The organism is Pseudomonas taiwanensis DSM 21245 (assembly GCF_000425785.1).
Taxonomy (GTDB): Bacteria; Pseudomonadota; Gammaproteobacteria; order Pseudomonadales; family Pseudomonadaceae; genus Aquipseudomonas; species Aquipseudomonas taiwanensis.
The window spans coordinates 110,916-225,032 of the sequence record NZ_AUEC01000010.1 but is presented as its reverse complement, the minus strand read 5'-3'; the positions used below and the strand labels follow the sequence as shown (position 1 = coordinate 225,032).

106 protein-coding genes (1 of these 106 cut by a window edge) are annotated in these 114,117 nt (G+C 60.6%); 38 read left to right on the top strand and 68 right to left on the bottom strand.

Translation table 11 applies throughout. The features are described from left to right. A protein-coding gene (locus H620_RS0102580; RefSeq protein ID WP_027906664.1) for an NAD-dependent epimerase/dehydratase family protein crosses the window boundary here: on the bottom strand, positions 1 to 249 show its 5' portion. 606 nt of this gene lie to the left of the window's left edge; the window shows 249 of its 855 coding nt (coding positions 1-249); its start codon is at positions 247 to 249; the stop codon falls past the left edge of the window. A gap of 192 nt (positions 250 to 441) precedes the next feature. Here H620_RS0102580 and exbB point away from each other — a divergent pair, with 192 nt between their 5' ends. The 6 genes from exbB to H620_RS0102550 all read left to right on the top strand — a co-directional run bounded on the left by exbB (position 442) and on the right by H620_RS0102550 (position 7,161). Next, positions 442 to 1,416, top strand: a complete 975-nt coding sequence (gene exbB / locus H620_RS0102575; protein ID WP_027906663.1) for a tonB-system energizer ExbB — start codon at positions 442 to 444, stop codon at positions 1,414 to 1,416. Between the two features lie 3 nt (positions 1,417 to 1,419). Further along, on the top strand, positions 1,420 to 1,848 hold the full coding sequence (gene exbD / locus H620_RS0102570) for a TonB system transport protein ExbD (RefSeq protein ID WP_013974803.1): 429 nt from the start codon (positions 1,420 to 1,422) through the stop codon (positions 1,846 to 1,848). After that, on the top strand, positions 1,845 to 2,579 hold the full coding sequence (locus H620_RS0102565; protein WP_023383046.1) for an energy transducer TonB: 735 nt from the start codon (positions 1,845 to 1,847) through the stop codon (positions 2,577 to 2,579). Before exbD ends, H620_RS0102565 begins: the two co-directional genes overlap by 4 nt. A gap of 94 nt (positions 2,580 to 2,673) precedes the next feature. Beyond that, positions 2,674 to 3,597 (top strand): hydrogen peroxide-inducible genes activator, encoded by a 924-nt coding sequence (locus H620_RS0102560; protein ID WP_023383047.1) that lies wholly within the window; start codon positions 2,674 to 2,676, stop codon positions 3,595 to 3,597. Between the two features lie 3 nt (positions 3,598 to 3,600). Continuing rightward, positions 3,601 to 5,679, top strand: a complete 2,079-nt coding sequence (recG, locus tag H620_RS0102555) for an ATP-dependent DNA helicase RecG (protein WP_027906662.1) — start codon at positions 3,601 to 3,603, stop codon at positions 5,677 to 5,679. Positions 5,680 to 5,757: 78 nt separating this feature from the next. Then, positions 5,758 to 7,161: an aminoacyl-tRNA deacylase and HDOD domain-containing protein gene (locus tag H620_RS0102550; protein ID WP_027906661.1), complete on the top strand. Its 1,404-nt coding sequence runs from the start codon at positions 5,758 to 5,760 to the stop codon at positions 7,159 to 7,161. A 105-nt stretch (positions 7,162 to 7,266) separates the two neighbouring features. Here the strand turns inward: H620_RS0102550 and H620_RS0102545 are convergent, their stop codons facing one another. The 4 genes from H620_RS0102545 to H620_RS0102530 form a co-directional block, all read right to left on the bottom strand. Next, complete coding sequence (locus tag H620_RS0102545; protein ID WP_023383050.1) at positions 7,267 to 7,641, bottom strand: hypothetical protein; 375 nt, start codon at positions 7,639 to 7,641, stop codon at positions 7,267 to 7,269. Between the two features lie 149 nt (positions 7,642 to 7,790). Beyond that, the gene (locus H620_RS0102540; protein WP_016394014.1) at positions 7,791 to 8,090 is read right to left on the bottom strand and encodes an HU family DNA-binding protein; all 300 of its coding nucleotides are present in this window, start codon (positions 8,088 to 8,090) and stop codon (positions 7,791 to 7,793) included. A 187-nt stretch (positions 8,091 to 8,277) separates the two neighbouring features. Then, positions 8,278 to 9,426 (bottom strand): NAD(P)/FAD-dependent oxidoreductase, encoded by a 1,149-nt coding sequence (locus tag H620_RS0102535; protein WP_027906660.1) that lies wholly within the window; start codon positions 9,424 to 9,426, stop codon positions 8,278 to 8,280. Between the two features lie 32 nt (positions 9,427 to 9,458). Then, entirely contained in the window at positions 9,459 to 9,626 is a 168-nt protein-coding gene (locus H620_RS0102530; protein ID WP_011536423.1) for a rubredoxin, read from the bottom strand. Between the two features lie 114 nt (positions 9,627 to 9,740). On the opposite strand from H620_RS0102530, the gene H620_RS0102525 reads away from it, so the two are divergent. Both H620_RS0102525 and ubiA read left to right on the top strand, forming a co-directional pair. Beyond that, complete coding sequence (locus H620_RS0102525; RefSeq protein ID WP_023383052.1) at positions 9,741 to 10,298, top strand: chorismate--pyruvate lyase family protein; 558 nt, start codon at positions 9,741 to 9,743, stop codon at positions 10,296 to 10,298. Continuing rightward, the gene (gene ubiA, locus H620_RS0102520; protein ID WP_023383053.1) at positions 10,298 to 11,188 is read left to right on the top strand and encodes a 4-hydroxybenzoate octaprenyltransferase; all 891 of its coding nucleotides are present in this window, start codon (positions 10,298 to 10,300) and stop codon (positions 11,186 to 11,188) included. The genes H620_RS0102525 and ubiA overlap by 1 nt, the downstream gene beginning before the upstream one ends. 129 nt (positions 11,189 to 11,317) lie before the next feature. Here ubiA and H620_RS0102515 read toward each other — a convergent pair whose 3' ends face one another. Beyond that, positions 11,318 to 11,689, bottom strand: a complete 372-nt coding sequence (locus tag H620_RS0102515; protein ID WP_023383054.1) for a COG4315 family predicted lipoprotein — start codon at positions 11,687 to 11,689, stop codon at positions 11,318 to 11,320. Positions 11,690 to 11,860: 171 nt separating this feature from the next. Here H620_RS0102515 and phoB point away from each other — a divergent pair, with 171 nt between their 5' ends. The 3 genes from phoB to H620_RS0102500 all read left to right on the top strand — a co-directional run bounded on the left by phoB (position 11,861) and on the right by H620_RS0102500 (position 15,407). Next, positions 11,861 to 12,550, top strand: coding sequence for a phosphate regulon transcriptional regulator PhoB (gene phoB, locus H620_RS0102510; protein WP_003253341.1), 690 nt, complete (start codon positions 11,861 to 11,863; stop codon positions 12,548 to 12,550). Positions 12,551 to 12,594: 44 nt separating this feature from the next. After that, positions 12,595 to 13,911: a phosphate regulon sensor histidine kinase PhoR gene (phoR, locus tag H620_RS0102505; protein WP_023383055.1), complete on the top strand. Its 1,317-nt coding sequence runs from the start codon at positions 12,595 to 12,597 to the stop codon at positions 13,909 to 13,911. Between the two features lie 155 nt (positions 13,912 to 14,066). Then, a complete protein-coding gene (locus tag H620_RS0102500) occupies positions 14,067 to 15,407 on the top strand; it encodes a hemolysin family protein (RefSeq protein ID WP_023383056.1) in 1,341 nt (446 codons plus the stop codon). A 78-nt stretch (positions 15,408 to 15,485) separates the two neighbouring features. Here H620_RS0102500 and H620_RS0102495 read toward each other — a convergent pair whose 3' ends face one another. The 8 genes from H620_RS0102495 to H620_RS0102460 all read right to left on the bottom strand — a co-directional run bounded on the left by H620_RS0102495 (position 15,486) and on the right by H620_RS0102460 (position 25,968). Continuing rightward, entirely contained in the window at positions 15,486 to 16,385 is a 900-nt protein-coding gene (locus tag H620_RS0102495) for a peptidoglycan DD-metalloendopeptidase family protein (RefSeq protein ID WP_023383057.1), read from the bottom strand. 149 nt (positions 16,386 to 16,534) lie between these two features. Continuing rightward, positions 16,535 to 17,446, bottom strand: coding sequence for a response regulator (locus H620_RS0102490; protein ID WP_023383058.1), 912 nt, complete (start codon positions 17,444 to 17,446; stop codon positions 16,535 to 16,537). A gap of 165 nt (positions 17,447 to 17,611) precedes the next feature. After that, the gene (gene phoU / locus H620_RS0102485; protein WP_023383059.1) at positions 17,612 to 18,370 is read right to left on the bottom strand and encodes a phosphate signaling complex protein PhoU; all 759 of its coding nucleotides are present in this window, start codon (positions 18,368 to 18,370) and stop codon (positions 17,612 to 17,614) included. Between the two features lie 63 nt (positions 18,371 to 18,433). Further along, the gene (gene pstB, locus H620_RS0102480) at positions 18,434 to 19,267 is read right to left on the bottom strand and encodes a phosphate ABC transporter ATP-binding protein PstB (RefSeq protein ID WP_023383060.1); all 834 of its coding nucleotides are present in this window, start codon (positions 19,265 to 19,267) and stop codon (positions 18,434 to 18,436) included. A 72-nt stretch (positions 19,268 to 19,339) separates the two neighbouring features. Then, positions 19,340 to 21,010 (bottom strand): phosphate ABC transporter permease PstA, encoded by a 1,671-nt coding sequence (pstA, locus tag H620_RS0102475; RefSeq protein ID WP_023383061.1) that lies wholly within the window; start codon positions 21,008 to 21,010, stop codon positions 19,340 to 19,342. 17 nt (positions 21,011 to 21,027) lie between these two features. Beyond that, a complete protein-coding gene (locus H620_RS0102470; RefSeq protein ID WP_023383062.1) occupies positions 21,028 to 23,316 on the bottom strand; it encodes an ABC transporter permease subunit in 2,289 nt (762 codons plus the stop codon). Between the two features lie 138 nt (positions 23,317 to 23,454). Next, the gene (locus H620_RS0102465) at positions 23,455 to 24,453 is read right to left on the bottom strand and encodes a phosphate ABC transporter substrate-binding protein PstS (protein ID WP_003258169.1); all 999 of its coding nucleotides are present in this window, start codon (positions 24,451 to 24,453) and stop codon (positions 23,455 to 23,457) included. A 225-nt stretch (positions 24,454 to 24,678) separates the two neighbouring features. Beyond that, complete coding sequence (locus H620_RS0102460; RefSeq protein ID WP_027906659.1) at positions 24,679 to 25,968, bottom strand: MFS transporter; 1,290 nt, start codon at positions 25,966 to 25,968, stop codon at positions 24,679 to 24,681. A gap of 359 nt (positions 25,969 to 26,327) precedes the next feature. Between H620_RS0102460 and H620_RS0102455 the strand changes: the two genes are divergently transcribed. Further along, positions 26,328 to 26,726 (top strand): acyl-CoA thioesterase, encoded by a 399-nt coding sequence (locus H620_RS0102455; protein ID WP_003253317.1) that lies wholly within the window; start codon positions 26,328 to 26,330, stop codon positions 26,724 to 26,726. Positions 26,727 to 26,797: 71 nt separating this feature from the next. Further along, on the top strand, positions 26,798 to 27,694 hold the full coding sequence (locus H620_RS0102450) for a D-hexose-6-phosphate mutarotase (RefSeq protein WP_023383064.1): 897 nt from the start codon (positions 26,798 to 26,800) through the stop codon (positions 27,692 to 27,694). A 63-nt stretch (positions 27,695 to 27,757) separates the two neighbouring features. Here the strand turns inward: H620_RS0102450 and H620_RS0102445 are convergent, their stop codons facing one another. The 5 genes from H620_RS0102445 to H620_RS0102425 form a co-directional block, all read right to left on the bottom strand. Further along, positions 27,758 to 28,291, bottom strand: coding sequence for a DUF3299 domain-containing protein (locus tag H620_RS0102445; RefSeq protein ID WP_023383065.1), 534 nt, complete (start codon positions 28,289 to 28,291; stop codon positions 27,758 to 27,760). A 47-nt stretch (positions 28,292 to 28,338) separates the two neighbouring features. Further along, positions 28,339 to 28,584 carry a GlsB/YeaQ/YmgE family stress response membrane protein gene (locus tag H620_RS0102440; protein WP_010955824.1) on the bottom strand — a complete coding sequence of 82 codons (246 nt, stop codon included), beginning with the start codon at positions 28,582 to 28,584 and terminating at the stop codon, positions 28,339 to 28,341. A 96-nt stretch (positions 28,585 to 28,680) separates the two neighbouring features. Continuing rightward, positions 28,681 to 29,763 carry a 5-(carboxyamino)imidazole ribonucleotide synthase gene (locus tag H620_RS0102435; protein WP_023383066.1) on the bottom strand — a complete coding sequence of 361 codons (1,083 nt, stop codon included), beginning with the start codon at positions 29,761 to 29,763 and terminating at the stop codon, positions 28,681 to 28,683. A 10-nt stretch (positions 29,764 to 29,773) separates the two neighbouring features. Then, positions 29,774 to 30,265: a 5-(carboxyamino)imidazole ribonucleotide mutase gene (gene purE / locus H620_RS0102430; RefSeq protein ID WP_027906658.1), complete on the bottom strand. Its 492-nt coding sequence runs from the start codon at positions 30,263 to 30,265 to the stop codon at positions 29,774 to 29,776. Between the two features lie 214 nt (positions 30,266 to 30,479). Beyond that, entirely contained in the window at positions 30,480 to 31,397 is a 918-nt protein-coding gene (locus H620_RS0102425) for a LysR substrate-binding domain-containing protein (protein WP_023383068.1), read from the bottom strand. Positions 31,398 to 31,578: 181 nt separating this feature from the next. On the opposite strand from H620_RS0102425, the gene aspA reads away from it, so the two are divergent. Next, complete coding sequence (gene aspA / locus H620_RS0102420) at positions 31,579 to 33,003, top strand: aspartate ammonia-lyase (protein WP_023383069.1); 1,425 nt, start codon at positions 31,579 to 31,581, stop codon at positions 33,001 to 33,003. Positions 33,004 to 33,528: 525 nt separating this feature from the next. On the opposite strand, the gene H620_RS26830 is transcribed toward aspA, so the two are convergent. Beyond that, positions 33,529 to 33,744, bottom strand: a complete 216-nt coding sequence (locus H620_RS26830) for a hypothetical protein (RefSeq protein ID WP_148299942.1) — start codon at positions 33,742 to 33,744, stop codon at positions 33,529 to 33,531. A 43-nt stretch (positions 33,745 to 33,787) separates the two neighbouring features. On the opposite strand from H620_RS26830, the gene H620_RS0102410 reads away from it, so the two are divergent. From H620_RS0102410 to H620_RS0102400, 3 genes are all read left to right on the top strand, one after another. Continuing rightward, entirely contained in the window at positions 33,788 to 34,780 is a 993-nt protein-coding gene (locus H620_RS0102410) for an AraC family transcriptional regulator (RefSeq protein WP_023383071.1), read from the top strand. A gap of 148 nt (positions 34,781 to 34,928) precedes the next feature. Next, positions 34,929 to 35,972 carry a histone deacetylase family protein gene (locus tag H620_RS0102405; protein WP_023383072.1) on the top strand — a complete coding sequence of 348 codons (1,044 nt, stop codon included), beginning with the start codon at positions 34,929 to 34,931 and terminating at the stop codon, positions 35,970 to 35,972. Beyond that, positions 35,972 to 37,075 (top strand): polyamine ABC transporter substrate-binding protein, encoded by a 1,104-nt coding sequence (locus tag H620_RS0102400; RefSeq protein ID WP_023383073.1) that lies wholly within the window; start codon positions 35,972 to 35,974, stop codon positions 37,073 to 37,075. The genes H620_RS0102405 and H620_RS0102400 overlap by 1 nt, the downstream gene beginning before the upstream one ends. Before the next feature lie 139 nt (positions 37,076 to 37,214). On the opposite strand, the gene pdxR is transcribed toward H620_RS0102400, so the two are convergent. Beyond that, positions 37,215 to 38,747 (bottom strand): MocR-like pyridoxine biosynthesis transcription factor PdxR, encoded by a 1,533-nt coding sequence (gene pdxR, locus H620_RS0102390; RefSeq protein WP_027906657.1) that lies wholly within the window; start codon positions 38,745 to 38,747, stop codon positions 37,215 to 37,217. A gap of 90 nt (positions 38,748 to 38,837) precedes the next feature. On the opposite strand from pdxR, the gene H620_RS0102385 reads away from it, so the two are divergent. From H620_RS0102385 to H620_RS0102375, 3 genes are read left to right on the top strand one after another with little or no spacing between them, the layout of a single operon-like run. Further along, positions 38,838 to 39,467, top strand: a complete 630-nt coding sequence (locus tag H620_RS0102385) for an FMN-binding negative transcriptional regulator (protein WP_023383075.1) — start codon at positions 38,838 to 38,840, stop codon at positions 39,465 to 39,467. A 12-nt stretch (positions 39,468 to 39,479) separates the two neighbouring features. Continuing rightward, positions 39,480 to 39,926 carry a GNAT family N-acetyltransferase gene (locus H620_RS0102380; RefSeq protein WP_023383076.1) on the top strand — a complete coding sequence of 149 codons (447 nt, stop codon included), beginning with the start codon at positions 39,480 to 39,482 and terminating at the stop codon, positions 39,924 to 39,926. Positions 39,927 to 39,933: 7 nt separating this feature from the next. Further along, the gene (locus H620_RS0102375) at positions 39,934 to 40,605 is read left to right on the top strand and encodes a GNAT family N-acetyltransferase (RefSeq protein WP_023383077.1); all 672 of its coding nucleotides are present in this window, start codon (positions 39,934 to 39,936) and stop codon (positions 40,603 to 40,605) included. 91 nt (positions 40,606 to 40,696) lie between these two features. Here H620_RS0102375 and oadA read toward each other — a convergent pair whose 3' ends face one another. Both oadA and H620_RS0102365 read right to left on the bottom strand, forming a co-directional pair. After that, on the bottom strand, positions 40,697 to 42,505 hold the full coding sequence (gene oadA / locus H620_RS0102370) for a sodium-extruding oxaloacetate decarboxylase subunit alpha (RefSeq protein ID WP_023383078.1): 1,809 nt from the start codon (positions 42,503 to 42,505) through the stop codon (positions 40,697 to 40,699). An 11-nt stretch (positions 42,506 to 42,516) separates the two neighbouring features. Continuing rightward, positions 42,517 to 43,932 carry an acetyl-CoA carboxylase biotin carboxylase subunit gene (locus H620_RS0102365; protein ID WP_023383079.1) on the bottom strand — a complete coding sequence of 472 codons (1,416 nt, stop codon included), beginning with the start codon at positions 43,930 to 43,932 and terminating at the stop codon, positions 42,517 to 42,519. Between the two features lie 189 nt (positions 43,933 to 44,121). Between H620_RS0102365 and H620_RS0102360 the strand changes: the two genes are divergently transcribed. Beyond that, positions 44,122 to 45,084 (top strand): LysR family transcriptional regulator, encoded by a 963-nt coding sequence (locus tag H620_RS0102360; protein WP_023383080.1) that lies wholly within the window; start codon positions 44,122 to 44,124, stop codon positions 45,082 to 45,084. Here H620_RS0102360 and H620_RS27325 read toward each other — a convergent pair. Both H620_RS27325 and hexR read right to left on the bottom strand, forming a co-directional pair. Continuing rightward, positions 45,026 to 45,244, bottom strand: coding sequence for a PA3496 family putative envelope integrity protein (locus tag H620_RS27325; protein ID WP_081669616.1), 219 nt, complete (start codon positions 45,242 to 45,244; stop codon positions 45,026 to 45,028). The genes H620_RS0102360 and H620_RS27325 overlap by 59 nt on opposite strands. A 147-nt stretch (positions 45,245 to 45,391) precedes the next feature. Continuing rightward, on the bottom strand, positions 45,392 to 46,258 hold the full coding sequence (gene hexR / locus H620_RS0102355; RefSeq protein ID WP_023383081.1) for a transcriptional regulator HexR: 867 nt from the start codon (positions 46,256 to 46,258) through the stop codon (positions 45,392 to 45,394). A gap of 104 nt (positions 46,259 to 46,362) precedes the next feature. Between hexR and zwf the strand changes: the two genes are divergently transcribed. Further along, entirely contained in the window at positions 46,363 to 47,805 is a 1,443-nt protein-coding gene (gene zwf / locus H620_RS0102350) for a glucose-6-phosphate dehydrogenase (RefSeq protein WP_023383082.1), read from the top strand. Between the two features lie 31 nt (positions 47,806 to 47,836). On the opposite strand, the gene H620_RS0102345 is transcribed toward zwf, so the two are convergent. Continuing rightward, a complete protein-coding gene (locus H620_RS0102345; RefSeq protein ID WP_023383083.1) occupies positions 47,837 to 50,194 on the bottom strand; it encodes a putative bifunctional diguanylate cyclase/phosphodiesterase in 2,358 nt (785 codons plus the stop codon). A gap of 240 nt (positions 50,195 to 50,434) precedes the next feature. Between H620_RS0102345 and uvrD the strand changes: the two genes are divergently transcribed. The 3 genes from uvrD to H620_RS0102330 all read left to right on the top strand — a co-directional run bounded on the left by uvrD (position 50,435) and on the right by H620_RS0102330 (position 54,194). After that, on the top strand, positions 50,435 to 52,621 hold the full coding sequence (gene uvrD / locus H620_RS0102340; RefSeq protein WP_023383084.1) for a DNA helicase II: 2,187 nt from the start codon (positions 50,435 to 50,437) through the stop codon (positions 52,619 to 52,621). Positions 52,622 to 52,819: 198 nt separating this feature from the next. Beyond that, complete coding sequence (locus tag H620_RS0102335; RefSeq protein ID WP_023383085.1) at positions 52,820 to 53,674, top strand: Tim44 domain-containing protein; 855 nt, start codon at positions 52,820 to 52,822, stop codon at positions 53,672 to 53,674. Positions 53,675 to 53,786: 112 nt separating this feature from the next. Further along, positions 53,787 to 54,194 carry an SMI1/KNR4 family protein gene (locus H620_RS0102330; protein ID WP_023383086.1) on the top strand — a complete coding sequence of 136 codons (408 nt, stop codon included), beginning with the start codon at positions 53,787 to 53,789 and terminating at the stop codon, positions 54,192 to 54,194. A gap of 138 nt (positions 54,195 to 54,332) precedes the next feature. On the opposite strand, the gene H620_RS0102325 is transcribed toward H620_RS0102330, so the two are convergent. Continuing rightward, the gene (locus H620_RS0102325) at positions 54,333 to 56,093 is read right to left on the bottom strand and encodes a cation:proton antiporter (protein ID WP_023383087.1); all 1,761 of its coding nucleotides are present in this window, start codon (positions 56,091 to 56,093) and stop codon (positions 54,333 to 54,335) included. Between the two features lie 322 nt (positions 56,094 to 56,415). On the opposite strand from H620_RS0102325, the gene H620_RS0102320 reads away from it, so the two are divergent. Then, positions 56,416 to 56,901 carry an acyl-CoA thioesterase gene (locus tag H620_RS0102320; RefSeq protein ID WP_023383088.1) on the top strand — a complete coding sequence of 162 codons (486 nt, stop codon included), beginning with the start codon at positions 56,416 to 56,418 and terminating at the stop codon, positions 56,899 to 56,901. On the opposite strand, the gene pdxY is transcribed toward H620_RS0102320, so the two are convergent. After that, entirely contained in the window at positions 56,898 to 57,770 is an 873-nt protein-coding gene (pdxY, locus tag H620_RS0102315) for a pyridoxal kinase PdxY (RefSeq protein WP_023383089.1), read from the bottom strand. The two genes, H620_RS0102320 and pdxY, sit on opposite strands and share 4 nt — an antisense overlap. A 120-nt stretch (positions 57,771 to 57,890) precedes the next feature. On the opposite strand from pdxY, the gene H620_RS0102310 reads away from it, so the two are divergent. Next, positions 57,891 to 58,283 (top strand): DUF3301 domain-containing protein, encoded by a 393-nt coding sequence (locus H620_RS0102310; protein ID WP_023383090.1) that lies wholly within the window; start codon positions 57,891 to 57,893, stop codon positions 58,281 to 58,283. Here the strand turns inward: H620_RS0102310 and H620_RS0102305 are convergent, their stop codons facing one another. From H620_RS0102305 to zigA, 3 genes are read right to left on the bottom strand one after another with little or no spacing between them, the layout of a single operon-like run. After that, positions 58,284 to 59,255, bottom strand: a complete 972-nt coding sequence (locus H620_RS0102305; protein ID WP_027906655.1) for a CobW family GTP-binding protein — start codon at positions 59,253 to 59,255, stop codon at positions 58,284 to 58,286. A 40-nt stretch (positions 59,256 to 59,295) separates the two neighbouring features. Further along, a complete protein-coding gene (locus H620_RS0102300) occupies positions 59,296 to 59,922 on the bottom strand; it encodes a DUF1826 domain-containing protein (RefSeq protein WP_023383092.1) in 627 nt (208 codons plus the stop codon). Next, entirely contained in the window at positions 59,919 to 61,127 is a 1,209-nt protein-coding gene (gene zigA / locus H620_RS0102295; protein WP_023383093.1) for a zinc metallochaperone GTPase ZigA, read from the bottom strand. The genes H620_RS0102300 and zigA overlap by 4 nt, the downstream gene beginning before the upstream one ends. Before the next feature lie 112 nt (positions 61,128 to 61,239). Between zigA and H620_RS0102290 the strand changes: the two genes are divergently transcribed. Both H620_RS0102290 and folE2 read left to right on the top strand, forming a co-directional pair. Further along, positions 61,240 to 61,620, top strand: coding sequence for a hypothetical protein (locus H620_RS0102290; RefSeq protein WP_023383094.1), 381 nt, complete (start codon positions 61,240 to 61,242; stop codon positions 61,618 to 61,620). Positions 61,621 to 61,642: 22 nt separating this feature from the next. Continuing rightward, a complete protein-coding gene (gene folE2, locus H620_RS0102285) occupies positions 61,643 to 62,530 on the top strand; it encodes a GTP cyclohydrolase FolE2 (protein WP_027906654.1) in 888 nt (295 codons plus the stop codon). A gap of 4 nt (positions 62,531 to 62,534) precedes the next feature. On the opposite strand, the gene H620_RS0102280 is transcribed toward folE2, so the two are convergent. Beyond that, positions 62,535 to 63,062, bottom strand: a complete 528-nt coding sequence (locus H620_RS0102280) for a DUF3617 domain-containing protein (RefSeq protein WP_023383096.1) — start codon at positions 63,060 to 63,062, stop codon at positions 62,535 to 62,537. 131 nt (positions 63,063 to 63,193) lie between these two features. Here H620_RS0102280 and cls point away from each other — a divergent pair, with 131 nt between their 5' ends. Further along, positions 63,194 to 64,633, top strand: coding sequence for a cardiolipin synthase (gene cls / locus H620_RS0102275; RefSeq protein WP_023383097.1), 1,440 nt, complete (start codon positions 63,194 to 63,196; stop codon positions 64,631 to 64,633). A gap of 5 nt (positions 64,634 to 64,638) precedes the next feature. On the opposite strand, the gene cfaB is transcribed toward cls, so the two are convergent. Beyond that, entirely contained in the window at positions 64,639 to 65,823 is a 1,185-nt protein-coding gene (gene cfaB, locus H620_RS0102270; RefSeq protein WP_023383098.1) for a C17 cyclopropane fatty acid synthase CfaB, read from the bottom strand. Between the two features lie 207 nt (positions 65,824 to 66,030). Here cfaB and lpdA point away from each other — a divergent pair, with 207 nt between their 5' ends. Continuing rightward, on the top strand, positions 66,031 to 67,431 hold the full coding sequence (gene lpdA, locus H620_RS0102265; protein ID WP_023383099.1) for a dihydrolipoyl dehydrogenase: 1,401 nt from the start codon (positions 66,031 to 66,033) through the stop codon (positions 67,429 to 67,431). Positions 67,432 to 67,522: 91 nt separating this feature from the next. On the opposite strand, the gene H620_RS0102260 is transcribed toward lpdA, so the two are convergent. From H620_RS0102260 to H620_RS0102230, 7 genes are all read right to left on the bottom strand, one after another. Then, positions 67,523 to 68,458, bottom strand: coding sequence for a MurR/RpiR family transcriptional regulator (locus H620_RS0102260; protein WP_023383100.1), 936 nt, complete (start codon positions 68,456 to 68,458; stop codon positions 67,523 to 67,525). Between the two features lie 131 nt (positions 68,459 to 68,589). Continuing rightward, positions 68,590 to 69,357, bottom strand: coding sequence for an ABC transporter ATP-binding protein (locus tag H620_RS0102255; RefSeq protein ID WP_023383101.1), 768 nt, complete (start codon positions 69,355 to 69,357; stop codon positions 68,590 to 68,592). A 20-nt stretch (positions 69,358 to 69,377) separates the two neighbouring features. Beyond that, positions 69,378 to 70,490, bottom strand: a complete 1,113-nt coding sequence (locus H620_RS0102250) for a succinylglutamate desuccinylase/aspartoacylase family protein (RefSeq protein ID WP_023383102.1) — start codon at positions 70,488 to 70,490, stop codon at positions 69,378 to 69,380. Between the two features lie 9 nt (positions 70,491 to 70,499). Next, positions 70,500 to 71,195 carry an ABC transporter permease gene (locus tag H620_RS0102245; protein WP_023383103.1) on the bottom strand — a complete coding sequence of 232 codons (696 nt, stop codon included), beginning with the start codon at positions 71,193 to 71,195 and terminating at the stop codon, positions 70,500 to 70,502. 10 nt (positions 71,196 to 71,205) lie between these two features. Then, the gene (locus H620_RS0102240) at positions 71,206 to 71,895 is read right to left on the bottom strand and encodes an ABC transporter permease (RefSeq protein WP_023383104.1); all 690 of its coding nucleotides are present in this window, start codon (positions 71,893 to 71,895) and stop codon (positions 71,206 to 71,208) included. A 76-nt stretch (positions 71,896 to 71,971) separates the two neighbouring features. Next, complete coding sequence (locus H620_RS0102235; protein WP_023383105.1) at positions 71,972 to 72,748, bottom strand: ABC transporter substrate-binding protein; 777 nt, start codon at positions 72,746 to 72,748, stop codon at positions 71,972 to 71,974. A gap of 506 nt (positions 72,749 to 73,254) precedes the next feature. Beyond that, on the bottom strand, positions 73,255 to 73,890 hold the full coding sequence (locus tag H620_RS0102230; protein ID WP_023383106.1) for a LysE family translocator: 636 nt from the start codon (positions 73,888 to 73,890) through the stop codon (positions 73,255 to 73,257). Positions 73,891 to 74,191: 301 nt separating this feature from the next. On the opposite strand from H620_RS0102230, the gene H620_RS0102225 reads away from it, so the two are divergent. Both H620_RS0102225 and H620_RS0102220 read left to right on the top strand, forming a co-directional pair. After that, positions 74,192 to 75,787: an MFS transporter gene (locus tag H620_RS0102225; protein ID WP_023383107.1), complete on the top strand. Its 1,596-nt coding sequence runs from the start codon at positions 74,192 to 74,194 to the stop codon at positions 75,785 to 75,787. A gap of 30 nt (positions 75,788 to 75,817) precedes the next feature. Beyond that, complete coding sequence (locus tag H620_RS0102220) at positions 75,818 to 76,273, top strand: DoxX family protein (protein ID WP_049818687.1); 456 nt, start codon at positions 75,818 to 75,820, stop codon at positions 76,271 to 76,273. A 110-nt stretch (positions 76,274 to 76,383) separates the two neighbouring features. Here H620_RS0102220 and glmS read toward each other — a convergent pair whose 3' ends face one another. The 21 genes from glmS to rpmH all read right to left on the bottom strand — a co-directional run bounded on the left by glmS (position 76,384) and on the right by rpmH (position 96,702). Beyond that, a complete protein-coding gene (gene glmS, locus H620_RS0102215; RefSeq protein WP_023383128.1) occupies positions 76,384 to 78,219 on the bottom strand; it encodes a glutamine--fructose-6-phosphate transaminase (isomerizing) in 1,836 nt (611 codons plus the stop codon). A 2-nt stretch (positions 78,220 to 78,221) separates the two neighbouring features. Beyond that, on the bottom strand, positions 78,222 to 78,998 hold the full coding sequence (locus H620_RS0102210) for a DeoR/GlpR family DNA-binding transcription regulator (RefSeq protein WP_027906652.1): 777 nt from the start codon (positions 78,996 to 78,998) through the stop codon (positions 78,222 to 78,224). Positions 78,999 to 79,189: 191 nt separating this feature from the next. Further along, on the bottom strand, positions 79,190 to 80,557 hold the full coding sequence (glmU, locus tag H620_RS0102205; protein WP_023383130.1) for a bifunctional UDP-N-acetylglucosamine diphosphorylase/glucosamine-1-phosphate N-acetyltransferase GlmU: 1,368 nt from the start codon (positions 80,555 to 80,557) through the stop codon (positions 79,190 to 79,192). A gap of 113 nt (positions 80,558 to 80,670) precedes the next feature. Continuing rightward, complete coding sequence (locus tag H620_RS0102200) at positions 80,671 to 81,096, bottom strand: F0F1 ATP synthase subunit epsilon (protein ID WP_023383131.1); 426 nt, start codon at positions 81,094 to 81,096, stop codon at positions 80,671 to 80,673. A 44-nt stretch (positions 81,097 to 81,140) separates the two neighbouring features. Beyond that, positions 81,141 to 82,517 (bottom strand): F0F1 ATP synthase subunit beta, encoded by a 1,377-nt coding sequence (atpD, locus tag H620_RS0102195; RefSeq protein ID WP_023383132.1) that lies wholly within the window; start codon positions 82,515 to 82,517, stop codon positions 81,141 to 81,143. Between the two features lie 27 nt (positions 82,518 to 82,544). Continuing rightward, complete coding sequence (gene atpG / locus H620_RS0102190) at positions 82,545 to 83,405, bottom strand: F0F1 ATP synthase subunit gamma (protein ID WP_023383133.1); 861 nt, start codon at positions 83,403 to 83,405, stop codon at positions 82,545 to 82,547. 48 nt (positions 83,406 to 83,453) lie between these two features. Continuing rightward, a complete protein-coding gene (gene atpA / locus H620_RS0102185; RefSeq protein WP_023383134.1) occupies positions 83,454 to 84,998 on the bottom strand; it encodes a F0F1 ATP synthase subunit alpha in 1,545 nt (514 codons plus the stop codon). 21 nt (positions 84,999 to 85,019) lie between these two features. Beyond that, the gene (locus tag H620_RS0102180) at positions 85,020 to 85,556 is read right to left on the bottom strand and encodes a F0F1 ATP synthase subunit delta (RefSeq protein ID WP_023383135.1); all 537 of its coding nucleotides are present in this window, start codon (positions 85,554 to 85,556) and stop codon (positions 85,020 to 85,022) included. A gap of 12 nt (positions 85,557 to 85,568) precedes the next feature. Further along, positions 85,569 to 86,039: a F0F1 ATP synthase subunit B gene (locus H620_RS0102175; RefSeq protein ID WP_023383136.1), complete on the bottom strand. Its 471-nt coding sequence runs from the start codon at positions 86,037 to 86,039 to the stop codon at positions 85,569 to 85,571. 57 nt (positions 86,040 to 86,096) lie between these two features. Next, a complete protein-coding gene (atpE, locus tag H620_RS0102170) occupies positions 86,097 to 86,354 on the bottom strand; it encodes a F0F1 ATP synthase subunit C (protein ID WP_003097235.1) in 258 nt (85 codons plus the stop codon). 143 nt (positions 86,355 to 86,497) lie between these two features. After that, positions 86,498 to 87,367 (bottom strand): F0F1 ATP synthase subunit A, encoded by an 870-nt coding sequence (gene atpB, locus H620_RS0102165; protein WP_023383137.1) that lies wholly within the window; start codon positions 87,365 to 87,367, stop codon positions 86,498 to 86,500. A gap of 16 nt (positions 87,368 to 87,383) precedes the next feature. Next, positions 87,384 to 87,791, bottom strand: a complete 408-nt coding sequence (locus H620_RS0102160; RefSeq protein ID WP_023383138.1) for a F0F1 ATP synthase subunit I — start codon at positions 87,789 to 87,791, stop codon at positions 87,384 to 87,386. Between the two features lie 149 nt (positions 87,792 to 87,940). Beyond that, positions 87,941 to 88,813: a ParB/RepB/Spo0J family partition protein gene (locus tag H620_RS0102155; protein WP_023383139.1), complete on the bottom strand. Its 873-nt coding sequence runs from the start codon at positions 88,811 to 88,813 to the stop codon at positions 87,941 to 87,943. A gap of 9 nt (positions 88,814 to 88,822) precedes the next feature. Next, the gene (locus H620_RS0102150; protein WP_023383140.1) at positions 88,823 to 89,614 is read right to left on the bottom strand and encodes a ParA family protein; all 792 of its coding nucleotides are present in this window, start codon (positions 89,612 to 89,614) and stop codon (positions 88,823 to 88,825) included. Between the two features lie 18 nt (positions 89,615 to 89,632). Continuing rightward, the gene (rsmG, locus tag H620_RS0102145) at positions 89,633 to 90,283 is read right to left on the bottom strand and encodes a 16S rRNA (guanine(527)-N(7))-methyltransferase RsmG (RefSeq protein WP_023383141.1); all 651 of its coding nucleotides are present in this window, start codon (positions 90,281 to 90,283) and stop codon (positions 89,633 to 89,635) included. Next, complete coding sequence (gene mnmG, locus H620_RS0102140) at positions 90,280 to 92,172, bottom strand: tRNA uridine-5-carboxymethylaminomethyl(34) synthesis enzyme MnmG (RefSeq protein ID WP_023383142.1); 1,893 nt, start codon at positions 92,170 to 92,172, stop codon at positions 90,280 to 90,282. Before mnmG ends, rsmG begins: the two co-directional genes overlap by 4 nt. 597 nt (positions 92,173 to 92,769) lie before the next feature. Then, entirely contained in the window at positions 92,770 to 94,140 is a 1,371-nt protein-coding gene (gene mnmE, locus H620_RS0102135; RefSeq protein WP_023383143.1) for a tRNA uridine-5-carboxymethylaminomethyl(34) synthesis GTPase MnmE, read from the bottom strand. 86 nt (positions 94,141 to 94,226) lie between these two features. After that, positions 94,227 to 95,909: a membrane protein insertase YidC gene (gene yidC, locus H620_RS0102130; protein WP_027906651.1), complete on the bottom strand. Its 1,683-nt coding sequence runs from the start codon at positions 95,907 to 95,909 to the stop codon at positions 94,227 to 94,229. 2 nt (positions 95,910 to 95,911) lie between these two features. After that, entirely contained in the window at positions 95,912 to 96,157 is a 246-nt protein-coding gene (gene yidD / locus H620_RS26175; protein ID WP_023383145.1) for a membrane protein insertion efficiency factor YidD, read from the bottom strand. Next, entirely contained in the window at positions 96,150 to 96,554 is a 405-nt protein-coding gene (rnpA, locus tag H620_RS0102125; RefSeq protein WP_027906650.1) for a ribonuclease P protein component, read from the bottom strand. Before rnpA ends, yidD begins: the two co-directional genes overlap by 8 nt. A 13-nt stretch (positions 96,555 to 96,567) precedes the next feature. Continuing rightward, a complete protein-coding gene (gene rpmH / locus H620_RS0102120; RefSeq protein ID WP_003253163.1) occupies positions 96,568 to 96,702 on the bottom strand; it encodes a 50S ribosomal protein L34 in 135 nt (44 codons plus the stop codon). 595 nt (positions 96,703 to 97,297) lie between these two features. Between rpmH and dnaA the strand changes: the two genes are divergently transcribed. From dnaA to gyrB, 4 genes are read left to right on the top strand one after another with little or no spacing between them, the layout of a single operon-like run. Further along, positions 97,298 to 98,830 carry a chromosomal replication initiator protein DnaA gene (gene dnaA / locus H620_RS0102115; protein ID WP_023377927.1) on the top strand — a complete coding sequence of 511 codons (1,533 nt, stop codon included), beginning with the start codon at positions 97,298 to 97,300 and terminating at the stop codon, positions 98,828 to 98,830. Between the two features lie 40 nt (positions 98,831 to 98,870). After that, positions 98,871 to 99,974 carry a DNA polymerase III subunit beta gene (dnaN, locus tag H620_RS0102110; protein ID WP_023377928.1) on the top strand — a complete coding sequence of 368 codons (1,104 nt, stop codon included), beginning with the start codon at positions 98,871 to 98,873 and terminating at the stop codon, positions 99,972 to 99,974. A 14-nt stretch (positions 99,975 to 99,988) separates the two neighbouring features. Continuing rightward, positions 99,989 to 101,092, top strand: a complete 1,104-nt coding sequence (gene recF / locus H620_RS0102105; protein WP_023377929.1) for a DNA replication/repair protein RecF — start codon at positions 99,989 to 99,991, stop codon at positions 101,090 to 101,092. Positions 101,093 to 101,096: 4 nt separating this feature from the next. Further along, positions 101,097 to 103,517: a DNA topoisomerase (ATP-hydrolyzing) subunit B gene (gene gyrB, locus H620_RS0102100; RefSeq protein WP_023377930.1), complete on the top strand. Its 2,421-nt coding sequence runs from the start codon at positions 101,097 to 101,099 to the stop codon at positions 103,515 to 103,517. Positions 103,518 to 103,582: 65 nt separating this feature from the next. Here the strand turns inward: gyrB and H620_RS0102095 are convergent, their stop codons facing one another. The 5 genes from H620_RS0102095 to H620_RS0102075 all read right to left on the bottom strand — a co-directional run bounded on the left by H620_RS0102095 (position 103,583) and on the right by H620_RS0102075 (position 110,423). Beyond that, positions 103,583 to 104,683 (bottom strand): M14 family metallopeptidase, encoded by a 1,101-nt coding sequence (locus H620_RS0102095; RefSeq protein WP_023377935.1) that lies wholly within the window; start codon positions 104,681 to 104,683, stop codon positions 103,583 to 103,585. A 111-nt stretch (positions 104,684 to 104,794) separates the two neighbouring features. Then, complete coding sequence (locus H620_RS0102090; RefSeq protein WP_023377937.1) at positions 104,795 to 106,072, bottom strand: MFS transporter; 1,278 nt, start codon at positions 106,070 to 106,072, stop codon at positions 104,795 to 104,797. Between the two features lie 77 nt (positions 106,073 to 106,149). Further along, positions 106,150 to 107,070 carry a LysR substrate-binding domain-containing protein gene (locus H620_RS0102085; RefSeq protein ID WP_023377939.1) on the bottom strand — a complete coding sequence of 307 codons (921 nt, stop codon included), beginning with the start codon at positions 107,068 to 107,070 and terminating at the stop codon, positions 106,150 to 106,152. Positions 107,071 to 107,172: 102 nt separating this feature from the next. Continuing rightward, positions 107,173 to 108,534 carry a DUF1329 domain-containing protein gene (locus H620_RS0102080; protein WP_027906649.1) on the bottom strand — a complete coding sequence of 454 codons (1,362 nt, stop codon included), beginning with the start codon at positions 108,532 to 108,534 and terminating at the stop codon, positions 107,173 to 107,175. A 26-nt stretch (positions 108,535 to 108,560) separates the two neighbouring features. Next, positions 108,561 to 110,423, bottom strand: a complete 1,863-nt coding sequence (locus tag H620_RS0102075; protein ID WP_041925425.1) for a DUF1302 domain-containing protein — start codon at positions 110,421 to 110,423, stop codon at positions 108,561 to 108,563. 235 nt (positions 110,424 to 110,658) lie between these two features. On the opposite strand from H620_RS0102075, the gene H620_RS0102070 reads away from it, so the two are divergent. Beyond that, positions 110,659 to 111,981, top strand: a complete 1,323-nt coding sequence (locus H620_RS0102070) for a CapA family protein (protein WP_023377943.1) — start codon at positions 110,659 to 110,661, stop codon at positions 111,979 to 111,981. A gap of 80 nt (positions 111,982 to 112,061) precedes the next feature. Here the strand turns inward: H620_RS0102070 and H620_RS0102065 are convergent, their stop codons facing one another. After that, on the bottom strand, positions 112,062 to 112,481 hold the full coding sequence (locus tag H620_RS0102065) for an RcnB family protein (RefSeq protein ID WP_023377944.1): 420 nt from the start codon (positions 112,479 to 112,481) through the stop codon (positions 112,062 to 112,064). Positions 112,482 to 112,611: 130 nt separating this feature from the next. Then, a complete protein-coding gene (locus tag H620_RS0102060) occupies positions 112,612 to 113,919 on the bottom strand; it encodes a sigma-54 interaction domain-containing protein (RefSeq protein ID WP_023377945.1) in 1,308 nt (435 codons plus the stop codon). Between the last annotated feature and the right edge of the window lie 198 nt (positions 113,920 to 114,117).

The window sequence follows — 114,117 nt, the reverse complement described above, 5'->3', positions numbered from 1 at the left end:
AGCCTGGTAACCGGCTTCATCGTGCTGGCTGGCCGCTACGCAGTACACCAGGTAGTCCGGCGCACGCACTGGCCATGCCTGGGGAATCTCCGGGCTCAAGAGGTCTGCGGCGACCGGTATCACTCCGGCCGGCAGTTGGCCAACCGAACGTCGCAGGCCACTGACCTGCCAACCGCGAGCCAGCAGTTGCCGGGCCAGGCGGCCGCCTACATCACCGCATCCTACGATCATCGCGGATAGGTCTGACATCACAAAACTCCGAAGATCAAAGGGTCAGGCTAGCCGGATTACGCGATAGGCGGCTAGACCAAGGTGGAAAAAAGCAACGAGATTACTTTTGTTAACAAGAATTACTTGCAATAATGGCACCCCTATCTGTTCTCGGCCTGCTTCGAGGCTTTGAAGAACGCTGACTTTTCTTCTTCATCAGGTCCGGCCAGCATGACACGTACTCAACCTTCCGCTTCGCCAACCACCTCGCGCGCCTGGCGCGCCATTGCCGCGCTGATGTTCAGCCTGGTACTGGCCCCAGCTGCCATGGCTGATGAACCAAGCACCAATGCCTCCACCCCTGCAGCTGCCACTGCACCGGCTGCCGCGCCCGCTGGCGATGCTCAGGCCGCTGCCCCAGCTGCCAACGCCGCCGCCCCGGTAGATTCAGCGGCGCCAGCAGGCGAACAGACGCAAGCAATCGTCGAGGACAACTCCCTGGGCATGGCACATGACCTGTCTCCATGGGGCATGTACAAGAACGCCGACGTCGTGGTCAAAGCGGTGATGATCGGCCTGGCCATCGCCTCGATCATTACCTGGACCATCTGGATCGCCAAAGGCTTCGAACTGATGGGCGCCAAACGTCGTCTGCGCGGTGAGATCGCGGTCCTGAAGAAGTCCGCCAGCCTCAAGGAGGCCAGCGACGCCTCTAACAAGGAAGGCACGCTGGCCCACACGCTGGTCCACGATGCACTGGAGGAAATGCGCTTGTCGGCCAATGCCCGCGAGAAAGAAGGCATCAAGGAACGCGTCAGCTTCCGCTTGGAGCGCCTGGTAGCAGCCAGCGGCCGCAGCATGAGCAGCGGCACCGGGGTCCTCGCCACCATCGGCTCGACCGCACCGTTCGTCGGCCTGTTTGGTACCGTCTGGGGCATCATGAACAGCTTCATCGGCATCGCCAAGACCCAGACCACCAACCTCGCCGTGGTTGCCCCTGGTATCGCTGAAGCCCTGCTGGCCACCGCACTGGGCCTGGTTGCGGCTATCCCGGCCGTGGTGATCTACAACGTCTTCGCCCGCTCCATCGCAGGCTACAAGGCTCAAGTCTCCGACGCGTCGGCGCAGGTACTGCTGCTGGTAAGCCGTGACCTCGACCACCAGGGTAGCGAGCGCGCCACCCCGCACATGGTGAAAGTGGGGTAAACCATGGGCCTGCATCTGAACGAAGGTGGCGATGACCTCGCCGAAAACCACGAAATCAACGTCACGCCGTTCATCGACGTGATGCTGGTGCTGCTGATCATCTTCATGGTCGCCGCCCCCTTGGCCACGGTTGACATCAAGGTCGACCTGCCCGCCTCGACCGCCAAACCGGCGCCGAGGCCCGAGAAACCGGTGTTCGTCAGCGTCAAGGCCGACCAAAAGCTTTATGTCGGCGACGATCAGGTTCCGGCACCCGACCAGCTTGGCCCGATGCTCGACGCCAAGACCAAGGGCGACAAGGAAACCACCATCTTCTTCCAGGCCGATAAAGGCGTGGATTACGGTGACCTGATGGAAGTGATGAACAACATGCGCGCGGCCGGCTACCTGAAAGTCGGCCTGGTAGGTCTCGAGACGGCAGCCAAGAAATGACGAAGACGCGGCACAATCTGGCGCGTTACAGCGGCAGCCTGGCACTCGTGCTGGGTGTCCATGCCGTCGCTGTGCTGCTTACGCTCAACTGGTCGGTGCCCCAGGCCATCGAACTGCCCCCGGCAGCGATGATGGTCGAGTTGGCACCGCTGCCCGAGCCCGCGCCACCACCACCTCCCAAAGCGGCTCCACAACCGCCGGCACCGGTTGAAGAACCGCCGTTACCCAAGCTGGCGGAGGCCCCCAAGCCCAAGATCGCCATCCCGAAACCCCCGAAGCCCAAGCCTAAGCCGCAGCCGCCCAAGCCAGAGAAAAAGCCTGAGCCGCCGAAGGATGAGCCACCGGCCAAGGAAGAAGTCGCGGACACGCCGCCAAGCAACACGCCACCGCAGAAGTCGGCGGCACCGGCGCCAAGCATCGCGTCCAACAGCAAAGCGTTGCCGACCTGGCAAAGCGACCTGCTGCGCCACTTGGCGAAGTACAAGCGCTACCCGGAAGACGCGCGACGCCGCGGTCTGCAAGGCATCAACCGCCTGCGGTTCGTGGTCGACGCCGAGGGCAAGGTGGTGTCGTACTCGTTGGCTGGCGGCTCCGGTAGCGCAGCACTGGACCGGGCGACTCTGGAGATGATCCGTCGTGCCGGTACGGTGCCTAAGCCACCGGCCGAGTTGCTGAACAATGGCACCATCGAAGTAGTGGCACCTTTCGTCTACTCGCTGGATCGCCGCTGATACGGTTGTTTCTGTCACAAATCAACAAGTCTGATAACGTGCGTCTATCGTTTGCAGCCGCTATGCTGGGCCCGCAACTTCATGGACGCACGTTATGACCCTCACAGAATTACGCTACATCGTCACACTCGCCCAAGAGCAGCACTTCGGCCATGCCGCCGAGCGCTGCCACGTCAGCCAACCGACCCTGTCGGTCGGCGTGAAGAAGCTTGAGGACGAGCTGGGTGTACTGATTTTCGAGCGCAGCAAAAGCGCGGTGCGCCTGACACCGGTCGGCGAAAGCATCGTGGCCCAGGCGCAGAAGGTGCTGGAGCAGGCACAGGGCATCCGCGAACTGGCCCAAGCCGGCAAGAACCAGCTGACCGCGCCGCTCAAGGTGGGCGCCATCTATACCGTCGGCCCTTACCTGTTCCCGCACCTGATCCCACAGCTGCACCGGGTTGCCCCACAGATGCCGCTGTACATCGAAGAGAACTTCACCCACGTCCTGCGCGAGAAGTTGCGCAATGGCGAGCTGGACGCAGTGATCATCGCCCTGCCGTTCAACGAGGCCGACGTGCTGACCCTGCCACTCTACGATGAGCCATTCTGCGCGCTGATGCCCGCCGATCACCCATGGACGGCCAAAAAGACCATCGACACCGCCATGCTCAACGACAAGAGCCTGCTCCTGCTCGGCGAAGGCCACTGCTTCCGCGACCAAGTGCTGGAAGCGTGCCCGACCTTGAATAAAGGCGAAGGTTCCAAGCACACCACCGTAGAATCCAGCTCCCTGGAAACCATCCGCCACATGGTTGCCTCAGGCCTCGGCGTATCGATCCTGCCGTTGTCGGCGGTGCACAGCCACCACTATGCGCCCGGCGTCATCGAAGTGCGTCCACTCACACCGCCCGCGCCGTTCCGCACCGTGGCCATTGCCTGGCGCGCCAGCTTCCCACGGCCCAAGGCGATCGAGATCCTCGCTGACTCGATCCGCCTCTGCTCGGTCGCCAAGCCGCCCGTGGAACAATCGGCCTGAACCATGACTGAGCTGTCTAAGGTGCCGGTCACGGCACTCAAGGGAGTGGGCGAAGCCATGGCGGAAAAACTCGCCAAGGTTGGACTCGAGAATCTGCAGGACCTGCTGTTCCACCTGCCGCTGCGCTACCAGGACCGCACGCGCGTCGTTCCCATCGGGGCCCTGCGCCCCGGCCAGGACGCGGTCATCGAAGGTGTGGTCAGCGGTGCCGATGTGACCATGGGCAAACGCCGCAGCCTGGTGGTACGCCTGGGTGACGGGAGCGGCGTGCTGAGCCTGCGCTTCTACCACTTCAGCAATGCTCAGAAAGAGGGCCTGAAGCGTGGCACGCACCTGCGCTGCTACGGCGAAGCCCGGCCAGGTGCATCAGGGCTGGAAATCTACCACCCAGAGTACCGTGCACTGAACGGAGACGAACCACCGCCTCCTGTCGAGCAGACACTGACGCCGATCTACCCGTCCACCGAAGGGCTCACCCAGCAGCGCTTGCGCCTGCTGTGCCAACAGAGCCTGGGCATGCTCGGCCCGCGCAGCCTGCCGGACTGGCTGCCGGAGCAATTGGCTCGCAATTACCACCTGGCACCGCTGGACGATGCCATCCGCTACCTGCACAACCCACCGGCTGACGCTGACCTCGACGAACTCGCCGAAGGCCAGCACTGGGCCCAGCATCGCCTGGCGTTCGAAGAGCTGCTGACCCACCAGCTTTCGCAGCAGCGCCTGCGCGAAAGCCTGCGCAGCCTACGTGCCCCCGTGCTGCCCAAGGCTGGCCGTCTGCAAGCGCAATACCTGGCCAACCTCGGCTTCAAGCCGACCGGCGCCCAGCAACGGGTTGCCAATGAAATTGCCTACGACCTCAGCCAGGCCGAGCCGATGATGCGCCTGGTGCAAGGCGATGTCGGCGCCGGCAAGACCGTGGTAGCTGCCCTGGCGGCGCTTCAGGCGCTGGAAGCCGGCTACCAGGTGGCACTGATGGCCCCGACCGAGATCTTGGCCGAGCAGCACTACATCACGTTCAAGCGCTGGTTGGAACCACTGGGCATAGAGGTGGCCTGGTTGGCCGGCAAACTCAAGGGCAAGGCCCGTACCAGTGCCCTGGAGCAGATCGCCAATGGCGCACCCATGGTGGTCGGTACCCACGCGCTGTTCCAGGACGAGGTCCGGTTCAAGCACCTGGCCCTGGCGATCATCGACGAGCAGCACCGATTCGGTGTCCAGCAACGCCTGGCCTTGCGCAAGAAAGGTGTGGCCGGCGAACTGTGCCCGCACCAACTGATCATGACGGCCACGCCGATCCCCCGCACCCTGGCCATGAGCGCCTACGCCGACCTCGACACCTCGATCCTTGACGAGCTGCCGCCTGGCCGCACACCGGTCAACACCGTTCTGGTCGCAGACAGCCGGCGTTTCGAAGTGGTCGAGCGGGTCCGCGCTGCCTGTGCCGAAGGGCGCCAGGCGTATTGGGTGTGCACGTTGATCGAGGAGTCCGAAGAGCTGACCTGCCAGGCGGCAGAAAGCACCTTCGAGGAGCTGGGCAGCGCCCTGGGCGAGCTGCGCGTGGGCTTGATCCACGGCCGCATGAAACCGGCCGAGAAGGCGGCGGTGATGGCCGAGTTCAAGGAAGGCAAGCTGCAACTGCTGGTGGCCACCACGGTGATCGAGGTCGGGGTGGATGTACCGAATGCCAGCCTGATGATCATCGAGAACCCCGAGCGCCTTGGCCTGGCCCAGTTGCACCAGCTGCGTGGCCGCGTCGGCCGTGGCAGCGCGGTCAGCCATTGCGTCCTGTTGTACCACCCGCCCCTGTCGCAGATCGGCCGCGAACGGCTGGGGATCATGCGGGAAACCAACGATGGCTTCATCATCGCCGAGAAAGACCTGGAGCTGCGTGGCCCTGGCGAGATGCTCGGAACCCGTCAGACTGGCCTGCTACAGTTCAAGGTTGCCGACTTGATGCGCGATGCCGATCTGCTGCCGGCCGTGCGTGACGCGGCCCAGGCCCTGCTAGCCCGCTGGCCCGACCATGTCAGCCCGCTGCTCGATCGCTGGCTGCGCCATGGCCAGCAATATGGCCAAGTGTGACGATTGTCCCAAATTGGATCCAGCTTGCGGGCCAGGCTGGTTATACTTCGCGTTTAAAAGAAATAGTGGATACGGACCATGACTGAAGTTGCCCTGGATACCGCAACCCCACATGCACCCTCGGTGATCAAGCTGCTGCTGGAAAAGCTTGGCGTCAGCTATCGCGAGGTGCCTGAGGATCCGGCCCTGCCGGCGGCTTCGCGGGTACAGGCGATTCTGCTCGACGATGAGGTCGGCGCCCTGATGGTGCTGTTCCCACAGAGCAAGCTGCTGGACCTCAATCGCCTTGAGGAATTGACCGGACGCAAGCTCCGTGCGGTCCCCGTTGCACGCCTCAAGCAGATGCTCGACAAGCACAGTCTCAAGGCGCTGCCTGGCATCCCGGCGCTGACCAGCTCGCCTTGCCTGTACGAACAGAAACTGCTCGACAGCCAGACGCTGCTCATCGAGTCCGGAGAAACCGGTCTTTTGCTGAGAATCGAGCGGGATGACTTCAAGCGCATGCTGAAGAAAGCCAGCGCGGGCAGCTTCGGACAGCCCGTCAGGGACATCCGCCCCAACCTGGACCGCCCCGACGACGACTCGAAGGAAATCACCCAGGCCGTGCAGGCCTTCACCGCCCGACGCATCCAGCAACGACTGGAGCAGACCATCGAAATTCCGCCGCTGGCAGACACCGCACAGAAGATCATCAAGCTGCGGGTCGACCCCAATGCCAGCATCGATGACATCACCGGCGTAGTGGAAACCGATCCAGCGCTGGCTGCCCAAGTGGTCAGCTGGGCGGCGTCCCCTTACTACGCCTCACCCGGCAAGATCCGCTCGGTAGAGGACGCCATCGTGCGCGTGCTGGGCTTCGACCTGGTGATCAACCTGGCCTTGGGCCTGGCCCTGGGCAAGACCCTGAGCCTGCCGAAAGACCACCCCCAGCAAGCCACGCCTTACTGGCAGCAGTCGATCTACACCGCCGCGATCATCGAAGGCCTGACCCGCGCCATGCCACGGGCCGAGCGCCCTGAAGCCGGTCTGACCTACCTCGCGGGGCTGCTGCACAATTTCGGCTATCTACTGCTGGCCCACGTGTTCCCACCGCACTTCTCGCTGATCTGCCGTCATCTGGAGGTCAACCCGCACCTGTGCCACACCTATGTGGAACAGCACCTGCTGGGCATCAGCCGCGAACAGATCGGCACTTGGCTGATGAAGCTGTGGGACATGCCAGAAGAGCTGTCGGCCGCGCTGCGTTTCCAGCATGACCCGTCCTACGACGGCGAAAATTCAGCATTCCCCAATTTGGTGTGCCTGGCGACCCGGCTGCTGCGCTCGCGCGGAATCGGCTCAGGGCCACAGGCTGAAATCCCTGATGATTTACTGGACCGTCTGGGCATCACGCGGGAAAAGGCGGAGGATGTGGTGAACAAGGTGCTGGAGGCCGAAAGCCTGTTGCGCGAGCTGGCCTCGCAATTCCACGCACCGCATTGATCCCCGGGGTTGGATCCGTCCAATCTTTCGGGGTATTCGCCCCTGTGGCGCGGGCTTGGCGGATGAGCCCGCGCTCACAGGTTCAGCGCAACAGTTTCTGGGATCTCAACCCTTCTTTTTCGGCTTCAGGTACTTCATCAAACCCTGGAACCACATCACCAACGCTGGATTGCCCTTGATCTGGATGTTCTTGTCCTGGATACCCTGCATGAAGGCCAACTGCTTGTTACCCGCCTGCATCGTGGCAAAACCGTAAGCCGCATCCTTGAATGCAATGGCGAAAGCCGGTTGCGGGTGCAACCCACCCTTGCTGCTGACGCGCTCGCCGCTGACGATGAAGTGACGCGCAACCTTGCCGTCCAGTGTCTGCATCTGGAACACCAGGTCTTTGTCCTTGAGCTGCTGTTGGAAGGCCGGGTTGCTGCGGCTGGCCCTGGCCATCAATAGCCCCATGGCCCAAAGAAGAAAGCGAAACTTCATCAACGCGCCTCGAATAAAAAATGACTGAGACGCGGAGTTTATCCGTTTCCTGAACTTTTTATACAGCTCTGCCGAATGCATCGCTTGCAAAACACGACGGGCGCCCTGGGGCGCCCGTCTTACTGACACTGGGGATTGTCAGGTGTGCATCACTTGCCTTTTTTAGCCGGCTTGGCTGGGGCGTTGACGCTGTCACGAAGGTTCTTGCCAGGTTTGAAGGCAACGGTGTTGCTGGCCTTGATCTTCACCGGCTGGCCGGTTTGCGGGTTCTTGCCGGTGCGGGCACCACGATGGCGTTTTTCGAAGGTGCCGAAGCCGACCAAGGTGACGGTGTCCTTGTCCAGGGCACCTGTGATGCTGTCGAGAATCGCGTTCAGCACTTGGTTGGCTTTTTCCTTGGTCAGATCGGCCTTTTCGGCGATGACGGCGGCGAGTTCTGGTTTACGCATAGTGAAGCCTCTTTGACGGAATTCTTGTTGTTATGCCGTGCTGCCCGAAGAGGCAGCGCTCAAGGCACCGCAGGCTCTAATCTGCGGCAGACGGGAGTGAGAATGGCACGCCCACCGAGGCCGCGCCAGTATCTGGGCGGCCATTGTAGTGGCAACTAAAGGGTAAACCCGACAGAACGCCTGTCATTTACGCCATCAGGGGTGGTAACTGCCGATTCAGGGCCAGTTTCTCCATCACCCCGGCGCCCGTCAGGGCATAGCCCAACAACTGGCCGTCGGCATCGTGGCAGAGCACCTTGAGGTCACGACCCTCGCCGTGCACCCGCCAAATACCCTCCCGGCCCGGAGGTGGCGGCGAGACTACCAGTGGGCAGGCCGGGGTCTTCACTGTGACCGGCATCGGCCCATAACTGACTGTGGTGGGGTTGCCGGCCAGGGTCTGGGCCAAGGCACGGGCACAAGCCATCAGCGGCATCACATACAGCAGGTTGATACCGTCGACCTCGGCGCAGTCCCCCAGCGCGAAGATATTGCCGTGGGACGTACGCAACTGTCGGTCCACCACCACACCGCGATTGGTCTGCAGGCCCGCGGCAGCGGCCAGGTCGATGCGTGGGCGCAGGCCAATGGCGGACACCACCAGTTCGCAGGCGATCACGGTACCGTCCGACAGATGCGCCTCAAGCCCATCACCCGCCCGTTGCAGGCGCGTCAGCACGGGCCCCAGATGAAAGCGTACGCCCAACTCTTGCAGCCCGTCCTGTACCGCCGCGGCGGCAGCCGGATGCAGCAGGGTTGGCATCAATTGCTCGCACGGGGCCACGACATCGACCTGGTAACCACCCAAGGTCAGGTCGTTGGCGAACTCGCAGCCAATCAGCCCGGCACCCAGGATCAGTACGCGCTGCTTGCCCGCAGCGGCGGCGCGAAACCGGGCGTAGTCTTCCAGGTCATTGATCGGGAATACCCATTCACCAGCATCCCCTTCGATGGGCACTTGCACTGTCTGCGCGCCCCAGGCCAATACCAAGTCCCGATACTCGATGGCCTCCTCGCCAATCCACAGGCGCTTGTGGCCTGGGTCGATACCGCTGATGCGGGTATGGGTGCGGATTTCGGCATTGAGCTGGTCGGCCATGGCGCCAGGTTCGGCCATGCATAGGCCGTCGGCATCCTTGTGCTTGGCAAAGCCGGTGGAGAGCATTGGCTTGGAGTAGGAGCGGCCGTCGTCGGCGGTAATCAGCAGCAGCGGCGTCTGGGTATCGAGCTTGCGAAACTCACGGGCCAGGTTATAGCCCGCCAGACCAGTACCGATGATGACCACAGGGGATGACATGTCGTGCTTTCCTCGCTCTTGAACAGGTTCGATCAGCCGATGGCGATCATTTCGAAGTCACTCTTGCCGACGCCGCAGTCGGGGCACAGCCAATCTTCCGGTACATCTTCCCAACGGGTGCCCGGAGCGATGCCGTCGTCCGGCCAGCCTTCGGCTTCGTCGTAGATCAATCCGCAAACAATACACTGCCACTTTTTCATCAGGCTCGTTCCTCAGTCAGGTGGGGCTTTGTAATGGCCCAGCCAGCAGTATGCAAGCAGTCGGGGCAATCATGCTAAGCTCGCCGCCTCTCTGGTTGTAACAAGCATACCGACGTGTCGTACGAAACCCCGCAAGCAGCCGCTGCCGCGTGGCTGCCGTATTCGCAACTGGCAACCGGCCTGGGCCAGCCCATTGTTGACTGGCTGTTCGACGAAGGCTCGCTGACCCGCCGCCTGACCCATCTTTCCCAGAACCACTTCACCGTTACCCCGCTGTTCGAGGGCTGGCAAGCCCTGCGCGAGGACGAATGCCTGGCCCTGGGCATCCCCACGGGGGCCGAAGGCTGGGTGCGCGAAGTGTTCCTGCGCGGCCATGGCGAACCATGGGTCTTCGCCCGTAGCGTCTCGAGCCGCAGTGCACTGGCGCGTGGCGGCCTGGACCTGGAGTCGCTGGGCAGCCGCTCACTCGGCGAGCTACTGTTCTGCGACCAGGCATTCGTTCGCCACCCGATCGAGGCCTGCCAGTATCCACAGGCCTGGTTGCCCGCCGAAGCAGCCCAGGCAAATCTGTGGGGACGACGCTCACGCTTCGAACGCGATGGCCTCGACCTGCTGGTGGCGGAAGTCTTCCTGCCGGCGCTATGGCAAGCGGCCAAGGAGGAAACTCGCTGATGTACCTGCAAATGCTCAAGTCGCTCAATCGCGTCCATCCGCGTGCCTGGGATTTCATACAGCTCAGCCGTATGGATCGACCCATCGGTATCTACCTGCTGCTGTGGCCAACCTTGTCGGCAGTGTGGATCGCCGGCAATGGCTCGCCGACACTGGCCAACGTGCTGATCTTCGGCCTGGGGGTGGTACTGATGCGCGCCGCCGGCTGCTGCATCAACGACTTCGCCGATCGCAAAGTGGACGGCCACGTCAAGCGCACCGCCGATCGTCCCCTGGCCAGCGGCCGGGTCAGGCCACGCGAGGCCGTGGCGCTGTTCGCGATTCTGGTCGGGGTGAGTTTCCTGCTGGTGCTGTGCACCAACAGCAAGACGGTCTGGCTGTCGTTCGGGGCGGTGGCCCTGGCTTTCTGCTACCCGTTCATGAAGCGCTTCACCTACTACCCCCAAGTGGTACTGGGCGCCGCGTATTCCTGGGGTATCCCCATGGCATTCACGGCGGCCGGTGGTGAACTGCCAGCCAGTGCCTGGCTGCTGTACATCGCCAACCTGCTATGGACGGTGGGCTACGACACCTACTACGCCATGGTCGACCGCGACGACGACTTGAAGATTGGGGTGAAATCCACCGCGATTCTGTTCGGCGAGGCCGACCGGGTCATCATCCTGAGCCTGCAGATGCTGTCGCTGGGCTGCCTGTTGCTGGCGGGAAACCGCTTCGAGCTGGGGGGCTGGTTCCACTTGGGGCTGCTGGGTGCGGCGCTGTGCTTCGCCTGGGAGTTCTGGTCGACGCGCAAGCTGGACCGCGAGTCGTGCTTCAAGGCCTTCCTGCACAATCACTGGGCGGGGATGCTGGTGTTCATTGGCGTGGTGCTGGATTACGCCTTGCGCTGAGTTCATCGCAGTCAAGCCGGCTCCTACAGGCAATGCGCGTGCCTTGTAGGAGCGGCCTTATGTCGAGAAAGGGCTGTGCAACAGCCGCAGCAGGTTCGTGATCGACGCGGCGTGTGGGCCCGCAGGACCTCAAGGCTTGGCGATGTGCCAGACGTCTTTCATGCCATCGCCGGTCTTGTCCCCGGCTTTCTTGTCCTTGATGAAGGTGTACAGCGGCTTGCCGTCATAGGCCCACTGCATTGAACCATCGTCGCGGGTGACGTGGGTCCACTTGTCCTTTGGTGCCTCATCGTCCTTCGAGACCATCAGCGGCGGCCAGTTCTTCGCACACTCACCATTGCACATCGACTTTCCACCGCTGTCCTTGTCGAAGGTGTAGAGCGTCATCCCGGCATCATCGACCCACATGCCATCTTTTTCCATGGCATGGTGGGCGGACGCCACCCCCGGGAGCGCCAGGGCAGCGAAAAGGGCCATCCAGCTCAGCGTATGTCGTGTCATTGGAATCACCATTGTTCGGGGGCTATGGGTTCGAAGAGCCGCCGCAGCGGCCCTTTGAAGCCTAGTCCAGTCATGGAATGTCGCCAGAACGGCCAACGCCCTGTCACACAGCTGCAATAATTCCGTTATCTAATGCGGGCCAAGACATCGTTCCTGGGAGAGGTTTTGAGCATGGTTGGCAGAAACATTCTGATCGTCGACGACGAGGCGCCTATCCGCGAGATGATCGCCGTTGCATTGGAAATGGCCGGCTATGACTGCCTGGAAGCGGAGAACTCGCAGCAGGCCCACGCGATCATCGTCGACCGCAAGCCCGACCTGATCCTGCTGGACTGGATGCTCCCCGGCACTTCCGGCATCGAGCTGGCTCGTCGCCTCAAGCGTGACGAGCTGACCGGGGACATCCCGATCATCATGCTCACCGCCAAAGGTGAAGAGGACAACAAGATCCAAGGCCTGGAAGTCGGCGCCGACGACTACATCACCAAGCCGTTCTCGCCGCGCGAGCTGGTGGCACGCCTGAAGGCCGTGCTGCGTCGCACCGGCCCCAGTGACAGTGAAGCCCCCATCGAAGTCGGCGGCCTGCTGCTCGACCCGATCAGCCACCGCGTGACCATCGATGGCAAGCCTGCGGAAATGGGGCCTACCGAGTACCGCCTGCTGCAGTTCTTCATGACCCACCAGGAACGCGCCTACACCCGTGGGCAACTGCTGGACCAGGTCTGGGGCGGCAACGTCTATGTCGAGGAACGCACCGTCGACGTGCATATCCGCCGCCTGCGCAAAGCCTTGGGTGAGGCCTATGAAAATCTGGTACAAACCGTCCGGGGCACGGGTTACCGCTTCTCGACCAAAAGCTGACTAACCCGCAAGCCAGCCGCACGCCGCTGTACAAGGACCGTCAATTGAACCAGAACTGGCACGCGACCCTGATTCGTCACCTGCTGCTACTGATCACCGTTTGCCTGATCGGTGGACTGATCAGTGGGTACTACGGCTGGAGCCTGGCCATTGGCCTGGCGCTTTACCTGGGTTGGACCCTCAAGCAACTGCTGCGCCTGCATGACTGGCTGCGCAACCATCAGCCCGACGAAGCTCCACCCGATGGCTACGGCCTGTGGGGCGAGGTCTTCGACAGCATCTACCACCTGCAGCGGCGCGACCAACGAGTGCGTGGCCGCCTGCAGGCAGTGATCGACCGGGTTCAGGAATCCACCGCCGCGCTGCGCGATGCAGTGATCATGCTCGACAGCGACGGCAACCTGGAATGGTGGAACCGCGCCGCTGAAACCCTGCTGGGCTTCAAGACCCCTCAGGATGGCGGACAACCCGTCACCAACCTGGTGCGTCATCCCCGTTTCAAGGAATACTTCGAGGCCGGGAACTACGCCGAGCCGCTGGAAATCCCGTCGCCGATCAACGACCGCATGCGGGTCCAGTTGCATATCACCCGTTACGGCAACAACGAGCATCTGATGCTGGTGCGCGATGTCACCCGCATTCATCAGCTCGAACAGATGCGCAAGGACTTCGTGGCCAACGTCTCGCATGAACTGCGCACCCCGCTGACGGTGATCACTGGCTATCTGGAAACGCTGCTGGACAACGTCGATGACGTGAACCCACGCTGGGGCCGGGCATTGCAGCAGATGAGCCAGCAGGGCTCACGCATGCAGACCCTGCTCAACGACCTGTTGCTGCTGGCCAAGCTGGAAGCCACGGACTACCCATCGGACAACCATCCGGTGGCTGTGGACGCCCTGCTGCAGTCGATCAAGAGCGATGCCCAGGCGCTGTCTGGCCCACGTAACCAGCGAATCAGCCTGGAAGCTGCGCCGGGCCTGCGCCTGAAGGGCAGCGAGGCGGAGCTGCGCAGCGCGTTCTCCAACCTGGTGTTCAATGCAGTCAAGTACACCCAGGACGAAGGCAGCATCCGCATCCGCTGGTGGGCCGATGAACAGGGCGCCCATCTGTCTGTGCAGGATTCAGGTGTGGGTATCGACGCCAAGCACCTGCCCCGCCTGACCGAACGTTTCTACCGGGTCGACTCCAGCCGCGCTTCCAACACCGGAGGTACCGGGCTTGGCCTGGCCATCGTCAAGCATGTGCTGATGCGCCATCGCGGCAAGCTGGAGATCAGCAGCGTTCCGGGGCATGGCAGCACCTTCACCTGTCACTTCGCACCGGCTCAATTGGCCAACGGCAAAGCTGACCAGGACTGACCTGTCGGCGAAGCGTTTGGGCGTGCAGTCGGCCCCAATAGGACCACCACCCTTTGCTTTTGCGCCCTCAGCCGCTACATTGGATCCCCTGTGCCAGCAAAAGCTGGCACTTTATTTTTTAATTTCCCAAAGACGGACCCCGTAAAAACTCCATCATGGACCCTTCCCCTGGTATCAGCCTCACCTCGTTATTCGCCGATTTCGGCATGATCATCTTCGCCCTGCTGCTGGTGCTGCTCAACGGCTTCTTCGTTGCCGCCGAGTTCGCCATGGTCAAGCTGCGCGCTACCCGCGTCGAATCCATTGCCGAACTGCACGGCTGGCGCGGCAGCATCCTGCGCAAGGTTCACAACCAGCTGGACGCCTACCTCTCGGCCTGCCAGTTGGGTATCACCCTCGCCTCCCTAGGCCTGGGCTGGGTCGGTGAGCCGGCCTTCGCCCACTTGCTCGAGCCATTGCTGGCATACATGGGTGTGGACACGCCTGAGCTGATCAAGGCGATTTCGTTCTTCGTCGCCTTCTTCGTGATCTCCTACCTGCACATCGTGGTCGGCGAGCTGGCGCCCAAGTCCTGGGCCATCCGCAAACCGGAACTGCTGTCGCTGTGGACAGCCGTGCCGCTGTACCTGTTCTACTGGCTGATGTACCCGGCCATCTATCTGCTCAACGCCAGCGCCAACACCATCCTGCGCATTGCCGGCCAGGGTGAGCCCGGCCCACACCACGAGCACCACTACAGCCGCGAGGAGCTCAAGCTCATCCTGCACTCCAGCCGAGGCCAGGACCCGAGTGACCAGGGCATGCGCGTACTCGCCTCGGCGGTCGAAATGGGCGAGCTGGAGGTGGTCGACTGGGCCAACTCGCGCGAAGACATGGTCAGCATCGACGCCCATGCGCCGCTGAGGGAGATCCTGGCCCTGGTACGCCGCCACAAGTTCAGCCGTTACCCGGTGTACGACGCCGAGCGCGAGGAGTTCACCGGACTGCTGCACATCAAGGACTTGCTGCTGGAGCTTGCCGAGCTGGAGCACCTGCCCGAGACCATCGACCTGGAAGACCTCTCCCGCCCGCTGGAGCGTGTTTCCCGGCACATGCCGCTGGCGCAACTGCTGGAGCAGTTCCGCAAGGGCGGCGCGCATTTCGTGCTGGTCGAGGAAGCCGATGGCAAGGTAATCGGCTACCTGACCATGGAAGACGTGCTGGAAGTGCTGGTCGGCGACATCCAGGACGAACACCGCAAGACCGAACGCGGCATCCTCGCCTACCAGCCGGGCAAACTGCTGGTGCGTGGCGATACACCGCTGTTCAAGGTCGAGCGCCTGTTGGGCATCGACCTGGACCATATCGAGGCAGAAACCCTGGCTGGCCTGGTGTACGAGACGCTCAAGCGGGTACCTGAGGAAGAAGAAGTGCTGGAGGTCGAGGGGCTGCGTATCATCATCAAGAAGATGAAAGGGCCAAAGATCGTGCTGGCCAAGGTGCTCAAGCTGGATTGACCGACCGTGGCGCCACCCGGCAAGCCGACTCCCGAACCTGCAGGAGCCGGCTTGCCGACGGTGAAGCCCACACCCTCCTCAAGGGTTGCCAGCGGTAAAATCCGGCAGCCCGCCAATCGGCCGGTCGAACTGAAAGGGTATCGACTCCAGCGCCAGCCCCACATTGCGTTGCACCACGAAATGCAGATGTGGCCCGGTGCTGTTGCCCGTGTTGCCCGACTTGGCCAAGGCCTGCCCTACTACCACCTGTTGCCCCTCAGCGACCACCACCGACCCGCGCATCAGGTGCAGGTAGACGCCCATGGTGCCGTCCGGGTGCAGAATACGCACGAAGTTGCCCGACGGGTTGGTGCCCCGCCCACTCTGGTTGTTCTCGATCCTGACCACCACCCCACCCCGCGCAGCGATGATCGGCGTGCCCTCTGGCATGGCGATGTCCATGGCATAGCGCCCCTTAGGGCCGAAGTGGCTGAAACGGCCATTGGGCCCCTGGGTCAAGCGGAACGGTCCGCCTTTCCAGGGGAAGGGATATCGGTAAGCCAGCGAGCGCTGAGTGGGGTCTCCCATGGCGTACTGGAACTGGCTGACATACTTGAGCGGCCCGCCCGGCGCCGCCAGCACCGAGCTCAACGTTTTGCTCGAACGCGGGCCGACGATGGCGCGCACGGTGCGGGGCGCGTTGCCGCCAAAGGCATTGGCCAGCTTGTCGATACGCAGCTCGACCTGCATCGGTACGTACAGGTCATTTCGCACGACAAAGCGCACACCGCCAGGAAAGGTCTCGGTCTGCAAACGCACCTTGCCCTCGATCCGTTCGAGCATCGGCTCACGCAGCTCGAAGGTTTTCGCGCCGGGGCTGTAACGGTCGGAGTACGAGACCACGCCGAAATTGTCGACGGTCTTGTAGATGGTCATGCCCAGGCTCGACGCCGAAGCCGTGAGCAAGGCACAGAACAGCAGCAGGCGAGAGGCTGGCATGATAGTGGCTTTTTGACAGTTATTGTCTGTCGAAGCCTAGCAGGGGGATTTGGCCGATGGGCTGCAGTTGGTCGGGTGAACAGCCAGCACCCGACAAGCCGGCACCTGGTGGTCGTGCAACCCAAGGCGCCAGCTTATCGACGATGGGCTCAGGCCCCCGGAGTGAAATGCTTCTGCTGGGTGCCGCGCGCGATCAGGCGCGACAGGTAATCCAGCTTCTGTGCATCCTGATCGACGAACTTGAACGTCAATTGCAGCCAATCACTCTCTGGTTTCGGTTCCAGAGCCGCAATCGCATGCAAGTAGCCGTTCAAACGTGCCACCTCGGCGTTCTCGCCCTGCTCCAGGTCCAACACCGCACCTTCTAGCACTTGTGGCAGGACCGCACTACGCCGAACCACCAGCAAGGCTTCCTTGAGGCTCAAGGCCTTGATCACACAAGGCTGTGTACCGCTGGACAACCGCAGCTGCCCCTGACCACGGCCCGTCTGCGCAGCAGCAGCGGCGGTAGTGGGGGTTGGCGCGTTGATCAAGGGTTTGGCAGGGGCCGGGGCTGAGGCAGGCGCGGGCGCCGAGACCTTGGCCGCTTCAGGCTTGCCGCCAGTCAGGGCGCTCAACGAGTCGTTGGCGAATGCCGAGTTGACCCGTGCCTGCGCACCCGCCACCAGGCCTTCGAGTTTGCCGATCTTGGTCAGCGCCTTTTTTACCTTGGTCAGCAGCTGCTCGTTGGTGAACGGCTTGCCGACGAAGTCTGAGACGCCGGCCTGAATGGCCTGGATCACGTTCTCCTTGTCACCACGGCTGGTTACCATGATGAACTGCAGGTTCTTCATCTCGGGCTGCTGACGGCACCAGGTCAGCAGTTCCAAACCGGACATTTCCGGCATCTCCCAGTCGCACAGCACCAGGTCGAACGGTTCTTTGCTCAGCATGGTCATGGCCTTGCGGCCGTTGACCGCATCGTCGATGACCATGCCGGGGAAGGCATTGCGCAAGCACTTCCTCACCAGGTCACGAATGAACGGTGCGTCATCCACGACCAGCACATTGACTTTACTCATCGATACTCCTCTTGAATCCCGGCTAGCATAACGCTGACTGATGGCCATTTGCCAAAACATGGACCACGCCGGGAGTTCTTCACATCATTCGCGGGTGCCTGCTGGCTGCTCGACCGCAAACGAAAACGCCCGGCACAGGCCGGGCGTTGAGGCTCGGGAGCAATCCTATTTATCGTCCGCTCCGGCCGGAACATTAGCGCTATCGGCCGTTCCTTCGACTTCCTCTTTCATGCGCTTGAGGCCCAGGTGGCGCACATCAGTGCCGCGCACCAGATAGATCACCAGCTCCGAGATGTTGCGCGCGTGGTCGCCGATGCGTTCCAGCGAACGCAGGGCCCAGATCACACTCAGTACCCGCGAGATCGAGCGCGGGTCTTCCATCATGTAGGTCACCAGCTCGCGCAGCGCGGTCTTGTACTCGCGGTCGATGGTCTTGTCGTACTGAGCCACCGACAATGCCAGGTCGGCGTCGAAGCGGGCGAACGCATCCAGCGCGTCACGCACCATGTTGCGCACCTGGTCGCCGATATGGCGAACCTCGACATAGCCACGCGGCGATTCGCCTTCCTCGCACAGCTGGATGGCACGGCGGGCGATCTTGGTCGACTCGTCACCAATGCGCTCCAGGTCGATCACCGACTTGGAAATGCTGATGATCAGGCGCAGGTCGGACGCGGCAGGCTGACGGCGAGCGAGGATGCGCACGCACTCCTCGTCGATGTTGCGCTCCATCTGGTTGATCTGCTCGTCCACTTCGCGCACTTGCTGGGCCAGGCCCGAGTCGGCCTCGATCAGCGCGGTAACGGCGTCGTTGACCTGCTTCTCGACCAGGCCACCCATGGCCAGCAGGTGGCTGCGCACCTCTTCGAGCTCGGCGTTGAACTGCTGGGAAATGTGATGCGTAAGGCTTTCTTTGTTGATCATCGTCTCGCTCCGCGAAGAAGCTGCAAGCTTCAAGAAGTTCGTGTCGTTCCCTGGCTTCGGTTGTTAGCCGTAGCGACCGGTGATGTAGTCTTCGGTCTGCTTCTTCGCCGGGTTGGTGAACAGGGTGTCGGTATCCCCGAATTCGACCAGTTTGCCCATGTACATGAACGCGGTGTAGTCCGAGACACGCGCCGCCTGCTGCATGTTGTGGGTCACGATGACGATGGTGTACTTGGATTTCAGCTCGTAGATCAGCTCTTCGACCTTCAGGGTCGAGATCGGGTCCAGTGCCGAGCATGGCTCGTCGAGCAGCAGCACTTCCGGTTCTACCGCGATGGTGCGGGCGATGACCAGACGCTGCTGCTGACCGCCAGAGAGGCCCAGTGCCGATTCGTGCAGGCGGTCCTTCACCTCATCCCAGAGGGCAGCGCCCTTGAGTGCCCATTCGACAGCCTCATCGAGCACACGCTTCTTGTTGATGCCCTGGATGCGCAGGCCGTAGACCACGTTCTCGTAGATGGTCTTGGGGAACGGGTTGGGCTTCTGGAACACCATGCCCACACGGCGACGCAGCTCGGCCACGTCTTCGCCCTTGCGGTAAATGTTGTTGCCGTACAGGTTGATCGCGCCTTCCACGCGGCAACCGTCAACCAGGTCGTTCATGCGGTTGAAGGTACGCAGCAGGGTCGACTTGCCGCAACCGGACGGGCCGATGAAGGCGGTCACGCGCTGCTTGGGGATATTCATCTGCACATCGAACAGCGCTTGCTTCTCGCCATAGAACAGGGACAGGCCCGGTACTTCGATGGCCACGGTTTCTTCGGCCAGGCGCAGGCTCTGCTTGTCGCGGCCCAGGGCCGACATGTCGATGCCGTGGGCGTGGGATTCATGCTGCATGGTCAACTCCATACGCTATCAATGCGTTTCAAAGGGCCGCCCGACGGGCGGGCGGCACGCTTGCAATCAGGTTCAGCTGTCGAGAGCCTTGTACTTCTCGCGCAGGTGGTTACGGATCCACACCGCCGAGAGGTTTAGGGTGGCGATCACCAGCACCAGCAGCAGCGCGGTGGCGTACACCAACGGCCGCGCGGCCTCGACGTTAGGGCTCTGGAAGCCGACGTCGTAGATGTGGAAGCCCAGGTGCATGATCTTTTGATCCAGGTGCAGGTACGGGTAGTTGCCGTCAACCGGCAGCGACGGTGCCAGTTTCACCACACCCACCAGCATCAGCGGCGCGACCTCACCGGCAGCGCGGGCCACCGCGAGGATCATGCCGGTCATCATGGCCGGGCTGGCCATCGGCAGGACAATTTTCCACAGGGTCTCGGCCTTGGTCGCACCCAAGGCCAGGGAGCCTTCGCGCACGGTACGTGGAATGCGCGCCAGGCCTTCCTCGGTGGCCACGATCACCACGGGCACGGCCAGCAGTGCCAAGGTCAACGAGGCCCACAGCAGGCCCGGAGTACCCAGGGTCGGTGCCGGCAGCGCTTCGGGGAAGAACAGACGGTCGATCGAACCGCCCAGCACGTAGACGAAGAAGCCCAGTCCGAACACGCCGTAGACGATGGCCGGAACACCCGCCAGGTTGTTCACCGCAATACGAATCAGGCGGGTCACCGGTCCCTGCTTGGCGTACTCGCGCAGGTAAACGGCGGCCAGCACACCGAACGGGGTGACGATCACGGCCATGATCAGGGTCATCATCACGGTACCGAAGATGGCTGGGAAGATACCGCCTTCAGTGTTGGCTTCACGCGGGTCGTCGCTGAGGAACTCCCAGACCTTGGCGAAGTAGGTGCCCATCTTCGTCATGCCGGACATGGCGTTCGGCTGGATGGCATGTACCACTTTGCTCAGGTTGATCTCGACTTCGCGGCCATTACCGTCACGCGCCACCAGGCTGTCACGGGCAAAAGCCTGGTGCAGACTGGTCAGTCGGTCTTCGATGGCCTTGTAGCGGCTGTTCAGCTCGGCACGCTCGGCGTCCATGTCTGCTTGGGCAGCGGCGTCCAGTTTGCCGTCCAGCTCCAGTTTACGGGCATGCAGGCGCAGGCGTTCGAGGCCATGGTTGATGGCACCAATGTCTTTCTTCTCGAGGCTCTGCAGCTCGCTGTTGAGCTGGTTGGCGCGCTTGAGGCGAGTCTGTAGCTCGTTCCAGGCCGCAGGGCCTTCGGCGACGACCTTGCCCTCTTCCTTGACGCTGACCAGGTAGCCGTAGAAGTTGCCCCACTCGCGACGTTCCAGGGCGATCAGGTCGACCGGCTTCTGCTCGTCGACCAGCCATTCGCCGACCACCCAGGTGAAGTCGCTGCCATTGAGGTCGCGGTTACCGACCTTGATCAGCTCGCGGGTCATGAACTCCGGCCCCTCGTCCGGTACTGGCAAGCCAGCACCCTTGAGACGGGCACGCGGGACTTCTTCTTTCTGTACCACTTCACCGATGACGATATGGTCGGCCTGGCCCGGCACCTTGTAGGTGGCCTGGACCAGGTCGGCCGGCCAGAAGTGGCCCAGGCCGCGCACGGCGATCACCGCCAGCAGGCCGACGGTCATGATCACCGCCATGGCGACCGCGCCACCGCTGATCCAGACGCCTGGGGCGCCGCTCTTGAACCAGCTTTTGAGGGAATCCTTTTTCACGGATCTCTACCTTCCTATCAAAGCGACGAGTATTTCTTGCGCAGACGCTGGCGAATCAGCTCGGCCAAGGTGTTCATGATGAAGGTGAACATCAGCAGCACGAGGGCAGCGAGGAACAGCACACGGTAGTGGCTGCCGCCGACTTCGGATTCAGGCATTTCCACCGCCACGTTGGCGGCCAGGGTGCGCATGCCTTCGAACAGGTTCAGCTCCATCACCGGGGTGTTGCCGGTGGCCATGAGCACGATCATGGTCTCGCCAACCGCACGGCCCATGCCGATCATCAGCGCCGAGAAGATACCCGGGCTGGCGGTGAGGATGACCACGCGGGTCAGGGTCTGCCACGGTGTCGCACCCAGGGCCAGGGAGCCCAGGGTCAGGCTGCGCGGCACGCTGAACACGGCGTCTTCGGCGATGGAGTAGATGTTCGGAATGACCGCGAAGCCCATGGCGATACCAACTACCAGGGCGTTGCGCTGGTCGTAGGTGATGCCCAGGTCGTTGGTGATCCACAGGCGCATGTCGCCGCCGAAGAACCAGGTCTCCATGAACGGGCTCATGTACAGGGCGAACCAACCGATCACCAGGATCACCGGGATCAGGATCGCGGCTTCCCAGCCGTCTGGAATACGCAGGCGGATCGACTCAGGCAGACGGCTCCAGGTGAAGCCTGTGAGGAGAATACCAAGGGGCATGATCACGAACAGGCTGAACACACCTGGCAGGTGGCCTTCCAGGTACGGGGCCAGGAACAGACCGGCGAAGAAGCCCAGGATCACCGTCGGCATCGCTTCCATCAGTTCGATCACCGGCTTGACCTTGCGGCGCATGCCCGGGGCCATGAAGTAAGCGGTGTAGATGGCGGCGGCGATGGCCAGTGGAGCAGCCAGGATCATCGCGTAGAAGGCGGCCTTCAGAGTACCGAAGGTCAGCGGCGACAGGCTCAGCTTGGGTTCGAAATCGGTGTTCGATGCGGTCGACTGCCATACATACTTCGGCTCGTCGTAGTTTTCGTACCAGACCTTGCCCCACAGCGCGCTGAAGGAAATTTCAGGGTGCGGGTTCTTTAGGCTCAGTGGCAGCAGCTTGCCACCTTCCTCGATGATGATGCGGTTGGCGCGCGGCGACAGCGCCAGGATACCCGGGCCTTCAGCCGCTGGCTCGACCAACAGGGTTCGGTGCGCAGTGCTGTGGAACACGCCCAGCTTGCCTGCCGCATCCAGCGCAATGAAGCCCTTGCGGCGCTCCTCGGCGTCGATCTGGACGACAGGCGCGTTGCCCATCTGGAAGCTGCGGATCAGCTTGAAGCGCGATTCGCCATCGGGGTCACGCGCCATGAACCACTGGCTCAGCCCCCCCTTGGAGTCACCGAAGATCAGCGAGATGCCGCCGACCAGCTGGGCAGTGGCTGTGATTTCGGCCTGGCCGTCTTCAAGCAGCTTGTAGCGGCCATTGAGGCTTTTCTCACGCAGGCTGAAGACGTCGGCAGTGGCGCGACCGTTGATCACGTACAGCCACTGCTGACGCGGGTCGATGAAGATGTTCTTCACCACTTCGGTCATCTGCGGCAGTTCGATGCGGTTCTGCTCGGTGGTGACCTCGCCGGTCATCATGTTCTCGGTGCTCGTCAGCTCGACCACCTGCAGGTGCGAACCGGTGGAACCAGCCAGCAGCAAGGTCTCGCCATTGAGGTTCACGCTTACGTGCTCGAGCGGACGACCCTCGTCATCGAGCACGAACGGCGCCTGGCCGTACGGGAAGTCGATGTCGGGGGTAATGGTTTTCTTGTTGTCCGGGTAGGTGATCTTGTAGGTGTGGTGGAACACCAACGCCTGGCCGTTGGACAACCCCAACACCACCAGCGGGCTGCCCGGCTGGTCGGTACTGATCGAGCTGACCTGGGTGCCAGCTGGCAACGGCAGGTCGACGCGCTTCACTTCGGCACCGGTCTTGGAGTCAAAGAACAGCGCCTGCCCCTTGTCGGAAACCCGCATGCCCACCAGGTTCTGCTCTTCAAGCGCGATCATCAGCGGCTTGCCGGCGTCCTGCTGCAACCAGGTCGGCTCCAGGGCCTTCTTGCTGGTCAGCTCGGCGCCCTGGAACAGTGGCAGCACCACATAGGCCAGGTAGAAGAAGATCAGGGTAATGGCTGCCAATACGGCAAGCCCGCCCACCAGTACATACCAGCGGGTCAGGCGATCCTTGAGGGCGCGCATGCGGCGCTTGCGTTGCAGCTCCGGCGTATTGAAGTCAATCCGCACGGGAGGGGAATTTTGGGTCATTGTGGAGTTGGCCAGATCATTCATGCGCACACCCTAGCGGTCCCGTATGACAAAAACATGACAGTGCGTTGACGCACAAAAGCCCGCCGCTCAGGAACCCTGGCTTCGGACTGGGAATTCGTGGAAAAGGCCGGCATCCGCGCCGGCCTCTTCCTCAGTTACTTACTTCTTTGCAACGTTACCTGCGTGGGACAGGCCCAGGTCAGCCAGGGTCTTGTCGACCACTTTGGCCGGCAGCGGGATGTAGCCATCCTTCACCACGACCTGCTGACCAGCTTGCGACAGGACCAGCTTCACGAACTCGGCTTCCAGCGGGGCCAGAGGCTTGTTCGGGGCCTTGTTGACGTAGACGTACAGGAAACGCGACAGCGGGTAAGTGCCGTTCAGGGCGTTGGCTTCGTTGTCCTCGATGAACTCGCCGCCTTCTTTCTTGGCCAGGGCTACGGTCTTGACGCTGGCGGTCTTGTAGCCGATGCCCGAGTAGCCGATGCCGTTGAGCGAGGAGCTGATCGACTGCACGACCGAAGCCGAGCCAGGCTGTTCGTTGACGTTAGGCTTGAAGTCGCCTTTGCACAGGGCTTCTTCCTTGAAGTAGCCGTAGGTGCCGGACACCGAGTTACGACCGAACAGCTGAACCGGCTTGTTGGCCAGGTCGCCAGTCACCCCCAGGTCGCCCCAGGTCTTGACGTCGGCCTTGCCGCCGCAAAGGCGGGTCGAGGAGAAGATCGCATCGACCTGGGCCATGGTCAGGCCTTTGATCGGGTTGTCCTTGTGTACGAACACGGCGAGGGCGTCGACGGCAACCGGGATGGCGGTCGGCTTGTAGCCGTACTTCTGCTCGAAGGCCTGCAGCTCGACATCCTTCATCTTGCGGCTCATCGGGCCGAGGTTGGCGGTGCCTTCGGTCAGCGCAGGTGGCGCGGTGGAGGAGCCGGCAGCCTGGATCTGGATGTTTACGTTCGGATATTCCTTCTTGTAGGCCTCGGCCCACAGAGTCATCAGGTTCGCGAGGGTATCGGAACCGACGCTGGAGAGGTTGCCCGATACACCGGTGGTCTTGGTGTAGGTCGGGATCGCAGGATCGACAGCGGCTACCGCATTGGCGGTTGCAACGCCAGCGGCGGCAAAGGTGAGGGCCGCCATCAAACGCTTCAGTTTCATGCCTTGCTCCTAGCAGGAATATTGGGGGTGTTGGATGGATCGGGCCCAAGTATCTGCAGGCCGCATGAACACGATATGACTTCAATGTGACAATTGGATGAAAGGCCATCACCGGTTGCCGGGATGGCCTTTTCAGGATGTTTCAGAAAGGGGGAACCTTATCGCTGGCAAGCCGGCACCTACAGGGTCGGGGCTTGCCAGCGATCGGAGCGGTACCTCTGCCAATCAGCGTTTGTTGGCGAGCAAATAAAGGCCCACGACCAGACCAACGGCGCACAACCCCGCCACATAGTAGGCGGGCGCCATCGGGCTGACCTTCAGCAGCGCAGTGACCACCATTGGCGTCAAGCCGCCGAAGATGGCGTATGCCACGTTGTAAGAGAACGACAGGCCACTGAAACGCACCACCGGCGGGAAGGCTTTGACCATTACGTAAGGCACCGCCCCGATCACGCCCACGCACAGGCCAGTGACGGCATACAACGGGAACAGCAGGTCAGGCCGGACCGGCAGGCTGTGATAGAAGGTCCAGGAGCTTGCCAGCAGCAGCAGACTGCCAACCACGAACACGCGGCCCGCGCCGAAGCGGTCGGCCAGGCTGCCGGCACCGATGCAACCGAGGCTGAGCAGCACGATCGCCAGGCTGTTGGCCTTGAGCGAGTCGGTGGGGCTGATGTGGTAGATGCTCTGCAGCAACGCCGGAGTCATCAGGATCACCACGACGATACCCGCCGACAGCATCCAGGTCAGCAGCATGGACAGGATGATCGGGCCACGGTGATCGCGCAGTACCGCGCGCAATGGCAGCTCTTCGGCCAGTGCCTTGCGTTCCTGCATTTCGGCGAACACCGGGGTTTCATGCAGCCAACGACGCAGGTACACCGAGAACAGGCCGAACACGCCACCGAGCAGGAATGGGATACGCCAGGCGTAGCCGGCGACTTCCTCGGCGCTGTACACGCTGTTGATCAGGGTCGCGACCAGCGAACCCAGCAGGATGCCGGCGGTAAGCCCCGCAGTCAGGGTGCCGCAGGCATAACCTGTGTTGCGCGCTGGTACGTGCTCGGAGACGAATACCCACGCACCCGGCACCTCACCACCAATGGCCGCGCCCTGGATGACGCGCATCAGCAGCAGCAGGATGGGTGCCCACATGCCAATTTGCGCGTAGGTCGGCAGCAGGCCCATGACCAAGGTTGGCAGCGCCATCATGAAAATGCTCAAGGTGAACATCTTCTTGCGACCCAGCAGGTCGCCGAAGTGGGCCATGATGATCCCGCCCAGCGGCCGCGCCAGGTAGCCGGCGGCAAAGATGCCGAACGTTTGCATCAGGCGCAGCCACTCAGGCATGTCGGCCGGGAAGAACAGCTTGCCGACCACGGTGGCAAAGAATACGAAGATGATGAAGTCGTAGAACTCCAGCGCTCCGCCAAGGGCGGACAGTGAGAGAGTCTTGTAGTCACTGCGGGTCAGCGGCCGCGAAGGCTGCTCGATAATGCTGGGCACGGAGGTCATCGCTCGTTGTTCTCTTGTAGGTCATGCAGACCGCTTGGCACGCGGCTTCTGGATTGGGAGACAGGCGAAGATAGCAAATTGCCGAGGCGCATCGTTAGCGATACAAAATCCATACAGATATTCATCAATGCACGGTCGTCGCTGGCTGTTCTGCTCTATATACTGCCCACTCGTAGGAAAAAGGTTGGTCCAACTGTGGGATGTTGTGCGAAAACGCCGGTCACTATGCTCAGGCGGTTTCGCAGAGTTTCCCTACGGCCGCCCAGCAAAGCGAAATCAGCGTAGTATGTTTCGAGCTGAATCGTTTTCACGGCCTTGCGCCATACCAACGAAGCGTCACGGGTCAGAGGCCCCACCGCATGATTGAGCTCGAACAAGAAGATCCTATTCCGCAAGGCGACCTGGCCTTGCAAATCACCGCACTCCCCCGCGAAACCAACGGTTTCGGCGACATCTTCGGCGGTTGGCTGGTTGCCCAGATGGACTTGGCCGGCACCGCCATGGCCAGCCGCGTCGCCGGCGGCCGGGTTGCCACGGTGGCCATCGATCGCATGGCATTCCTGGTCCCGGTGGCCGTCGGCGCGCAGCTGTCGTTCTATACCCAGACCCTGGAAATCGGCCGCAGCTCGATCCAGATGATGGTGGAAGTCTGGAGCGACGACCCGCTGTCCAGCGAATGGCGCAAGGTGACCGAAGCGGTATTTGTTTTCGTGGCCATCGATGGCAGCGGCCGCACCCGCTCTGTGCCTCGTCGCTGAGCCCGGCGAGCGGTAAACTCATTGCAAGTCACAGGGTCCAAGACCCACAGGCATTCAATGAGACGAGCGCAATGGCTACCTTCAAGGTCGAATCCGAGCAACATGGCGAACTCAACTGCTGGCGCATCACCAGCGACCGCGCCGAACTACTGATCGCCCAGCAGGGTGCGCAGATCCTCAGCTACCAGCGCGTGGGCGAGCCACCGCTGCTGTGGCTGAGCGACCAGGCCATCTTCCGAAAGGACAAGTCGGTGCGCGCGGGGGTGCCAGTGTGCTGGCCGTGGTTCGGCAATCTGCAGCGCAACCCCCAGTCGGTGCAGGCCATGTACCGTGGCGAGCAGCCGCCTGCCCATGGTTTGGCGCGCACGCGTGACTGGCAATTGCTGGGTATCGAAGAAGTTGGCGATGGCCTGCGCATCGAGTTCGAGCTGCCCGAGGCAAAGGGTGAACTGCCCGGCTGGCCTCATGAAGTCGAACTCAAGCTTGTGGTGGAGCTGGACCAGGACCTGACGCTGACGCTGACCAGCTGTAATCAGGGCACTACCCCGGTCACCATCAGCCAGGCCCTGCACAGCTACTTTGCGCTCAGCGATGTGCGACAGGCGCGGGTCGAAGGCGTCGAGGGGCTGAGCTACATCGAGACCCTGGCAGACTGGGAGCAACGCCAACAACAGGGTGCACTGGGCTTCACCGGCGAGACCGACCGCATCTACCTGAACACACCCGCTCGACTGAGCATCGTCGATCCACACTGGAACCGGCGCATCACCTTGAGCAGCCAGGGTTCACGCTCGGCGGTGATCTGGAACCCATGGACCGACCGCGCCCGCGAACTGCCAGACATGGCCGATGATGGCTGGCAACGGATGCTGTGCATCGAGACGGCGAACGTGTGGGATGACGTAGTGGAGTTGGAACCTGGGGCCAGCAGTTCGCTGCAGGTCCGGGTGGGTAGTGACACGATCTGACAGCCTGCGCCTAGCTCATGGGCCTCTTCTAGGGTTCTCTCGCGAAGAGGCCGGCGCAGGCACTCAGAGGTCGGCGTCTTCAACCACCCTCACCTGCCCCGCATCCATCGCATACGCCGCATCGGCCAGGTCATTGCTGACCTTCTCCACCTTCAGCTTGCCGCTGACCCAAAGCGGGGTGTAGATATCGTCGATCTTCAGTCCCTTCGGGTAGCGCACCAGCACCAGCTGGTTGGGCGGCGGCGGTGGCACGTGAATGCAAGCTCCTGGGTACGGCACCAGGAAGAACAAGGTGCTGTTGCCCTTGGCATCGCTTTCCAACGGCACCGGGTAGCCACCCAAGCGGATTTCCCGGCCGTCCATCGCCGCCACGGTCTTGGTCGAGTACATCACCGCCGGCAAGCCCTTGCTCTGCTTGAGGCCGCCCTTGTCGGTGAAGGTGCCCATGGCCTCCGGCGAGTTGTGGTCGATCTCGGGCATCTGCTCGAGCGCTTTCTGATCCGACTTGGGCATCAGCTCCAGCCAGTCGGTCTCGGGCAGTTCGGCATGGGCCAGGGTGCTGGCCAGAAGCAAGGGAATGAGAAAAAAGGCTCGCATGAAATGCTCGGCAACTCGGATGAATTGCCGGGCATTCTACCGCCTATTCAACGCTTCTTGATGAATCCATAGATCACCAGAAGGACGACGGCACCTACCAGCGCTCCGAAGAAGCCTGCAGCCTGGCCCGCCTGGTAGATCCCCAAGGCCTGCCCACCGTAGGTGGCGAGCAAGGAGCCGGCGATACCCAGCAGGATGGTCATGATCCAGCCCATGCTGTCGTCCCCTGGCTTGATGAAGCGCGCCAGCAGGCCAACGATGAGGCCGATGAAGATAGTTCCAATGATGCCCATGGCAGTCCCTCTGCAGTGAAGATGGAACAAGCCAAAGCCTAGACAGCGCTTTGGCTTGTTGCCATTTCAGAGACCCTGCCCGTGGCAGAAGTTCGATCAGTTGCTGATCAGCGCCTCTACCTCGGCGATTTTGCTCTTGAGGGTGGGCATGTCCTGGCAGCGCAATGTGGCGTGACCCACCTTGCGTCCGGCCTTGAAGGCCTTGCCGTAGTGATGCAGGTGGCAATCTTCGATAGCCAAGACCTTGTCGACCGCCGGGACTTCGCCGATGAAGTTGAGCATCGCGCTCTCACCCACCTTGGCGGTCGAACCCAGTGGCAGGCCGGCAACGGCGCGCAGGTGGTTCTCGAACTGGCTGCATTCGGCGCCTTCGATGGTCCAGTGCCCGGAGTTGTGCACCCGCGGGGCGATTTCGTTGGCCTTCAGGCCACCGTCGACTTCGAAGAACTCGAACGCCAGGACGCCCACGTAGTCGAGCTTCTGCAGTACACGGCCAACATAGTCTTCAGCCAGCGCCTGGAGCGGGTGAGCCTCGCTGGCCACCGACAGACGCAGGATGCCGCTCTCGTGCGTGTTGTGCACCAGCGGGTAAAAACGGGTTTCGCCATCCCGGGCACGCACGGCCACCAGCGAGACTTCGCCGGTGAACGGCACGAAGCCTTCGAGCAGGCACGGTACGCTACCCAGTTCGGCGAAGGTGCCGACCACGTCCTCGGGCGTGCGCAGGACCTTCTGGCCTTTGCCGTCGTAACCGAGGGTGCGGGTCTTGAGCACCGCCGGCAGGCCGATGCTGGCCACGGCAGCGTCCAGATCTTGCTGCGAGAGGATGTCGGCGAAGGCTGGGGTCGGGATGCCCAGGTCACGGAACATGCTCTTCTCGAACAGGCGGTCACGGGCGATGCGCAGGGCCTCGGCGCTCGGGTACACCGGTACGAATTGCGACAGGAAAGCCACGGTCTCGGCCGGGACGCTCTCGAACTCGAAGGTCACCAGGTCGACTTCGTCGGCCAGCTGGCGCAGGTGGTCCTGGTCGCCATAGTCGGCACGCAGGTGCTCGCCCAGTGCGGCGGCACAGGCGTCCGGCGCCGGGTCGAGGAAAGCGAAGTTCATGCCCAGCGGAGTACCCGCCAGAGCCAGCATGCGGCCCAACTGGCCGCCACCGATTACACCGATCTTCATGGGTTCAGCCTCAAGCCTGACGTGGATCTGGATTGTCCAGGACGGTCTCGGTCTGCTCTGTGCGGAACTGCTTGAGCACTGCATGGTACTGAGGGTACTTGGCGCCCAGGATGCTCGCCGACAGCAAAGCGGCGTTAACAGCTCCGGCGCGACCGATAGCCAAGGTAGCAACCGGTACGCCGGCAGGCATCTGCACGATCGACAGCAGCGAGTCCACGCCCGACAGCATCGACGACTGCACCGGTACGCCCAGCACCGGCAGGTGGGTCTTGGCCGCGCACATGCCTGGCAGGTGGGCTGCACCACCAGCACCGGCGATGATCACCTCGATACCACGCCCTTCGGCTTCTTCAGCGTACTGGAACAGCAAGTCCGGGGTGCGGTGGGCGGAAACCACCTTCACTTCATAGGGAATGCCGAGTTTTTCCAGCATATCGGCGGTGTGGCTAAGGGTGGACCAATCGGACTTGGAGCCCATGATCACGCCAACCAGTGCACTCATCGTCGAGCCTCTCCTGCAAGCGCCTTCAGGCGCGCTAAAAGCAACAAGCCACGCAGGTCGACCGGCGTGGCTTGTCATACGGATTCTGAATCGACCTAGCCGGCCGAAGGCGCGGGATTATAGCGTATAGCGAAGCAGCCCGCCCACCCCCACAAGCACATGTCGGATCAAAGGGCAAGCTGTCTCGCGGGACAACTTTTTACCCCCTAATGATTCAGAGTGCAGGGTCCGCCTGGTTACCGGCCGACTCCAGTTTGCGCCACAACAAACGCACGTTGGCCTTGCGCACCAGGGCGCAGCGGTACAAGCGTATTTCCAGCGGAACATGCCACTGGCTACCACCACAGACCACCAGTTCGCCCCGCTCCAGTTCACCCCGCATGGAAAGCCGCGGCACCCAGGCCACGCCCATTCCTTCCAGAGCCATGCTCTTGAGACTGTCGGCCATGGCCGTTTCGTAGACCGTGGTGTAGCGCAGGTTGCGTTGACGTAGCAGCAGGCTCACCGACCGCCCCAGGAAGGCGCCGGCACTGTAGGCAAGCAGCGGCACGCTGCTGTCACCATCGAGGTCGAACAAAGGCTTGCGATCTGCGCCCACCGCGCACACCGGCAGCATTTCCGTGGTGCCCATGTGCAGCGACGGGAAGATCTCGGCATCCATCTGCAGGGCGGCATCCGGGTCATAGAAAGCCAGCATCAGGTCGCAGCCACCCTCACGCAAGGCATGCACGGCATCCCCCACGTTGGTGGCGACCAGGCGCGTGGCGATGTTCAACCCATCGTTGCGTAACTGTGCCACCCAACGGGGGAAAAAGCCCGATGCCAAGGAGTGCGCCGCAGCCACCTGGATCACCTCACCCTGCCCACCTTCAAGATGATGTAAATGGCGGAGAACTTCGCTCAACTGGTCGACAACCGTGCGCGCCGTGACCAGAAAAAGCTGTCCTGCCTCAGTCAGCTCGATGGGCGTGCGGGAACGATTCACCAAGGTCAAGCCCAGGGCAGCTTCGAGGCTGCGGATACGACGGCTGAAGGCTGGCTGGGTGACGAAGCGGCGCTCTGCCGCCTGAGAAAAACTACGTGTGGCGGCCAGGGCACTGAAGTCTTCCAGCCACTTGCTTTCGAGGTTCATCGACTACTCCGCAAGGCGTGCACCAAAATGGAACACGCTCGATTGTCAATCGGCGTCACATCAAACCGTATGCCGTTTATGCATAGGTTAGCGTGCAACAGCATTGGCCGCAAAATCGCGGCAGCCCTAGGATTGGCGCCATTCCGGCATGTGCCGGGTCAAAATCGAGATGATATCCATCATGTCCTCCGCTGCATCGTTCCGCGTCGAAAAAGATCTGCTTGGTACCCTTGAAGTCCCTGCCGATGCCTACTACGGCATCCAGACCCTGCGCGCTGCCAACAACTTCCACCTCTCCGGTGTTCCGCTGTCGCACTACCCGAAGCTGGTCGTGGCCCTGGCCATGGTCAAGCAGGCCGCTGCCGACGCCAACCGTGAGCTGGGTCACCTGAGCGATGCCAAGCATGCTGCCATTACCGCAGCCTGCGCCCGCCTGATCAAAGGCGACTTCCACGACCAGTTCGTGGTGGACATGATCCAGGGTGGTGCTGGTACTTCCACCAACATGAACGCCAACGAAGTCATCGCCAACGTCGCACTGGAGGCCATGGGCCACCAGAAGGGTGAGTACCAGTACCTGCACCCGAACAACGACGTGAACATGGCTCAATCGACCAACGATGCCTACCCGACCGCGATCCGCCTGGGTCTGCTGCTGGGTCACGACGCCCTGCTGGCCAGCCTCGACAGCCTGATCCAGGCCTTCGCCGCCAAAGGCAAGGAATTCGACCACGTACTGAAGATGGGTCGTACCCAGCTGCAGGACGCCGTGCCGATGACCCTGGGCCAGGAATTCCGCGCCTTCGCCACCACCATGACCGAAGACCTGCAGCGCCTGCGCTCGCTGGCTCCGGAGCTGCTGACCGAAATCAACCTGGGCGGCACCGCCATCGGTACCGGCATCAACGCCGACCCTGGCTATCAGGCCCTGGCCGTGCAGCGCCTGGCGACCATCAGCGGCCAGCCGCTGGTACCGGCTGCCGACCTGATCGAAGCCACCTCCGACATGGGCGCCTTCGTGCTGTTCTCCGGCATGCTCAAGCGTACCGCGGTCAAGCTGTCGAAGATCTGCAACGACCTGCGCCTGCTGTCCAGCGGCCCACGCACCGGCATCAACGAGATCAACCTGCCGGCACGCCAGCCAGGCAGCTCGATCATGCCAGGCAAGGTCAACCCGGTTATCCCGGAAGCGGTGAACCAAGTCGCCTTCGCCATCATGGGCAACGACCTGGCGCTGACCGTCGCCGCCGAAGGTGGCCAGCTGCAGTTGAACGTGATGGAGCCGCTGATCGCCTACAAGATCTTCGACTCGATCCGCCTGCTGCAACGCGCCATGGACATGCTGCGCGAGCACTGCATCGTCGGCATTACCGCCAACGAACAGCGTTGCCGTGAACTGGTCGAGCACTCGATCGGCCTGGTCACCGCCCTGAACCCTTACATCGGCTACGAAAACGCCACCCGTATCGCCCGCGTTGCCCTGGAAACCGGCCGCGGCGTACTGGAACTGGTGCGCGAAGAACAGCTGCTGGACGAAGAGATGCTCAACGACATCCTGCGTCCGGAAAACATGATCGCTCCACGTCTGGTTCCGCTGAAGGCGTAACCGACCGCTTGAAACGTCTCACCAGGTCGAGGGACTAGACACCTCTCAACCTTTCAAGGGCCCTAGCGCACGCTTAGGGCCCTTTTTTTATATCAAATTCAACGGGTCGGACGGGTCGTCCTCAGCGTCGAGCATGGCGAGGATGTCACTGTGCTGTGAGTGCCTGGCTCGGGCTTGTAAATCACACCAGCCAATAAGAAAAGTTTGGCGGTAGCTCACTTACCTACGTGAACGTATTCGATTGCTCTTCAAAACAATTGGTCTGTAACCATGCTGCGGTCACCACAACGACTCGTTTCAAACAATATTTCATTTCACACCCCCTAGCGCCGAACGGCGCAAACCGTCGCATCCGCTGAAAATGCGTCTCGGGTGTTTCCTCCGGCCACGGTGGTAAGCGGGCAGCTCAGCCGGGGCCAAGCTGGCCAACCAACCCCAATTCTGCTGCGGCGTCGAACGGTCAGGCTCGGCCAAACTTGGCTCGCCAGGCATCACCCGGAATGCCACTGGGCCAGCATTAGACGATTAGGCGGCCGGCGTCTGGCTATGAAGCGCGCACCATCGGTCGCTGCCCAGGGCGGCCATCAACTCGCGGCGAGTGAATGCTTCGCCATCCAGCAGCACAATGACTTCACGCCCCTGGGCACGCTGCGGGGCCATCCACGGCCACACATCGAGGCCGTATTTGGCGTCGTACCCGTCTAATTCACTTCTATCGCCGTTGTTAAAGTGAAAAGGCACGCTAATTGCTCCAGAATCTGCCCAGCCCAACGGGATTCCGAGCATGCTGCACAGCCACCTCACCACCCTCAACGCGGTTTCGCTGATTCTCAACCTCTTCCAGGAAGAAGGTTGCGAGGCTGCGTCGCTGCTGGCCGGCAGTGGCATAGGCCCGGCAGACCTGGGGCATCCCGATGCGCGCATCACCACCCAGCAGGAGCTGCAGGTCTGCGCCAATGCTGTGGCTCGGCGCGAGGATATCGGCCTGGAATTGGGCCGGCGGATGCATGTGTCGTGCTATGGCATGCTCGGTTACGCCTTGCTCTCCAGTGCCACTTTGGGTGACGCCCTGCGCCTGGCGTTGCGCTACCCGGCACTGCTGGGAACAGTCTTCCAGCTGCGCCTGGTGGATGATGGCCAGCGCGTCTGGTTCAGTGCCAGCGACTACCGCGACAGCCCAGCGCTGGCGGCCTTCAATGCCGAGTTCTGCCTGGTGTCGCTGAAAGTCATCTGCGATGACCTGCTGGGACGCACACTGCCGCTGCTTGGTGCCCGCTTCGAACACCGTCGGCCCGTCTACCATGCGCTCTATACCGGTGCATTCCAGTGTCCGCTGGGTTTCGATGCCGAGGACAATGCCTTCGCCTTCGAGCGCCGCTGGCTAGACACGCCACTGCCACTGGCCGACCCCATCACGCACAAAGCCATGAGCGAGCGTTGCCGGCGCCTGAACCTGGAGTTCACCGGTCGCCAGGCCTGGCTCGGGCGCATTCGCCAATTACTGCTGCAACAGCTGGATGCCGCACCTGGGTTGGACGGCCTGGCGCGGCAGATGAACTGTTCATCGCGCACCCTGCGCCGGCACCTGCAAGCGCTGGGCTGCAGTTATCAACAACTGCTGGATGAGCTGCGCTTCGAGCGGGCCAAGCAGCTGCTGGCCGATGCGCAGATGCCGATCTACCGGATCGCCGAAACCCTGGGATTTAGCGAAACAGCGAGCTTTCGCCATGCGTTCCAGCGCTGGAGTGGTGTGGCGCCAAGTCATTATCGAGGCTGACGGGTCTTATCGCCGGCAAGTCGGCCCATGGGTCGTTGAACGGCCAACGAGCTTGGCCACATCTATCCCCTTTTGGCCGTTTGCGTCGTTCTCCACCCCAGGCCTGCCCATGACAATGGGCCTACGCCAGTAAAACCGGAGAACAACAATGCTGACGATCTATTCCGATGATCATCGCCTGCACCACGGCCGCTGCGAGCTGATCGACGGCAAGCTGATGCCTTGCTTCGAAATGCCATCGCGCGCCGATCATGTGCTCGAACGCGTGAAAAAGCGCAACCTCGGCGAGGTAAAAGGGCCGAGCGACTTTGGTCGTGCGCCATTGCAGCGCATCCACAGCGCCGAGTACCTGAACTTCTTCGAAGGTGCGTGGGCACGTTGGGCCGCATTGGGTCACGAGGGCGACTTGCTGCCCTTCACCTGGCCCGCCCGCACATTGCGCCAGGTCAAGCCCACTGGCCTGCATGGCGAACTGGGCTACTACAGCTTCGACGCTGGCGCCCCGATCACAGCCGGGACCTGGCAGGCGGCCTACAGCGCCGCCCAGGTAGCCCTGACCGCCCAGGCCGCCATCGTCGAAGGCGCACATTCCGCCTTCGCCCTGTGCCGTCCACCGGGGCACCACGCTGCCGCCGAAGTCATGGGCGGATATTGCTACCTGAACAATGCCGCCATCGCCGCCCAGGCCTTCCTCGATCAAGGCTATGGGAAGGTGGCGATCCTGGATGTCGACTACCACCACGGCAACGGCACCCAGGACATCTTCTACAGCCGCAACGATGTGTTCTTCGCCTCGATCCACGGCGACCCACAAGCGGAATTCCCGTTCTTCCTCGGCTACGCCGACGAAACCGGCGAGGGTGCGGGTGAAGGGTGCAACATCAACTATCCACTGCCGGCTGGCAGCGACTGGGCAGCCTGGAGCGCCGCATTGGAAGACGCCTGCCTACGCATCGCCAGCTATGACGCGGACGTGCTGGTGATCTCCCTTGGCGTGGACACTTTCAAGGACGATCCAATCTCCCAGTTCAAACTGGACAGCCCGGACTACCTGGAAATGGGCAAGCGCATCGCCGCCCTGGGCAAGCCGACCTTGTTCGTGATGGAAGGTGGCTACGCTGTGGAAGAAATCGGTATCAACGCAGTGAATGTGCTGGAAGGCTTCCAGCAAGCACAACCAGGAGCCCGGTAATGGTCCGACTCAAGCGTCTGCTCGCCCCGCTCATCGCCGCCACGCTGTTCACCGGCGCCCTCAATGCCCAGGCCGAACAGCGTACCCTGCGCGTATACAACTGGTTCGACTACATCACGCCACAGACCTTGACCGACTTCCAGAAGGACAGTGGCGTCAAACTGATCTACGACATCTTCGACACCAACGAAGCGCTCGAGGCCAAGTTGCTTACCGGTAACTCCGGTTATGACGTCGTAGTACCGTCCAACGTGTTCCTGGCCAAGCAGATCGAAGCGGGCGTGTTCCAGCCGCTGGATCGCGCCAAGCTGCCGAATTGGCAACACTTGGACCCTGCGCTGATGAAGCTGATCGAAGCCAACGACCCTGGCAACAAGTTCGCCGTGCCCTACATGTACGGCACCGTGCTCATCGGTTTCAACCCGGACAAGGTCAAGGCGGCGCTGGGCGACAAAGCACCTGTGGACAGCTGGGACCTGATCTTCAAGGAAGAGAACATCGCCAAGCTCAAGCAGTGCGGTGTCGCACTGCTCGACTCGCCATCAGAGATTCTACCGCTGGCTCTGCAGTACCTCGGCCTGGACCCCAACAGCGGCAAACCTGACGACTACAAGAAAGCCGAAGCCTTGCTGCTCAAGATCCGCCCGCACATCACCTACTTCCATTCCTCGAAGTACATGGCGGACATCGCCAACGGCGATATCTGCGTCGCAGTGGGCTATTCGGGCAGCTTCTCCCAGGCCGCCAACCGCGCCCGCGATGCCAAGAATGGTGTGGTGGTCGATATGCGCCTGCCCAAGGAAGGCGCGCCGATCTGGTTCGACATGCTGGCGATTCCGAAGAATGCGGCTAACCCGGAAGATGCCCACACGTTCATCAATTACCTGCTGCGCCCAGAGGTGATTGCGCCGATTAGCGACTTCGTCGGGTATCCAAACCCGAACAAGGATGCCACCGAAAAAGTGAGCCCGGCTATTCGCAACAACCCCAACCTGTACCCGACAGCGGAGGCGATGACCAAGCTGTATACCCTCAAGCCGTTGCCACGGGATGCGGAGCGGGCACGCACGCGGGCTTGGACACGGATCAAGTCAGGCACCTGAGTCGCTCACTTCGCGGGCAAAGCCGCTCCCCGTAAGGGTATGCCCCCAAGGAAGTGGACCCAAATCCAACCCTCGGGGGCGATATCCTTGAACACCCGTGCCTGTGGGAGCGGATACGCCCGCGAAGTGGCCATCAGCGTCACCGTTGCTTCCATGCCTTGCGCAAGCGCATCAACGCCTCGGCGATCTCCCCTTCTGGCACCGCCGCAAACCCAAGAACCAACCCAGCGCGTTTATCCACAGGCACCTCGCTGTCCTCAAGCCAATAACTGCTCAGCGGATTGACCTCGACCCCCACCGCCTCAGCCTTGGCTACCAGTTCCTGCTCCCGGGCATGGTTATCCACATCTACCTTCACATGAAGCCCAGCCTCGACTTCCGGCATTTCGCCTAGCCCGGGAACATCCACCGGCCATCCCGCCTTGAGCACGTTGCGGCGGCTCAACGCTGCCCGGCGCATGCGCCGGATATGCCGCTGAAAGTGCCCCTGGGCCATGAACTCGGCCATTACGCACTGCGAGCCCACTTCCGAATGCCGCACCGCCAGCGCGCGGCCCTGGCTGAAGGCCTCCGCCAGGCGCGCAGGCAATACCAGATACCCCAGGCGCAAGGCCGGGAAGGCAATCTTGCCGAAGGTACCCACGTACAACACGCGCCCCTGCTGATCGAGGGCGGCCAAGGGTGCCAATGGCGCGCCGCTGTAGCGATACTCGCCGTCATAGTCGTCTTCGACGATCCAGCCCTCGTTGCGTTCGGCCCAGTCCAGCAACGCCAGGCGTCTCGCCAGGCTCATGGTTACCCCCGTGGGGTACTGATGAGCGGGCGTCACATAGGCCAACCGGCAGTCCGTCACCTGCGCCAGTCGTTGGCAGTCCATGCCCTGCTCGTCCACCGCTACCCCAATCACCCTGGCCCCTGCAATGGCGAAGGCGTGACCTGCTGCCCGGTAGCCTGGGTTTTCCACAGCCACCTTGTCGCCGGGCTGCAGCAGCAACTGTGCACAAAGGCTGATGGCCTGCTGCGCGCCATGGGTGATCACAATTTGCTCAGCCGTGCACGAAAGTCCTCGGGAACGACGCATATAGGCCGCTACCAGCTCTCGCAAAGCTCGCTCGCCTGCGGGGTCCCCATAGCCGAGTCGCGCGGGATCCGGATTTCTCCAGAAACCCGCTTGCAGCTTGGCCCAGACCTCGAACGGGAAAAGGTCGAACGCGGGAATGCCCACCCGAAATGCCCGTGGCGCGCCACTTTTTGGTGGTGGTAAATGGTTATTTTTCAGACGCTCAAGCGGCTCGCTGGAACGCTCTCGGCTGGATATATCCTCAGTGTTTTTCGATGAAAATGTGGATAACTCTGTTGATAAACCCCGGGATAACCCTGTGGATAGTTGTGTGGATAGTTTTGGCAGCCGACTGACATAGGTGCCATCGCCAACCCGGCTTTCGATGTAGCCCTCGGCATACAACTGGTCATACGCGCGGATCACGCTGTTGCGGGACAACGCCAGTATGGCGGCCAGGTCGCGGGTTGCTGGCAAACGTGTACCACTGCTGAGCCGGCCATCGAGCACCCGTGCCCGCAGTGCCTGATACAGCTGTTGACTGAGGCCTCGGCGGCGGTCGAGGACGATGCCGGCAGGGTCGAATGGCAATACGAGAGGACGCTCGCTCATGGAATTGGACCTATGAAATCAGCCGTTAATGGCTCTTACTCGGTGCCAATAGCCTGCCTAGGATGGAGTGATTCGACAAGGAACCTCGCCATGTACAACAGCAAGCCTCATCAGGAACATGATCTCCAGCGCCTGCACCAGCACATGCTCGATACACGCCTTGCCGTGCTGGTCAGCCATGGCGAGCACGGCCTGCTGGCCAGCCACCTACCCGTGCTTGTCGAGCCAAGCGAAGGCGAGTTCGGCACCGTCTATGCTCACCTTGCCCGAGCCAATCGCCAATGGCAGGACCTGCAGCACGGCAGCGAGGCAATGCTGGTATTCCCAGGAGCGGACGCTTATGTCAGCCCCAGCTACTACCCCAGCAAAGCCGACAACCCCAAGGTCGTGCCAACGTGGAACTACCTGGCGGTTCATGCCTATGGCTCGGTCGACGTCATCCACGATGCCACCCCTTTGCTGGACATCGTCAGCCGCCTGACCGACCGCCACGAGCAAGGCCGTAACCTGCCATGGAGCGTGACGGACGCTCCCACCGACTACGTGGACGGCATGCTCCGCGCCATTGTCGGCATCCGCATGCCCATTGCCCGCCTGCAGGGAGCACGCAAGCTCAGCCAGAACCGCTCGGAGCAGGACATCGCTGGCGTGCGCGAAGGCCTCAGCGCCAGCGCCGACCACCTGGACAATCAACTCGCGGCGCACATGCGCCAACTCTGAAGGAAAAGCCCCATGACCTGCGTCACCCTGCGCCCCGTCCGCGCCGAAGACCACGCCGCCTGGCTCGCCCTGTGGCAAGCCTACCTGCGCTTTTATGAAACCGAACTGGCAGAGGAGGTCAGCGTCAGCACCTGGCAGCGCCTGCTCGACCCGAACGAGCCTACCCATTCGGCGCTGGCCTGGGTCGATGGCGAGGCGGTCGGGATGGTCAACTGGATCTATCATCGTTCCAACTGGAGCATCGAGAATTCCTGCTACCTGCAGGACTTGTACGTGGACAGCAAGCAACGGGGCCTGGGCATCGGCCGCCAGCTGATCGAACACGTTTATGCCACGGCCAAGGCCGCTGGCTGCATCAAGGTGCACTGGCTGACTCACGAGACCAACGCCACCGCCATCAGCCTGTACGAGCAGGTTGCCGAGCGCCCTGGCTTCATCCAATTCCGCAAAGGGCTGTAGGCTGAGCATGACTGACGCATTGAACTGGAAACCTGCATCTACGCCTACGGCAGAACCCATCGAAGGCCGTTTCATCCGCCTGGAAAAGCTCGACCCAGCGCGCCATGGCGACGACCTCTGGGAGGTGCTGCAAGGCCCAGCCTCGGACCCGCGGCTATGGGACTACCTGCCTTACGGACCCTTCACCGAGCGCGCCACCTTCGACCGCTGGCTAGACAGCAACGCTGCGGGGCGTGACCCGCTCTACTATGCCGTCATCGACCGCCGCAGCGGACAGGCGCAGGGCATCCTGAGCCTGATGTCGATCGTGCCCGATCATGGCCGCATCGAGATCGGTCATATCGCCTTCGGCGCCGCCATGCAGCGCACGCCAAAGAGCACCGAGGCGGTGTACCTGCTAGGCAAGCTGAGCTTCGAGCTGGGCAACCGCCGCCTGGAATGGAAGTGCAATAACGCCAACGCTCGCTCCAAGCGGGCTGCAGAGCGATTCGGCTTCCAGTTCGAGGGCGTGTTCCGCAAGCACCTGGTGGTCAAGGATCGTAACCGCGACACGGCCTGGTATTCGATTACCGATGATGAGTGGCCGCGAGTGGCCGCGGGGTTCGAGCAGTGGTTGAGTGCTGACAACCAGCGTCCCGAGGGCCAGATCAAGACACTCGAGGCGTGCCGCAACGGCTGATGGTGGTACTGGACCGACTTGCCGGCGTCCAGGCAAAAAAAGGGGAGCACCCGCTCCCCAGAGGTTAACCGCTTGTAGATGAGGGCGTATCTCAGCCCTCGATCTCGATCAGGATCTCACCCGGCGTCACACGGTCGCCCTTGGCCACATGGATAGCCACGACCTTGCCGGCGATCGCCGCCTGCACTTCGGTCTCCATCTTCATGGCCTCGGTGATCAGCACCGCTTGGCCGGCCTTGACCACAACGCCTTCCGTGACCAGTACATCGACGATGTTGCCTGGCATGGTCGTGCTGATGTGGCCCGGCGCGCTGGCCTGCTTGCGCTTGCTGCCGCCACCGCTGACGAACTCGTTGAGCGGCTCGAACACCACTTCCTCCGGCATGCCGTCGATCGACAGGTAGAAGTGACGCTTGCCTTCGGCCTTGACCCCCACACCGGTGATGTCGACGCGGTAGGTTTCGCCATGCACGTCGATGACGAACTCGGTCGGCACGCCTTCTCCGCCTGGCGCCGCCGCTGCGCCGGCTTCCGGAATCGGCAGCAGGGCTTCGGGGACCAAGGTGCCGGCTTCACGCTCTTCGAGGAACTTGCGGCCGATGTCCGGGAACATGGCGTAGGTCAGCACGTCTTCCTCGCAGCGCGCCAGGGCGCCGATATCGGCGCGCAGCTTGGCCATTTCCGGCTTCAGCAGGTCGGCCGGACGCACGTCGATCACTTCTTCGCTACCGATGGCCTGGCGACGCAGTTGCTCGTTCACCACGCCTGGCGCTTTGCCGTAACCGCCTTGCAGGTACAGCTTCACTTCGTTGGTGATGGTCTTGTAGCGCTCGCCAGCCAGCACGTTGAAGAACGCCTGGGTGCCGACGATCTGCGAAGTCGGGGTGACCAGCGGCGGGAAGCCAAGGTCTTCGCGAACACGCGGGATCTCGGCCAGCACCTCGTTCATGCGGTTCAGAGCGCCCTGCTCCTTGAGCTGGTTGGCCAGGTTGGAAATCATGCCACCGGGTACCTGGTTCACCTGCACGCGGGTGTCCACGGCGGTGAATTCACTTTCGAACTGATGGTACTTCTTGCGCACGGCATAGAAGTACAGGCCGATTTCCTGCAGCAGTTCCAGGTCCAGGCCGGTGTCGAACTCGCTGCCCTTGAGCGCGGCGACCATCGACTCGGTACCCGGGTGGCTGGTGCCCCAGGCGAAGCTGGAGATGGCGGTGTCGATGTGGTCGGCACCGTTTTCCACCGCCTTGAGCTGGCACATGGCTGCCAGGCCGGCAGTGTCATGGGAGTGGATGAACACCGGCAGCGACTGCTCAGCTTTCAGCGCCTTGACCAGTTCGCCGGTGGCGTAGGGAGTCAGCAGGCCGGCCATGTCCTTGATCGCCACCGAGTCGCAACCCATGGCTTCCATCTGCTTGGCCTGGGCGACGAACGCATCGATGGTGTGTACCGGGCTGGTGGTGTAGGCAATGGTGCCCTGGGCATGCTTGCCCGCAGCCTTGACCGCCTCGATGGCCACACGCAGGTTACGCACGTCGTTCATGGCGTCGAAGATACGGAACACGTCGATGCCGTTGACAGCAGCCTTGGCCACGAAAGCCTTGACCACATCATCGCTGTAGTGACGATAGCCCAGTAGGTTCTGGCCGCGCAGCAGCATTTGCAGGCGGGTGTTGGGCAGCGCAGCGCGCAGCTTGCGCAGGCGTTCCCACGGGTCTTCCTTGAGGAAGCGCACGCAGGCATCGAAGGTGGCACCGCCCCAGACTTCCAGCGACCAGTAGCCGACTTTGTCGAGCTTGTCGCAGATCGGCAGCATGTCTTCGGTGCGCATGCGGGTAGCCAGCAGGGACTGGTGGGCGTCGCGCAGGATCGTGTCGGTTACGTGAATTTTCTTGGACATTATGGAATTCCTCACAGGCCTGCGTGGGCGGCGATGGCGGCAGCGATGGCCAGGGCCAGCTCTTCGGGTTTGCGCTTGATCGAGTAGTTGGTCAGTTCAGGATGGCTTTCGACGAAGCTGGTGTTGAACTGGCCGCTACGGAATTCTGGGTTGCGCAGAATTTCCTGGTAGTACGCGGCGGTGGTTTTCACCCCTTGCACGCGCATGTCGTCCAGAGCCCGCAGGCCGCGGTCCATGGCCTCTTCCCAGGTAAGCGCCCAGACCACCAGCTTCAGACACATCGAGTCGTAGAACGGCGGAATGGTGTAGCCGGTATAGATCGCCGTATCGGTGCGCACGCCCGGGCCGCCGGGAGCGTAGTAACGGGTGATCTTGCCGAAGCTTGGGAGGAAGTTGTTCTTCGGATCTTCAGCGTTGATACGGAACTGCAACGCGTAGCCGCGGTGCTGGATGTCTTCCTGCTTGACCGACAGTGGCAGGCCAGAGGCAATGCGGATCTGTTCACGGACGATGTCGATGCCGGTGATTTCCTCGGTGATGGTGTGTTCCACCTGCACCCGGGTGTTCATCTCCATGAAGTACACCTCGCCATCGGCGAGCAGGAACTCCACGGTACCGGCGTTCTCGTAATTCACTGCCTTGGCCGCACGCACCGCCAGGTCGCCGATGTAGGCGCGCTGCTCGGGGGTCAGCTGTGGGCTTGGGGCAATTTCGATGAGCTTCTGGTTACGGCGCTGGATCGAGCAGTCGCGCTCGAACAGGTGCACCACATTGCCGAAGCTGTCACCGAGGATTTGCGCTTCGATGTGCTTGGGGTTGACGATGCACTTCTCCAGGAACACTTCAGCCGAACCAAATGCCTTGGTGGCCTCGGAAATGACCCGGGGGAAGTTCTGTTCCAGTTCTTCACGGCTGTTGCAACGGCGAATGCCGCGGCCGCCACCGCCGGAGGTGGCCTTGAGCATCACCGGGTAACCGATGCGGTCGCCTTCGCTCAGGGCTTCGTGGATATCGGCAACGTTGCCTTCGGTGCCAGGGGTCACCGGAACGCCAGCGGCGATCATGGTACGGCGCGCTTCGGTCTTGTCGCCCATACGGCGAATGACGTCGGCAGCCGGCCCAATGAACTTGATGCCGCGCTCAGCGCAGATCTCTGCCAGTTCAGCGTTTTCCGACAGGAAACCGTAACCGGGGTGCAACGCATCGCAGCCGGTTTCCACAGCCAGGTTCACCAGCTTGCGCGGGTTCAGGTAACCGGCCAGCGGCTCGGCACCAATGCTGTAGGCCTCATCGGCACGCTTGACGTGCAAGGCATGACGGTCGGCGTCGGAATAGATCGCCACCGAGCGAATGCCCATCTCGGCGCAAGCACGCACGATCCGAACTGCGATTTCACCTCGGTTGGCGATCAGGATTTTTTTTATCACTGGAGTCTTCCCAAAGCCGTAGGAACAGACGAGCCGGTTCTACCGGTCGGCGCGTGACCAGACGTTGATGGCCAGTCGCGTATTCACCCTAGCGCCGAAGGTCGATAAACAAAAATCAATATTTGTTAGAGGCTGTATTAGCAAAAGCTTATAGTGCAGTTACAAGGTTTTGCAGGAGCCCGGATAAAAATGCGTAAGTCCTTGATGCGTATGACATTGCGTCAGCTGCAGATCTTCAACGAGGTGTGCGATTTGCGCTCGTACAGCCGGGCTGCGGAAGAAATGGCGTTGACGCAACCCGCCGTTAGTCTACAGATTCGGCAGCTCGAAGAGCTGATCGGCCAACCGCTGTTCGAGTATGTCGGCAAGAAGCTCTACCTGACCGAGGCGGCTGAAGCTTTGCAGCGCGCCAGCCGGGATATCTTCGGTCGCCTGGAAAGCCTCGACATGCAACTGTCGGACATGCAGGGCTCATTGCAGGGGCAGCTGAAGCTGGCGATCGAGTCCAGTGCCAAATACTTCGTGCCACACCTGTTCGCCGCCTTCAAGCAGCGTCACCCGGAGGTCAACCTGACCCTGACGGTGGTCAACCGCGCCCAGGCCATCCGGCGCCTTTCGGACAACCGCGATGACCTGATCATCATGTCGATGGTGCCCCAGGACATGGGCTTGGAGTTTCTGCCATTCCTCAACAACCCGATCGTTGCCGTAGCGCCTCCGGACCACCCGTTGTGCAAGCTCGAACACTTGCGCCTGCAAGATCTTGAGCCTCATACCCTGCTCGTGCGGGAACAGGGTTCCGGCACGCGCAAGGCTTGCGAGGAGTACTTCAAGGACAAGCGCGTGCACTTCACCCAGACCTTGGAGGTGGCCTCGGCCGATGCCCAGCGCGAATGTGTGATCGCCGGGCTTGGCATTGCCCTGCTGACCCGCCATGCGCTGAACCTGGAGCTCGCCACTGGGGTGCTCAAAGAGCTGCCGGTCGAAGAGCTGCCCCTGTATCGCAGCTGGTGCGTGGTGCAGTCCAAGGCCAAGCGACAGTCGCCGGTGGCCTTGGCGTTTCTGGCGTTCATCCGCAGCGAACGTGCTTTGATCAGTGCGCTTGTTGAGCGTTTTTCGGGGAAGCTGCCGACGATGCCCGCCACACCGTGAGCGCTTGTAGCTCAGGGTAGTCCGCCAGGTCGCGGAGCAATTGACGTTGGTCGCAGTAGCTTTCGATCGCGCGTCGATATTCCATGCGACGCTGATCTTTTTCCTGCTGCTTGCGAGCCTTGGCGCTGGGTTGGTACGTACCGTCGTAGTCACGAGCCATTGCCTGTCTCCCAGATTAAGATGCGGGAGCTTCAGCGTGACGTTGGCGGTTTACGGTTTGGCTGTGAAACGGTGACAAAATGGTGAAATTTGGTCGTTTGGGTACCGGAGCATCGCCGGCAAGCCGACGCCTGCAGTGCCTGCCCGGTCAGTCGTCCATCGCCTTGATCGACTTCGGCGACAACCGCAGGCTGCGCAGACTGCGCTTCACGCTCTTCAGGTGGTTGACCAGGCTTGGCCCGCGCGCCATGGCTACGCCCATGGCCAGCACGTCGATCACGACCAGGTGGGCGATACGCGAGGTCAGCGGCGTATAGATTTCCGTGTCCTCGTGCACATCGATCGCCAGGTTCACCGTGGACAGCTCCGCCAATGGCGTCTGGCTTGGGCACAGGGTAATCAGGTTGGCACCGCTCTCACGCACCAGGTTGGCGGTGATCAGCAAGTCCTTTGAGCGCCCGGATTGCGAGATGCAGACCGCAACATCACCAGGTTTCAAGGTGACGGCAGACATCGCCTGCATGTGCGGGTCGGAGTACGCCGCGGCGCTGAGCAACAGACGGAAGAACTTGTGCTGGGCATCGGCGGCCACCGCACCCGAGGCACCGAACCCATAGAACTCCACGCGCTGCGCCTGCGCCATGGCGCTCACCGCCTGCTGCAACGCCTGAGGGTCGAGGTGTTCGCGCACTTCCATGAGGGTGTGCAGCGTGGTGTCGAAAATTTTCAGGCTGTAGTCGGCGACCGAGTCATCCTCGTGGATCGCGAACTGGCCGAAACTGGCACCGGCCGCCAGGCTCTGCGCCAACTTCAACTTGAGGTCTTGGAAACCCGAGCAGCCAATCGCACGGCAGAAGCGCACGATGGTAGGTTCGCTGATACCCACGCTGTGAGCCAGGTCGGCCATCGAGCTGTGCATGACTGCAGCCGGATCAAGCAGCACATGGTCAGCCACTTTCAGTTCCGATTTGCGCAGCAGGTGGCGCGATTGAGCGATATGTTGCAACAGATTCACAGGCTGGACTCGGTTATGATCGGCTGGCCGGGATGTAGCTTTCTTGTAGTTATACTACATGCACGCCAACCCGCCCAGTTAAACGAACGTGGAGAGTGGTGGTTTTGACTATTCCTTGCGACATTCTGGTTTTCGGTGGCACTGGCGATCTGGCCCTGCACAAGCTGCTGCCGGCGCTCTACCACCTGTATCGCGAGGCTCGCCTGAATAATGCCGTGCGCATCATTGCGCTGGCCCGGCGCAACCTGCCACACAACGACTATGTGAAGCTCGCCGAACGCCATTGCCGGGCACAGATCGCCCGCAACGATTTCGACGAAGAAGTGTGGCGGCGTTTTTCCGCACGCCTGGACTACTTCGCCATGGATGCTTCGCAAAGCGCGGACTTCGGGCGCCTGGCCCGCTACCTTGGCGAACCCGGTGGGCTTACCCGCATCTACTACCTGGCCACCGCGCCCAACCTGTTCGTGCCGATCGTCAACCACCTGCGCATCGCCGGCCTGGCTGACAGCGAAGCCCGCATCGTGCTGGAAAAGCCCATTGGCCATTCGCTGGAATCGGCCACCGCCATCAACGAAGCCATTGGCGCGGTGTTCGACGAGTCCCACGTGTTCCGGATCGATCACTACCTGGGCAAGGAGACCGTGCAAAACCTGATGGCCCTGCGTTTCGCCAACGCCCTGCTGGAGCCGGTATGGCGCAATGGCCAGGTCGACCATGTGCAAATCAGTGTCTGTGAAACACTGGGCGTCGAGAATCGTGGTGCCTATTACGACCGTGCTGGCGCGACCCGAGACATGCTGCAGAACCACCTGCTGCAGCTGTTGTGCCTGGTGGCCATGGAACCGCCTGCCCAATTCGAAGCCGAGGCGGTGCGTGATGAGAAAGTGAAGATCCTTCGAGCCCTCAAACCGATTACCGGCCAAGACGTGCAGGACAAGACCGTGCGCGGTCAGTACGGCGCTGGACGCATTGGTGGCCAGGAAGTGCCGGCGTACTACTTCGAAAAAGATGTCGACAACGACAGCGATACGGAGACTTTCGTCGCCGTTCAGGCTCATATCGAAAACTGGCGCTGGGCGGGCGTACCGTTTTACTTGCGCACCGGCAAGCGAATGGCAAGGCGCTCCTCGCAAATCGTCATCCAATTCAAACCAGTACCCCATGAGCTGTTCAACGGCGGCCAGGCCAACCAGCTCCTGATACAGCTGCAACCGGACGAACGCATCAGCCTGCGCATGATGACCAAGACCCCCGGCAAGGGCATGCGCCTGGAACCGGTCGACCTGGATCTGAACCTTGCCCAGGTGTTTGGCCAGACCCGGCGCTGGGAAGCTTACGAGCGCTTGCTGCTGGACGTGCTCGAAGGCGATTCGACCTTGTTCATGCGGCGCGACGAGGTCGAAGCGGCCTGGGCCTGGATCGACCCGATCATCAAGGGCTGGGAGGAGCATTTCCAAGCGCCACGCCACTACCCGGCGGGCACCAACGGCCCCGAGCAGGCCAATAGCCTGCTGGCCCATCAGGGACGGGCGTGGCACAGCTGAACTCAAGTTACCGCGCGACGCCAGGTGCGCATCAGGCCTGGCGGGTGGCGATCAAGCGTTCGAAGTCCATTTCGCAGATCGGTCGGCTGATCAGATAACCCTGTGCCTCGTCACACCCTTGCTCACGCAGGAACGCCATCTGCTCCTGCGTCTCTACCCCTTCCGCGACCACTCTCAGGTTCAGGCTACGCGCCATGGCGATGATTGCCCGGGTGATGGCCGCATCCTGGCTGCCTTCGTGCAAGCCTCGGATGAAGGCCTGGTCGATCTTCACGAAATCCACCGGTAAGCGCTTCAAGTAGCTGAGCGAGGAGTAACCGGTTCCGAAATCGTCGATGGCCAGTTTCACACCGAGTTCGTGCAGCTGCCTGAAGGTCGAAATGATGTGCTCGACATTCTCCAACAACTGGCTCTCGGTCAGTTCGAGCTCCAGCAGATGCGGCTGCAGGCCCGTTTCTTCGAGCACCTGCCGCACCAGGCTGACGATCTTGCCTTGGCGCACCTGGTAAACCGACAGGTTCACCGAGACACGCACATCCAGCCCCTGACGCTGCCACTGACAAGCCTGCCAGCAGGCACGCCGCAAAACGAACTCGCCCATTGGCGCAATCAGCCCGGTTTCCTCGGCCAGGCCGATGAAATCACCGGGCGGTACCATGCCCCATTGAGGATGAAGCCAGCGCACCAGAGCTTCAGCCGCATGCAAACGCCCGGTGCGCAAGCAGAGCTTGGGTTGGTAGTAGACCAGCAGTTGGCCTTCATCAATGGCCTTGCGCAGCTGGTTCTCCAGTTGCAGACGCTCCAAGGTGCTGGCGCGCAGGCTCTCGGTGTAGAACTGGAAATTGTCGCCACCCAGGTGCTTGGCGTGCTGCTTGGCCATGTCAGCCTGGCTGATCAACTGGTTGGGTTCGAAACTGCCGTCAGCCGCCAGGCTGATGCCAACCGATGCGCTGATCACCACTTCATGCTCGCCAAGACGCAACGGCACGCGCAGCTTGTCCAGCAGCCGGGTGGTCACCCGCACCAGGCTCGACAGGTTGCTATAACCGTCGAACAGCACGGCAAACTCATCGCCAGACAAGCGCGCCACGGTGTCGGCCTCGGGTACGGCATTGGCGATTCGCTGAGAGATCTTCTTCAACAGTTGATCGGCATGCTCATGGCCGAGGCTTTCGTTCAGCAGCTTGAAGCGGTCCAGGTCGATGTGCAGCAACGCCAGGCTGCGGCCACTCAGACGCACACGCCGCCCGGCCTCATCGAGGCGCATGCGGAACAACGCACGGTTGGCCAGGCCGCTGAGCTCGTCGTGCTGGGCCAGGTAACGAATGCGCTCTTCGGACGCCCGTCTCGCGGAAAGATCGGAGAAAAAGCCAACGATATTGCTCAAATTCCCCGAAGCATCACGAACGCCCGTGAACTGCAGCCATTGCGGGTACAGTTCTCCACTCTTGCGAGCTTCCACCAACTCACCCTGCCAGTACCCCTGCTGACGCAGCGACTGCTCGATCTGGCCGCTGTGCCGCCGAGCATCGCTGCTGCAGGGCAGATCCAGGACATTGCGCGCCAGCAGCTCGCTGCGCGAGTAACCGGTCATCTGACAGAAAGCCCGATTGACGGTCAGCAGCGTGAAGTCAGCGCTCAGGATGACGATACCTTCACTGGAAGCCTCGAACACCGAGGCCGCGAGCCGTTGGTGGTCCTCCAGGGCTTTCTGGGCCTGGACGCGCTGCAGGTCCTCGGTCAACAGCTGGTTCTGGAAGCGCCGCAACAGCCCGCGCTCGATCAGGCGATTAACCTGCCAGGCCACGACCAGCAATGCCGCCAGCAGAATCAGGCCAAAACATCCCCAGCCCCGTTGTTCGCCGGCATCGTAAAAGAACAGAAACGCAATCGGTGGCAATAGGCATGGCAGGGCAAAGCTGAGGAAGGCTGGCAAACTCACCGCGTAGGCGACACTGGCCGACAGCGTAGCCGCGCCCAACAGGCCAAACCCCCACGCCTGCTGGACGAAACTCTCCGCAGGTACCAGAGCGATGGCCGCACAGGCCAGGGTCAGGCCGCTGAAACCCGAGCCAAGCAGGAACATCCGCCACCATATAGGCCGGGCCTGGCGCTGGGTGTCGGCCGCTTCGAAAGCGGTTACCTGAATGACTCGCAAGGCCACCAGCGCCAGCAGCCAGACAATCCAGACACTGACCAGCAGGTAGCGCTCAGGGCTCCACAGCAACCAGGCGCAGAGCAGGCCGTTGAGCAGCATGAACAAGGTGGGCAACAAAGAGCCCTGGTAGAGCAGACGGGTGCGCTCGATCGAAAGCTGGGTAGCGAATTGCCTGCGAACACTCCGTGTCGTATCCGGCGATGCTCCGATCGCCACGCAATCCTGGGTCATAATGTCGGGTTCTTGTGCTGTTATTGTTATGGATGACCGCAAACGTGCTGGGAGAATACACAAGCGCCGCGCCAGACCAAACTGCTCTGGATCATGATTTGCCAAAACCCCGACAAACCCGCACCGAACCGCTCAATTACGCTGCCCTGGCACAAGCCCGGATGAACGGCAACGGACGAGCGGCAAGTTTTGCCCCATCGGCGTTTGCCCCTGTCCCCTGCACGGCCCTAGAATGGCCGGATGCACAATGATGACCTCTCCCTCCTGCTGAACTCCCTCAACGATGCCCAACGCCAGGCCGTAGCAGCCTCGCTGGGGCGTCAACTGGTGCTTGCTGGCGCCGGCTCCGGCAAGACCCGTGTGCTGGTGCACCGTATCGCCTGGCTGATCCAGGTCGAGCAGGCTTCACCGCATTCGATCCTGTCGGTGACCTTCACCAACAAGGCCGCAGCAGAAATGCGCCATCGAATCGAGCAATTGCTGGGCATCAACCCGGCTGGCATGTGGGTCGGTACCTTCCACGGCCTGGCTCACCGCCTGCTGCGCGCGCACTGGCAGGAGGCGCGGCTGGTGCAGAACTTCCAGATTCTCGACAGCGACGACCAGCAGCGCCTGATCAAGCGGGTGATCCGCGACCTGGGGCTGGACGAACAGCGCTGGCCAGCACGCCAGGCACAATGGTTCATCAACGGGCAGAAGGACGAAGGGCTTCGCCCGCAGCACATCCAGGCCAGCGGCGACCTGTTCCTGGGCACCATGCGCAGCATCTACGAAGCCTACGAACAGGCTTGCGAGCGAGCCGGGGTCATCGACTTTTCCGAACTGCTGCTGCGCGCCCTCGACCTGTGGCGCGACCACCCCGGCCTGCTGGAGCACTACCAACGGCGCTTCCGCCATGTACTGGTGGACGAGTTCCAGGATACCAACGCCGTGCAGTACGCCTGGCTGCGCCTGCTGGCCGGCGGCGGCGTGAGCCTGATGGCCGTGGGTGACGACGACCAGTCGATCTACGGCTGGCGTGGCGCCAAGATCGAGAACATCCACCAATACACCGCCGATTTCCCCGACGCCGAACTGATTCGCCTGGAGCAGAACTATCGCTCCACCGGCGGCATCCTCAAGGCCGCCAACGCGCTGATCGCCAACAACAGCGGGCGCCTGGGCAAGGAGCTGTGGACGGACCTGGGCGAAGGCGAACCGCTGACCCTATACGCCGCCTACAACGAGCATGACGAAGCGCGCTACGTGGTCGAGACCATCGAGAGCCTCATCAAGCAAGGCAACTCGCGCAGCGACATCGCCATTCTCTATCGCTCCAACGCCCAGTCGCGGGTATTGGAAGAGGCGCTGCTTCGCGAACGCATCCCGTATCGCATCTACGGCGGCCAGCGCTTCTTCGAGCGTGCCGAAATCAAGAACGCCATGGCCTACCTGCGCCTGCTCGAAGGCCGTGGCAACGATGCCGCTCTCGAGCGGGTCATCAACGTACCGCCACGGGGCATCGGCGAGAAAACCGTCGAGGCCATCCGTGAACATGCCCGCCACAGCCAACTGTCGATGTGGGAGGCGATGTGCCAGTTGCTGGCCGCCAAGGCTCTCAAGGGGCGCGCCGCCAGCGCCCTGGGGGCCTTCATCGAGTTGATCGAAAGCCTGACAGGCAAAACGGCTGACATGCCCTTGCACCTGATGACCCAGACGGTCATCGAACAGTCCGGCTTGATCATCTATCACCAGGAAGAAAAAGGTGAAAAGGGCCAGGCACGGGTAGAAAACCTTGAGGAACTGGTCAGCGCAGCACGCAACTTCGAAGCGGGCGAAGAAGATGCCGATCTGACGCCGCTCTCGGCCTTCCTGGGTCATGCGTCGCTGGAAGCGGGCGAGGCGCAGGCCGACGAGCACGAGGACAGCATTCAGCTGATGACCCTGCACAGCGCCAAGGGCCTGGAGTTCCCATATGTGTTCCTGGTGGGCATGGAAGAAGGCCTGTTCCCGCACAAGATGAGCCTGGAAGAGCCTGGCCGCTTGGAGGAAGAACGCCGCTTGGCGTATGTGGGCATTACCCGCGCCATGCGTCAGCTGATCATGACTTACGCCGAGACCCGACGCCTGTACGGCAGCGAGACCTACAACAAAGTGTCGCGTTTCGTACGGGAAATCCCGGCCGGCCTGGTTCAGGAAGTGCGTTTGTCCAATAGCGTCAGCCGACCATTCGGTGGGGCGAAGACCAGCTCGGCCAGTAGCCTGTTCGCCAACGCCAGTATTCCGCAGACCGCCTTCAACCTTGGCCAGCGCGTGCAGCATGCGGTGTTCGGCGAAGGGGTGATTCTCAACTTCGAAGGTTCCGGCGCCCAGGCACGGGTGCAGGTCAACTTCGCCGAAGGCAGCAAGTGGCTCATGCTGGGGTACGCCAAGCTCGAGGCTATCTGAGGCTCCTGCGCCGCCATCGCTGGCAAGTAGACTCCTGCGGGATTTCGGGATCGGTGCCATACGGGCAGGAGCCGGCTTGCCCGCCACAAGGTCTTGGCAACATCAGGCAAAAGCTCGAAACATTATGACGCTGGTCATGTGCCCAGGAACCTGTGCAACATGACGCGCGTGCAATCCACAACAGGGGAAATCCCATTTATGCAACGTTTTCTTAGCATCGCTCTGGCGCTCTGCGTCGGCCTGACGCTGAGCCTGGACGCCAACGCCAAGCGTTTCGGCGGCGGCAAGAGTTCGGGCTCCGCGCCTATCCACCAGACCCGCCAGGCCACGCCAACCACGCCTGCTGCCGCGCCGACCGCTCCTGGCCGTGCTCCGGCCGCCGCCAGCGGTGCTTCGCGCTGGCTGGGCCCACTCGCCGGCCTCGCCGCCGGTGGCCTGCTGGCGTCCATGTTCATGGGTGACGGCTTCGAGGGCCTGCAGATCATGGACTTCCTGATCGTCGCCCTGATCGCGTTCCTGGTGTTCCGCTTCATTGCTGCGCGCCGCCGCCAGCAGCAGCCGCAAATGGCCGCGCCTGGCCATGCGCCGTTCCAGCGTGAAGCTCACGCCCAGCCTGCCCAGCCGTCGATCTTCGGTGGTTCGGCCGCGCCAGCCGCCGCAGCCGCTCCGGTGATCAACGCACCAGCCTGGTTCAACGAGCAGAACTTCCTGGCCGCCGCTCGCAACCACTTCCAGGCGCTGCAGCAGCACTGGGATGCCAACGAGATGGACAAGATCGCTGAGTTCGTGACCCCGCAAATGCTCGAGTTCCTCAAGCGTGAACGTGCCGAACTGGGTGATGGCTTCCAGTCCACCTACATCGACAACCTCGATGTGCAACTGGACGGTGTAGACGATCGCCCAGACCGCACCGACGCTACCCTGACCTTCCGTGGCGTGTCGAAGAATTCGCGCTTCGATCAAGGTGAGGCCTTCAGCGAGAGCTGGCACATGGTTCGCGCTCAAGGCGAGAACCAGCCGTGGCTGGTCGCCGGTATCCGCCAGAACGGTTAACCGACGCACGCTGTGCAAAAAACCCCGGGCTTGCCCCGGGGTTTTTGCTTTTGCCAAAGTGGGATACTAGGGTATAACGCGCAGCGTTCATCAAGGTTAGAGGATGTGAACCGTGGAAGAAGTGATCGAACAACTCCGTGAAGCCAACGAGCCGGTACCGGTACCCTTGGAACTTCCCGACGAAGATCTGCTGGTCGAGATCGAGGAACAACTGTTCATCAACATCCCTTTCGTGTTCAAAGAGTTCCTGCTGACCGTCAGCGATGTGGTCTATGGCTCTCTTGAACCGGTAACCGTCACCGACCCGCAGTCGCACACCTACCTGCCCGACGTCGCGGCAAACGCTTGGGATGCTGGCGTACCGCGCGACCTGATCCCCATCTGCCAGGACGGCGACAACTACTACTGCGTCGAGGAAGACGGCACTGTCGTGTTGTGGGATGCCGAAGAGGAAGCCTTGGGCGAAGACAGCTGGGAGTCGGTCTGGCACTGGGCCCGGGACGTCTGGCTTGAAAGCTGAGTGAGAATTAAACTCACAAAATAATGGCCCATGGCCATTTTGCCCCGTAGAATCCCCAGGCTTTCTGCGCTTGGCGCCATCGCTACCGCTCCATCCCCTCGGACTTCGGTGAACGCTGGCGCAGAAAGCCCAACCCGCTCAGTGCGAGTGATCGCGACTGTTCTCCAGGGTTTCAAGCAGGGCGATTTGCATGCGCGTGTGTACGCGTATGAACCAACGCCAAAGCAACGCCACCACCAATGCCGCCACCACCGCGATCACCAGCAGCAACTCGCTGGTGGGCAGAATGCTCGCCGATAGCGCCGACAGCAGCAGGAAGATGACCAGCAACGACAACAGCGGGATCACCTCGGCAATCACCCTCCGCACGCGCTGCGTGTGACGCCCGGCCATCTCCGGCTTGACGCCCATCTCCGCCAGCAGCATCGACAGCGCCTTGAGCTTGCGATAGGCCGCAATCAGAAACGGGAGCGAAAGCAGCAGTGCAGCGCCCCAGATCACCGCCTTCTGCTGACTGACATCGCTCACCCACTCGGTCAGCCAATTGCCGATACGGCCAGCAAAATAGCCTCCGCTGAAGAAGATCGCGATCACCAGTGCCAGATTCACCCCCACCTGCAGCAGGATGCGACGGATCATCGCGGCCAGCATCGCGCCCTCGCCCTGCGGCTGGATGCTGCGCAACCACTCGCCATACAGCGACAGCACCCGTGCCAGGCGGCGCGGCACCACGTGCCCGAGTTTGATCGAAAGCGGATCAGCGGCGCGGATCAGATACGGCGTCAGCAGCGTGGTGATGGCCGACACCGCAACGGCGACGGGGTAAAGGAAGTCGCTGGTTACCTGCAGGGTCATGCCCAAGGCAGCGATGATGAACGAAAACTCGCCAATCTGCGAAAGGCCCATGCCCACGCGTAGCGACGTGCGGCCGTCATTGCCGGCAATGAATGCCCCCATGCCACAGGACAGCATTTTGCCCAGCACCACCGCCAAGGTGATGACCACGATCGGCCAGGCATAATCGACCAGCACCTGAGGATCGATCATCAAACCGATGGCGACGAAGAAGATCGCGCTGAACAGGTCGCGAACGGGTTCGATCAGGCGTTCGATTTTCAGCAACTGCCGCGACTCGGCCATGATCGCGCCAATCAGGAAGGCCCCCAGTACCATGCTGTATTCGAGCTTCACCACCAGCAGGCAGAAGCCGAAGCACAGCCCAAGCACGGTGATCAGCAGCATCTCGTTGCTTTCGAATTTGGCGACGTAGGCCAACAGCCTCGGCACCAGCAGAATGCCGATGACCAGCGCCACGATCATGAACAAGGACAGCTTGCCTACGGTGGAAAACACTTCCCCGGAGCTGACAGTGCCACTGACCGCGATTCCTGACAGCAAGGCGATGATGCCGATACCGAGGATGTCCTCGACGATTAGCACGCCGAAGATCAGCTGTGCGAAACGCTCGTTCTTCATCTTCAGGTCATTGAGCGCCTTGACGATGATGGTGGTCGACGAAATCGCCAGGATCGCCCCTAGGAACAGCGAATCCATGGTGCTCCAGCCGAACCAGCGGCCTATCTCGAAGCCGATCCAGATCATCAGGACGATTTCCAGAAACGCTGCGATGAAGGCGGTGGCACCGACCTTGAACAGTTTGCGCAGACTGAACTCAAGGCCCAGGCAGAACATCAGGAAGATCACCCCAAGCTCGGCCAGGGTCTTGATGGTGTCTTCGTCGTGGATCAGGCCAAAGGGCGGAGTGTGCGGGCCGATGATGAAGCCTGCGACGATGTAGCCCAGCACCACGGGCTGTTTGAGCCGATGAAAGAGAATGGTCACGACACCAGCGACAAGCATGATCACGGCGAGGTCCTGGATGAAGCTGATGGCATGCATGGCGCGATTCTCCTTTTTCTCGATGCCAAGGCAGACCGCTCCTCTGCCAAAGCAGCCCCGAGCGAGCAGCAAGTACATACTGTATTGAATGCTGGAAAGCCCATGTTGCAGGGGCGTACTCAGGTTAACATCGCACCTCGCCGCAAATTGCCGGTGCAATATGCAGAAACAGATCGGCTACTTAACCGCCGCCGATGGCGTGATCGGCGTGACGATGGAGCGTCAGCCAACGTCCCGTATCAGGATGGCAAACACCAAGAGGGGACCCGACGTGTCTGTAGATACCCACCCCGCTTCAGCGCAACCTCACCGTGAGCACTCTATGGAACCTGGAAACGCCCAGCTGACTATGACCGTTTTGATGACGCCGGACATGGCCAACTTCTCCGGCAACGTACATGGCGGCACCCTGCTCAAGTATCTCGATGAAGTGGCTTACGCCTGCGCCAGCCGATATGCCGGCAGCTACGTGGTGACGCTGTCGGTGGACCAGGTGATATTCCGTGAGCCGGTACACGTCGGCGAACTGGTGACCTTCCTGGCTTCGGTCAACTACACCGGCAATACCTCGATGGAGGTGGGCATCAAGGTGGTGACCGAGAACATCCGCGAACGCTCCGTTCGCCACTCAAACAGCTGCTTCTTCACCATGGTGGCTGTCGATGACAATCGCCGCCCGGTCCAGGTACCACCGCGTCAGCCACAAACCAGCGAAGAGAAGCGGCGCTTCCTGCAAGGCCAGCAGCGCCGCCAGATCCGCCAGGAACTGGAAAAGCGCTACCAGGACCTGAAGACCGACTCGATCTAGAACGCCAGGCGTTGCGCCTCGAAGCGCACACGCGGATGGGCGATGCGATCATGGGCCCTCACCAGCTGCAATTCGTAGCTGGTGCAGGCTTGGGTTTCCAGCAATACCTCGTGCACCGCCGCCGCAGTGAACTCGAAGGCCTGCTGCCAGCTGTCCCCCAGCAGCACACGCGCCAGGAACAGCCCCGAGGTAAGGTCACCGACACCCACCGGCTGGCGCGGGAAGGCCAGCAGCGGCCGCTTCAGATGCCAGCTCGCCTGCTCGGTAACCAGCAGCATCTCGAACGAATCTGGCGCACGATCGGGGTAGGACACGTGCTTGACCAGCACCACCTGCGGGCCACGCTTGAGCAGGCTGCGCGCCATGGCCACGCAATCGGCCAGCGACTCTGCGCGCCGGCCGCAGAAGCTGTCCAGCTCCAGCTGATTCGGACATAGAATGTCAGCCTTCGCGACGGCCTCTTCGAGCAGGAACTCGCTCACCTCGACCGGGACGATACAGCCCTTCTCCGCATGGCCCATGACCGGGTCGCACAGGTACAAGGCATTCGGGTTCACCGCCTTGATACGCTCCACCCCCGCCAGAATCGCCCGCCCTTGCTCCGCACTGCCCAGGTAGCCGGAAAGCACGGCGTCACAGTTGCCTAGCTCCCCGATGTTGCTAATGCCTTCCACCAACGCAGGAATTTGCGCTGGAGCAAGCACTTCTCCTGCCCACTGGCCATACTGAGTGTGATTGGAAAACTGCACGGTATTGAGCGGCCAGACGTTGACCCCGATACGCTGCATGGGAAACACCGCAGCACTGTTTCCGGCATGGCCAAACACCACATGGGACTGGATTGCGAGCAGGTGCGGGGTACGTTTCATGCGGGAGATTTCCAAAGCTGTTTCAAGGATTGTGCGCAGCGCAGTATGAACTCGATTGCCACCTGTACGACAGGCCAGGGACGCAGTTAAGCTGGTTCGACCTGTTTGGAGCATATGCAAATGTTGACCCTTGAGAATCTTCTCGTCCTGATGCTGGTGGCCACGGCAGGCGCTTGGTTGTGGCACAACCATGGGCTGCGCGAAAAAGCCTTGGAACGGGTCAAGCAGCATTGCGCCAAGCTCGACCTTGAGCTGCTCGACGACGCCGTCGCCCTCAAGCGCATCGCCTTTGTCCGCGATGCCAATGGGCGCAAGCGCTTGGCGCGGGTATACGCCTTCGAGTTCACTGTCACAGGCGAGCAACGTCACCCAGGCACCGTAACGCAATTCGGTGCCCACAGTATGCAGATCGAATTGGCGCCTTACCCGTTCGAGATCAAGACCCCGCCTCGCGGCGACAACGTGATCGAGATGCAGCAGTGGCGCCAGGAGCACAACCGCTGGCGCAATTGATCAATCGATCCGGCAGTCAGCCAGCGCGTCCTGCAGGACTTGCTGGGGCTGGGCTTGGTCGAAGATCAATTCGATACGGGTGTCCTTGCGCCAATCGCTGGGCTGCCAATCAGGCGCCCTGCCATGGACACCGTTGAACGATTTCCAGCCCTGCGCACTGTGGATAACACCCTTGGCGCGACGCCAAGGCCAGGACTCAAGAAGACCGCGCAGTCGCTGCTGATCGAAACACTGGCTGGGGTGCCAGCGCCAACCGATGCTCCAACTCTCCTCTCCCGCGTGGACAAGGCACATTGGGATTCGTGGGTCTGTCCACAGGGGCTGAGGTGGAGCCGGCGCATTACCCACAGCCAGTGCTTCTACCGAACCTCGACCGGCCGTCCCTGTGGACGAAACCGGAAGTCGGGCCAAGGGCAATGCGCCAAAGTCCGTCCAGTAGCCTTCCTGGCCGGCCAAGGCGGCAGTTATCAACAGCCGTTTCTGTTCATCCACAGCAGCGGCCTTATTGAAAACCACCAAACCCGACGCCTGTAACGCCTGTGCTTGAGCATCTGCCAGAGGCTCGCCGCGCGCCAGCGCTTCTGCGTCCACCACCATCAACAGCGGCTGGACAGCCAGGACCCCAGTCCACGGCGCTTGCCCAAGCTGCTTCAACAGCTGCACAGGGTGACCCAGCCCCGAGGGTTCGATGAACAGGCGGTCGGGCCGAGCTTTGCGCAGCAGCCGGCCCAATCCTACCTGAAACGGCATGCCATTGACGCAGCACAGGCAGCCTCCTGCCACCTCGCCGATGGCAATGCCATCGTCATCGCGGTGCAGCAGGGCGGCATCCAGTCCTATTTGCCCAAACTCGTTGACCAGTACCGCCCAACGCTCATTGAGTGGGCGCTGGGCCAGCAACTGGCGAACCAGACTGGTCTTGCCAGCGCCCAAGGGACCGGCGATGACATGGGTGGGAATATTCTGCAGCATGCGATGAGTTCAAGGCGGGTGTGTCACCCACTATGCCCCGTCACGCCAACCAGTCAAGACTGAGCAGCAAACGCCGCTCGTTACTCGACGGCGAACGATGGACCAATCCGGCACCTTCGTTACCCAACCATTTCTCACCTTTGAGAATGGCAACTTCGCCCGCTTGCAGGCGCTGTATCTTATCCACAGGCTCGTGCGCCAGCGACAGGCCGTCGCGGGCTATAGACCCCTCGGGTAACCACTCGCTACCGGGGCCGGCGTAGGTCGTGAGCAAGCGCAAAGGCACATGATCAACATGAAAGCGGGGACACATGGCCCCCTCCAGTACGCGCACACGAAGGCCGACACGGCGCGCACCGACAAGGCAGGTAAACGCAGAGACCAGCCAGTAGACATCGGCGACGAACCCTTCGTAACCATGCAGATCAGCCGCCTCGGGCAATAGAGGGCTCAGTTGGAGCGGGCGATCTTCATTCACCTCCAGCACACGCGCATCCGCCAGCAATTGGCCTTGACCGAGCAGCAAGCTGGCAAAGTCCTGCACCTGGACCGGCAGTCGACGTTGCCACACGGCCAGGTTGACGCCATCGAGCAGAATGTCGGACAGGCTGCGCGGTGATTCACCTGCGACCTGACGGATATCCACAGCCCTGAGCGCGGGCGTCATGCCGCCGCCTCCTCATGCCAGGGACCAAAAGGATCAGGCAACCGCAGCCAAGCCATTGCGCCAAGCGCCATCTCCTGGTCGGTCAACAGGCATGCATCGAGCTCTGTGGATAACCTCTCGAAGTCGATGTTCTGCCCGATGAACACAAGCTCCTGCCGGCAATCTCCGCATTCTTCGGTCCACAGCTTAAGAATGGCGGCGATGTTTTCCTCGTCCTGAGGCCATTGCTCCTTCGGCACGAACCGCCACCAACGCCCCGCCAACCCATGGCGCATCATGCCGCCAGCCTGCGACCAACTGCCGGCCTCCTGAAACTTGCTAGCAAGCCAGAAGAACCCCTTGGAGCGCAGTAAACGACCATTGCTCCAAGGGCTGTGGATAAAATCAAAGAAGCGTTGTGGATGCAGGGGTCGACGGGCCTGCCAGGTGCTCGCGGCGATGCCGTATTCCTCAGTCTCTGGCACGTGCTCGCCCCGCAGCTCACGTAACCAGCCCGGCGACTGAGCAGCTTGGTCGAAGTCGAACAGACCCGTGTCCAGGATGCGCGCCAGCGGCACCTGCCCCATGACCATCGGCACGATCTGCGCCCGAGCGTTCAGGCTGCGCAAGATGGCCGTCAGCTCTTCTCGCTCGTGCTGGCTGATGAGGTCGATCTTGCTCAGCAACAGCACATCGGCAAATTCCACCTGCTCGATCAGCAGGTCGCTGATCGAGCGTTCATCCTCCTCGCCCAGTGTCTCACCACGGCTGGCCAAGCTTTCGGCCGCCTGGTAGTCACGCATGAAGTTCAGGCCATCGACGACGGTAACCATGGTGTCCAGGCGCGCCATGTCAGACAGACTGCGCCCTTGCTCGTCGCGGAAAGTGAAAGTTTCCGCCACGGGCAAGGGTTCGGAAATCCCCGTGGACTCGATCAGCAGGTAATCGAAACGCTTCTCCTGCGCCAACCGGGCAACTTCCTCCAGCAGATCTTCCCGTAGCGTGCAGCAGATGCAGCCGTTGCTCATCTCCACCAGTTTTTCTTCAGCGCGGTTAAGGCTGACATTGCGCTGCACTTCACTGGCGTCGATGTTGATTTCGCTCATGTCGTTGACGATCACCGCCACACGCAGGTTGTCGCGGTTACGCAGGACATGGTTGAGCAACGTGCTCTTGCCCGCTCCAAGGAAGCCGGACAACACGGTAACGGGTAAGCGATTGGACATGGTGAAACCTCATCAGGCAGACGCATTCGAAACGATGCATTGCATAATGTTATAAAGTAACAATACAATTTCGCCAAGCCGTTCTCGTCGGACGTGTTGCCCGGAGCTGTAAATGAACCTGTCGCGCGCGGTGGCACTGCTGCTGCTTTTCACGCCTTTGCCACTGTTCGCCATGCCCAAGGTCGGCAACCTGGCGCTGTGCACACGCAGCGCCACGCTGCTGGCCTGCCAAGATGGCAAAGGCAATTACTACAGCGTGCGCAGCGAACGGGGCACGCTTTACCTGCGGGGTTATGACAGCGCCAGCCGCCGCTTGTGGGCACAGACCAATAGCCGCTTCGGCGCGATGACCTTTTTCACTGGTCTGGCCAGCGACGGCGAAGCTTGGGTCGGCTACAGCCACCGCGTCGGCTGGACCACGCTCAATCGTGTATCGAGCTCCAGCGGAGCCCGGTTCAACCTGCATTGCAGCCTGGTCGGCGGTTGCCGCTGACAATACTCCCTTGGATATTCACATGACCAGCCTCACGCTTCCCGATATCGCCGCACAAACCCAACAGCACGCAACCCCGCTGGACTGGGTTGGCATGTGTGGGATCGCCGTGCCTATTCAGTTCGAGACACGCAGCGTGGCTGCACTGGCCGACGCAGGGGTGAACCTGAGCGACGGAGCATCGCGCGGTATTCACATGTCGCGGCTGTACCTTTCGTTGGAAGCATTGGAGCGGCAACCACTCACTCCACTCGCCATTCGGCGATGCCTGGCGGAGTTTCTGGCCAGCCACGCGGAGCTGTCATCCGGTGCATACCTGCGCCTACGTTTCGATCATCTGCTGAAACGGCCAGCCTTGGTCAGCCCGTTGGCGGGTTGGAAAAGTTACGCCATCACCGTGGACGCTAGGATGGAACACGAAATGTTCCACGTGGAACTATCGGTGCGTGTGCCCTATTCGTCGACCTGCCCCTGCTCGGCGGCCTTGGCCAGACAATTGATTCAACAGCAGTTTCAGGCAGATTTTGCCGGGCAACCGATCAATCATGAAGCCGTATTGCAGTGGCTGGGCAGCACCCAGGGAATCGTCGCGACACCCCATAGCCAACGCAGCCTGGCACTGGTGGGCGTACGATTGCAGGATAACTTGGACCGTTTACCCGTGACCGAACTGATCGATAGCATCGAATCGAGCCTGGGCACGCCGGTGCAGACGGCGGTCAAGCGCGCCGATGAACAAGCCTTCGCACTGGCCAACGGACAGAACCTGATGTTCTGTGAGGACGCCGCACGACGCGTTCATCAGACGCTGCGGCAGTTGAGTTGGAGCACTGCTTTCACCTTGCGCGTGGAACATGCGGAAAGTCTGCATGCCCACAACGCGGTCGCCACGAGCCAGTGGCAATGGTGAACCATCAGCTTCGTGGTTTGACGGTACCGCAATCATTTCCCAGCCAGACCGCTTTGGTATTCATGCTGCCCTGCTGCTGAACCCCGGAGGCATTGAAGGTCCCGCTGACCTGCGTGTGAAACTCCCGATCGCTGAGGAAAGTCGCTTGCCCGCTGCCTTGGGCGCGAGGGCAACTGAACTGGAACTTCCAGACATTACCCGTGCGGTCGGTGATCTTCTGCGTGCATCCGGACTGAGGATCCTGCAGGGGGATGTCGTTGGTCTTGACTTGCTCCGGCGTGAGGCACGAACGCACGCCCTTGCCCCCTACCGTCACACCTTGTTTGGCCAACACCCCCTCCATCATCGCCCGCTGCTCCGGTGGAAGATTTTTCAGTTGGCCGAGCATGAATTCCATGTCGGGCAGCGGTTTACCATCGACCTGCATGTTGCTGGTGGTCAGTTCCCACAGGCCTGGTTGCAACATCTGCGCATGCACCACGGGGCTACTCAGGCCCACGGCCAAGACCAACAGTGGCAGACGAATCTTCATGGACGAACGCTCCTAGAGAAAACCGGTCAACGGGCCGGACTGAGCCTTAGACGCTAAAACCGCACGCAGGTTGCAAGCCACACCCTGAACGTGTTCTGTTAGCCCAAGTGTATTCGGCAAGCAGGATGCGTATGGATTACCACAGCCCCTACTTCTTCGGTTACGTGCTTGGTGTGATTCACCTGATCGGGATTTTCGCCGCCCTCCATGCGGTGTTCACCGTGCGCACTGCCCAAGGCGCAATCGCCTGGGCGATGTCACTCTTCTTCATTCCCTACTTCACGTTGATCCCCTACCTGGTGTTCGGCGCCCGCTCCTTCTACGCCTACATCCACGCCCGACGCCAGGCCAACCAGGAAATGCACGTGGCCATGGCTAACCTCAACTGGCGGCCCTGGGTCGAGGAAGCCCTCACGGCCAGAGAGTCGGAAAGCTACGCCGCCCTGCGTGCCATGCCCAAACTTGGGCGCATGCCTTGCCTGGCTAACAACCAGGTGAAGTTGCTGGTCAATGGCAGGGCGACCTTCGATGCCATTTTCGCTGCCATCGCCGACGCCAAAGAAGCAGTGTTGGTGCAGTTCTTCATCATCCACGATGACGTCATCGGCCAGGAGCTTCAGCAGCTGTTGTTACGCAAAGCTGCCGAGGGGGTGAGGGTCTTCGTGCTTTACGATCGGGTTGGTAGCCATGCGCTGCCAGCAAGCTACAGCCAAGTGCTGCGTGAGGGCGGCGTGCAGATCCATGCGTTCGCCACCCGCCGCGGCTGGTTCAATCGTTTCCAGGTCAACTTCCGCAATCACCGCAAGATCGTCGTGGTGGATGGCCTGCTGGGCTTCATCGGTGGCCACAATGTGGGTGATGAGTACCTGGGCGGGCATCCTCGATTGTCACCGTGGCGCGACACCCATGTGCAAGTCAGCGGGCCTGTCTTGGCCTGCCTTCAGGAGTCGTTCGCCGAAGACTGGTACTGGGCCACGCGCCAGCTACCGCCGCTGATCCTGCCAGATGCGTACCCAGAGAACGGCGTACTCTGCCAGGCCTTGGCCAGTGGCCCGGCAGACTCTCAGGAAACCTGCTCGCTGTTCTTCATCGAAGCGATCCATTCCGCGACCCGGCGAGTCTGGATAACCAGCCCCTACTTCATCCCCGACGAAGCCGTGTTCGCGGCCTTGCGTCTGGCAGTGCTACGGGGCGTGGATGTGAGGATTTTGATTCCGTCGCGCCCAGACCACAGGATCGTCTACGCCGCCTCCAGTCTGTTCGCCTTCGAAGCAGTACGCGCAGGCGTGCGCATGTTCCGGTACCTGCCGGGCTTTCTGCACCAGAAGGTGGTACTGGTGGATGATGAGGTCAGCGCTATCGGTAGCGCGAACCTGGATAACCGTTCGTTTCGCCTGAACTTCGAGATCACCCTGCTGACCATCGACCGCACGTTCGCCGACCAGGTCGAAGCGATGTTGTCCCATGACTTCGAGCATGCCAGGGAGATCACCGCAGAAGACAGCCGCGACACGCATCGCCTGCAACAACTTGGGATGCGTATCGCCCGGCTGATCTCACCGATTCTCTGAATGGCTCAGCGGTACAGGTCCTCCCGAGTCCAGGGCAGGTCATGGTGTCCATCGGCATACGGCTTCACCGCCAGTATCTGGTGCAGGTTGATCCAGCCCTTCTGGAAGGCATAGGCACAACCGGCCAGGTACAGGCGCCAGATGCGCAGGGTCTTTTCGGGCACCAGGCCTGCGGCCCTGTGCAACTGGTTCTCCAGGTTTTCGCTCCAGTGGTTGAGGGTCTTGGCGTAATGCAGACGCAGGCTCTCGACATCCACCACCTCAAGGCCGGTCTCGCAGATGCTGGCACTGATCATCGACAGGTGCGGCAGCTCACCATGGGGGAACACGTAGCGGTCGATGAACTCCCCGGCGCCACGCCCGACCGGTCGACCATCCACGTGCTTGGCAGTGATCCCATGGTTCATGACCAAGCCGCCTTCACGCACAGCCCCGTACAGCTTCTGGCAGTACAAGGCGAGGTTGGCGTGACCTACGTGTTCGAACATGCCGACGCTGACCACCTTGTTGAAACGACCGTCCTGGGGCAAGTCGCGGTAGTCGAGGATCTGCAAGTCGACCTTGCCGGCCAGCCCCTCCTCCTTGACGCGCTGACGGCCAAGTTTGAGCTGCTCTTTACTCAGCGTGATACCGAACACTTTCGCACCGTACTCACGCGCGGCGAAACGTGACAGCCCACCCCAACCACAACCGACATCCAGCAGATAGTCACCGGCCTGCAACCGCAGCTTGCGGCACAGGTGGTCGAACTTGTCTTGCTGGGCTTGGGCAAGTGTATTGTCGGGCTCTCTGAAATAGGCACAGGAGTACGCCATGTCCGGATCGAGCCACAGCTGATAGAACTCGTTGGAGAGGTCGTAATGGTAGGAAATGGCTTCGGCGTCGGTTGCCTTGTCATGGGCAATGCGCTGCGGCGAGGTTTCATCCTCATCCGTGAGCAGGGCTTCACTGAGCTCATCGCAAACCCGAATGACCTCCCCGATATTGCCCTCGAGCTCCAGCTTGCCTTCAACGAACGCCTCACCCAGTTCACCCAGGCTAGGATGATTCAATTGGGCAATGAGCTGAGGTTCCTTGATCAGGATGGTGACTTGCGGGCTGGGCCCCAGATCGAACTGGTTACCGTCCCACAACTTCAGACGCAAAGGTAAGTGCAGGCTTTGCAAGGCTGGTGGAAGTTGCGCAAGCATCGATGACCCTCCCCTTCATGTAACGGACGTGCCCCCTGAAAATTGGGACGCCACCGCAACAGGGTAGTTCATTGAAACAAAGTTTCCGCTTATCACGACCATCGTCTAGAACCAACAGCAATGAAAACGACGCAGATTGTATACAATTCAAGGCACTACGACTAACCTTGTGCCCCTCTCGCGCTTCTTCATCCTGGAGTAGAACCCATGAAATCCTATGACGTGGTGATCATCGGCGGCGGCCCCGGTGGCTATAACGCAGCAATTCGCGCAGGTCAGCTGGGCATGAGCGTTGCTTGTGTGGAAGGCCGCCCGACCTTGGGCGGTACGTGCCTGAACGTCGGCTGCATGCCGTCCAAGGCGCTACTACATGCCTCCGAACTGTACGAAGCCGCCAGCGGGGCCGAATTTGCGCACCTTGGCATCGAGGTGAAGCCCACCCTCAATCTCGCCCAGATGATGAAGCAGAAGGACGAGAGCGTGACCGGCCTGACCAAGGGCATCGAGTACCTGTTCCGCAAGAACAAGGTCGACTGGGTCAAAGGCTGGGGTCGCCTGGATGGCGTCGGCAAGGTAGTGGTCAAGGCAGAGGATGGCAGCGAAACCACGCTGCAAGCCAAGGACATCGTCATCGCCACTGGTTCCGAGCCCACCCCGCTACCAGGTGTGACAATCGATAACCAGCGCATCATCGACTCCACCGGTGCCCTCGCCCTGCCCCAGGTGCCCAAGCACCTGGTGGTGATCGGCGCCGGTGTGATTGGCCTGGAACTCGGTTCGGTGTGGCGTCGCCTGGGCGCCCAGGTCACTGTCATCGAATACCTTGACCGCATTTGCCCTGGCACCGACGAAGAAACCGCCAAGACCCTGCAAAAAGCCCTGGCCAAGCAAGGCATGGCCTTCAAGTTGGGCAGCAAGGTCACTCAGGCAAACGCCTCGGCCGATGGCGTCAGCCTTACCCTCGAACCCGCCGCAGGGGGCGCCGCCGAAACCCTGCAAGCCGATTACGTACTGGTGGCCATCGGTCGCCGTCCTTATACCAAGGGCCTTAACCTGGAAAGCGTGGGCCTGGAAACTGACAAGCGCGGCATGCTCGACAATCAGCATCACCGCACTTCGGTGCCAGGCATCTGGGTCATCGGCGACGTCACCTCCGGCCCGATGCTGGCGCACAAAGCCGAAGACGAAGCGGTGGCCTGCATCGAGCGCATTGCAGGCAAGCCCCATGAGGTCAACTACAACCTGATCCCCGGCGTGATCTACACCCGGCCGGAACTGGCCAGCGTGGGCAAGACCGAGGAGCAGCTAAAGGCCGAAGGCCGTGCCTACAAGGTAGGCAAGTTCCCCTTCACCGCCAACAGCCGCGCCAAGATCAACCACGAGACCGAAGGCTTCGCCAAGGTCATCGCCGACGCCAATACCGATGAAGTGCTGGGCGTGCATCTGGTCGGCCCGAGCGTCAGCGAGATGATCGGTGAGTTCTGCGTGGCCATGGAGTTCTCCGCCTCGGCCGAGGACATCGCCCTCACCTGCCACCCACACCCGACCCGGTCCGAGGCGTTGCGCCAGGCCGCGATGAACGTCGATGGGATGGCGATGCAGATTTGACCCCAGGGTACGGTGCCAGACGGTGGTAGGCCACCGTTTGGCGCCTGCCCAAGCAGACGCTCAGCTCGTGGAATCAGCTCGGCCGTCGGGTCTAAACGGATTTCACTCGGCGCTTGATCGGTTTGCGCAACGGCTTATCGTTGCTCGGCATGTGCAGGTAGGACATCACGCTTTCGGTCAGCTCTGAAGCCAACTGCACCGCTTCTGTGTTGCGGGCCATCACACCCGCCACCAATGCCTCTATCAGCGCCAGTACGCTGCCGTTGGAACTGATCAGCACAGGGTGGTCCGCTGGGGCAAAGAGCGCATGGTCGGCGATATTGGTCAGCGGTGAAGCGGGCGAGTCGGTTATCGCCAGGACCGTTGCCCCGCGTTCGCGTGCAAAGCGCGACAGCTGCAGCGTATCGAGCGAGTAGCGCGGCAGGGAAATCGACAGCAATACATCCTGTTCGGTGATAGCCGCCAGGCGATAAGCGGCGTTTTCATTGCCCCCCTCCATACTCACCGCCGTGGCATCGGCACAGAACGGTACCAGGTTCGCTGCCGCCAAGCCTGCCATGTACGCACTGTTGCCAAAGCCCAGGATGAAAATCTTGCGTGCCTGGGTCAGGCAACGGATGAAAATTTCGAAGGTATCGGCGGAATTGTTGGCGCCAGCGGTGTCGAGATTGCTGGCGGCGATCTGTATTTGCTCATGCAGGCCGAAGGCCCCGTCCGGGCGATGCGCAAGCTCATTACGCAGCTTGTCCACTGGCGACACCATCTGCTGCAGTGTGGCTACCAGTTCGGCCTTCAGACCGGTATACCCGCCCATGTCTATCGCTTTGGCCAGGCGGTTGACCGCGGCTGGCGAAGTGGCGGTTTCAACTGCCATCTCCTCGATGGTCAGGGTCGCAGCCTTCAGCGGATGACGCAGGATGAAGTCGGCCACCTTACGCAGCGAGGGTTGCAGATGGGGTGCAGCCTCCGCCAGCTTGCGCATCACCGGGGCAGCGTAGACGGTTACATGCTTGGTAGATGTCGGCATGGATGGGCTTTCAGCACGTTTGAATGAATGGACCTACGCGCTCTATCGGGGCGAGGCTTGGGAAGTTCCGGCTGAAGTGTATCCGAAGCAGAGCGCCGGTGTAGCGCTCTACTGGGTGTCCTGCGCGTCGCCTACTTCAGGCTACCGGCCAGAAACTGCTGTAGGCGCTCGGACTTTGGCTGGGCCAGAACTTCGCGTGGGCAGCCCCTTTCCTCGACGCGACCTTGATGAAGGAAGAGCAGCTGGTTGGAGACTTCCCGGGCGAAACCCATTTCGTGGGTGACGACCACCATGGTCCGCCCCTCTTGCGCCAGGTCACGCATGACCTTGAGCACCTCGCCAACCAGCTCCGGATCCAACGCCGAGGTCGGTTCGTCGAACAACATCACTTCAGGCTCGACAGCCAGGGCTCGGGCAATGGCCACCCGCTGCTGCTCTCCCCCACTCATGTGCCCCGGGTATGCGGTTCGGCGATGGCCAACACCAACCTTCGCCAGATAGTGCTCGGCTTTCTCACGGGCTTCTTTCTTGCCAACGCCCAGCACATGCACCGGTGCTTCCATGACGTTCTCCAGGGCAGTCATATGGGACCACAGATTGAAGTGCTGAAAGACCATGGACAGGCGTGATCGCATCCGTTGCAATTGCCTGCTGTCGCTGGCAGTGAGGGTTCCGCGGGTCTTGTGCGACCGCAGCTTGAGCTCTTCGTTGTTGAGCAGAATGCGCCCGCTATGCGGCTCTTCCAGCAGGTTGATGCAACGCAGGAAGGTACTCTTGCCCGACCCGCTGGATCCGATGATGCTGGTGACATCACCGGCTTTGGCCGTCAGGGACACGCCCTTGAGCACTTCATGGGTGCCGTAGCGCTTGTGTAGGTTGTCGATTTCCAAGGTGTACATGGCAGTCGGTGCTCTTGTTGTCAGTCGGTGAGCAGGCGGCCCTGACGAATCGGGTGCCGACCGGCAACTTTGGCCAGCCACAGGCCGGGCTGGGCATAGCGCAGACGCTCGCGGGCATAGAGAACGCCGCAGGTCGTGGCGTACACCACAGAGTGCCGATCGCTGAGCGGGTCGATGACCTCGAACAATGGGTCGCCGACGTTGACCTGCTTGCCTAGCGGCTGGAGAAAACTCACTACGCCTGGGTGCGGTGCATAGGCATACTGCGCGCCAGAAAAAGGGGTGGCTTCACAACATGTAGAAGGCACGGCTGGCCACTCGCCGCTGATCAACCCTTGGTCGGCAAGGAAGCCGAGTATGTCCTCGGCACTCTGCTGTACCTGTGGTCGATCGGTATCGGCCATGCCACGCAATTCGATGGTGGTAGCCGTGCACGCCAGCGGAATGTTGTGTTGCGCGAAGCGCTGCGCCAAATGCAGCCAAGGGAGCGCGCAGGCTTCATCGAAGGAATTGCCGCCGCTGTCTTCGGCCAACAACACCGCGCCCGCGTTCAAACGAGCGGCCAACGGCTTCAGGGCTGGCCAAAGCTGTGGCAGCGCGTAGAGCAGCATGATCGATTCGAAATCGCAATGCAGGTCGAGCACCACATCCGCATCGCAGGCCTGTTGCAGCAGCAAGCGGCGCAGCCCATCGAGCTCCGATCTGGCCGGCGGCAACGCGGCGATGGCCTCTTGCATCAGGTGGCGAATCAGCGTGACGTTCACCTGCGGATCGTCGCTCAACCTGCCTTCGAGCTGCGGAACGATCAGCTCCGCCAACGCAGGAAAATCGCGGTTGAAGTTCTGTCCGCTGGCCAGGTCGAAACGTCCCTGATGGGTGGCTTGAAACATTTGCCCCAGGCCAATCGGATTCGCCACGGGTACAAGCTCGATGACGCCGTTGAGTTGGCCCTGCCGCTCCAGCTCGATCAGACGTTGTTTGAGCTCCACCGCCACGCGCATGCCTGGCAGTTCGTCGGCGTGCAGGGCGGCCTGGATATAGGCCTTGCGCGGGCCGCTGCCAAAGCGAAACACCGAGAGTCGACGCTCCGTTCCAGCGGTGCTCCAGGGCAGTGGGTGTTGAATATGTTCCATGGATATCTCTCAACTCTTGCGCGGGGCCAGGTGCGCAAGCCAGCGACCTTCGGCCAGCTTGAACAGGCGCAGCAGGATAAAGGTCAGGCACAGGTAAAACAGGCCAGCGGTGACAAAAGCCTCGAACGGCATGTAGTAGCGCGAGCTGACCGTACGCGCCACGCCGGTGATATCGACCAAGGTGACGATCGAGGCAAGCGAAGTGGTGTGCAGCATCATGATCACTTCATTGCTGTATTGCGGCAGCGCCCGGCGTAGGGACGAGGGCAACAGGATCCGGCGATACAGCGTGAAGCGCGACATGCCCACAGCTCGCGCCGCTTCGATTTCACCACTGGGCGTAGCTTTCAAGGCGCCAGCAAGAATCTCCGCACTGTAGGCACTGGTGTTGATGGCAAACGCCAGACAAGCGCAAAAAGTGGCGCTGGAGAGGTACGGCCAGAACACACTCCCCCGCACGGCCTCGAATTGCGCCAGCCCGTAGTAGATGAGAAAAAGCTGCACCAGCATTGGCGTGCCCCGGATCACGTAGGTATACAACCAGGCCAAGCGGTTGAGCCAAGGCGTGCGGGATATGCGCAGCAGTGCCAAGGGAATGGCCAATGCCAGGCCCGCGGCCAGGGCGATCAGAAGCAGTTTGAAGGTCACCAGGACGCCTCCAGCGTAGAGCGGAAGGCTGTCGGCGATCAGCTTGAAATCCAGCACGGGCGTTTCCTCAGAATTCGGCCAGGCGGGTACCGACGGCGTAGCGCTGTTCCACCCAGCGCAGAATCACCAGGGACACCGTAGTGAGCAGCAGGTACAACCCGGCAACGGCCAGGAAAAAGGTGAAGGGTTCGCGGGTAGCGTCAGCGGCGTTCTTGGCTTTGAACATCATGTCCTGCAAGCCCACTAGCGATATCAGTGCCGTCGCCTTGGTCAGGACCAGCCAGTTGTTCGTGAAACCTGGGATGGCAAAGCGAATCATCTGCGGCAACAGCACCCGCCGAAATACCTGCATCCCGCTCATGCCGTAGGCCGCACCGGCTTCCGCTTGTCCTCTGGGGATAGCCATGAAAGCCCCGCGAAACGTTTCCGAGAGGTAGGCTCCGAAGATGAAGCCCATGGTGCAGACGCCAGCGATGAAAGGGTTGATGTCGATGTATCGAGGGTGACCCAGCAAGGGAGCCAAGCGGTTGACCAGGTCCTGGCCTCCGTAAAAGATCAGCAGGATCAGCACCAGGTCGGGAATGCCACGGATGACCGTGGCATAGCCTTCGCCGAGTGCTGCCAACCATTTCACATGCGACAAGCGAACCGCCGCCCCCAACAAGCCAAGGGCAATCGCCACCGTCATGGAAATCAGCGCCAGGCTCAGCGTGAGCCAGGCACCCTGGAGAATGGTCGGGCCATAGCCGTGCAGCATGGTGGGGGTCCTCAACCGGCGCCGTCCGAGGCGGCGCTCAAGCACTAAAAGGTGGAAGCGGTTGCGCTCCCAGCAGTCACTTGCCGTAGATATCGAACGCGAAGTACTTTGCCTGCACTTGCTGGTACTTGCCGTTGGCACGTACCGCGTCGATCGCAGCATTTATGCGCGCAGCGTTCTCGCTGTCGCCCTTGCGAACCGCAATACCAGCCCCTTTGCCGAAGTACCTTGGGTCGTTGAAGTCCGGCCCGACCAAGGCGAAGCCCTTGCTTATGGGGGTTTTGATAAACCCTTCACTGGTATTGATGATGTCGGCCAAGGTAGCGTCCAGCCGACCGGCCACCAGGTCGAGGAAGGCTTCGTTTTGTGAGGCATAACGCACCACTTCGATGCCAGCGGGTTCAAACTGGTCGGAGGCAAAGCGATCGTAGGTAGACGCGCGCTGTACACCGACCTTCTTGCCCTTGAGGTCAACCAATGGATCATTCACCACGCTGCCAGCTTTCATCGCCAGCTTGCCTGGGGTCTGGTAATACTTCTTGGTGAAATCCACTGACTTCAGACGGTCTTCAGTGATGGACATCGACGACAGCACCGCGTCGATCTTGCGTACTTTCAGCGATGGAATCAGCCCATCGAATTCCTGCTCGACCCACTCGCATTTGACCTTCATTTCGGCACACAAGGCGTTGCCGATGTCGTAGTCGAACCCGCTGATCTGGCCTTCAGGGGTTTTGAAGGCGAAGGGCGGATAAGCCGCTTCGATACCAATACGCAGGGTGTCTTCGCTGGCGGAAGCGATGCTGGTGGAGGCGTAGAGCGCCAGTGCTCCGAGAAGTACGATCTTGTTCATCTTATTGACTCCTGACTGGGGCGAGGTGGTTGTCGACGCAGGGCTTCACCCCTGCTCCTGACAGTTCTTTTCCCGCACCGAGTGGCAAGCTTTTCAGCGCCAAGTCCTAGAGCCTGCGTGCAGCCCTGACGTGAAAGCCTACCCGCTCACGGGACCGGTTTCGGCAGCATTTATGACACGTTTATTTTCATAAATCTACAATGCAGAAATATTTGTGTCAGATTCAGAATGACACTAAACCCATAGAAAAGGCTCTATTTAGCTGGTTTTGGGGATTTGACCGGACGTTTCGAGAAGGGGGAAATTTGAAGTACCGCGCGCTAAAGTGCTTGAAGAAGGATTTCCTCCGCGATACACAGTTTCACAGGATCGGTTCGTGAAAAAAAAACATTCACTGTTGGGCGGCTGGGTGCGCAAGTTCCATGACAAGGGTGGCTTGGTTGATGGCGCCAGCGTGTCTGGCGCTCAGATACCCCTCTCTCCCCTCCAGGGATGATGACCGAGATTCAGGCTACCTTGGCCTGAACGGTGAACAGGCTCGCCCCCAGCGCCACGAACGAGGCGCCGAACAGCCGATTCATCAGCCTCGCACGGTTCGGCGCAGCAAGCTTGCTGCGCAGCACCTGGGCCAAGGTCACATAGAAGGCATGGGAGATCATCGAGCAGGCCGCGAAGGTCAGCACGAGAATGCCCAACTGCACGTTCGAATCATTACCCGGGCGGATGAACTGCGGCAGGAACGCTGCGAAGAACAAAATCGCCTTGGGATTGGTCAGCGCCACGGTCACACCGTTGAGCATCAGTCTGTTGAGGGGGGTAGCGCGCCTGGCCGGCTGATCGAGTTTATCGAAGGCACTGGTGCGGCTCTTCCACTGCTTCACGCCCAGGTAGATCAGATAGCTTGCACCGAGCACCTTCAGCAGCAGGAAGGCCGTGGCCGACGCCTGCAGTAGCACGCCCAGTCCCGCACTGGTGGCGGCCGAGATCACCAGCAAGCCCAAGGCGTTTCCGACCGAACCCAGCATGGCCCGTCGCGGCCCAAAGGCCACCGAATTGGACAGCGCCATGATCACGCCGGGACCTGGGGTCAGGGTGACCAGCATGGCGACGACGACAAAGCCGAACCAATCGTGAAGTGACATCCTTGTACATCTCCTGGGGATTGACTGGCGGACTGTAACAGATAGTCGCCCTGCTCTCGCATGAATGCCTGCGGCAGGGCGGGCGTCTCCCACTGGCTGATGAGCTCAGTTTGTCCCACTCAGCGAGACACTTATTCCTGCCGAAGCGGGTTTTTCAACCCAGGCATTGACAGTAGATTCCTCTCATCGCAAACCTCGAAGCCTGCGTACTGGGCTGCGCATGCTTTCTCGCACTGCCAGGCTTCGTTACCAAGCACCGGGAATCACCTGGACCCGATAACACCTAAAGGGCAGCAACGGAATGAACACATCGACTGCAAGCGCTTGGAGCCCCCTGCGCAACACCACCTTCCGCATGTTGTGGATCGCAACGATTGCTTCCAACATCGGTACCTGGATGCATGAGGTCGGCGCCGGATGGTTGATGACGACCCTTTCCGCCAACCCGCTCCACGTGGCATTGATCCAAGTGGCCGGCTCGCTACCAATGTTCTTCCTGGCGCTACCCGCCGGTGCCGCCGCTGACATCGTCGATAAACGTCGCTACCTGCTGCTCGTGCAGCTGTGGATGTCTGCAGTAGCGGTAACACTCGCTGGCCTTACCTTGCTGGGGCTGATGAACATTCCTTTGCTGCTGATGCTCACCCTCGCCTTGGGCATCGGTACGGCCTTGATGATGCCGGCGTGGAGTGCACTGACGCCTGAGCTCGTCAGCAAGGACGACCTGCCCAATGCGGTGGCGATCTCCAGTGTCGGGATCAACGTATCGCGCGCGATAGGCCCAGCGTTAGCAGGCGTTGTCGTGAGCCTGGTCGGCCCGTGGCTGACATTCGCCCTCAACGCCATTTCATTCGCGGGTGTCATCCTGGTGCTGTTCACATGGAAACGTGAGATCAAGGAGCCACTGCTTCCAGCAGAACGTTTCATGGGTGCCATGCGTACTGGTTTGCGCTTCGCTCGCAGTTCCAAACCCCTTCAAGCAGTGCTGATTCGTGCACTGGCATTCTTCTTGTTCGCGAGTGCCGGTACCTCGCTGCTGCCGCTGATCGTCCGCGGTGAAATGCAAGGTACCGCCGCTGACTTCGGCATGCTTCTCGCCGCCATCGGTATTGGCGCAGTGGGTGGGGCTACCCTGCTGCCTCGCCTGCGCGAACGCATCAGCAGAGATCGACTGGTGATGATCGCCAGCCTTCTCTATGCGCTTTTCCTGCTGGTTTTGGCTTTGGTGCGAAATTTCTATGTGCTGATGCCCGCCATGCTGTTGAGCGGTGCGGCCTGGATCGCGGTGCTCTCGAACATGCAGGTCGCTGCGCAAACATCGGTCCCAGCGTGGGTCAGAGCCCGTGCGCTGTCGGTTTATATCCTGGTCTTCTTCGGGGCCATGGCCAGCGGAGGCTTTTTGTGGGGCTCCGTGGCGAGCCATGCCTCGATCACCCTGAGCTTGCTGGTGGCTTCTGGCGGGTTGGCGCTAGGCACGATTCTCACATGCAACGTTACGCTTCCCGAGACCGAAGCCGACGAACTCGCGCCCTCACTGCACTGGCCAACCCCTCTGATCAACGCTGAGATGGATCAAGAACGCGGACCGGTAATGGTGACGGTCGAATACCACATCGACCCTGCGAAGGCCGAGGCGTTCTCCGAGGCTGCCCGCGACCTGGAGGCAATGCGCAAGCGTAACGGCGCGTTGTCTTGGGGATTGATGCAAGACAGTGCCGAACCCGCACTGTGGCAGGAGTTCTTCTTCGAGGAATCGTGGCTTGAACACTTGCGCCATCACCACCGCGTCACACGGGGTGAGCTGAAAATCGAGGCCCGCGTGCGGAAGTTTCAAACCGAAGATGTTCCCGTGCGTATCCGCCACCTTCTGGCTGAATCACATACACATCACCGCTAAAGCGCGGACGTCGCAAGAGGACCTTTGAAAATGACTCCAACTGAAATCCGCCAGGGGCCCGCGGGCCTGGCAAAAATCTCATTGCCGCTTGGCCTGCTGTTTCTACGCGTATCTGCCGCTCTGTTGCTTCTTCAGATCCACGGTCTGCCGAAGCTTCTTCACTGGAGCAGCGAGCTGCAACAGATCGAGGATCCGTTCGGTCTGGGGGCAACCCTGACACTCTCGATGGCGGTGTTTGCGGAAGTGGTTTGCCCGATCTTGTTGATCCTGGGCGTTTTCGCGCGCCTCGCTTGCCTGCCAGTGCTGGCCGTGCTCGGAGTTGCGCTGGTGGTAGTCCACCCCGACTGGACGTTGGAACAAGCGCAATTCGCGTGGCTGTTCACCATCCTGTTTGCAGGCTTGGCCATCACTGGTCCGGGCGCCTGGGCCATCAGGCCTGACGTACGAAGGAGAGGGACTCATCAGGCTGAGTTTGCAGAGAAATAAGCCTGAGCCGACGAAGGGAGCCGGGACGGCTCCCTTCCTCTGCGACAGTCCTTATTGTCTAGCGACAGTTTTTATTCTCAAGAATCAATCAATCCACTGGACGGTGAGACTTATTCCACAGTAACCGATTTAGCCAGGTTACGAGGTTGGTCCACATCAGTCCCCTTCAGCACTGCCACATAGTACGAAAGCAGTTGCAGCGGAATGGTGTACAGAATCGGTGCCAGGGCATCGGCGATGTGCGGCACCTTGATCACGTGGGTACCTTCACCGTTGCTCATGCCGGCTTGCTCGTCGGCAAATACCACCAGCTCGCCGCCACGGGCACGCACTTCCTGCAGATTGGACTTGAGCTTCTCCAGCAGCTCGTTGTTCGGCGCCACAGTCACCACAGGCATATCGCTGTCTACCAACGCCAGCGGGCCATGCTTGAGTTCACCTGCAGGGTAGGCTTCAGCATGGATGTAGGAAATCTCCTTGAGCTTGAGCGCACCTTCCATTGCCACCGGATACTGGGCACCGCGGCCCAGGAACAGAGTGTGGTGCTTGTCAGCGAACAACTCGGCAATCTTCTCAACGGTACCGTCCATAGCCAGTGCCTCACCAAGGCGTGCCGGCAAGCGGCGCAGCTCTTCGACCAACTCTGCTTCTATGCCGGCCTCGAGGGTTCCGCGGACCTGGCCAAGCGCCAGGGTCAGCAGCATCAGCGATACCAACTGGGTGGTGAAGGCCTTGGTCGACGCCACACCAATCTCTGGACCTGCGAGGGTCAGCAGGGTCAGGTCGGATTCACGCACCAGGGAGCTGATGCCGACGTTGCAGATCGCCAGGCTACCGAGGAAGCCAAGCTCCTTGGCATTGCGCAGCGCGGCCAAGGTGTCTGCGGTTTCGCCAGACTGGGAGATAGAAACGAACAGCGTATCCGGCTGAACCACCACTTTGCGGTAGCGGAACTCGCTGGCCACTTCCACCTGGCACGGAATACCGGCCAGGCTCTCGAGCCAGTAACGGGCAACCATACCGGCATGGTAGCTGGTGCCGCAGGCAACGATCTGCACATTGCGCACCTTGGCGAACAGCTCGGCAGCCTGCGGGCCGAAGGCCTGGACCATGACATGATCCTTGCCCAGGCGACCTTCGAGGGTGCGCTGAACGACGGTCGGCTGCTCGTGGATTTCCTTGAGCATGAAGTGACGGTACGTGCCCTTGTCCGCAGCTTCCGCACCTTCGTGGTACTGCACGGTCTCACGCTGAACCCGGTGACCGGCCTGGTCCCAGATCTGTACCTGGTCGCGGCGGATTTCAGCGATGTCCCCCTCCTCCAGGTACATGAAGCGGTCGGTGACCTGGCGCAAGGCCAGTTGGTCGGAGGCGAGGAAGTTCTCACCATGTCCCAGGCCAATCACCAGCGGGCTACCGCTGCGCGCCGCGACCAGGCGATCAGGCTGATGCGCGCTGACAAGCGCCAAACCATAGGCACCCTGCAGGCGCTTGACCGCCGTCTTCAGCGCGTCGGCCAGGTCCGGAGTAGACTTCAGGGTGTGGTGGATCAGATGGACGATGACTTCGGTATCGGTCTGGGACGCAAACAGGTAGCCCAGCCCCTTGAGCTCCTCGCGCAGCTCCTCGTGGTTCTCGATGATGCCGTTGTGCACTACGGCAACCTCATTGCCGGAGAAGTGCGGGTGGGCATTGCCTTCGGTTGGCGCGCCGTGGGTCGCCCAGCGGGTGTGAGCGATGCCCAACTGGCCTACCAGCGGCTCGGCTGCAACGGCAGCCTGCAACTCGCTCACCTTACCGATACGGCGACGGCGTTCGAGCTGCCCCTGTTGGGTGTAGACAGCAAGGCCGGCACTGTCGTACCCGCGGTACTCAAGGCGCTTCAGGCCCTCGATGAGGATGGCAGTGATGTTGCGTTCGGCTACGGCACCGACGATTCCACACATGATTATTGCTCCTGGCTGATCGCGGCGCAGATCAGGTTGATGCCGCGGGCTTGAATCTGTTCGCGTGCCGATGCGGGCAGGCGCTCATCTGTAATAAGGGTGGTCACGCTGCTCCACGGCAGCTCAAGGTTGGGGATCTTGCGCCCGACCTTGTCCGACTCGACCATGACGATCACTTCCCGGGCCACTTCGGCCATCACTCGGCTAAGGCCCAGCAACTCGTTGAACGTTGTGGTCCCACGATTGAGGTCGATGCCATCAGCGCCGATGAACAGCTGGTCGAAATCGTAAGAGCGTAGTACCTGCTCGGCGACCTGGCCCTGGAACGACTCGGAATGTGGGTCCCAGGTACCACCGGTCATCAACAGCACCGGCTCGTGTTCCAATTCGCTGATGGCGCGGGCCACATTGAGCGAGTTGGTCATCACCACCAGACCGGGTTGTCGACCAAGCTCGGGGATCATGGCTGCGGTGGTGCTGCCGCTGTCGATGATGATGCGCGCGTGCTCACGGATACGACCTACGGCGGCGCGGGCAATGGCTTTCTTGTAGGCAGAAACCGGCTGCACGGACTCGCCCAGCATTTCCTGCGGCACTGGCACCGCCCCCCCATAACGGCGCAGCAACAGCCCATTGGCCTCCAGCGCGGCAAGGTCTTTGCGAATGGTCACTTCCGACGTTTCGAAGCGCTTTGCCAAGGCATCAACGCTGACCTCACCCTGCTCGCTGAGCAAGGCCAGGATGTTGTGACGGCGTTGAGGGGTATTTCGTTTCGACATGGGCGCTTAAGTTTCGATTCGAAAGATAATGGTTGCAATCAAAACCTAAGAACATTCGTTCGTCAAGGCCCGTTATCGGAAAAGCGCTCTGTGGATAACGAGTAAGCGCTGACTTGCCGGCGTTGACGGAGCCCCAAAAAAAAGCCGACTTATTCACATAAGTCGGCTTTCGATCCAACGGCTGTGGATAATCAGTCTTTCTTGATCTTCTCCGGCCGTTTCCAGCCATCGATATTGCGTTGGCGCGCGCGTGCCACAGCCAATTGCCCAGCCTCTACGGTTTGCGTGATCGTGGAACCTGCAGCGGTGGTGGCGCCAGCCTTGATCTCAACAGGGGCTACCAGCGAGTTGTTCGACCCGATGAACACATCTTCGCCCATCACGGTCTTGAACTTGTTGGCACCGTCGTAGTTGCAGGTAATGGTGCCTGCGCCAATGTTCGTACGAGCGCCGATTTCAGCATCGCCGAGGTAGGTGAGGTGACCGGCCTTGGCACCTTCGCCCAGGTGCGCATTCTTCAGTTCAACGAAGTTACCCACATGGGCCTTGGCCTCGAGCACGCTGCCCGGACGCAAGCGAGCGAACGGGCCGGCATCGCTGCCCTCACCCATTACCGCGCCTTCCAGATGGCTGTTGGCCTTGACCACCACTCCCTTGCGCAGCGTACTGTTCTTGATGACGCAGTTGGGGCCAATCTCTACGTTGTCCTCGATGATGACCTTGCCTTCGAGAATCACGTTGACGTCGATCATAACGTCGCGCCCCACGGTCACTTCGCCACGCACGTCGAAACGCGCAGGGTCACGCAGGGTCACGCCCTGGGCCATCAGGCGACGCCCCTCACGCAGCTGGTAATGGCGCTCCAGTTCAGACAGCTGGCGCCGATCGTTGGCGCCCTGCACTTCCATCGGGTCGTGCGGCTGCTCGGTCGCTACCACCAGGCCATCGGCGACCGCCATGGCGATAACATCAGTCAGGTAATACTCACCCTGAGCGTTGTTGTTCGACAGACGGCCCAACCAATCCGCCAGACGTGCAGCCGGTACGGCCAGAATTCCGGTGTTGCCTTCCTTGATCGCCTTCTGAGCTTCGTTGGCATCCTTGTGCTCGACGATCGCCGCTACCTGGCCCCGTTCGTCACGCACGATACGGCCATAGCCGGTCGGATCGTCCAGCGTCACGGTAAGCAGTCCCAGCTGTTGCTCGCTCACTTTGGCCAGAAGGCGTTGCAGCGTTTCCACTTCGATCAGTGGAACATCGCCGTACAGCACGAGCACAGTATCCGCACTCAGGGCAGGCAGCGCTTGGGCAACCGCATGGCCGGTGCCCAGTTGCTTGTCCTGCATGACGAAATTCAGATCGTCGGCAGCCAGGCGCTCACGCACCAGCTCGGCACCATGCCCTATCACCACATGAATACCTTGCGGCTTGAGCTGGCGCGCGCTGTGGATAACATGACCAAGCATGGAATTGCCGGCCACGGGGTGCAGGACCTTGGGCAGCGCCGAGCGCATGCGGGTGCCTTGGCCGGCGGCGAGAATAACGATATCGAGTGACATTGACTGGCTACCAATCCTGGGCGGTCAGTGGCATGACCGGTATTGAGGGGTGAAAAAAGAAAAAGGGTAGCCGATGGCTACCCTTTTTCTCAATCTGCATGAACCCAGCGGTATTAGCCGCCGAACTTCTTGCGGATCTGCTGGACGGTGCGCAGCTGAGCTGCGGCCTCGGCCAGACGTGCGGATGCGGCACTGTAGTCGAAATCCGCGCCTTTCTCATGCAGGGCCTTCTCAGCTGCCTTGACGGCATCCTGAGCGGAGGCTTCGTCCAGGTCGGCGGCACGTTGCACGGTGTCGGCGAGTACCTTGACCATGTTCGGCTGCACTTCGAGGAAGCCACCGGAGATGTAGAACACCTCGCGCTCGCCACCCTGCTTGGTCAGCGTGATCGGACCTGGCTTGAGATTGGTGATCAGCGGTGCGTGGCCTGGAGCGATACCCAGATCGCCCAGGTTGCCGTGCGCTACTACCATCTCGACCAGACCGGAGAAGATTTCTCCTTCCGCGCTGACGATATCGCAATGGACTGTCATAGCCATCTGCTTGCCTCAACCTGATTAGCGCCCCTTGCGGGGCGCCGGGATTACAGTTTCTTGGCTTTCTCGATCGCTTCGTCGATGCTGCCGACCATGTAGAACGCTTGTTCTGGCAGGTGGTCGTAGTCGCCTTTGAGGATACCGCTGAAACCAGCGATGGTGTCCTTCAGGGAAACGTACTTGCCTGGCGAGCCGGTGAAGACCTCGGCCACGAAGAACGGCTGCGACAGGAAGCGCTGGATCTTACGAGCGCGGGCTACCAGTTGCTTGTCGGCTTCGGACAGTTCGTCCATACCCAGGATCGCGATGATGTCCTTCAGCTCTTTGTAGCGCTGCAGAACATACTGAACCTGACGAGCGGTTTCGTAGTGCTCGTTGCCGATCACGTTCGGGTCCAGCTGACGGGAAGTCGAGTCCAGCGGATCGACCGCTGGGTAGATACCCAGGGAGGCGATGTCACGGGACAGAACGACGGTGGCGTCCAAGTGGGCGAAGGTGGTGGCTGGCGACGGGTCGGTCAAGTCGTCCGCAGGTACGTATACGGCCTGGATCGAGGTGATCGAACCTTCTTTGGTCGAAGTAATACGCTCTTGCAGAACGCCCATCTCTTCGGCCAGGGTCGGCTGGTAACCTACTGCAGAAGGCATACGGCCCAGCAGTGCGGATACTTCGGTACCGGCCAGGGTGTAACGATAGATGTTGTCGACGAACAGCAGAACGTCGTTACCTTCGTCACGGAACTTCTCAGCCATGGTCAGGCCGGTCAGTGCAACGCGCAGACGGTTTCCTGGTGGCTCGTTCATCTGACCGTAGACCAGCGCTACTTTGTCGAGAACGTTGGAGTCCTTCATCTCGTGGTAGAAGTCGTTACCCTCACGAGTACGCTCACCCACACCGGCGAACACGGAGTAACCGCTGTGCTCGATGGCGATGTTACGGATCAGTTCCATCATGTTAACGGTCTTGCCGACGCCGGCACCACCGAACAGGCCAACCTTACCACCCTTGGCGAACGGGCAAACCAGGTCGATAACCTTGATGCCGGTTTCCAGCAGGTCGTTGCCGCCCGCCTGGTCAGCGAACGAAGGGGCTTTCTGGTGAATGCCACGACGCTCTTCTTCGCCGATCGGGCCAGCTTCGTCGATCGGGTTGCCCAGAACGTCCATGATACGGCCCAGAGTGGCCTTACCAACTGGAACGGAAATGGCAGCGCCGGTGTCGACGACATCCAGACCACGCTTCAGGCCTTCGGTCGAGCCCATCGCAATGGTACGAACCACGCCGTCGCCCAGCTGCTGCTGAACTTCCAGGGTGGTTTCCGCGCCTTGTACTTTCAGCGCGTTGTAAACACTCGGCACGACGTCACGTGGGAATTCCACGTCGATGACGGCGCCGATGATTTGAACGATACGTCCGCTACTCATAGCTGGATCCTCTGAATATTTGAACCGTTAAACCGCGGCAGCGCCGCCGACGATTTCCGAGATCTCCTGGGTGATCGCAGCCTGACGCGCCTTGTTGTAGATCAGCTGGAGTTCGCTGATCAGGTCACCGGCGTTGTCTGTGGCGTTCTTCATGGCGATCATCCGGGCCGCTTGTTCAGCAGCGTTGTTCTCGACCACCGCCTGGTACACCTGCGACTCCACGTAACGCACCATCAAGCCGTCCAGCAGCTCTTTTGCGTCGGGTTCGTACAGGTAGTCCCAGTGATGCTTGAGATCCTGATCCGGGGTTGCCACCAACGGTACCAATTGCTCGACCGTCGGTTTTTGGGTCATGGTGTTGATGAACTTGTTCGAAACCACCGAGAGGCGATCGATACGGCCGTCCAGGTAGGCGTCCAGCATCACTTTGACGGAGCCGATCAGGTCGTTGATCGATGGCTCTTCGCCCAAGTGGCTGATCGCAGCTACGACATTGCCACCAAAGATGCGGAAGAAAGTCGCACCCTTGCTACCAATCACGCACAGGTCGATTTCAACGCCCTGTTCGCGGTTTTCGTTCATGTCCTTGACCAGGGCCTTGAACAGGTTGGTGTTCAAGCCACCGCACAGACCACGGTCACTGCTCACCACGATATAACCGGCGCGCTTTACGGGGCGCTCGATCATGAACGGGTGGCGATATTCCGGGTTGGCGTTGGCCAGATGACCGATCACCTGGCGGATACGCTCCGCGTAAGGACGGCTAGCAGCCATGCGCAGTTGTGCCTTGCGCATTTTGCTGACCGCCACTTTCTCCATGGCGCTGGTAATTTTTTGCGTGCTTTTGATGCTCGCAATCTTACTGCGAATCTCTTTTGCGCCTGCCATGTATCACCTATCAGGTTAGCAAGCGGGGGCTACAGCCCCCGCTGCGGCTTACCAGGTCTGGGTGGCCTTGAACTTCTCGATACCAGCTTTCATGCCAGCGTCGATTTCGTCGTTGAAGTCACCCTTCACGTTGATCTTCGCCATCAGATCGGCGTGATCACGGTTGAAGTAGGCAATCAGCGCTTGCTCGAAGCTGCCGACCTTGGAGACTTCTACGTCAGTCAGGAAACCACGCTCAGCGGCGTACAGCGACAGAGCCATGTCCGCGATGGACATCGGCGCGTACTGCTTCTGCTTCATCAGCTCGGTGACGCGCTGACCATGCTCCAGCTGCTTGCGGGTCGCTTCGTCCAGATCGGAAGCGAACTGGGCGAATGCAGCCAGTTCACGGTACTGAGCCAGAGCGGTACGGATACCACCGGACAGCTTCTTGATGATCTTGGTCTGAGCGGCACCACCTACACGGGATACCGAAACACCGGCGTTAACTGCGGGACGGATGCCCGAGTTGAACATGGCCGATTCCAGGAAGATCTGACCGTCGGTGATGGAAATCACGTTGGTCGGAACGAACGCGGAAACGTCGCCAGCCTGGGTTTCAATGATCGGCAGAGCGGTCAGGGAACCGGTTTTGCCAGTCACAGCACCGTTGGTGAACTTCTCGACGTACTCTTCCGAAACGCGCGATGCACGCTCCAGCAGACGGGAGTGGAGATAGAACACGTCGCCTGGGTACGCTTCACGTCCTGGCGGACGGCGCAGCAGCAGGGAGATCTGACGGTAGGCAACGGCCTGCTTGGACAGGTCATCGTAAACGATCAGCGCGTCTTCACCGCGGTCACGGAAGTATTCGCCCATGGTGCAGCCGGCGTAAGGTGCCAGGAACTGCAGTGCGGCGGATTCCGAGGCGCTGGCGGCAACGACGATGGTGTTGGCCAGGGCGCCGGCTTCTTCCAGCTTGCGAACGACGTTGGCGATGGTCGACTGCTTCTGACCAACGGCGACGTAGACGCAGAAGATACCGCTGTTCTTCTGGTTGATGATCGCGTCGACCGCCATGGCGGTCTTACCGATCTGACGGTCACCGATGATCAGCTCGCGCTGGCCACGGCCAACCGGGATCATGGCGTCGACCGACTTGTAGCCAGTCTGTACAGGCTGGTCTACCGATTTACGCCAGATAACGCCCGGCGCAACCTTTTCGACTGCGTCGGTTTCGGTAGTGGTCAGAGGACCTTTGCCATCGATCGGGTTACCCAGCGCGTCGACGACGCGGCCCAGCAGGCCTTTGCCGACTGGAACTTCCAGGATGCGACCGGTGCACTTGGCGCTCATGCCCTCGGCGAGGGAGGTGTACGCACCCAGTACCACTGCACCTACGGAGTCTTGCTCCAGGTTCAGTGCCATACCGTATACGCCGCCCGGGAACTCGATCATTTCGCCGTACATAGCGTCGGCCAGACCGTGGATCCGTACGATACCGTCAGAAACGGATACGACGGTACCTTCGTTGCGGGCTTGGGAGCCGACATCGAGTTTCTCGATGCGACCCTTGATGATTTCACTAATTTCGGAAGGATTGAGTTGCTGCATTGCTCTGCTGCCCCTTCAAACTCAAGATTTCAATGCTTCGGCCAGTTTCGCGATCTTGCCGCGAACCGAGCCATCGATTACCAGGTCGCCGGCGCGGATGACGACGCCGCCGATCAGGCTGGCATCCTCCGACGCGTGCAGGCGCACTTCCCGGCTGAGCCGTGCACTGAGAACCTTGGCGAGTTTGTCTTGCTGTTCTTGGTTCAACGCAAAAGCACTGGTGACTTCCACGTCCACGGATTTCTCTTGCTCGGCCTTGTACAGGTCGAACAGAGCGGAAATCTCCGGCAGAAGCAGGAGACGGTCGTTTTCCGCGGCAACATGAATGAAATTCTGTGCCTGTGCATCGAACTTGTCACCGCACACTTCAATGAATGCGGCGGCCTTTTCTGCGCTTGTCAGTCGCGGGGCCTTGAGCAGGCGCTGCATGGTGTCGTCTTCCGACACCGCAGCAGCCAGGCCGAGCATGGCTGACCAATTGGCCAGTTGCTGATGGGCCTGGGCATGCTCAAAGGCAGCCTTAGCGTAAGGTCGGGCCAACGTGGTCAGTTCTGCCATGATCGCCCTCGCTTAAATTTCAGCGGCCAGTTTGTTAACCAGCTCTGCATGCGCGTTTTGATCGATTGTGGCGCCAAGGATCTTTTCAGCACCGCCGACAGCCAGGGCACCCACTTGGGCACGCAGGGCGTCTTTGACGCTGTTCAGTTCCTGTTCGATCTCGGCTTGAGCCTGAGCCTTCACACGGTCAGCTTCGACGCGAGCCTGTTCACGGGCTTCCTCGACAAGCTGAGCAGCGCGTTTCTTGCTTTGCTCAATGATTTCAGCTGCCTGTGCCTTCGCTTCACGCAGTTGCTGACCCGCTTTCTCTTGGGCCAGCTCCAGGTCGCGAGCTGCGCGGTTGGCAGCGTCCAAGCCGTCGGCAATCTTCTTTTGGCGCTCTTGCAGGGCAGTGATGACCGGAGGCCATACGTACTTCATGCAGAAGAGTACAAAAATCAGAAAAGCAACGGATTGGCCAATCAGGGTTGCATTAATGTTCACGCCAACACCTCGCTCGGTCTTTGTCCATCACACCAATCAACTCGTGGGAACGAGTGATTAGCCGGCGATCTGACCAACGAAGGGGTTCGCGAAGGTGAAGAACAGAGCGATACCAACACCGATCATGGTTACGGCGTCGAGCAGACCGGCAACGATGAACATTTTCACCTGCAGCATCGGAACCATCTCAGGCTGACGAGCAGCGCCTTCCAGGAACTTGCCGCCCAGCAGGCCGAAACCAATGGCGGTACCCAGAGCACCCAGGCCGATCAGCAGAGCAACAGCGATAGCGGTCAGACCAACTACAGTTTCCATCTTTCCTCCCGACTTTTACGTCGTATTGGTTAGGTTTTTAGTTTGAAGCAGTAAAACAAATCGTTTGGTACAGCTGCCCTTGCGGACTTTTAGAGCCCTCCCCCCAAACGAGCGGGGAAGGCTATCAGACACGCCAGGCGGTCTTAATGGTTATCTTCGTGAGCCATCGACAGGTAGACGATGGTAAGCATCATGAAGATGAAGGCTTGCAGGGTGATGATCAGGATGTGGAACACAGCCCACGCCCACTGCAGCACCACACCCAGGCCGCTGAGCCACAGGATGCCGGCGCCGAACATCACGGCGATCAGGATGAACACCAGCTCGCCGGCGTACATGTTGCCGAACAGACGCAGTGCCAGCGAGATCGGCTTGGCAATCAGGGTGACGAATTCCAGCAGGAAGTTCACAGGGATCAGCAGGATCTGAACGAAGATGTTCTTGCTGCCGAACGGGTGCAGGGTCAGCTCACCGATGAAGCCGCCCAGGCCCTTGACCTTGATGCTGTAGAAGATGATCAGGGCGAACACGCAGAAGGCCATGGCCAGGGTCGCGTTCGGGTCGGTGGTCGAAACCGCGCGGAACGGGATGTGCGGATCACCGGAGATCAGGATGGCCAGCTGAGGAATCCAGTCGACCGGAACCAGGTCGATGGCGTTCATCAGGAATACCCAGACGAAGATGGTCAGCGCCAGCGGGGCGATCACTGGGCTACGGCCGTGGAAGGAGTCCTTCACGCTGCCGTTGACGAAGTCGACCAGCACTTCGACGAAGTTCTGCAGGCCGCCGGGTTGGCCGGAGGTCGCCTTCTTCGCCGCCATGCGGAAGATGAACAGGAAGATCAGACCTAGTGCAACGGACCAGCCCAGGGTGTCCAGGTGGAACGCCCAGAAGCCCATCGCTTTGGCTTCTGCAGCCGAATGGGCGAAGCCCCAGCTGCCGTCTGGTAGTTGACCGTAGGTCAGGTTCTGCAAGTGGTGCTGGATATAGCCCGAAGCGGTTTCTGCTGCCATGGTTGCCTCAAACGCCCTAAGGTCTCGAAAGTCTTTTATTCATCAGCAGGGGCGCGAACCAGCTGACCAAAAGGGTCAGCACGAAGACGCCGAATACTGCTAACGGCGCCAATGGCTTCACTCCTGCGAAGGTCAGTGCAAACAACACTGCCGTCAAAATCATCTTGCCTGCCTCGCCTGCGTAGAACGACTTGACGATGGCCTGCGCCGCCCGGGCTCCGCTGTAGCGAAAAGCCTTCCAGGCGAAATACATATTGGGTAGCCAGGCAATCAAACCTCCGCAGAGGCCTGAATATCCACTGACCGTCCCTTTCCACTGCCACAACCCCAATGTTGCCAGTAGCAGTACGACAAATTGAGCCAGCAGTACCGGAAAAACTGCCCAGCGATGGAAAGGCAAGCGGTTTGGCGTGCGGATTTCCATCAGAACTGCTCCTCGGAAGTCGACCAACAAGTCAGCAATGACTTGGCATAATTTGTGCCGACAAAATGCGCGCAGAGTATAGGGGTGGATTAACCCCTATTCAACTCTTCGGTAGTGATTTCCGACTGCGCGCTACAACGGGAATTGTTTCAGCGGATGTGAGCAAGCACGCCTTGCAACTCGTCAAGCGAGTTATAACGAATAACCAACTGGCCTTTGCCCTTGTTGCCGTGGCGGATCTGCACCGGGGAGCCCAGGCGCTCTGCCAGCCGCTGTTCAAGGCGCTCGATGTCCGGATCAGGTTTGCTCGGTTCGACCGGCTCAGGTTTGCCATTGAGCCACTGGCGTACCAGTGCCTCAGTTTGGCGCACGGTCAGTCCACGTGCGACAACATGACGCGCCCCCTCTTCCTGGCGATCTTCCTCCAGGCCGAGCAAAGCTCGGGCGTGGCCCATCTCCAGGTCGCCGTGGGCGAGCATGGTCTTGATGACTTCCGGCAGCGAGATCAGGCGCAGCAGGTTGGCCACGGTCACCCGCGACTTGCCCACGGCGTCGGCCACCTGCTGCTGGGTCAGTTCGAACTCCTGCTGCAAGCGCTGCAGGGCAAGGGCCTCTTCCAGTGGGTTGAGATCTTCACGCTGGATGTTCTCGATCAGCGCCATGGCGATGGCGGCTTCGTCGGGCACTTCGCGGACCATCGCCGGGATGGTGTCCAGGCCGGCCTGTTGGGTGGCGCGCCAGCGGCGCTCACCGGCGATGATTTCATAGCGGCTGCCGTCGATCGGGCGAACCACGATCGGCTGCATGACGCCATGAGTGCGAATCGAGTGCGCCAGTTCTTCGAGCGCCTCCGGATCCATGTCGCGGCGCGGCTGGTACTTGCCACGCTGGATCAGCTCGACTGGCAGGTGTTGCAGTTCTTTCTGGTCGATCTTGACAGCCTGCGCTTCGAGCGCGCTGACGGAAGGACCACTTAGCAGTGCATCCAACCCACGTCCGAGACCCCGTTTCTTAACGGCCATGCGGATTCCTTAAGTTGTTTGTGCAGTGCGTGATTGACGGCGTTGACGGCGCACCAGTTCCCCGGCCAGGGCCAGGTAGGCAAGTGCGCCGCGCGATTGCTTGTCGTAAGCCAACGCGGGCATGCCGAAGCTCGGTGCTTCAGCCAGGCGGATGTTGCGTGGAATGACCGTGTCGTAGAGCTGCTCGCCGAAATGCTCCTTGAGCTGCGCCGAAACATCGTTGTTCAGGCTCAGTCGCGGGTCGTACATGGTTCGCAGCAGGCCTTCGATCTTCAGCGCCGGGTTCAGACGAGCGGCAATGCGCTTGATGTTATCCACAAGGTCACTGAGGCCTTCCAGTGCGTAGTACTCGCACTGCATCGGGATAATCACGCCATCGGAGGCGACCAGGGCATTGAGCGTCAGCATCGACAGCGACGGTGGGCAGTCGATGAGAATGTAATCGTAGTTGTCGCGGATCGGCGCCAAGGCGTTGCGCAGGCGGCTCTCCTTGACCTGCATCTCCAGCAGCACCACTTCCGCGGCGGTCAGGTCGCGGTTGGCCGGCAGCAGCTGGAAGCCGCCGTGCTCGGAGTAGTGCATGGCCTGGGCAAGGTCGCATTCCCCGATCAGCAGGTCATAGACCGAGTGCTCGAGTTCATGTTTGTCCACACCGCTGCCCATGGTGGCGTTGCCCTGCGGATCGAGGTCGATCAGCAGCACACGACGCTTGGTCGCAGCCAGCGATGCTGCAAGATTGATACAGGTGGTGGTTTTACCCACACCCCCTTTCTGGTTCGCGATTGCGAATACCTTAGCCATTGTTGCGTGTGTTCCCAGTCATGCCTTGCGGCGCAGTATCAGCAGATGGCGCTGGCCCTGGCAACCCGGAACGGTCAGGGCCTGCTCGCTTTCCACTGTGAAGTCTGCGGGCAATGCTACCAGTTCATCGGCAGGATGCAGCCCCTTCATTGCAAGCCATTGCGTCCCGGTGTCGCCCAAATGGCGGGTCCAGTTGGTGAAGTTCTCCATGCTGCTGAAGGCGCGGGAGATGATTCCGCTGAACGGGTGCGGCGGTTGGAAGGCTTCGACCCGGCTGTGGATAACCGTGAGGTTGTCCAATTTCAGTTCCATTTTTACCTGGGTCAGGAAGCGCGTCTTCTTGCCGTTGGCGTCCAGCACCGTCACGTTCTTGCTCGGGTGCAGAATAGCCAAGGGAATGCCAGGCATGCCACCACCGCTCCCGACATCCAGCCAATGTTCGCGGTCGCTGTGGATAAACGGCATGACGCTAAGGCTGTCGAGCAGATGGCGCGAAACCATCTCGTCCGGGTCACGCACGGCGGTCAGGTTGTAGGCTTTGTTCCACTTGATCAACAGGGCCAGGTAGCCCAGCAGCTTTTCCTGCTGCTCGGCGCTCAGCTCGACGCCGAGCTGGCGCGCACCTGTGGACAACTCTTCTGCGTGTTGTGGGGTGACCAGGGAACTCAAGCGCTTTGCTCCAATTCGCGGCCGGCGCCGCGTTTTTTCAGATGAATCAGTAACAGGGAAATCGCCGCCGGCGTAACACCGGGAATACGCGAAGCCTGGCCCAAGGTTTCAGGACGGGTCTGGCCTAGCTTGCTTTGGATTTCCTTCGACAGGCCGGAAATCGTGGTGTAGTCGATATCCACAGGCAGGCGGGTGTCTTCGCTTGCCCGCAGACGGGCGATTTCTTCCTGTTGGCGGTCGATGTAGCCCGCGTATTTGGTCTTGATCTCCACCTGCTCGGCGATTTGTGGATCGATGATTTGCCCACCGGTGGCTTCAATCAGGCCGGCATAGTCGATTTCCGGACGTGCCAGCAGGTTCAGCAAGCTGTACTCGTGGCTCAGCGGAGTGCCGAACTTATCCACAATGGCCTGACCTTGCGGCGTGTTGGGTCGTACCCAAGTCGACTTCAGTCGCTGTTCCTCGCGCTCGATGCCATCGCGCTTGGCGCAGAAGGCGGCCCAACGCGCGTCGTCGATCAAGCCGAGTTCACGGCCCTTCTCGGTCAGGCGTAGGTCGGCGTTGTCTTCACGCAGGATCAGTCGGTACTCGGCGCGAGAGGTGAACATGCGGTACGGCTCTTGGGTACCGAGGGTAATCAGGTCGTCGACCAGTACACCGATGTATGCCTCATCACGGCGTGGGCACCAGCTTTCACGGCCTTGCGCACGCAGTGCCGCGTTGGTCCCGGCCAGCAGGCCCTGGGCGCCAGCTTCTTCGTAGCCGGTGGTGCCGTTGATCTGGCCAGCGAAGAACAGGCCGCCGATGACTTTGGTTTCGAGACTGTACTTCAGATCACGCGGGTCGAAGTAGTCGTACTCGATGGCGTAACCCGGGCGCACGATGTGTGCGTTTTCCATGCCGCGGATCGAACGCACCAGCTCCAGCTGCACATCGAACGGCAGCGAGGTGGAAATACCGTTCGGATAAAGCTCATGGGTGGTCAAGCCTTCAGGCTCGATGAACACCTGGTGGCTTTCCTTGTCGGCGAAGCGGTGGATCTTGTCTTCGATCGACGGGCAATAACGCGGGCCGATCCCTTCGATGACACCCGAGTACATCGGTGAACGATCGAGGTTCGAGGCAATGATCTCATGGGTACGCGCGTTGGTGTGGGTAATCCAGCAACTGACCTGGCGCGGGTGCATCTGAGCGTTGCCCATGAACGACATCACCGGAATCGGCGTGTCGCCTGGCTGTTCGGTCATCACCGAGAAGTCCACCGAACGCCCATCGATACGCGGTGGGGTACCGGTTTTCAAGCGGCCAACGCGCAGCGGCAGTTCACGCATGCGGTGAGCCAGGGCGATCGAGGGCGGATCGCCGGCGCGGCCACCGGAATGGTTCTGCAATCCAATGTGGATAAGCCCGCCGAGGAAGGTGCCGGTCGTCAGCACCACCGATTCTGCGAAGAAACGCAGACCCATCTGCGTAACCACGCCTTTGACCTGGTCCTGTTCGACGATCAGGTCGTCGCAGGACTGCTGGAATATCCACAGGTTCGGCTGGTTTTCCAGGATCTCGCGCACCACCGCCTTGTAGATGGCGCGGTCAGCTTGCGCACGGGTCGCACGCACGGCGGGCCCTTTGCGGTTGTTCAACACACGGAACTGAATGCCGCTCTTGTCGGTGGCCAGCGCCATGGCGCCGCCGAGCGCATCGATCTCTTTGACCAGATGGCTTTTACCGATACCGCCAATGGCGGGGTTGCAGCTCATGTGACCGAGGGTTTCCACGTTATGGGTCAGCAGCAGGGTTTTCACACCCATGCGTGCAGACGCAAGCGCAGCCTCGGTACCGGCATGGCCGCCGCCGATGACGATCACTTCAAAACGGGAAGGGAAATCCACCACGCACCTCGTGCCTGTTTTGCGATTAGAAAAGGTAAGCGGACAAGTATAGGGACTTCACCCCTCTTAAAGAAACCGTCTGAGCAATTTTTGATCAGTCTGTGGATGAATGGCAGACAACAGAAATCAAAGAGGAAAAATTTAAAAAAGCTTTGTTTTTATGTTTATTCTTATGCACAGGGTCTTCTGTGGATAACGTTCTATACCCCATATGTGACGCTGGATACAGGAAAATTAAACCCTGTGGCTGGAGTGCCATGAGGGCTCTGGATAACAGGATTTAGCCTGTGGATTAAATGCCCCTTTACCCACAAGCGGGTTTGTCCTCAGAGAAAAATGCCGGTTATCAACGGAGCTGAAGGCGAGTTTTCCACAGAGCTCCTGGGAGCCTGGTGGCGCCTGTTGATGAAAAAAATGTACTGCATAGAGCAGGCAAAACGAGGACAGGGACGCGAGTCGACCACTCATCCACGAGCATTTCGCTGGATGGACGGTCACGTCGCGGGGCAAAGCCCGCTCATACAGGGCTCTGTGGGGGAATTTCAGGCAAAAAAAAGCCGCTCCAGAAGGAGCGGCCTTGGTCATGTGGGCTGTGGATTACTTACCGATGCAGAAACTGGAGAAGATCCGCCCAAGCAGGTCATCCGAGCTGAATGCTCCTGTAATTTCACCCAATGCCTGTTGAGCCTGGCGCAAATCTTCAGCCAGCAGCTCCCCAGCCCCCGCCAATGTCAGTTGGTCGCGCCCGTGTTCCAGGTGTGCACTCGCTTGACGCAGCGCATCCAGATGCCGGCGACGGGCGCTGAAGCCGCTTTCAGCGGTCTGCTCATAGCCCATGCACGCTTTCAGGTGATCGCGCAGCATCTGCAGGCCTTGATCGTCGCCCTTGGCACTCAGGGTGATCGTCACGTGGCCGTCGTCGCACTGCTCCAGCCCTACCCGCTCGCCGCTGAGGTCAGCCTTGTTACGGATCAGCGTCACCTTGGCGGGGTCTGGCCGCTGATCGAGGAACTCTGGCCACAATGCAAACGGATCGTTCGCCTCGGGTGCGGTGGAGTCCACCACCAACAGGACACGGTCCGCTTCACCGATGGCCTTCAGAGCACGTTCCACGCCGATTTTTTCCACATGGTCGTCGGTATCCCTCAACCCGGCAGTGTCGACCACATGCAGCGGCATACCATCGATGTGGATATGTTCCCGCAGGATATCCCGAGTGGTGCCTGCAATATCGGTCACGATCGCGGCTTCCCTGCCAGCCAGGCGGTTGAGTAGGCTCGACTTGCCAGCGTTCGGTCGACCGGCGATGACTACCGTCATGCCGTCACGCAACAGTGCGCCCTGCCCGGCCTCGCGTTGCACTGTGGACAACTCGCTGCGCACCGCATCGAGCATCGACAGCACATGGCCATCGGCGAGGAAATCGATCTCCTCCTCGGGAAAGTCGATAGCCGCCTCGACATAGATCCGCAGGGCGATCAGCGCTTCGGTCAGGCTGTGCACACGTTTGGAGAATTCACCCTGCAGAGAGCGCAAGGCATTGCGTGCGGCCTGGCTGGAGCTGGCTTCGATCAGGTCGGCAATCGCTTCGGCCTGAGCCAGGTCGAGCTTGTCATTGAGAAATGCCCGTTCGCTGAACTCCCCTGGGCGCGCTAAACGGCAACCCACCTGCACGCAGCGCTGGAGCAGCATGTCCAGCACCACCGGGCCACCATGCCCCTGCAACTCGAGCACATCCTCACCGGTGAAGGAATTCGGCCCAGGGAAGAACAGCGCAATGCCCTCGTCCAGCACCAACCCATCCTCGTCGCGGAATGGACCGTAATGGGCGTGGCGTGGTGTCAGTGTACGCCCGGTGATCATTTGGCCAGCCTTGGCGGCCAACGGCCCGGACAGCCTGACGATACCTACCCCGCCACGGCCCTGGGCAGTGGCGATGGCAGCGATGGTTTCACGCACAGTGTTCATGCTCGAAAGCCTCTAGGACGAATACGACAGATAGCAAAAACGCCCCCGAGGGGGCGTTTTTATTCACAGGCTAGCTCAGTAGCCCGTCAAGCAGCAGCTTTCTTGGTTGCTGCTTCGATGCTGCGAGTGATGTACCACTGCTGTGCGATCGACAGGCAGTTGTTCACAACCCAGTACAGCACCAGACCAGCCGGGAACCACAGGAAGAAGAAGGTGAAGATGATTGGCATCATTTTCATAACCTTGGCCTGCATCGGATCCGGCGGCGTCGGGTTCAGACGCTGTTGGATGAACATGGTGGCGCCCATGATGATCGGCAGGATGAAGAACGGATCCTTGATCGACAGGTCGGTAATCCACAGCATCCATGGGGCCTGGCGCATTTCGACGCTTTCCAGCAGTACCCAGTACAGGGCCAGGAACACGGGCATCTGCACCAGGATCGGCAAGCAGCCGCCCAGTGGGTTGATCTTCTCTTTCTTGTACAGCTCCATCATCGCCTGGGACATCTTCTGGCGATCGTCACCGAAGCGTTCCTTCAGCGCCGCAAGCTTCGGTGCAACGGCACGCATACGCGCCATCGAACGGTAGCTGGCAGCCGACAGCGGGAAGAACAGGCCTTTGATGAGCATGGTCAGAACGATGATCGACCAGCCCCAGTTACCCAGCAGGCTGTGGATATGTTGCAGCAGCCAGAAGATCGGCTGGGCAATGAACCACAGGAAGCCGTAGTCGACGGTCAGTTCCAGGCCTGGGGACAACTCCTTGAGCTTGGACTGGATCTTCGGACCGGCATACAGCATGGCGCTGGTTTCGACCTTGCCACCAGCTGGAACGCTGATTGCCGGGCCGGTGTAGCCGATGATGTAGTTGCCTTGGCTGTCCTTGCGGGTCTGGACGACATTGTTGTCCGACTTGGCCGGGATCCAGGCGGTGACGAAGTAGTGCTGCAGCCAGGCGACCCAGCCGCCGGACACATTTTCTTTCAAACTACCTTTGTCGATGTCCTTCATGGACACCTTTTTGTACGGCTCGGAAGCTGTCCACAGGGCGGCACCCAGGTAGGTGGCGGTACCGGTGGCGGTGCTCGACGATGGATCCGAGCTGGCGTCGCGCTTGAGCTGGGCAAACATGTTGCCGCTCCAGGCCTGGCCGCTCTGGTTGTCGATCAGGTAGGTGACGTTCAGGTCATATTCACCGCGCTTGAAGCTGAAGCGCTTGATGTAGTTGACACCGTTGTCACTGAACTTCAGGTCGACCACCAGTTGTTCCTGACCATCGGCCAGCTGGTAGCTCTTCTGCTCGGTGGCGTACAGAGGACGACCGGCTGGGTGTGCATCCGGACCGTTGACGCCGGTCAGACCGCTTTGGGCCAGGTAGACGCGCTCGCCACCATTGTCGAACAGCTGGAATGGAATGTCCGGATGGTCCTGACGACGTGGGTACTTCGGCAGGGTCAGTTGGACGATGTCGCCACCCACTGGGTCGATAGCCAGTTCCAGAACGTCGGTCTTGACCCGGATCAGGTCCTTGCTGACCGCGACCGGCGCCAGTTCGGCAGGGGTCGATTCGGCATTGGCGCTTGGCACATCGGCGCTGGCGCCAGCGTTTCCGGCCGGTACGCCATCCGGCAAGGCCGGAGCGGTAGTGCTGGCAGCAGTATTCTGAGTCGGCAGGGCTGCCTGGCCATAGTCCTGGTTCCATTTGAGGACCATGACGTAGGACACGATTGCCAGGGCGACGATCAGGATCGTGCGTTTAATATCCATGATTACTCGGCTATCGAAGAAGTTCGGGAGGAAGGAGCGGGGGGAACGGGATCGAAACCACCGTCGTTCCACGGATGACAACGCCCCAGGCGACGAACGGCTAGCCACCCACCACGTACGAGGCCATGATTTTCGATGGCTTCATAAGCGTAATGGGAGCAACTGGGGTAGAAACGACAGTGACTGGCCATCAGAGGACTAATGGCGTAACGGTAAAACTGGATCGGAACGAGTGCCAGTTTACGCATCTTGACTGTCTACCCCTACGGAATCGGCGTTTCGCGCTGGAGATGGCCGGCTGCGTGCCAGGCGCTTCCAGAGCTTGCCAAAGTGTTGGTGCAATTCCGGGTTATCTATCTCACCCAATCCCTTGCGCGCGACGATCACGATGTCCAAGCCAGCGAGCATCTGCTGGTTCAGACGGAAGGAATCGCGCATCAAGCGCTTGAGGCGATTGCGTTGAACGGCGAGCTTGACGCTCTTCTTGCCAATCACCAGGCCTAGGCGCGGGTGATCGAGTCCGTTCTCGCGAGCAAGGATCAGCAGGTTTTTCCCTGGAACCTTGCCGGTTGGGGAGTCGAAGACCGCTTTGAAATGCCGGGGTGTAAGCAGTCGCTTATCCCGACTGAAGTCCTGACTCACCACCTGTGCCGAAAGATCAAATTGCCAGACGCTTACGGCCTTTGGCACGACGACGCGACAGAACAGCGCGGCCGTTCTTGGTAGCCATACGGGCACGGAAGCCGTGGGTGCGCGCGCGCTTGATGGTGCTTGGTTGGAAAGTACGTTTCATGGCGTGTTACCTGGGTTTGTCGACAACGGGCCGGAATGGCCCCCTTTTTAAGAGATCGGCGATTCTAGAGAAAGCAAGCCAATAGGTCAATTTCCAACCAGCCTTTCCTTATAGGTGGAGCGTCGGCTGATGCCCACGAGTGGAGCACCCGTGGGTGGCTGGACAGATCACTGAACGGAAGCTCAACATGAAAAAAAGAAGAGACATATAAAAAGCTTTTCTGAAGAACTTATAGATCTTTAGGGAGCAGTCTTCTGTGGATAACCTTCTGTAGGCCAGAAATGACGTGCTGTACAGAAAACTTTAACCCTGTCGGTAACGGGTGCTGATGATGTGCCGGACGTGCGCAGAACCTGTGGATTGAATCGGCGTTTATCCACAGCGGTGTTATCCACAGGCTAAGCTCTAGGGTTGTGCATAGCCCTCAGTCATAGTTATCCACAGAGCTTATGCGTACACGGCAAATGTCTTTTTGGACGCTAAATGGCTGTTTTGGCATGGATCAGAACGTTTCCACATGTGGATAACTGGTCGCCCGACCGGTACAATGGCGGTTTGTTTTTGCCTCATCCGGCTTTCAACTCAGGGGATATCCGTGTCAGTGGAACTTTGGCAGCAGTGCGTAGAGCTTTTGCGCGATGAACTGCCTGCCCAGCAATTCAACACCTGGATCCGTCCGCTACAGGTCGAAGCCGAAGGCGACGAGTTGCGCGTCTATGCGCCTAACCGTTTCGTTCTCGATTGGGTCAATGAAAAGTACCTGGGCCGCCTGCTCGAACTCCTGGGTGAGCAAGGCAACGGTATTGCGCCTGCCCTTTCCTTATTAATAGGCAGCCGTCGCAGCTCCGCCCCCCGGGCTGCGCCTAACGCACCTGTCAGTGCCGCCGTTGCCGCGTCCATCGCGCAGAACCATGCGCAACAGTCAGCACCGGTTGCTCCCATTGCCGAACCGATCAGCGCAACCGTGGTTGAATCGGTCGCGGTCAATGAACTGGCTGAGTCGTCCTCACGTGACACTTACGACGGAATGGGTGACGCGTCGCCAGCACCGGCAGCGGCAGGTCGAACCGAGCAACGTACCGTCCAGGTCGAAGGTGCGCTCAAGCACACCAGCTATCTGAACCGCACCTTTACCTTCGAAACCTTTGTCGAAGGTAAGTCCAACCAATTGGCCCGCGCAGCTGCCTGGCAGGTCGCGGACAATCCCAAGCATGGCTACAACCCTCTCTTCCTTTATGGCGGCGTGGGTTTGGGTAAGACCCACCTCATGCATGCTGTGGGTAACCACCTGTTGAAGAAGAATCCGAATGCCAAGGTCGTCTACCTGCATTCCGAGCGGTTCGTCGCCGACATGGTCAAGGCGTTGCAGCTGAACGCCATCAACGAGTTCAAGCGCTTCTACCGGTCGGTGGACGCACTGCTCATCGATGACATCCAGTTCTTTGCCCGCAAGGAGCGATCTCAAGAGGAGTTTTTCCACACCTTCAACGCTCTGCTTGAAGGCGGCCAGCAGGTGATTCTGACCAGCGACCGTTACCCCAAGGAGATCGAGGGCCTGGAAGAACGCTTGAAGTCGCGCTTCGGTTGGGGGCTGACCGTGGCGGTCGAGCCGCCGGAGCTTGAAACACGCGTGGCCATCTTGATGAAGAAGGCCGACCAGGCGAAGGTCGAGCTGCCACACGATGCAGCTTTCTTCATTGCCCAGCGTATCCGCTCCAACGTGCGTGAACTCGAAGGTGCCCTCAAGCGTGTGATCGCTCACTCGCACTTCATGGGTCGCGACATCACCATCGAACTGATTCGCGAGTCGCTGAAAGACCTGCTGGCGCTGCAGGACAAGCTGGTCAGTGTGGATAACATTCAGCGTACCGTTGCCGAGTACTACAAGATCAAGATCGCCGATTTGTTGTCCAAACGCCGATCGCGCTCTGTTGCACGTCCGCGTCAGGTGGCCATGGCCTTGTCCAAGGAGCTGACCAATCACAGTCTGCCGGAAATCGGCGATATGTTTGGTGGCCGGGACCATACCACCGTGTTGCACGCCTGCCGCAAGATCAACGAATTGAAGGAATCCGACGCGGACATCCGCGAGGACTACAAGAACCTGCTGCGGACGCTGACGACCTGATGGCCGTCAGCGCAGCTATTTGAAGGCAAGGGACTAGACCATGCATTTCACCATTCAACGCGAAGCCCTGTTGAAACCCCTGCAACTGGTCGCCGGTGTCGTCGAGCGCCGTCAGACCTTGCCGGTCCTGTCCAACGTTCTGCTGGTCGTGCAAGGCCAGCAGCTTTCGTTGACGGGTACCGACCTGGAAGTCGAACTGGTAGGCCGCGTGCAACTGGAAGACTCGGCTGAGCCTGGCGAAATCACTGTTCCAGCGCGCAAGCTGATGGACATTTGCAAAAGCCTGCCGAACGATGCCCTGATCGATATCAAAGTCGACGAACAGAAACTGTTGGTAAAGGCCGGCCGCAGCCGCTTCACCCTGTCGACCCTGCCGGCCAACGACTTCCCGACCGTGGAAGAAGGCCCAGGCTCGCTGACCTGCAACCTGGAGCAAAGCAAGCTGCGCCGCCTGATCGAGCGCACCAGTTTCGCCATGGCTCAGCAGGATGTGCGCTACTACCTCAACGGTATGCTGCTGGAGGTATCCAGCGGTACGCTGCGTGCTGTCGCGACCGATGGCCACCGTCTGGCGATGTGCGCGATGAGTGCACCGATCGAACAGGCCGACCGCCACCAGGTGATCGTGCCACGCAAGGGTATCCTTGAGCTGGCGCGTTTGCTGACCGAGCCGGAAGGCATGGTCAGCATCGTCCTCGGTCAGCACCACATCCGTGCGACGACCGGCGAGTTCACCTTCACCTCCAAGCTGGTCGACGGCAAGTTCCCTGACTACGAACGCGTCCTGCCCAAGGGGGGGGACAAGTTGGTTATCGGCGATCGCCAGGCGCTGCGTGAAGCGTTCAGCCGTACTGCGATCTTGTCCAACGAGAAGTACCGCGGTATTCGCCTGCAACTGGCCGCTGGCCAACTGAAGATTCAGGCCAACAACCCTGAGCAGGAAGAAGCTGAAGAAGAAATCAGCGTCGACTACGACGGCAGCTCGCTGGAAATCGGTTTCAACGTCAGCTACCTGCTGGACGTGCTGGGTGTGATGACGACTGAACAGGTCCGCCTGATTCTGTCCGACTCCAACAGCAGTGCCCTGCTGCAGGAAGCCGGCAATGACGACTCGTCCTACGTTGTCATGCCGATGCGTCTGTAAACGTAGCAGGCCCAATGTCCCTTCGACGTATCATGGTCACCGCGGTGCGCAACCTGCACCCGGTGACCCTCTCACCTTCCCCACGCATCAATATCCTTTACGGCACCAACGGCAGCGGCAAAACCAGCGTGCTTGAAGCCGTGCATTTGCTTGGACTGGCGCGCTCGTTTCGTAGTACCCGGCTCAACCCGGTCATCCAGTACGAACAGCCCACTTGCACGGTGTTTGGCGAAGTCGAGCTGACGGAAGGTGGCACCAGTAACCTGGGGATATCCCGTGATCGGCACGGGGAGTTCACCATTCGCATCGATGGGCAGAATGCCAAGAGTACGGCTCAGCTTGCCGAGCTCTTGCCACTGCAATTGATCAACCCCGACAGTTTTAGGCTGCTCGAAGGTGCTCCGAAGATCCGCCGGCAGTTTCTGGACTGGGGCGTGTTTCACGTGGAACCACGCTTCATGGCAGCTTGGCAGCGTCTGCAGAAGGCGCTGCGGCAGCGGAACTCATGGTTGCGTCATGGTACACTTGACGCAGCTTCGCAAGCCGCCTGGGACCGGGAAATGTGCCTGGCCAGCGCGGAAATAGATGAATACCGTCGCAACTACATCAAGGCCTTGAAGCCTGTCTTCGAGCGAACCCTGAGCGAACTGGTCGAGCTGGACGGGTTAACCCTGAGCTACTACCGAGGCTGGGACAAAGACCGCGAACTCAATGAAGTTCTCGCTTCTTCTCTTCTTCGAGATCAGCAAATGGGCCATACCCAGGCCGGCCCACAACGTGCTGATCTGCGTCTGCGATTGGCTGCCAATAACGCGGCCGACATTTTGTCGCGGGGGCAACAGAAGCTTGTGGTGTGCGCATTGCGCATAGCACAAGGCCATCTCGTGAGTCAGGCTCGCCGCGGTCACTGTATTTATCTCGTGGATGACTTGCCATCCGAGCTGGATGAGCAGCATCGCCGCGCGCTATGCCGCTTGCTTGAAGAATTACGCTGCCAGGTGTTCATCACCTGTGTAGATCACGAATTACTGAGGGAAGGCTGGCAGACGGAAACGCCAGTTGCTTTGTTCCACGTGGAACAAGGCCGTATCACCCAGACCCACGACCATCGGGAGTGAAGGCATGAGCGAAAATCAAACGTACGACTCCTCCAGCATCAAGGTGCTGAAAGGTTTGGATGCCGTGCGCAAGCGTCCCGGCATGTACATTGGCGACACCGATGATGGTAGCGGCCTGCACCACATGGTCTTCGAGGTGGTCGACAACTCGATCGACGAAGCCCTCGCCGGTCACTGCGATGACATCACCGTCATCATTCACCCGGATGAATCCATCAGTGTGCGCGACAACGGTCGCGGCATTCCGGTTGACGTGCATAAAGAAGAAGGCGTTTCGGCAGCCGAGGTCATCATGACCGTGCTGCACGCTGGCGGTAAGTTCGACGACAACTCGTACAAGGTGTCTGGTGGTCTGCACGGTGTAGGCGTTTCCGTGGTGAACGCCCTTTCCGAGAAACTGGTCCTGACCGTACGCCGTAGTGGCAAGATCTGGGAACAGACGTACGTCCACGGTGTTCCACAAGCGCCGATGGCGGTTGTCGGTGAGAGTGAGTCCACGGGTACCCACATTCACTTCAAGCCATCTGCCGAGACCTTCAAGAATATCCATTTCAGCTGGGACATCCTGGCCAAGCGGATTCGTGAACTGTCCTTCCTGAACTCCGGGGTTGGCATCCTGCTCAAGGATGAACGCAGCGGCAAGGAAGAGTTCTTCAAGTACGAAGGTGGCCTGCGGGCTTTCGTCGAGTACCTGAACACCAACAAGACACCGATCAACTCCCAGGTGTTCCACTTCAACGTCCAGCGCGACGATGGCGTGGGTGTCGAAGTGGCGTTGCAGTGGAACGACAGCTTCAACGAAAACCTGCTGTGCTTCACCAACAACATTCCTCAACGCGATGGTGGTACCCACCTGGTGGGCTTCCGCTCTTCGTTGACTCGTAGCCTCAATAGCTACATCGAGCAGGAAGGTCTGGCCAAGAAAAACAAGGTCGCCACCACCGGTGACGATGCCCGCGAAGGTTTGACCGCCATCATTTCGGTCAAGGTACCTGATCCGAAGTTCAGCTCCCAGACCAAGGACAAGCTGGTTTCCTCGGAGGTGAAAACCGCCGTGGAACAGGAGATGAATAAGTACTTCGCCGACTTCTTGCTGGAAAACCCGAACGAGGCCAAGGCCGTTGTCGGCAAGATGATCGACGCCGCCCGTGCTCGTGAAGCCGCGCGTAAAGCCCGTGAGATGACCCGCCGCAAGGGGGCACTGGATATCGCCGGTCTGCCGGGCAAGCTTGCCGACTGCCAGGAAAAGGACCCTGCTCTTTCCGAACTTTACCTGGTGGAGGGTGACTCTGCGGGTGGCTCGGCCAAGCAAGGTCGTAACCGCCGCACCCAGGCGATCTTGCCGCTCAAGGGTAAGATCCTCAACGTCGAGAAAGCGCGCTTCGACAAGATGATCTCGTCCCAGGAAGTGGGCACGCTGATCACCGCGCTGGGCTGCGGTATCGGTCGTGAAGAGTACAACATCGACAAATTGCGTTATCACAACATCATCATCATGACCGATGCTGACGTTGACGGTTCGCACATCCGTACCCTGCTGCTGACGTTCTTCTTCCGTCAGTTGCCGGAGCTGGTCGAGCGCGGTTACATCTATATTGCCCAGCCACCGCTGTACAAGGTTAAGAAAGGCAAGCAGGAGCAGTACATCAAGGACGACGAGGCCATGGAAGAGTACATGACCCAGTCGGCCCTCGAAGATGCCAGTCTGCACCTGGATGAGTCGGCGCCAGCAGTATCCGGTGTACAACTGGAAAACCTGGTGAACGAGTTCCGTGGTGTGATGAAGACGCTCAAGCGCCTGTCGCGGCTGTACCCGGAAGAGCTCACCGAGCACTTCATCTACCTGCCTGAAGTCACGCTGGACCAGTTGGCTGATCATGCAGTCATGCAGGGATGGCTGGCGAAGTTCCAGGAGCGCCTGAACAACAGTCAGAAGTCTGGTCTGGTGTACAAGGCCAGCCTGCGCGAGGACAAAGAGCGCAACCTCTGGCTGCCGGAAGTTGAAATCACTTCCCACGGCTTGGCCAGCTATGTCACGTTCAACCGCGACTTCTTCGGCAGCAACGACTACCGTTCGATCGTCGTCTTGGGTGGCAATCTGTCTACCCTGCTCGGCGAAGGTGCCTATGTACAGCGTGGTGAACGCCGCAAGGCAGTCAGCGAGTTCAAGGAAGCGCTGGACTGGCTGATGAACGAAAGCACCAAGCGTCATACCATCCAGCGATACAAAGGTCTGGGTGAGATGAACCCTGAGCAGCTGTGGGAGACCACCATGGACCCCACCGTGCGCCGTATGCTCAAGGTCACCATCGAAGACGCGATTGCTGCTGACCAGCTGTTCAATACCTTGATGGGCGACGCGGTTGAGCCACGTCGTGACTTCATTGAAAGCAATGCGCTGTCGGTGTCGAACCTCGACTTCTGATCCGTTGCCGCTCCAACAGAAAAGCCCGCGAAAGCGGGCTTTTTGCTGTTTCACGGAAATCGCGGCTATTGGGCCACAAGGGCCTCTTCATTCAAGCCGCAGATGGCCTGTAGTGCCACTTCGCGCGCCTGGCGCAACACATCCTCTTTCCACTGTGGTTCGTCGACATAGAAGGCGTCGCGCAGTTGCCGTTTGATCTGCTGGCGCCGCTGCTCGCTGGTGCCTGGGTTGTTATGTAGCCACTGTTCAGCCCGCAAGGCATCGAGTACTTGTTGCCCCGGCAAGGTACCGAACTCAAGCGTCAAGGCCGTGAACGCCGCCGGAGCGCACTCCTCCATCGTGCCGTACACCATCAGTCCGTTCAGCGGCACCGACACTGACTGGCCTTCCTGCGAGGAGCGAACGCCCTCCCCCCACCAGCGCCGAGCCCGTTTCAGCATGGGGGAATTGGCTGGTCCAGAGTAAATACGTTCACCATGCCCCTTGGGGCCAAGCCCTGTGTGGATATCGATCCAGACCAGGTGCTCGCATCGGTTGGCCTGTTGGTGGAGGATCCTACGTACGGCAGCGTTGCTCCATGTGGGTGAGATCCCCGTATAGAACAGTCCGTCGGGGTGGCTGTGCTGTCCCCCAGATATTGCTTCCTGTAGACGCTTGCGCCCCAGCCTCACCAGATGCGAAAGCAGTCGCAGGCGATTGATCAAGGTGACTGGCCAGCGCTCGGGAATCATCAGCGAGTGGAGCCTTGGATAGTCGCGGTTAGGCGAACGGGGTTGGCTGAAGTCGCGAAAGTTGCGGTTCAGGTCGACATTCTCGTGGGTCCAGCGACGTAGCCAGGAAAACCCGTAAGGGTTGGCCGCATGCAGGTAGACCACCGCGCAGCGGGCGTCGCTGGCCTGACGTTGAAAGTTCTCATCCTGCAACAGCGCAATCTGCACAGCTGAGCCACAGAAGCCCTCGACACCATGGCATCCACTGCTGATCAGCAATACATGCTCGGCATCGATCGGGCCGCTGCGAGCCACGTCGATGGCCAACTCCTCGCCTTCGGCACCGCGTAGCGGGTGCCGGTGGGATTCGACCGACAGACCCCGATCAGCACAGGCCTTTAGGAATTTTTGTCGCGCTTGTGCGTACGTCTGTGAGAAGCAGGCAGCAGGATTCATTTCAGCTCCGGTTTTTTCCTGGGTTGGACCGGACAGCGGGCAGCCGCCTACCGGCCGGCCCGAGGCCAGTAAAAGTGAAAGGGAAAAGTTCGTGAGTCTGCGGTCTGGCGTTCAGCCGGCGTGCAGTGCTGGCTGCAGAGACGATTCGTAGGCTTGCAGGTGCATGCGGGTTTGCTCTGGCCGGACCAGCCAGAAGGCAATCAGCGTGAAGACAATGATGGCTGTGCCGATTACCGCCAGCGCAGACTCGAAGCCATGCGCGATATCCCCGCCACGCACGGCGACCCATTGCCCGACCAGCCACGGCGCGAGCATGCCGGCACTGGTCACCCCGCCGATGTGGATCGACAACATGGAGCCCCGGCGCTCGCCCGGCGCAATGAACGCGACGATGGTGTTGGCGAATGTCGGCAGTACATTGATCAACACTGCCCCGGTCGCATACAGCGCAAGGGTCGTCAGAGTGTGGCCATGGGCCTGGGTGATCAGCAGGAAAGCGAAGCCCGCGATCAGGCTGCAGGCCAGTGGCAATGCCACCATGGCCCGTTGCGGGCTGGCGCCTTCCTTGAGTGCCCGTTGCGAGAGTGCCGAGACACCGAGGTTGCACAGAATGACGGCCAGGGTCACGCCCATGACCACGTAGCCCGACTGCATCGCGGTCATCTCCAGGCCCTTCTGCAGGTAGACCGGTACCCAGCTGTAGACCAGTGCATTGGGCAGAAAGCCCATGAAGCCTATCAGGGTGATGCCGAGGAAGGTCCGGTTGAGCAGCAACCGGCGATAGCCTGGCAAGGGGTGGCCGGTACGGTTGATTACCGGTTCCACCTGTGTTCCCTCGCGGCCGAAGGCCAACCATAGCAGCATCCACAGCAGCCCAATCAGTGCCAGCGCAAGATAGGCCATGCGCCAGCCGACTTGGGCAATCAGCAGCGGCAGGCTGACTGCGGCCAATACGGCGCCGAGCATGATCGACACCTGGATCAGCGAAGCAGGCATCACCCGTTCGGTAGGACCGAACCATTTGAAGCAGGCATGCTGAGTCACGGCAGTGCCGGGGCCGGTACCGGCACCGAGCATCAAGCGGCTGAGCACCAGTGCGGCGAAGCTGCTGCTGACGCTCACCAGCAGTTGCGAGACCATCCACACCAATGACATGCCTACCAGTATCCAGCGGCTAGGAAAACGGTTGGCCAGGAAGCCAACCGCCACCCCGGAGATCGAGTAGAGGAAAAAGAACGCACTGCCGATGAAGCCGAATTCGGCGGGTGTGAGCTTAAGCTCATCAATGATCTGGGCGCCGGCGAAGGCAAAGATGCTCTTGTCCAGCACACTGATGATCATCACAGCCATCAGCATGACCAGCACGAGATTACGATGGGAGAACGGCATACAGGGCTACTCCAGAGGTCATGCAGGCAGGATGCCGTAGCCGCTGCTCGCTGAATAATGATCTATCGGCATGCTTATCAAAGTTGGTTATGGAGCGGTGAGCGCAAGGTTTGCGGGTTCTTGAAGGCGTAGATGATGTCGTCGACAAGCATCTGCGTTTCCCGCGTCATCAGTTCTGCGGGCCGGCAAACCAGGGAGATGTCGGTGCCTGGTACCCGCTCGGCGATCGGCAGCATGTCGAGGTTGCCAGACACGACGGGCAAGTCGAAGACACGACGCGACCAGATACTGACGGCATCCGTGGTCGCGGCCAGCTCGGCGTATAGCACCACCGATGCGCAGATGATCGTACGCTCTGGTGGTTGGATGCCGTATTCCTCGAACATGCGTCCGGCCAGTGAAATGTCCAGCGTGTCGGGCAGCAGCCATTCCAGGTCAAGCAACTCGTTCAACGAACGGGCCTTCGACAAGGGATGCCCTTTGCGCACGGCCAGGGTAGTGGGTTGGGCGTACAGTTCATGCCACTCGAAGCCTTCGACACTGCGGGCGGGTGGGTGTGACGTCAGCGCCAAGTCCAGCTGCCCTTCACGCAGACCCTCCAGCAATTTGGCCGGACGCAGTTCAAGAATCTGCAACTGCACCTTCGGGTAGCGCTTGCGATAGCTGAGGATGCAACTGGCGAACTGCTGACTGGGCGTGACAGGGGACACGCCGATGATCACCCGACCGTCCATGGTGCCCTTGAGCGTCTCGATCTCGTCCCGAGCCCGACGTACCTCCTCCACCACCAACCGCGCTCGGCGCACTAGATGTTCACCGTAGGGGGTGACGGTGATCCCACGGTTGGATCGCACCAGCAGAGGTACGCCCAGCTCCGACTCCAGCTCCTTGATGCTCTTCGACAAGGCCGGCTGAGAAATATGCAGTAACCGAGAGGCCTCCTGAATACTGCCACTTTCGCAGATCGCGACGATGGCGCGCAGTTGATGCAACTTCATGGCATACACCTGAACCTGAGGGGATGCGAACTAGAGCATAAAATGCCGCGACCGACGAGTCAGCGCCCAGGGTTGGAAGCATCCCATGGGCGCAACTGTCGGTCAGCGAATCCCGGTAGCACGCAAGGCGTTCGGGGTGAACTCCTTGCTCGATGCATTCAGCGAGAAGTCGTAGCTGCTCTTTTTCTCTTCGTTGCGCAGGCCTGAGACCGTGTAGCGGCCAGTGGTCACGTCGTAATGCGTCTCGGCGGTCAACCAGGGGAATTGCTGATCGTAGAAGAATCGTGCATGCCCTTCGGAAACCCGCCAAAGGTTGCCACGGCTGTCGTAGGCATCGGCTTCAGCCACCTGCCAGCTGTCTTCGTCAATGTACAGGTCGCGCTTGCTGTAGATATGGCGCTGGCCGGGCTTGAGGGTGGCGACCACATGCCAGACCCGGTGCAGTTCGTAACGGGTATGGTCGGGGTTGAGGTGGCCTGGGCGAATGATGTCGTCGTACTTGAGCTTCGGTGAGTCCAGGGCATAGCTGTTGTAGGGGATATAGACCTCTTTTTTGCCCACCAGCTTCCAGTCATAGCGATCGGGTGCGCCGTTGAACATGTCGAAGTCGTCGTAGGTGCGCATTCCTTCAGCGCCAGGGCTGTCGTAGCCGACCTGCGGCGCACGGCGTACTCGGCGCTGGCCGGCGTTGTACATCCAGGCCATGCGCGGCTCGGCGACCTGGTCGAGGGTTTCCAGTACCAGCATCACGCTGCCGGCTCGCCGCGGGGGCGAAAGGATTTCCTGGCGGAAGTAGAACAGGATGTTGGCCATTTTCTGCGGGTCGTAATCCTTCAGGCCGAACGGGAAGGCGAATTGCTCTTTCATCATGCTGATGGAGTAGGTACCGTTTTCCTGCGGATTTATCTGTGCGGTGTTGCGCAGGATCGAGTCACCCCGGTAGCGGGTGATGTGGTTCCAGATCACTTCCAGGCCGGACTGGGGGATCGGGAAAGGGATCGACATCTTGAAGTTCTGCAGGCCGTTTCCGCCTTCCGCGAGGGTCGTGCGAGTAGCGTTCTCCTTGACCGCAGCGAACACTTTTGGGGGCAAAGTGACGCTGCGATGTGTGGTGTACACCGGGATGCGATAGGTGTCCGGAAACCGTGCGAACATCGCCAGCTGTCCGGGTGTCAGGCGTGCCTTGTACTGTTCGGCATTTTGCGCCGTGATCACAAACAAGGGCTTCTCGTTGGCGTAGGGGTTGGGGATAAAACCACCGGCGTCCACTGAGCCGGTGCTGGCCGGCAAGCCGCCGGTCCAGGCTGGGATGCTGCCGTCGGCATTACCGGCTTTCTCGGCACCGATAGGGGTCAGCTCGCCTCCCAGGCGGGCTGCTTCCTGTTCGGACACGGCCGCCATCACCTGGCTGGCCAACAGGCTAAGGACCAGGCAGCTGCTGCGGATCAAGGCTTTGCGAAACATGGTCTACCTCCAGGAACAAAGGAGCGTCAGAAGCTCACGCCCAGGCTGACGGCGAGGAAGTCGCGGTCTGTGTTGGTGTTGAAGTCACCGCCGAAGTAGTCGGTGTAACTGATGGCGAGGTTGTAGCGGTTGAGGTATTCGGCATCCACGCCGATGCTCACCGACTTGTCTCCCTCGTTGAACGTCGGGCCAAAACCTTCGACGTCATGGGCAAAGGACACACTTGGGCGCAGCACCACACCGCCGATAAGGTCGGCGTACTCCAGCATTGCGCGCACTCGGTAACCCCAGGAGTCGGCGGTATAGAAGCCCTTGCTGTTGCACTGGTCCGGGTTGGCCGAGTTGGCGACCTGACGGCACAGGTTGTTTCCGGAAATACCACCAAGCAACGGGGCGCTACCGGCGGTGGACAATTCGCCGTTGCCATAGACACTGCTGCGGCCAAAGCGCAGGTCCGAACCATCGGTCGCGCCCAAGTCGGCGATGTGGCTGTAACCGACTTCGCCCACCAGTGTCAGGCGATCCGCACCGATGAAGGTCAACTGGTCGATGGTGCGGGTCAGGGTGACTTGTGCCTGGGTGAACGGCTTGCGCACGTAGCCGTTGATCAGCGAGCCGTAGGCGGAGCTTGCGAAACCGGTCTGGAAGACCGGCAGGCCGGCGTTGACCAGCGGATTGGTGGCAGCCGCGCCGAGGGTGGCGGCTGCCGACACATCACTGGCATTCAGTGACAGCGGCATGTTCGGGCGGTAACTGATTTCGCCGGCCACGGCGGTGGCGCCGACCGTCGTGCTGAAGCTCAGGCCGTACAGGCGAATGTCTTCCGGGTACTCCAGGTAGTAGCGTGCCGTGCTGACACCACCCTGCCCTGCCAAGCCGCCCACCGGGTCGAGCAAGGCGCCACGGCCGACCCTCCACGTACTGGTCGGGGTACGGCTGTGATAGTTCATGGCGTAGACACCGAACTCAGTGTCGTTGAGTTCAGGCACCATCCAGCGCAGGGCCACGCCGAACTGGCCACTGTTGCGTGGGTCCTTGTCGGAAAGGCGTGGCACATAACCATAACCACCGGGTATCCCGGTACCGTCGACGTCGCGGTCAAAGTCGCTGCCGTTGATTGCCATGTTGTTGTCGCAGCCCTTGGCGACCACATCGCTGCTGAAGAAAGTACCGCAGTTGTCGGCGACGGTTTTTTCCCATTGCAGCTGGTAGAAGGCTTCGAACGAAAGGCTGTCGGTCAGGCCCTGGTTGAAATAGAGCATGTTGACTGGAATCAGTGCTTCCTTGACCTCGGAGCCTGGACGGCGCAAGGCTGAGACATCGACCGGGTTGATACTGTTAATGCCGTTCTGGATGAAGGTGCTTTCACCCCAGCTGACCACCTGTCGGCCAGCGCGAACGGTGCCTGGCAAGTCGTTGATGGTGTAGTTGTGGTAGACGAAGGCATCCAGCAACTCGACGCCCGAAGACTTGGCGGCCATGTCGCGGTGGTTGTCATCGATGTCCTCAAGCAAGCGACCTTCATCCTTGAGCTCGAAGTCGTACCAGTACTTGCCTCGCACGAACACACCGGTGTCGCCGTACTTGAGCTCGAGGTCGTGCACGCCCTTGAAGATCTTCGAGAACGTTTCGCCCTTCTTGAAATTCAGGCGGCCGTCGTCGGAAGTCTGGGTAGAGGCCGTGCCTCCGTTGCGCGTGCCAATGAAGGCGCGGTCCGGGCTGTCCATGGCCCAGCTGGCCCCAATGGACAGGCTGGTATCGAAACGCCCTTCGATTTCCCCGATGTTGAAGGTAACGGCCTGTGCGCTGGTTGCCGCGAGTGCCAGGCTGACTCCCAGCGGAAGTACGCGAAGCCGAGGGCCCGCGACGCCGGTCATTGTTTTTTTCATAAGTGCTCTGCGCCTTGAACTTGCTGTTCATGAGAAAGCCTCCCCTTCGGCGGGGGCGTCTGCATGGTAAGCAGCGAGTCACAGCGGCGGCTTCTGAAAAAAAGTGATGCCCATAGCCAAATGAGAGGGTGGCGACTGTCGATAACCGGCAGCTATCGGGATGAACCATATTCAATCTGATGCCACGCGGTCTTGGCCTATAGTCCGGACGGAATTCAACCTTCCGAGGCAGACCATGAAGATTGCCCTGACTGGCGACAGTATCCTGCAGCGCCGTCTGCACAGCCGGGATGACCAGGCGCTGAGCCCTTTGTTCGACCTGATCCGCGCAGCAGACGTGAGCTTCACCAACCTTGAGGTATTGCCCAACGACTTCGCCGGTGATCCCGCGCTAGAAAGCGGTGGCTCGCATTTCGGTGCCCCGTCCTGGGTGCTCGATGAACTGGTCGAAGGTGGCTTCGATCTGTTCTCCACGGCCAACAATCACAGCCTGGACTACGGCATCAGCGGGCTTCATGCGGCCCATGAGCAATTACGCAAACGTGAGCTGCTGTTCGCTGGCACCGGGCGCAACCTGGAAGAGGCCCGCCGACCGGTGTACTGCAGCAAACCGGCGGGTACTGTCGCGTTGCTGGCGTGCAGTTCGACCTACGGCAAGGGTCAGGAGGCCAGCGACCAGAGTCGAGACATGCCTGGCCGTCCGGGCCTCAACCCATTGGGTTACGACACTCTGCATGAGGTCAGTACCGAGCAGATGGCACAGGTACGCCAGCTGATTGCCGACCTGGGACTGGATCGTCTTTACCAGGGGGCGGTGGACCTCGGTTTCGCCCATCCCCTGCCTGACCCGTCGCTCGCGATATTCGGGCCATTCACCCCGCTGTTGTTCCGTGAAGGTGCCAATACCCGGCTGCGTACGCTCGCCCGAAAAAGAGACCTGGATGGCATTTTGCGTTGGGTCGAAGAAGCACGGTTGACCTCGGACATTGTGCTGGTCAGCCTTCATGCTCATGAATTGGGCTACAACCCAGCGGGGGAATGGGACCTGGAAGTACCTGCCGAATTCATCCAGCCGGTGGCACGCAAGCTGATCGACGCTGGCGTCGATATCGTCGTAGGCCATGGTCCGCACCTGTTGCGAGGCATGGAGATTTACCAAGGCAAACCTATCTTCTACAGCCTGGGTAACTTCATCGGCCAGAACGAACTGGTCGAACGTCTGCCGGTGGACAGCTATGAGCAGTTCCGCGTAGACCGCCAGCAGACCCCGTCCAAGGTGTTCTTGCAGCGTACCCATAATGGCACGCGCAGTTTCCCGTCCGATGCGCGATTCTGGGAGAGCATTGTGCCGATCTGCACCTTCGATGGCCGCACCCTTACACGCATCGAGTTGCATCCAGTGCAGTTGGGGTTTGGCGAAGCCATCCACCGTCGGGGGCGGCCGCGATTGGCCTCAGGACAGCAGGCCAGGGCCATTTTGCAGCGCTTTGCTGCCTTGTGCGCAGGCTTCGATACGCGTCTCGAGGTGAGCGGCGACACGGCGCAGGTCGTGCTTTGAGCACGCGATGTTCCACGTGGAACTTATGACATTGCCAACTACAAAAGCCCGCTGATGCGGGCTTTTGTATGCCCGCAAAATCAGTAGCCTGAAAGAACGCTGACGACCACGCCCGTGGCGATCGCTACCAGAACGTAGTCACCGTTCACATACAACCAGCGGTGATCGCGGGGAGGCGCGTACAGGTGACGTGCACGCCAGTCGGTTACCCAATAGCGGTCGTCGCGGTAGCGTGGCTCTACGACATAGCCACGATGCCATTGGCGATGTGGCATCGGCATGCCTGCATCGGGTCGGAAGTTCGGGTTGTGGTAGGCCGGGTATCGACCATTGTCATGTTGGTCATGTCGTTCGGGTTGGCCGTGGTGCGGATCGAACTGATGGGATGGGCCAGGGCCACCGTCGTGACGGTCAGGGCCAGGTGGGCCCGGCTGAGCGAAACTGGCCAAGGATGCGCTGAACGCAAGCGCGGCGCAGACTGCGGTCAGGGTTTTCTTCATGTGCGGATTCTCTGCTGGTTAACGCCCGGCGATGTCCTGCTGTGCGCCTGGTGCGGTTAACTGATCAGACCATGGTTTGTTCCAATTAATGTCAGGACAGTGGTAAAGATCCGGTAAAGTTCGCCTCGCCCTAACTGAGGCCGAGCGCTTTCAACCGTCGATACAAGGTTCGCTCACTCAGGCCAAGATGACGGGCCAGTTCGCTACGTGGCCCTTTGAATTGTTCCAGCGCTTGGGCCACTTCACTCAGGTCGTTGCGCCCTCGCCCACTGTTGACATTGACCTGCTGCGGCACCACATCCTCTGGCAGGTGCTCAGGTCGGATCAGACCATCATCGGCAAATAACCGGGCCCTCTCCAGAATGTTGCGCAGTTCGCGGATGTTGCCCGGGAACGCATGCAGGCCAAGCTGCTTGAGCGCCTGCTCGGTCAAACTTGTCGGCTTGCCACTCATGCGCTGCAGCAGGCTCTCAGCCAGCAGAGGCAAATCCTCCACACGTTCGCGCAACGCCGGCAGCCGGATCGGGAAACCACTGATGCGGTAATAAAGATCTTCCCTGAACGTACCCTCCGCCACCATCTTCTTCAGCGGTTTATGGGTCGCCGACACGAGGCGGAAATCTGAATGCACGGTGCGCAGGCTGCCGACCGGTCGAAAGCTCCCCGACTCGATCAAGCGCAGCAGTTTGACCTGCATCGCCAACGGCACCTCGCCGATTTCATCGAGGAACAGCGTGCCACCGTGGGCCGCCTCGGCCAAGCCGATCTTGCGTTGATTGGCACCCGTGAAGGCGCCCTTCTCGTAACCGAACAGCTCACTTTCGAACAGTGATTCGGTCAGACCGGTGCAGTCAACGACGACCAGCGGGCCATTGGCGCGCGGGCTTCCCATGTGTATGGCCCGTGCGAACAGTTCCTTGCCAGTACCCGACTCGCCCTGCAGCAGTACCGGAATTTGCGCAGGGGCCGCACGCTGCAGGCTGGCCAAGGCGGCCTTGAAGGCTGGCGCTCGGCCGACCAACCCCTGTTGTTGAGGTTGTGCAGATGCCAGCGTGATGGTGGTGAGCCGTTCGACGAAGGCCACGACATTGCCCTGTTCGTCGAGGATCGGGCGCAGCTCCACATCCACGTGTTCAGGGCCACGCGGCGTGTGATGGATGTGCAGCACACGCTCTGGCACTTTGCTGTCCAATGCCTTGCGCATCGGACAGTGTTCACCGGCTTGGTCACAGGGCACGGCATAGTGATGCGAGACGCGGTGGCACTTCTGGCCGACCGGCGCCTGCCCGTCACCGCCGAACTGACGGCGATAGGCTGCGTTGGCGGCGAGAATGTTGTAGTCGGTGCCCAGCACGATGGTTGGCAGTACATCGTGTTCGAGGTAGGACACCAGCGCGAGAATAGCCGGATGGGAGGCTGTGGCGTGAAGCTCAGACATGGGGGCACCGATGGATTGACCTGCCGCAGAGTAGCGAGGTCTGCCAAATACTGCCATTAGCTGACAGTCGACTGCCACAACCACTGTCACCCGTTCGTCTGCCAGTCCCGCAAACCCAATGAATACGCGGGATCGACCACAAAACCAGGGCCAAATCTTCTGGCATGCATCTTGATAAACCTCCAATCACTGCCTACG

Excerpts from the sequence above, each read along its gene's own strand:
- H620_RS0102500 (WP_023383056.1), top strand. The coding sequence starts at position 14,067 with ATGGACCCTTCCCCTGGTATCAGCCTCACCTCGTTATTCGCCGATTTC.
- H620_RS0102530 (WP_011536423.1), bottom strand. The coding sequence starts at position 9,626 with ATGAAAAAGTGGCAGTGTATTGTTTGCGGATTGATCTACGACGAAGCC.
- yidD (WP_023383145.1), bottom strand. The coding sequence starts at position 96,157 with ATGCGTAAACTGGCACTCGTTCCGATCCAGTTTTACCGTTACGCCATT.
- H620_RS0102210 (WP_027906652.1), bottom strand. The coding sequence starts at position 78,998 with ATGTCGAAACGAAATACCCCTCAACGCCGTCACAACATCCTGGCCTTG.
- H620_RS0102445 (WP_023383065.1), bottom strand. The coding sequence starts at position 28,291 with ATGCGAGCCTTTTTTCTCATTCCCTTGCTTCTGGCCAGCACCCTGGCC.
- H620_RS0102255 (WP_023383101.1), bottom strand. The coding sequence starts at position 69,357 with ATGTACACCTTGGAAATCGACAACCTACACAAGCGCTACGGCACCCAT.
- aspA (WP_023383069.1), top strand. The coding sequence starts at position 31,579 with ATGTCCTCCGCTGCATCGTTCCGCGTCGAAAAAGATCTGCTTGGTACC.
- atpE (WP_003097235.1), bottom strand. The coding sequence starts at position 86,354 with ATGGAAACTGTAGTTGGTCTGACCGCTATCGCTGTTGCTCTGCTGATC.
- H620_RS0102080 (WP_027906649.1), bottom strand. The coding sequence starts at position 108,534 with ATGTTTCGCAAAGCCTTGATCCGCAGCAGCTGCCTGGTCCTTAGCCTG.
- H620_RS0102405 (WP_023383072.1), top strand. The coding sequence starts at position 34,929 with ATGCTGACGATCTATTCCGATGATCATCGCCTGCACCACGGCCGCTGC.
- pdxY (WP_023383089.1), bottom strand. The coding sequence starts at position 57,770 with ATGAAACGTACCCCGCACCTGCTCGCAATCCAGTCCCATGTGGTGTTT.
- exbB (WP_027906663.1), top strand. The coding sequence starts at position 442 with ATGACACGTACTCAACCTTCCGCTTCGCCAACCACCTCGCGCGCCTGG.
- phoU (WP_023383059.1), bottom strand. The coding sequence starts at position 18,370 with ATGATCAACAAAGAAAGCCTTACGCATCACATTTCCCAGCAGTTCAAC.
- cls (WP_023383097.1), top strand. The coding sequence starts at position 63,194 with ATGGATTACCACAGCCCCTACTTCTTCGGTTACGTGCTTGGTGTGATT.
- dnaN (WP_023377928.1), top strand. The coding sequence starts at position 98,871 with ATGCATTTCACCATTCAACGCGAAGCCCTGTTGAAACCCCTGCAACTG.
- glmU (WP_023383130.1), bottom strand. The coding sequence starts at position 80,557 with ATGTCACTCGATATCGTTATTCTCGCCGCCGGCCAAGGCACCCGCATG.
- H620_RS0102450 (WP_023383064.1), top strand. The coding sequence starts at position 26,798 with ATGGCTACCTTCAAGGTCGAATCCGAGCAACATGGCGAACTCAACTGC.
- zigA (WP_023383093.1), bottom strand. The coding sequence starts at position 61,127 with ATGTCCAATCGCTTACCCGTTACCGTGTTGTCCGGCTTCCTTGGAGCG.
- atpB (WP_023383137.1), bottom strand. The coding sequence starts at position 87,367 with ATGGCAGCAGAAACCGCTTCGGGCTATATCCAGCACCACTTGCAGAAC.
- H620_RS0102460 (WP_027906659.1), bottom strand. The coding sequence starts at position 25,968 with ATGACCTCCGTGCCCAGCATTATCGAGCAGCCTTCGCGGCCGCTGACC.
- H620_RS0102310 (WP_023383090.1), top strand. The coding sequence starts at position 57,891 with ATGTTGACCCTTGAGAATCTTCTCGTCCTGATGCTGGTGGCCACGGCA.
- H620_RS0102070 (WP_023377943.1), top strand. The coding sequence starts at position 110,659 with ATGAAGATTGCCCTGACTGGCGACAGTATCCTGCAGCGCCGTCTGCAC.
- H620_RS0102560 (WP_023383047.1), top strand. The coding sequence starts at position 2,674 with ATGACCCTCACAGAATTACGCTACATCGTCACACTCGCCCAAGAGCAG.
- H620_RS0102300 (WP_023383092.1), bottom strand. The coding sequence starts at position 59,922 with ATGACGCCCGCGCTCAGGGCTGTGGATATCCGTCAGGTCGCAGGTGAA.
- H620_RS0102360 (WP_023383080.1), top strand. The coding sequence starts at position 44,122 with ATGCGTAAGTCCTTGATGCGTATGACATTGCGTCAGCTGCAGATCTTC.
- H620_RS0102085 (WP_023377939.1), bottom strand. The coding sequence starts at position 107,070 with ATGAAGTTGCATCAACTGCGCGCCATCGTCGCGATCTGCGAAAGTGGC.
- H620_RS0102065 (WP_023377944.1), bottom strand. The coding sequence starts at position 112,481 with ATGAAGAAAACCCTGACCGCAGTCTGCGCCGCGCTTGCGTTCAGCGCA.
- H620_RS0102095 (WP_023377935.1), bottom strand. The coding sequence starts at position 104,683 with ATGAATCCTGCTGCCTGCTTCTCACAGACGTACGCACAAGCGCGACAA.
- uvrD (WP_023383084.1), top strand. The coding sequence starts at position 50,435 with ATGCACAATGATGACCTCTCCCTCCTGCTGAACTCCCTCAACGATGCC.
- H620_RS0102385 (WP_023383075.1), top strand. The coding sequence starts at position 38,838 with ATGTACAACAGCAAGCCTCATCAGGAACATGATCTCCAGCGCCTGCAC.
- yidC (WP_027906651.1), bottom strand. The coding sequence starts at position 95,909 with ATGGATATTAAACGCACGATCCTGATCGTCGCCCTGGCAATCGTGTCC.
- folE2 (WP_027906654.1), top strand. The coding sequence starts at position 61,643 with ATGACCAGCCTCACGCTTCCCGATATCGCCGCACAAACCCAACAGCAC.
- H620_RS0102235 (WP_023383105.1), bottom strand. The coding sequence starts at position 72,748 with ATGAACAAGATCGTACTTCTCGGAGCACTGGCGCTCTACGCCTCCACC.
- H620_RS0102495 (WP_023383057.1), bottom strand. The coding sequence starts at position 16,385 with ATGCCAGCCTCTCGCCTGCTGCTGTTCTGTGCCTTGCTCACGGCTTCG.
- gyrB (WP_023377930.1), top strand. The coding sequence starts at position 101,097 with ATGAGCGAAAATCAAACGTACGACTCCTCCAGCATCAAGGTGCTGAAA.
- H620_RS0102545 (WP_023383050.1), bottom strand. The coding sequence starts at position 7,641 with ATGAAGTTTCGCTTTCTTCTTTGGGCCATGGGGCTATTGATGGCCAGG.
- atpD (WP_023383132.1), bottom strand. The coding sequence starts at position 82,517 with ATGAGTAGCGGACGTATCGTTCAAATCATCGGCGCCGTCATCGACGTG.
- H620_RS0102060 (WP_023377945.1), bottom strand. The coding sequence starts at position 113,919 with ATGTCTGAGCTTCACGCCACAGCCTCCCATCCGGCTATTCTCGCGCTG.
- recF (WP_023377929.1), top strand. The coding sequence starts at position 99,989 with ATGTCCCTTCGACGTATCATGGTCACCGCGGTGCGCAACCTGCACCCG.
- H620_RS0102150 (WP_023383140.1), bottom strand. The coding sequence starts at position 89,614 with ATGGCTAAGGTATTCGCAATCGCGAACCAGAAAGGGGGTGTGGGTAAA.
- H620_RS0102565 (WP_023383046.1), top strand. The coding sequence starts at position 1,845 with ATGACGAAGACGCGGCACAATCTGGCGCGTTACAGCGGCAGCCTGGCA.
- H620_RS0102260 (WP_023383100.1), bottom strand. The coding sequence starts at position 68,458 with ATGCCGACATCTACCAAGCATGTAACCGTCTACGCTGCCCCGGTGATG.
- H620_RS0102550 (WP_027906661.1), top strand. The coding sequence starts at position 5,758 with ATGACTGAAGTTGCCCTGGATACCGCAACCCCACATGCACCCTCGGTG.
- pdxR (WP_027906657.1), bottom strand. The coding sequence starts at position 38,747 with ATGAGCGAGCGTCCTCTCGTATTGCCATTCGACCCTGCCGGCATCGTC.
- H620_RS0102380 (WP_023383076.1), top strand. The coding sequence starts at position 39,480 with ATGACCTGCGTCACCCTGCGCCCCGTCCGCGCCGAAGACCACGCCGCC.
- H620_RS0102155 (WP_023383139.1), bottom strand. The coding sequence starts at position 88,813 with ATGGCCGTTAAGAAACGGGGTCTCGGACGTGGGTTGGATGCACTGCTA.
- H620_RS0102345 (WP_023383083.1), bottom strand. The coding sequence starts at position 50,194 with ATGACCCAGGATTGCGTGGCGATCGGAGCATCGCCGGATACGACACGG.
- atpA (WP_023383134.1), bottom strand. The coding sequence starts at position 84,998 with ATGCAGCAACTCAATCCTTCCGAAATTAGTGAAATCATCAAGGGTCGC.
- H620_RS0102540 (WP_016394014.1), bottom strand. The coding sequence starts at position 8,090 with ATGCGTAAACCAGAACTCGCCGCCGTCATCGCCGAAAAGGCCGATCTG.
- H620_RS0102455 (WP_003253317.1), top strand. The coding sequence starts at position 26,328 with ATGATTGAGCTCGAACAAGAAGATCCTATTCCGCAAGGCGACCTGGCC.
- H620_RS0102240 (WP_023383104.1), bottom strand. The coding sequence starts at position 71,895 with ATGCTGCACGGCTATGGCCCGACCATTCTCCAGGGTGCCTGGCTCACG.
- glmS (WP_023383128.1), bottom strand. The coding sequence starts at position 78,219 with ATGTGTGGAATCGTCGGTGCCGTAGCCGAACGCAACATCACTGCCATC.
- H620_RS0102160 (WP_023383138.1), bottom strand. The coding sequence starts at position 87,791 with ATGGAAATCCGCACGCCAAACCGCTTGCCTTTCCATCGCTGGGCAGTT.
- H620_RS0102305 (WP_027906655.1), bottom strand. The coding sequence starts at position 59,255 with ATGCTGCAGAATATTCCCACCCATGTCATCGCCGGTCCCTTGGGCGCT.
- H620_RS0102180 (WP_023383135.1), bottom strand. The coding sequence starts at position 85,556 with ATGGCAGAACTGACCACGTTGGCCCGACCTTACGCTAAGGCTGCCTTT.
- H620_RS0102470 (WP_023383062.1), bottom strand. The coding sequence starts at position 23,316 with ATGAATGATCTGGCCAACTCCACAATGACCCAAAATTCCCCTCCCGTG.
- H620_RS0102225 (WP_023383107.1), top strand. The coding sequence starts at position 74,192 with ATGAACACATCGACTGCAAGCGCTTGGAGCCCCCTGCGCAACACCACC.
- H620_RS0102440 (WP_010955824.1), bottom strand. The coding sequence starts at position 28,584 with ATGGGCATCATTGGAACTATCTTCATCGGCCTCATCGTTGGCCTGCTG.
- H620_RS0102535 (WP_027906660.1), bottom strand. The coding sequence starts at position 9,426 with ATGTCATCCCCTGTGGTCATCATCGGTACTGGTCTGGCGGGCTATAAC.
- rpmH (WP_003253163.1), bottom strand. The coding sequence starts at position 96,702 with ATGAAACGTACTTTCCAACCAAGCACCATCAAGCGCGCGCGCACCCAC.
- H620_RS0102410 (WP_023383071.1), top strand. The coding sequence starts at position 33,788 with ATGCTGCACAGCCACCTCACCACCCTCAACGCGGTTTCGCTGATTCTC.
- phoB (WP_003253341.1), top strand. The coding sequence starts at position 11,861 with ATGGTTGGCAGAAACATTCTGATCGTCGACGACGAGGCGCCTATCCGC.
- H620_RS0102250 (WP_023383102.1), bottom strand. The coding sequence starts at position 70,490 with ATGGAACATATTCAACACCCACTGCCCTGGAGCACCGCTGGAACGGAG.
- pstB (WP_023383060.1), bottom strand. The coding sequence starts at position 19,267 with ATGCAGCATGAATCCCACGCCCACGGCATCGACATGTCGGCCCTGGGC.
- H620_RS0102075 (WP_041925425.1), bottom strand. The coding sequence starts at position 110,423 with ATGAAAAAAACAATGACCGGCGTCGCGGGCCCTCGGCTTCGCGTACTT.
- mnmE (WP_023383143.1), bottom strand. The coding sequence starts at position 94,140 with ATGAACACTGTGCGTGAAACCATCGCTGCCATCGCCACTGCCCAGGGC.
- H620_RS0102290 (WP_023383094.1), top strand. The coding sequence starts at position 61,240 with ATGAACCTGTCGCGCGCGGTGGCACTGCTGCTGCTTTTCACGCCTTTG.
- H620_RS0102280 (WP_023383096.1), bottom strand. The coding sequence starts at position 63,062 with ATGAAGATTCGTCTGCCACTGTTGGTCTTGGCCGTGGGCCTGAGTAGC.
- cfaB (WP_023383098.1), bottom strand. The coding sequence starts at position 65,823 with ATGCTTGCGCAACTTCCACCAGCCTTGCAAAGCCTGCACTTACCTTTG.
- H620_RS0102375 (WP_023383077.1), top strand. The coding sequence starts at position 39,934 with ATGACTGACGCATTGAACTGGAAACCTGCATCTACGCCTACGGCAGAA.
- exbD (WP_013974803.1), top strand. The coding sequence starts at position 1,420 with ATGGGCCTGCATCTGAACGAAGGTGGCGATGACCTCGCCGAAAACCAC.
- lpdA (WP_023383099.1), top strand. The coding sequence starts at position 66,031 with ATGAAATCCTATGACGTGGTGATCATCGGCGGCGGCCCCGGTGGCTAT.
- H620_RS0102490 (WP_023383058.1), bottom strand. The coding sequence starts at position 17,446 with ATGAGTAAAGTCAATGTGCTGGTCGTGGATGACGCACCGTTCATTCGT.
- H620_RS0102435 (WP_023383066.1), bottom strand. The coding sequence starts at position 29,763 with ATGAAGATCGGTGTAATCGGTGGCGGCCAGTTGGGCCGCATGCTGGCT.
- H620_RS0102220 (WP_049818687.1), top strand. The coding sequence starts at position 75,818 with ATGACTCCAACTGAAATCCGCCAGGGGCCCGCGGGCCTGGCAAAAATC.
- H620_RS0102465 (WP_003258169.1), bottom strand. The coding sequence starts at position 24,453 with ATGAAACTGAAGCGTTTGATGGCGGCCCTCACCTTTGCCGCCGCTGGC.
- H620_RS0102400 (WP_023383073.1), top strand. The coding sequence starts at position 35,972 with ATGGTCCGACTCAAGCGTCTGCTCGCCCCGCTCATCGCCGCCACGCTG.
- recG (WP_027906662.1), top strand. The coding sequence starts at position 3,601 with ATGACTGAGCTGTCTAAGGTGCCGGTCACGGCACTCAAGGGAGTGGGC.
- H620_RS27325 (WP_081669616.1), bottom strand. The coding sequence starts at position 45,244 with ATGGCTCGTGACTACGACGGTACGTACCAACCCAGCGCCAAGGCTCGC.
- atpG (WP_023383133.1), bottom strand. The coding sequence starts at position 83,405 with ATGGCAGGCGCAAAAGAGATTCGCAGTAAGATTGCGAGCATCAAAAGC.
- H620_RS0102515 (WP_023383054.1), bottom strand. The coding sequence starts at position 11,689 with ATGACACGACATACGCTGAGCTGGATGGCCCTTTTCGCTGCCCTGGCG.
- purE (WP_027906658.1), bottom strand. The coding sequence starts at position 30,265 with ATGAGTGCACTGGTTGGCGTGATCATGGGCTCCAAGTCCGATTGGTCC.
- H620_RS0102320 (WP_023383088.1), top strand. The coding sequence starts at position 56,416 with ATGGAACCTGGAAACGCCCAGCTGACTATGACCGTTTTGATGACGCCG.
- oadA (WP_023383078.1), bottom strand. The coding sequence starts at position 42,505 with ATGTCCAAGAAAATTCACGTAACCGACACGATCCTGCGCGACGCCCAC.
- H620_RS0102200 (WP_023383131.1), bottom strand. The coding sequence starts at position 81,096 with ATGGCTATGACAGTCCATTGCGATATCGTCAGCGCGGAAGGAGAAATC.
- ubiA (WP_023383053.1), top strand. The coding sequence starts at position 10,298 with ATGTACCTGCAAATGCTCAAGTCGCTCAATCGCGTCCATCCGCGTGCC.
- H620_RS0102325 (WP_023383087.1), bottom strand. The coding sequence starts at position 56,093 with ATGCATGCCATCAGCTTCATCCAGGACCTCGCCGTGATCATGCTTGTC.
- H620_RS0102335 (WP_023383085.1), top strand. The coding sequence starts at position 52,820 with ATGCAACGTTTTCTTAGCATCGCTCTGGCGCTCTGCGTCGGCCTGACG.
- H620_RS0102230 (WP_023383106.1), bottom strand. The coding sequence starts at position 73,890 with ATGTCACTTCACGATTGGTTCGGCTTTGTCGTCGTCGCCATGCTGGTC.
- H620_RS0102090 (WP_023377937.1), bottom strand. The coding sequence starts at position 106,072 with ATGCCGTTCTCCCATCGTAATCTCGTGCTGGTCATGCTGATGGCTGTG.
- H620_RS0102425 (WP_023383068.1), bottom strand. The coding sequence starts at position 31,397 with ATGAACCTCGAAAGCAAGTGGCTGGAAGACTTCAGTGCCCTGGCCGCC.